Source organism: Amycolatopsis sp. NPDC004625 (assembly GCF_040609695.1).
GTDB lineage: Bacteria > Actinomycetota > Actinomycetes > Mycobacteriales > Pseudonocardiaceae > Amycolatopsis.
Genome location: NZ_JBEXKX010000029.1, coordinates 1 through 115,343, shown reverse-complemented (window position 1 = coordinate 115,343; position 115,343 = coordinate 1). Strand labels below are relative to the sequence as shown.

At 70.4% G+C, this 115,343-nt stretch carries 100 protein-coding genes and 4 tRNA genes (1 of these 104 running past the window's edge); 73 read left to right on the top strand and 31 right to left on the bottom strand.

Annotated elements, in window-relative coordinates; all coding sequences use genetic code 11:
- From ABZW17_RS29545 to nuoN, 17 genes are all read left to right on the top strand, one after another.
- Nucleotides 1-195: the end of a glycosyltransferase gene (locus tag ABZW17_RS29545; RefSeq protein ID WP_354821299.1), read on the top strand. 909 nt of this gene lie to the left of the window's left edge; the window shows 195 of its 1,104 coding nt (coding positions 910-1,104); its start codon lies off the left edge, out of view; the stop codon is at nt 193-195.
- A 24-nt stretch (nt 196-219) separates the two neighbouring features.
- The gene (locus ABZW17_RS29540; protein ID WP_354821296.1) at nt 220-909 is read left to right on the top strand and encodes a class I SAM-dependent methyltransferase; all 690 of its coding nucleotides are present in this window, start codon (nt 220-222) and stop codon (nt 907-909) included.
- Between the two features lie 10 nt (nt 910-919).
- Nucleotides 920-2,206: a geranylgeranyl reductase family protein gene (locus ABZW17_RS29535; protein ID WP_354821293.1), complete on the top strand. Its 1,287-nt coding sequence runs from the start codon at nt 920-922 to the stop codon at nt 2,204-2,206.
- Nucleotides 2,207-2,684: 478 nt separating this feature from the next.
- Nucleotides 2,685-3,104, top strand: a complete 420-nt coding sequence (locus tag ABZW17_RS29530) for an NADH-quinone oxidoreductase subunit A (RefSeq protein ID WP_013222453.1) — start codon at nt 2,685-2,687, stop codon at nt 3,102-3,104.
- 4 nt (nt 3,105-3,108) lie between these two features.
- Nucleotides 3,109-3,657 carry an NADH-quinone oxidoreductase subunit B gene (locus ABZW17_RS29525; RefSeq protein WP_003081859.1) on the top strand — a complete coding sequence of 183 codons (549 nt, stop codon included), beginning with the start codon at nt 3,109-3,111 and terminating at the stop codon, nt 3,655-3,657.
- 4 nt (nt 3,658-3,661) lie between these two features.
- Nucleotides 3,662-4,411, top strand: a complete 750-nt coding sequence (locus ABZW17_RS29520; RefSeq protein WP_354821288.1) for an NADH-quinone oxidoreductase subunit C — start codon at nt 3,662-3,664, stop codon at nt 4,409-4,411.
- Nucleotides 4,408-5,787, top strand: coding sequence for an NADH-quinone oxidoreductase subunit D (locus tag ABZW17_RS29515; RefSeq protein ID WP_354821285.1), 1,380 nt, complete (start codon nt 4,408-4,410; stop codon nt 5,785-5,787). Before ABZW17_RS29520 ends, ABZW17_RS29515 begins: the two co-directional genes overlap by 4 nt.
- On the top strand, nt 5,784-6,641 hold the full coding sequence (nuoE, locus tag ABZW17_RS29510; RefSeq protein WP_354821282.1) for an NADH-quinone oxidoreductase subunit NuoE: 858 nt from the start codon (nt 5,784-5,786) through the stop codon (nt 6,639-6,641). The genes ABZW17_RS29515 and nuoE overlap by 4 nt, the downstream gene beginning before the upstream one ends.
- On the top strand, nt 6,641-7,921 hold the full coding sequence (gene nuoF / locus ABZW17_RS29505) for an NADH-quinone oxidoreductase subunit NuoF (RefSeq protein WP_354821279.1): 1,281 nt from the start codon (nt 6,641-6,643) through the stop codon (nt 7,919-7,921). The genes nuoE and nuoF overlap by 1 nt, the downstream gene beginning before the upstream one ends.
- The gene (locus ABZW17_RS29500; RefSeq protein ID WP_354821276.1) at nt 7,918-10,389 is read left to right on the top strand and encodes an NADH-quinone oxidoreductase subunit G; all 2,472 of its coding nucleotides are present in this window, start codon (nt 7,918-7,920) and stop codon (nt 10,387-10,389) included. The genes nuoF and ABZW17_RS29500 overlap by 4 nt, the downstream gene beginning before the upstream one ends.
- Entirely contained in the window at nt 10,386-11,735 is a 1,350-nt protein-coding gene (gene nuoH / locus ABZW17_RS29495) for an NADH-quinone oxidoreductase subunit NuoH (protein WP_354821273.1), read from the top strand. Before ABZW17_RS29500 ends, nuoH begins: the two co-directional genes overlap by 4 nt.
- Entirely contained in the window at nt 11,722-12,246 is a 525-nt protein-coding gene (gene nuoI / locus ABZW17_RS29490; protein ID WP_086678351.1) for an NADH-quinone oxidoreductase subunit NuoI, read from the top strand. Before nuoH ends, nuoI begins: the two co-directional genes overlap by 14 nt.
- On the top strand, nt 12,243-13,100 hold the full coding sequence (locus tag ABZW17_RS29485) for an NADH-quinone oxidoreductase subunit J (protein WP_354821269.1): 858 nt from the start codon (nt 12,243-12,245) through the stop codon (nt 13,098-13,100). Before nuoI ends, ABZW17_RS29485 begins: the two co-directional genes overlap by 4 nt.
- On the top strand, nt 13,097-13,396 hold the full coding sequence (nuoK, locus tag ABZW17_RS29480) for an NADH-quinone oxidoreductase subunit NuoK (RefSeq protein WP_003081840.1): 300 nt from the start codon (nt 13,097-13,099) through the stop codon (nt 13,394-13,396). Before ABZW17_RS29485 ends, nuoK begins: the two co-directional genes overlap by 4 nt.
- 10 nt (nt 13,397-13,406) lie before the next feature.
- Nucleotides 13,407-15,308 carry an NADH-quinone oxidoreductase subunit L gene (gene nuoL, locus ABZW17_RS29475; RefSeq protein WP_354821266.1) on the top strand — a complete coding sequence of 634 codons (1,902 nt, stop codon included), beginning with the start codon at nt 13,407-13,409 and terminating at the stop codon, nt 15,306-15,308.
- Nucleotides 15,308-16,858, top strand: a complete 1,551-nt coding sequence (locus ABZW17_RS29470; RefSeq protein ID WP_354821263.1) for an NADH-quinone oxidoreductase subunit M — start codon at nt 15,308-15,310, stop codon at nt 16,856-16,858. Before nuoL ends, ABZW17_RS29470 begins: the two co-directional genes overlap by 1 nt.
- 2 nt (nt 16,859-16,860) lie before the next feature.
- The gene (nuoN, locus tag ABZW17_RS29465) at nt 16,861-18,429 is read left to right on the top strand and encodes an NADH-quinone oxidoreductase subunit NuoN (RefSeq protein WP_354821260.1); all 1,569 of its coding nucleotides are present in this window, start codon (nt 16,861-16,863) and stop codon (nt 18,427-18,429) included.
- Nucleotides 18,430-18,455: 26 nt separating this feature from the next.
- On the opposite strand, the gene ABZW17_RS29460 is transcribed toward nuoN, so the two are convergent.
- The 4 genes from ABZW17_RS29460 to ABZW17_RS29445 are packed head-to-tail and all read right to left on the bottom strand — an operon-like array spanning nt 18,456 to nt 21,419.
- On the bottom strand, nt 18,456-19,130 hold the full coding sequence (locus ABZW17_RS29460; RefSeq protein ID WP_354821257.1) for an ESX secretion-associated protein EspG: 675 nt from the start codon (nt 19,128-19,130) through the stop codon (nt 18,456-18,458).
- A complete protein-coding gene (locus tag ABZW17_RS29455) occupies nt 19,130-20,383 on the bottom strand; it encodes a PPE domain-containing protein (RefSeq protein WP_354821254.1) in 1,254 nt (417 codons plus the stop codon). The genes ABZW17_RS29460 and ABZW17_RS29455 overlap by 1 nt, the downstream gene beginning before the upstream one ends.
- On the bottom strand, nt 20,383-20,970 hold the full coding sequence (locus ABZW17_RS29450; RefSeq protein WP_354821366.1) for a DUF3558 domain-containing protein: 588 nt from the start codon (nt 20,968-20,970) through the stop codon (nt 20,383-20,385). The genes ABZW17_RS29455 and ABZW17_RS29450 overlap by 1 nt, the downstream gene beginning before the upstream one ends.
- A 35-nt stretch (nt 20,971-21,005) precedes the next feature.
- Nucleotides 21,006-21,419: a hypothetical protein gene (locus ABZW17_RS29445; RefSeq protein ID WP_354821251.1), complete on the bottom strand. Its 414-nt coding sequence runs from the start codon at nt 21,417-21,419 to the stop codon at nt 21,006-21,008.
- Between the two features lie 811 nt (nt 21,420-22,230).
- On the opposite strand from ABZW17_RS29445, the gene ABZW17_RS29440 reads away from it, so the two are divergent.
- Nucleotides 22,231-23,283 carry a polyprenyl synthetase family protein gene (locus ABZW17_RS29440; RefSeq protein ID WP_354821363.1) on the top strand — a complete coding sequence of 351 codons (1,053 nt, stop codon included), beginning with the start codon at nt 22,231-22,233 and terminating at the stop codon, nt 23,281-23,283.
- A 24-nt stretch (nt 23,284-23,307) separates the two neighbouring features.
- A complete protein-coding gene (locus ABZW17_RS29435) occupies nt 23,308-24,516 on the top strand; it encodes a hypothetical protein (RefSeq protein WP_354821248.1) in 1,209 nt (402 codons plus the stop codon).
- On the opposite strand, the gene ABZW17_RS29430 is transcribed toward ABZW17_RS29435, so the two are convergent.
- From ABZW17_RS29430 to ABZW17_RS29410, 5 genes are all read right to left on the bottom strand, one after another.
- Entirely contained in the window at nt 24,509-24,850 is a 342-nt protein-coding gene (locus ABZW17_RS29430; RefSeq protein ID WP_354821245.1) for a VOC family protein, read from the bottom strand. The two genes, ABZW17_RS29435 and ABZW17_RS29430, sit on opposite strands and share 8 nt — an antisense overlap.
- A 95-nt stretch (nt 24,851-24,945) precedes the next feature.
- Nucleotides 24,946-26,010 (bottom strand): 2-oxoacid:ferredoxin oxidoreductase subunit beta, encoded by a 1,065-nt coding sequence (locus tag ABZW17_RS29425; RefSeq protein ID WP_354821242.1) that lies wholly within the window; start codon nt 26,008-26,010, stop codon nt 24,946-24,948.
- Nucleotides 26,007-27,932, bottom strand: coding sequence for a 2-oxoacid:acceptor oxidoreductase subunit alpha (locus ABZW17_RS29420; protein ID WP_354821239.1), 1,926 nt, complete (start codon nt 27,930-27,932; stop codon nt 26,007-26,009). Before ABZW17_RS29420 ends, ABZW17_RS29425 begins: the two co-directional genes overlap by 4 nt.
- 259 nt (nt 27,933-28,191) lie before the next feature.
- Entirely contained in the window at nt 28,192-28,956 is a 765-nt protein-coding gene (locus ABZW17_RS29415) for an enoyl-CoA hydratase (protein ID WP_354821236.1), read from the bottom strand.
- Nucleotides 28,957-28,979: 23 nt separating this feature from the next.
- Nucleotides 28,980-29,426 (bottom strand): Lrp/AsnC family transcriptional regulator, encoded by a 447-nt coding sequence (locus ABZW17_RS29410; RefSeq protein WP_033261465.1) that lies wholly within the window; start codon nt 29,424-29,426, stop codon nt 28,980-28,982.
- A gap of 74 nt (nt 29,427-29,500) precedes the next feature.
- Between ABZW17_RS29410 and ddaH the strand changes: the two genes are divergently transcribed.
- The 16 genes from ddaH to ABZW17_RS29330 all read left to right on the top strand — a co-directional run bounded on the left by ddaH (nt 29,501) and on the right by ABZW17_RS29330 (nt 50,034).
- Nucleotides 29,501-30,337, top strand: a complete 837-nt coding sequence (gene ddaH / locus ABZW17_RS29405) for a dimethylargininase (RefSeq protein ID WP_354821233.1) — start codon at nt 29,501-29,503, stop codon at nt 30,335-30,337.
- Nucleotides 30,338-30,445: 108 nt separating this feature from the next.
- A complete protein-coding gene (locus tag ABZW17_RS29400; protein WP_354821360.1) occupies nt 30,446-31,075 on the top strand; it encodes a polysaccharide deacetylase family protein in 630 nt (209 codons plus the stop codon).
- 455 nt (nt 31,076-31,530) lie between these two features.
- Nucleotides 31,531-32,226, top strand: a complete 696-nt coding sequence (locus ABZW17_RS29395) for a glycoside hydrolase family 75 protein (protein ID WP_354821230.1) — start codon at nt 31,531-31,533, stop codon at nt 32,224-32,226.
- Nucleotides 32,227-32,419: 193 nt separating this feature from the next.
- Nucleotides 32,420-33,730, top strand: a complete 1,311-nt coding sequence (locus ABZW17_RS29390) for a nucleotide sugar dehydrogenase (RefSeq protein ID WP_354821227.1) — start codon at nt 32,420-32,422, stop codon at nt 33,728-33,730.
- A complete protein-coding gene (locus ABZW17_RS29385) occupies nt 33,711-34,901 on the top strand; it encodes a glycosyltransferase family 4 protein (RefSeq protein ID WP_354821224.1) in 1,191 nt (396 codons plus the stop codon). Before ABZW17_RS29390 ends, ABZW17_RS29385 begins: the two co-directional genes overlap by 20 nt.
- A 109-nt stretch (nt 34,902-35,010) precedes the next feature.
- Entirely contained in the window at nt 35,011-36,372 is a 1,362-nt protein-coding gene (locus tag ABZW17_RS29380) for an exopolysaccharide biosynthesis protein (RefSeq protein ID WP_354821221.1), read from the top strand.
- Nucleotides 36,369-38,132 carry a Wzz/FepE/Etk N-terminal domain-containing protein gene (locus ABZW17_RS29375; protein WP_354821218.1) on the top strand — a complete coding sequence of 588 codons (1,764 nt, stop codon included), beginning with the start codon at nt 36,369-36,371 and terminating at the stop codon, nt 38,130-38,132. Before ABZW17_RS29380 ends, ABZW17_RS29375 begins: the two co-directional genes overlap by 4 nt.
- A 31-nt stretch (nt 38,133-38,163) precedes the next feature.
- Nucleotides 38,164-40,074, top strand: coding sequence for an asparagine synthase (glutamine-hydrolyzing) (gene asnB / locus ABZW17_RS29370; protein ID WP_354821215.1), 1,911 nt, complete (start codon nt 38,164-38,166; stop codon nt 40,072-40,074).
- Nucleotides 40,071-42,251, top strand: coding sequence for a bi-domain-containing oxidoreductase (locus ABZW17_RS29365; protein ID WP_354821212.1), 2,181 nt, complete (start codon nt 40,071-40,073; stop codon nt 42,249-42,251). Before asnB ends, ABZW17_RS29365 begins: the two co-directional genes overlap by 4 nt.
- Nucleotides 42,248-42,469, top strand: coding sequence for a hypothetical protein (locus tag ABZW17_RS29360; RefSeq protein ID WP_354821209.1), 222 nt, complete (start codon nt 42,248-42,250; stop codon nt 42,467-42,469). The genes ABZW17_RS29365 and ABZW17_RS29360 overlap by 4 nt, the downstream gene beginning before the upstream one ends.
- A complete protein-coding gene (locus ABZW17_RS29355; protein WP_354821206.1) occupies nt 42,466-44,541 on the top strand; it encodes an alginate lyase family protein in 2,076 nt (691 codons plus the stop codon). Before ABZW17_RS29360 ends, ABZW17_RS29355 begins: the two co-directional genes overlap by 4 nt.
- A gap of 9 nt (nt 44,542-44,550) precedes the next feature.
- Nucleotides 44,551-46,077, top strand: coding sequence for a right-handed parallel beta-helix repeat-containing protein (locus ABZW17_RS29350; RefSeq protein ID WP_354821203.1), 1,527 nt, complete (start codon nt 44,551-44,553; stop codon nt 46,075-46,077).
- Between the two features lie 82 nt (nt 46,078-46,159).
- Nucleotides 46,160-47,332, top strand: a complete 1,173-nt coding sequence (locus ABZW17_RS29345) for an O-antigen ligase domain-containing protein (protein ID WP_354821357.1) — start codon at nt 46,160-46,162, stop codon at nt 47,330-47,332.
- Nucleotides 47,329-48,498, top strand: coding sequence for a glycosyltransferase family 4 protein (locus ABZW17_RS29340; RefSeq protein ID WP_354821200.1), 1,170 nt, complete (start codon nt 47,329-47,331; stop codon nt 48,496-48,498). The genes ABZW17_RS29345 and ABZW17_RS29340 overlap by 4 nt, the downstream gene beginning before the upstream one ends.
- Nucleotides 48,495-49,142, top strand: coding sequence for a phosphatase PAP2 family protein (locus tag ABZW17_RS29335; RefSeq protein ID WP_354821197.1), 648 nt, complete (start codon nt 48,495-48,497; stop codon nt 49,140-49,142). The genes ABZW17_RS29340 and ABZW17_RS29335 overlap by 4 nt, the downstream gene beginning before the upstream one ends.
- 277 nt (nt 49,143-49,419) lie before the next feature.
- Nucleotides 49,420-50,034, top strand: a complete 615-nt coding sequence (locus ABZW17_RS29330; protein WP_354821194.1) for a maleylpyruvate isomerase family mycothiol-dependent enzyme — start codon at nt 49,420-49,422, stop codon at nt 50,032-50,034.
- A gap of 195 nt (nt 50,035-50,229) precedes the next feature.
- Here ABZW17_RS29330 and ABZW17_RS29325 read toward each other — a convergent pair whose 3' ends face one another.
- The 11 genes from ABZW17_RS29325 to ABZW17_RS29275 form a co-directional block, all read right to left on the bottom strand.
- Nucleotides 50,230-51,690 (bottom strand): right-handed parallel beta-helix repeat-containing protein, encoded by a 1,461-nt coding sequence (locus tag ABZW17_RS29325; RefSeq protein ID WP_354821191.1) that lies wholly within the window; start codon nt 51,688-51,690, stop codon nt 50,230-50,232.
- A gap of 114 nt (nt 51,691-51,804) precedes the next feature.
- Nucleotides 51,805-53,121: a glutamate-1-semialdehyde 2,1-aminomutase gene (locus ABZW17_RS29320; protein WP_354821188.1), complete on the bottom strand. Its 1,317-nt coding sequence runs from the start codon at nt 53,119-53,121 to the stop codon at nt 51,805-51,807.
- Between the two features lie 8 nt (nt 53,122-53,129).
- On the bottom strand, nt 53,130-53,678 hold the full coding sequence (gene rfbC, locus ABZW17_RS29315) for a dTDP-4-dehydrorhamnose 3,5-epimerase (protein ID WP_354821185.1): 549 nt from the start codon (nt 53,676-53,678) through the stop codon (nt 53,130-53,132).
- On the bottom strand, nt 53,675-54,859 hold the full coding sequence (locus tag ABZW17_RS29310) for a polysaccharide pyruvyl transferase family protein (RefSeq protein WP_354821182.1): 1,185 nt from the start codon (nt 54,857-54,859) through the stop codon (nt 53,675-53,677). Before ABZW17_RS29310 ends, rfbC begins: the two co-directional genes overlap by 4 nt.
- Complete coding sequence (locus ABZW17_RS29305; RefSeq protein ID WP_354821179.1) at nt 54,856-55,800, bottom strand: glycosyltransferase family 2 protein; 945 nt, start codon at nt 55,798-55,800, stop codon at nt 54,856-54,858. Before ABZW17_RS29305 ends, ABZW17_RS29310 begins: the two co-directional genes overlap by 4 nt.
- Nucleotides 55,801-55,807: 7 nt before the next feature.
- Complete coding sequence (locus tag ABZW17_RS29300) at nt 55,808-57,133, bottom strand: hypothetical protein (protein WP_354821176.1); 1,326 nt, start codon at nt 57,131-57,133, stop codon at nt 55,808-55,810.
- Between the two features lie 5 nt (nt 57,134-57,138).
- The gene (locus tag ABZW17_RS29295; RefSeq protein WP_354821173.1) at nt 57,139-58,419 is read right to left on the bottom strand and encodes a DUF4910 domain-containing protein; all 1,281 of its coding nucleotides are present in this window, start codon (nt 58,417-58,419) and stop codon (nt 57,139-57,141) included.
- On the bottom strand, nt 58,419-59,438 hold the full coding sequence (locus ABZW17_RS29290) for an SDR family oxidoreductase (RefSeq protein WP_354821170.1): 1,020 nt from the start codon (nt 59,436-59,438) through the stop codon (nt 58,419-58,421). The genes ABZW17_RS29295 and ABZW17_RS29290 overlap by 1 nt, the downstream gene beginning before the upstream one ends.
- A gap of 4 nt (nt 59,439-59,442) precedes the next feature.
- Nucleotides 59,443-60,090 (bottom strand): PIG-L deacetylase family protein, encoded by a 648-nt coding sequence (locus tag ABZW17_RS29285; RefSeq protein ID WP_354821167.1) that lies wholly within the window; start codon nt 60,088-60,090, stop codon nt 59,443-59,445.
- Complete coding sequence (locus ABZW17_RS29280) at nt 60,087-60,878, bottom strand: glucose-1-phosphate cytidylyltransferase (protein ID WP_354821164.1); 792 nt, start codon at nt 60,876-60,878, stop codon at nt 60,087-60,089. Before ABZW17_RS29280 ends, ABZW17_RS29285 begins: the two co-directional genes overlap by 4 nt.
- A 1-nt stretch (nt 60,879) precedes the next feature.
- Nucleotides 60,880-62,112: a class I SAM-dependent methyltransferase gene (locus tag ABZW17_RS29275; RefSeq protein WP_354821161.1), complete on the bottom strand. Its 1,233-nt coding sequence runs from the start codon at nt 62,110-62,112 to the stop codon at nt 60,880-60,882.
- Between the two features lie 198 nt (nt 62,113-62,310).
- Here ABZW17_RS29275 and ABZW17_RS29270 point away from each other — a divergent pair, with 198 nt between their 5' ends.
- On the top strand, nt 62,311-62,679 hold the full coding sequence (locus ABZW17_RS29270; protein WP_354821158.1) for a YrdB family protein: 369 nt from the start codon (nt 62,311-62,313) through the stop codon (nt 62,677-62,679).
- Nucleotides 62,680-62,732: 53 nt separating this feature from the next.
- Here ABZW17_RS29270 and ABZW17_RS29265 read toward each other — a convergent pair whose 3' ends face one another.
- The gene (locus ABZW17_RS29265; protein WP_354821156.1) at nt 62,733-63,605 is read right to left on the bottom strand and encodes an LLM class F420-dependent oxidoreductase; all 873 of its coding nucleotides are present in this window, start codon (nt 63,603-63,605) and stop codon (nt 62,733-62,735) included.
- A 40-nt stretch (nt 63,606-63,645) separates the two neighbouring features.
- Nucleotides 63,646-64,614 carry a YncE family protein gene (locus ABZW17_RS29260; RefSeq protein ID WP_354821154.1) on the bottom strand — a complete coding sequence of 323 codons (969 nt, stop codon included), beginning with the start codon at nt 64,612-64,614 and terminating at the stop codon, nt 63,646-63,648.
- A 134-nt stretch (nt 64,615-64,748) separates the two neighbouring features.
- Between ABZW17_RS29260 and htpX the strand changes: the two genes are divergently transcribed.
- The 3 genes from htpX to ABZW17_RS29245 all read left to right on the top strand — a co-directional run bounded on the left by htpX (nt 64,749) and on the right by ABZW17_RS29245 (nt 67,265).
- Nucleotides 64,749-65,600: a zinc metalloprotease HtpX gene (htpX, locus tag ABZW17_RS29255; RefSeq protein WP_354821151.1), complete on the top strand. Its 852-nt coding sequence runs from the start codon at nt 64,749-64,751 to the stop codon at nt 65,598-65,600.
- A 67-nt stretch (nt 65,601-65,667) separates the two neighbouring features.
- Nucleotides 65,668-66,678, top strand: coding sequence for a helix-turn-helix domain-containing protein (locus ABZW17_RS29250; RefSeq protein ID WP_354821148.1), 1,011 nt, complete (start codon nt 65,668-65,670; stop codon nt 66,676-66,678).
- Between the two features lie 95 nt (nt 66,679-66,773).
- Nucleotides 66,774-67,265 carry a hypothetical protein gene (locus tag ABZW17_RS29245; RefSeq protein WP_354821146.1) on the top strand — a complete coding sequence of 164 codons (492 nt, stop codon included), beginning with the start codon at nt 66,774-66,776 and terminating at the stop codon, nt 67,263-67,265.
- A gap of 2 nt (nt 67,266-67,267) precedes the next feature.
- Here ABZW17_RS29245 and rfbA read toward each other — a convergent pair whose 3' ends face one another.
- Complete coding sequence (gene rfbA, locus ABZW17_RS29240; RefSeq protein ID WP_354821143.1) at nt 67,268-68,149, bottom strand: glucose-1-phosphate thymidylyltransferase RfbA; 882 nt, start codon at nt 68,147-68,149, stop codon at nt 67,268-67,270.
- Nucleotides 68,150-68,200: 51 nt separating this feature from the next.
- Entirely contained in the window at nt 68,201-69,322 is a 1,122-nt protein-coding gene (locus ABZW17_RS29235; RefSeq protein ID WP_354821140.1) for a sialidase family protein, read from the bottom strand.
- Between the two features lie 149 nt (nt 69,323-69,471).
- On the opposite strand from ABZW17_RS29235, the gene ABZW17_RS29230 reads away from it, so the two are divergent.
- Entirely contained in the window at nt 69,472-70,131 is a 660-nt protein-coding gene (locus tag ABZW17_RS29230) for a hypothetical protein (RefSeq protein ID WP_354821137.1), read from the top strand.
- Nucleotides 70,132-70,174: 43 nt separating this feature from the next.
- Here the strand turns inward: ABZW17_RS29230 and ABZW17_RS29225 are convergent, their stop codons facing one another.
- Complete coding sequence (locus ABZW17_RS29225) at nt 70,175-70,666, bottom strand: YajQ family cyclic di-GMP-binding protein (protein WP_354821134.1); 492 nt, start codon at nt 70,664-70,666, stop codon at nt 70,175-70,177.
- Between the two features lie 129 nt (nt 70,667-70,795).
- Here ABZW17_RS29225 and ABZW17_RS29220 point away from each other — a divergent pair.
- Nucleotides 70,796-70,878: transfer RNA gene (locus ABZW17_RS29220), tRNA-Tyr, on the top strand.
- A 428-nt stretch (nt 70,879-71,306) separates the two neighbouring features.
- A complete protein-coding gene (locus ABZW17_RS29215; protein ID WP_354821131.1) occupies nt 71,307-72,137 on the top strand; it encodes a class I SAM-dependent methyltransferase in 831 nt (276 codons plus the stop codon).
- 64 nt (nt 72,138-72,201) lie between these two features.
- Here ABZW17_RS29215 and lon read toward each other — a convergent pair whose 3' ends face one another.
- From lon to ABZW17_RS29200, 3 genes are all read right to left on the bottom strand, one after another.
- Nucleotides 72,202-74,604, bottom strand: a complete 2,403-nt coding sequence (gene lon, locus ABZW17_RS29210) for an endopeptidase La (RefSeq protein WP_354821128.1) — start codon at nt 74,602-74,604, stop codon at nt 72,202-72,204.
- A 100-nt stretch (nt 74,605-74,704) separates the two neighbouring features.
- Nucleotides 74,705-75,559: an SAM-dependent methyltransferase gene (locus tag ABZW17_RS29205; RefSeq protein ID WP_354821125.1), complete on the bottom strand. Its 855-nt coding sequence runs from the start codon at nt 75,557-75,559 to the stop codon at nt 74,705-74,707.
- Nucleotides 75,560-75,630: 71 nt separating this feature from the next.
- On the bottom strand, nt 75,631-76,569 hold the full coding sequence (locus ABZW17_RS29200; RefSeq protein WP_354821122.1) for a GNAT family N-acetyltransferase: 939 nt from the start codon (nt 76,567-76,569) through the stop codon (nt 75,631-75,633).
- Nucleotides 76,570-76,864: 295 nt separating this feature from the next.
- On the opposite strand from ABZW17_RS29200, the gene ABZW17_RS29195 reads away from it, so the two are divergent.
- The 6 genes from ABZW17_RS29195 to ABZW17_RS29170 all read left to right on the top strand — a co-directional run bounded on the left by ABZW17_RS29195 (nt 76,865) and on the right by ABZW17_RS29170 (nt 80,924).
- Entirely contained in the window at nt 76,865-79,507 is a 2,643-nt protein-coding gene (locus ABZW17_RS29195; protein ID WP_354821119.1) for an EAL domain-containing protein, read from the top strand.
- An 80-nt stretch (nt 79,508-79,587) separates the two neighbouring features.
- Nucleotides 79,588-79,660, top strand: a tRNA-Thr gene (locus tag ABZW17_RS29190).
- 50 nt (nt 79,661-79,710) lie between these two features.
- Nucleotides 79,711-79,783: transfer RNA gene (locus ABZW17_RS29185), tRNA-Met, on the top strand.
- Between the two features lie 49 nt (nt 79,784-79,832).
- The gene (gene rpmG / locus ABZW17_RS29180; RefSeq protein WP_005152047.1) at nt 79,833-79,997 is read left to right on the top strand and encodes a 50S ribosomal protein L33; all 165 of its coding nucleotides are present in this window, start codon (nt 79,833-79,835) and stop codon (nt 79,995-79,997) included.
- A gap of 82 nt (nt 79,998-80,079) precedes the next feature.
- Complete coding sequence (locus ABZW17_RS29175) at nt 80,080-80,529, top strand: MaoC family dehydratase N-terminal domain-containing protein (RefSeq protein ID WP_354821116.1); 450 nt, start codon at nt 80,080-80,082, stop codon at nt 80,527-80,529.
- A complete protein-coding gene (locus tag ABZW17_RS29170) occupies nt 80,526-80,924 on the top strand; it encodes a MaoC family dehydratase (RefSeq protein WP_354821113.1) in 399 nt (132 codons plus the stop codon). Before ABZW17_RS29175 ends, ABZW17_RS29170 begins: the two co-directional genes overlap by 4 nt.
- An 81-nt stretch (nt 80,925-81,005) precedes the next feature.
- Here the strand turns inward: ABZW17_RS29170 and ABZW17_RS29165 are convergent, their stop codons facing one another.
- Complete coding sequence (locus ABZW17_RS29165) at nt 81,006-81,911, bottom strand: SGNH/GDSL hydrolase family protein (RefSeq protein WP_354821110.1); 906 nt, start codon at nt 81,909-81,911, stop codon at nt 81,006-81,008.
- 57 nt (nt 81,912-81,968) lie between these two features.
- Nucleotides 81,969-82,889 carry a TIGR03619 family F420-dependent LLM class oxidoreductase gene (locus ABZW17_RS29160; RefSeq protein WP_354821107.1) on the bottom strand — a complete coding sequence of 307 codons (921 nt, stop codon included), beginning with the start codon at nt 82,887-82,889 and terminating at the stop codon, nt 81,969-81,971.
- 206 nt (nt 82,890-83,095) lie between these two features.
- Between ABZW17_RS29160 and ABZW17_RS29155 the strand changes: the two genes are divergently transcribed.
- From ABZW17_RS29155 to ABZW17_RS29130, 6 genes are all read left to right on the top strand, one after another.
- Nucleotides 83,096-83,168, top strand: a tRNA-Trp gene (locus ABZW17_RS29155).
- A 26-nt stretch (nt 83,169-83,194) separates the two neighbouring features.
- A complete protein-coding gene (gene secE, locus ABZW17_RS29150; protein ID WP_103351774.1) occupies nt 83,195-83,635 on the top strand; it encodes a preprotein translocase subunit SecE in 441 nt (146 codons plus the stop codon).
- Between the two features lie 73 nt (nt 83,636-83,708).
- Nucleotides 83,709-84,545 carry a transcription termination/antitermination protein NusG gene (gene nusG, locus ABZW17_RS29145; protein WP_354821103.1) on the top strand — a complete coding sequence of 279 codons (837 nt, stop codon included), beginning with the start codon at nt 83,709-83,711 and terminating at the stop codon, nt 84,543-84,545.
- Nucleotides 84,546-84,619: 74 nt separating this feature from the next.
- Entirely contained in the window at nt 84,620-85,057 is a 438-nt protein-coding gene (gene rplK / locus ABZW17_RS29140) for a 50S ribosomal protein L11 (protein ID WP_003079266.1), read from the top strand.
- A 195-nt stretch (nt 85,058-85,252) separates the two neighbouring features.
- Nucleotides 85,253-85,972, top strand: coding sequence for a 50S ribosomal protein L1 (gene rplA / locus ABZW17_RS29135; protein ID WP_354821099.1), 720 nt, complete (start codon nt 85,253-85,255; stop codon nt 85,970-85,972).
- Between the two features lie 70 nt (nt 85,973-86,042).
- Complete coding sequence (locus tag ABZW17_RS29130; RefSeq protein WP_354821096.1) at nt 86,043-86,816, top strand: alpha/beta hydrolase; 774 nt, start codon at nt 86,043-86,045, stop codon at nt 86,814-86,816.
- Here ABZW17_RS29130 and ABZW17_RS29125 read toward each other — a convergent pair.
- Nucleotides 86,813-87,664, bottom strand: a complete 852-nt coding sequence (locus tag ABZW17_RS29125) for a hypothetical protein (RefSeq protein WP_354821093.1) — start codon at nt 87,662-87,664, stop codon at nt 86,813-86,815. The two genes, ABZW17_RS29130 and ABZW17_RS29125, sit on opposite strands and share 4 nt — an antisense overlap.
- Nucleotides 87,665-87,944: 280 nt before the next feature.
- Between ABZW17_RS29125 and rplJ the strand changes: the two genes are divergently transcribed.
- From rplJ to ABZW17_RS29030, 19 genes are all read left to right on the top strand, one after another.
- A complete protein-coding gene (gene rplJ / locus ABZW17_RS29120; RefSeq protein ID WP_354821090.1) occupies nt 87,945-88,499 on the top strand; it encodes a 50S ribosomal protein L10 in 555 nt (184 codons plus the stop codon).
- A gap of 50 nt (nt 88,500-88,549) precedes the next feature.
- On the top strand, nt 88,550-88,936 hold the full coding sequence (rplL, locus tag ABZW17_RS29115; RefSeq protein WP_354821087.1) for a 50S ribosomal protein L7/L12: 387 nt from the start codon (nt 88,550-88,552) through the stop codon (nt 88,934-88,936).
- Between the two features lie 118 nt (nt 88,937-89,054).
- Nucleotides 89,055-89,192, top strand: coding sequence for a hypothetical protein (locus ABZW17_RS29110; RefSeq protein ID WP_354821084.1), 138 nt, complete (start codon nt 89,055-89,057; stop codon nt 89,190-89,192).
- 288 nt (nt 89,193-89,480) lie between these two features.
- The gene (locus ABZW17_RS29105) at nt 89,481-90,686 is read left to right on the top strand and encodes an ABC transporter ATP-binding protein (RefSeq protein ID WP_354821081.1); all 1,206 of its coding nucleotides are present in this window, start codon (nt 89,481-89,483) and stop codon (nt 90,684-90,686) included.
- Nucleotides 90,687-90,724: 38 nt separating this feature from the next.
- On the top strand, nt 90,725-91,477 hold the full coding sequence (locus ABZW17_RS29100) for an ABC transporter permease (protein ID WP_003060268.1): 753 nt from the start codon (nt 90,725-90,727) through the stop codon (nt 91,475-91,477).
- A 4-nt stretch (nt 91,478-91,481) separates the two neighbouring features.
- The gene (locus ABZW17_RS29095; protein WP_003060266.1) at nt 91,482-92,318 is read left to right on the top strand and encodes an ABC transporter permease; all 837 of its coding nucleotides are present in this window, start codon (nt 91,482-91,484) and stop codon (nt 92,316-92,318) included.
- Nucleotides 92,315-93,640 (top strand): MCE family protein, encoded by a 1,326-nt coding sequence (locus ABZW17_RS29090; protein WP_354821078.1) that lies wholly within the window; start codon nt 92,315-92,317, stop codon nt 93,638-93,640. The genes ABZW17_RS29095 and ABZW17_RS29090 overlap by 4 nt, the downstream gene beginning before the upstream one ends.
- Complete coding sequence (locus ABZW17_RS29085) at nt 93,637-94,665, top strand: MCE family protein (protein ID WP_354821075.1); 1,029 nt, start codon at nt 93,637-93,639, stop codon at nt 94,663-94,665. Before ABZW17_RS29090 ends, ABZW17_RS29085 begins: the two co-directional genes overlap by 4 nt.
- On the top strand, nt 94,662-95,648 hold the full coding sequence (locus tag ABZW17_RS29080) for an MCE family protein (RefSeq protein ID WP_354821072.1): 987 nt from the start codon (nt 94,662-94,664) through the stop codon (nt 95,646-95,648). The genes ABZW17_RS29085 and ABZW17_RS29080 overlap by 4 nt, the downstream gene beginning before the upstream one ends.
- Nucleotides 95,645-96,829: an MCE family protein gene (locus ABZW17_RS29075; protein WP_354821069.1), complete on the top strand. Its 1,185-nt coding sequence runs from the start codon at nt 95,645-95,647 to the stop codon at nt 96,827-96,829. The genes ABZW17_RS29080 and ABZW17_RS29075 overlap by 4 nt, the downstream gene beginning before the upstream one ends.
- A complete protein-coding gene (locus ABZW17_RS29070) occupies nt 96,826-97,998 on the top strand; it encodes an MCE family protein (protein ID WP_354821066.1) in 1,173 nt (390 codons plus the stop codon). The genes ABZW17_RS29075 and ABZW17_RS29070 overlap by 4 nt, the downstream gene beginning before the upstream one ends.
- Nucleotides 97,998-99,263, top strand: a complete 1,266-nt coding sequence (locus ABZW17_RS29065) for an MlaD family protein (RefSeq protein ID WP_354821063.1) — start codon at nt 97,998-98,000, stop codon at nt 99,261-99,263. Before ABZW17_RS29070 ends, ABZW17_RS29065 begins: the two co-directional genes overlap by 1 nt.
- Before the next feature lie 36 nt (nt 99,264-99,299).
- Nucleotides 99,300-99,860: a hypothetical protein gene (locus ABZW17_RS29060; RefSeq protein ID WP_354821060.1), complete on the top strand. Its 561-nt coding sequence runs from the start codon at nt 99,300-99,302 to the stop codon at nt 99,858-99,860.
- Nucleotides 99,861-99,941: 81 nt separating this feature from the next.
- Nucleotides 99,942-100,901, top strand: a complete 960-nt coding sequence (locus ABZW17_RS29055) for a hypothetical protein (RefSeq protein WP_354821354.1) — start codon at nt 99,942-99,944, stop codon at nt 100,899-100,901.
- Nucleotides 100,902-100,996: 95 nt separating this feature from the next.
- A complete protein-coding gene (locus ABZW17_RS29050) occupies nt 100,997-101,980 on the top strand; it encodes a Gfo/Idh/MocA family oxidoreductase (RefSeq protein WP_354821057.1) in 984 nt (327 codons plus the stop codon).
- The gene (locus ABZW17_RS29045; protein WP_354821054.1) at nt 101,977-102,750 is read left to right on the top strand and encodes a Gfo/Idh/MocA family oxidoreductase; all 774 of its coding nucleotides are present in this window, start codon (nt 101,977-101,979) and stop codon (nt 102,748-102,750) included. Before ABZW17_RS29050 ends, ABZW17_RS29045 begins: the two co-directional genes overlap by 4 nt.
- Nucleotides 102,751-102,945: 195 nt before the next feature.
- Nucleotides 102,946-103,161, top strand: coding sequence for a DUF5988 family protein (locus ABZW17_RS29040; protein WP_354821051.1), 216 nt, complete (start codon nt 102,946-102,948; stop codon nt 103,159-103,161).
- A gap of 31 nt (nt 103,162-103,192) precedes the next feature.
- Complete coding sequence (locus ABZW17_RS29035) at nt 103,193-104,383, top strand: cytochrome P450 (RefSeq protein WP_354821048.1); 1,191 nt, start codon at nt 103,193-103,195, stop codon at nt 104,381-104,383.
- Between the two features lie 43 nt (nt 104,384-104,426).
- Nucleotides 104,427-115,271 (top strand): SDR family NAD(P)-dependent oxidoreductase, encoded by a 10,845-nt coding sequence (locus tag ABZW17_RS29030; protein WP_354821351.1) that lies wholly within the window; start codon nt 104,427-104,429, stop codon nt 115,269-115,271.
- Nucleotides 115,272-115,343: the final 72 nt, after the last annotated feature.

Sequence of the window (115,343 nt, the reverse complement as noted above, 5' to 3'; positions counted from 1 at the left end):
GCGTCGTCGGCGCTGCGGGAAATCGTGCGTCCCGGGTGCGGGGCGGCGGTGGACGACCACGCGCCCGCGTTCGCGTCGGCCGTCACGAGCCTCCTGGACAGCCCGGAGGACATGCGCCGGGCGGCGGCGCGAGCGCGGGCGGAGGAGTTCACCTGGCCCGCGGCCGTGGCGGGGATGCTGGCCACGTTCCGCTGAGGTCCGCCGACTAATCTCGGGTGCATGTCACGCGCAAGCCTGGACAAGGACCCGCACGAAGTCGCCGCGATGTTCGACGGCGTCGCGGACGGGTACGACCGGGCGAACTCGTTCATGACCTTCGGTTTCGACCGCCGCTGGCGCACGACGACCGCCCGCGTGCTCGACGCCCGGCGCGGCGAGCGGGTCCTGGACCTCGCCGCCGGCACCGGCGTGTCCACCGTCGAGTACGCCCGCGGGGGCGCCTGGTGCCTGGCCGCGGACTTCTCCTTCGGCATGCTGCGCGCCGGCCTGCACCGCAACGTGCCGATGGTTGCGGCTGACGCGCTCAACCTGCCCTTCGCCGACGAGAGCTTCGACGCCGTGACGATCTCGCTCGCGCTGCGCAACTTCGTCGACCCGAAGGCCGCGCTCACCGAGATCGCCCGGGTGGTCAAGCCGGGTGGCCGGCTGGTCATCTGCGAGGTCTCGACGCCGCCGTTCGCGCCCGTCCGGTTCGTCCACCGGCGGTTCGTCCTCAAGCTGCTGACCTGGGTCGGCAGCCGGACGTCGTCGAACCCCGAGGCGTACAAGTACCTGGCCGAATCCATGCTCACCTGGCCCGACCAGCGCACGCTCGGCGAGATCATCGCGAGCGCCGGCTGGACCGACGTCGAGTGGTTGAACCTCACATTCGGGGTCGTGGCGATCCACCGCGCGCGAAAGCCTGCCTAAACTCGCGCTTATGACGCGACGCACCGCAGACCAGGACGCCGAAGTCATCGTCGTCGGCGCCGGACCCGCTGGCTCCACCGTGGCCACCTACCTGGCCCGCGCGGGCGTCGACGTGCTGCTGCTGGAGAAGACCGAGTTCCCGCGAGAGAAGGTCTGCGGTGACGGCCTGACCCCGCGCGGGGTCAAGCAGCTCATCGACCTGGGCATCGACACCAGCGAGGACGCTGGCTGGGTGCACAGCCGCGGCCTGCGGATCCTCACCGGCGACCTGACGCTGGAGCTCGACTGGCCGGACCTGACGAGCTACCCGCCGTACGGCGTTTCCCGCACCCGCCACGACTTCGACGACCTCCTCGCGAAGCTCGCGGTGAAGGCCGGCGCGCGGCTGTACGAGCGCACCACCGTGACCAGCGCGATCACGAACGCGACCGGGCGCGTGGTCGGCGTCGAGGCGAAGGTCGGGCCGGAGCGGACGCCGGTGAAGTACTACGCGCCGCTGGTCCTGGCCTGCGACGGCGTGTCCGCGCGGCTCGCGCTGAGCGTCGGAATCCAGAAGAACGAGAAGCGCCCGATGGGCGTTGCGGTGCGCCAGTACTACAAGAGCCCGCGCCACGACGACCCGTTCATCGAGGGCCACCTCGAGCTGTGGGACAGGTCCGACCCGCGGGACCCGAAGCTGCTGCCGGGCTACGGCTGGGCGTTCCCGCTCGGCGACGGCACGGTGAACGTCGGCCTCGGCATGCTGTCGACGTCGGCGTCGTTCCGGAACACCGACTACCGCGCGCTGCTGCGCCAGTGGCTCGACGGGACGCCGGAGGAGTGGGGCTACCGCGAGGAGAACGCGATCGGCAAGGTCGGCGGCGCCGGGCTGCCGATGGGGTTCAACCGCACCCCGCACTACCGCGACGGCCTGCTGCTGCTCGGCGACGCGGGCGGCATGGTCAGCCCGTTCAACGGCGAGGGCATCTCGGCGGCGATGGAGTCCGCGCAGATCGCGGCGGAGGTCGTCGTGCAGGCGCTTGCGCGGCGCGAAGGGCCTTCGCGGGAGCGTGCTCTGGAGGCGTACCCGCGGGCTGTCGGCGAGCTGATGGGCGGGTACTACGCGCTGGGGAACGTGTTCGCGAAAATCATCGGCAAGCCGAAGATCATGCACGCGTGCACCAAGTACGGCCTGCGCATCAACAAGCTCCTCCCGCTGGTCTACAAGGGCCTGTCCGGCTGCTACGACGCCAAGGGCGGCGACGGCGTCGACCGGCTGATCGCGGCGCTGGCGAAGGTCACGCCGAGCCCGCGCTGAGCAGTTCACGAGCGCCCGGCACGGCTTCCGTGCCGGGCTTTCTCGCGCGCGGACACACGAGTGGCCTAGCAAGTTGGCCGTGCGGTCAGTGGGATAGATCACAGGTCAGTGCCCGTTTTGTCCAGCCAGCCGGCGATCTTGAGGAGCTTTCGCGCAGGTCGCGCGGGCGTCGTCACAGAGCCGTGACAACGATGGCGGATCAACTTAGGCGACCCTGATAACACGGGGTACTAGGGACAAGAGTGTGAGTCGCGTCCTAGACTCCCCCCATGCTTTGTGAATCGCTTCACATCCGCGACGAGTGGCTTGTGAACTATTTCACAAGCTGCCTGTGTTTTCCCTTGGGGGACAGCCACGGGCCGTAAGGAGACCCTGACCCTCGGCGGTGTGACCCAGGTCCCTTAGGGTGCCGACGAGGCCCAGCGGTTCCCCACCACAAGCTCAACCGCAGCGGCGCGGAAAGGATGGCGAAGACCCCGTGCTGACGTTGCTGACCCGGACCGACACGGTGCAGCTGGCCCAAGAGGCCCCGAGCCTGAAGCCCTACCTGCCCCTGGTCCTGTTGTTCGTGCTGGCGCTCGGTTTCGCCGTGCTGTCGGTCCTGCTCGGGCCGCTGGTCGGCCCCAGCCGGTACAACAAGGCCAAGCTCTCCGCCTACGAGTGCGGCATCGAGCCGTCACCGCAGCCGCTCGTCGGCGCCGGGCGGATGCCGGTCGCGTACTACATCACCGCGATGCTGTTCATCCTGTTCGACATCGAGATGGTCTTCCTCTACCCGTTCGCCGTGCAGGCGGACGCGCTGGGCACGTTCGGCCTGGTGGAGATCCTGCTGTTCATCGCGACGGTCGGCTTCGCGTACGCCTACGTGTGGCGGCGCGGCGGCCTGGATTGGAACTAGACCCATGGGCCTGGAAGAAAAACTCCCCAACGGCATCCTGCTGGCCAGCCTGGAAGGCCTCGTCAACTGGGCGCGCAAGAACTCGCTGTGGCCCGCCACCTTCGGCCTCGCCTGCTGCGCGATCGAGATGATGACGGTCGGCGGTTCCCGCTACGACATCGCCCGCTTCGGCATGGAGCGCTTCAGCGCGACGCCGCGGCAGGCCGACCTGATGATCGTCGCCGGGCGCGTCACGCAGAAGATGGCCCCGGTCCTGCGCCAGATCTACGACCAGATGGCCGAGCCGCGCTGGGTGCTCGCGATGGGTGTCTGCGCCTCCTCCGGCGGCATGTTCAACAACTACGCCGTGGTCCAGGGCGTCGACCACATCGTGCCGGTCGACATGTACCTGCCCGGCTGCCCGCCGCGGCCGGAGATGCTGCTGGACGCGATCCTCAAGCTGCACGCCAAGATCCAGGACGAGCCGATCAACGCCCGTCGCGCCGCCATCCGCGCCGCGAGCGGGGAACGCACCGAGCTCGTCGCGTCGTCGATCAAGTACGCGAAGAAGTAGAGCGATGACTGAGAACCCCCAACCCGGCGAAGAGCACTCCGGCGCCGAGCGCGCCGAGACCGGTCTGACGGCTCAGGGCCCGGGCGCGGCCGAACCGGTCGTCACCGGCCGCGAACGCCAGGGCATGTTCGGCGTCCACGGCACCGGCGACACCTCCGGCTACGGCGGCGTCCGGCTCCCGGCGTACAGCCCGGCGCCGGCCGAGCGCCCCTACGGCGGCTGGTTCGACCAGTTCGCCGACGAGTTCTACGCCGCGCTGGCCGAGCGCAAGATCCCCGCCGAGGCGGTCCTGCAGACGACGGTCGACCGCGGCGAGATCACCTTCTACGTCGCCCGCGAGCACCTGCCCGCGATCGCGAAGACGCTGCGCGACGACGGCGGCCTCCGCTTCGAGCTGCTGTCGTCGGTGTCCGGTGTGGACTACGGCGTCGACGTCCCGCAGCGGCTGCACGCGGTGTACCACTTCACGTCGCTGACCTACCGGCGCCGGATCCGCCTCGAAGTCACCCTCGACGTCGAGGACGCGCACGTGCCGTCCCTGGTGGAGACCTACCCGACCGCCGACTGGCAGGAGCGGGAGACCTGGGACATGTTCGGGATCGTCTTCGACGGCCACCCGGCGCTGACCCGGATCCTGATGCCGGACGACTGGGACGGCCACCCCCAGCGCAAGGACTACCCGCTCGGCGGGATCCCGGTCGAATACAAGGGCGCGGAGATCCCGCCGCCGGACCAGCGGAGGTCGTACTCGTGAGCACCGAGAACCTTTCCGACGCCACCACGGGCACGTCGACCACCGCCGAAGGCAGCGACAGCACCGACGACGTCAACTACGCGGATTCCCGCGACACCACCGAAGGCCGCGTCTACACGGTCTCCGGCGGCGACTGGGACGACGTCATCGCCGACGCCGCGCACGACGAGCGCATGGTCATCAACATGGGCCCGCAGCACCCGTCGACGCACGGCGTGCTCCGGCTCGTGCTGGAGATGGAGGGCGAGACCGTCACGCAGCTGCGGTCGGTCATCGGCTACCTCCACACCGGCATCGAGAAGAACTGCGAGTACCGGACCTGGACCCAGGGCGTCACCTTCGTGACGCGCATGGACTACCTGGCCCCGCTTTCGACGGAGATGGCGTACTGCCTCGGCGTCGAGAAGCTGCTCGGCATCGAAGCCCCGCGCCGCGCGCAGCTGCTGCGCGTGATGCTGCTGGAGATCAACCGGATCGGCTCGCACCTGGTCTACATCGCCACCGGCGGCATGGAGCTCGGCGCCACCACCGCGATGACGCTCGGCTTCCGCGAGCGCGAAGAGGTGCTGCACCTGCTGGAGCACCTGACCGGCCTGCGGATGAACCACGCGTTCATCCGCCCCGGCGGCCTCGCGCAGGACATGCCGGCCGACTACGTCGAGGTCGTGAAGGCGTTCGTCAAGACGATGAAGGACCGCCTTCCGCTGTACGACAAGCTCTTCACCGGCCAGCCGATCTGGCGCAACCGGCTCAAGGGCGTCGGCTACCTGCCGGTGGACGCGTGCCTCGCGCTCGGCGTCACCGGGCCGGTGCTGCGGTCCGCCGGCCTGCCGTGGGACCTGCGCAAGACCGAGCCGTACTCCTGCTACGACGAGTTCGACTTCGACGTGCCGGTCGACAACGGCGCCGACTGCTGGTCGCGCTACCTGATCCGGGTGCACGAGATGCACGAGAGCCTCAAGATCATCGAGCAGTGCCTGGAGAAGCTCGAGCCGGGCCCCGTCATGGTCGAGGACAAGAAGGTCGCCTGGCCGGCGCAGCTGTCCATCGGCAGCGACGGCATGGGCAACTCGCTCGAGCACGTCAAGAAGATCATGGGCCAGTCGATGGAGTCCCTGATCCACCACTTCAAGCTGGTCACCGAGGGCTTCAAGGTGCCGCCGGGCCAGGTCTACACGTCGGTCGAGTCGCCGCGCGGCGAGCTGGGCGTGCACCTGGTCTCCGACGGCGGCACCCGGCCGCTGCGGGTCCACGTGCGCGAACCGAGCTTCGTGAACCTGCAGTCGATGCCCGCAATGGCCGAAGGCGGCCTGGTCGCGGACGTGATCGCCGCCATCGCCTCGATCGACCCCGTCATGGGGGGAGTGGACCGATGACCACAGCAGTTCCCGAGCCGGGCCCGAACTACTCCGCGACGACGCACGCCGCGGCCGGCCCGGACACCGACGTCGTCGCCATCGCGCCGGATCCCGATGTGGCCGCCGGCATCATCACCGAGACGCCGCTGGAAGACATCTTCGACGCCGACATCCACGCGAAGGCGCAGGACCTGATCGCGCGCTACCCGATGTCGCGCTCGGCGCTGCTGCCGCTGCTGCACCTCGTGCAGTCCGTGCAGGGGTACGTCAGCCAGGAAGGCATCGCGTTCTGCGCGAGGCAGCTCGACCTGTCCGACGCCGAGGTCAGCGCGGTCGCGACGTTCTACACGATGTACAAGCGCAAGCCGTGCGGCGAGCACCTCGTGAGCGTCTGCACCAACACGCTGTGCGCGGCCATGGGCGGCGACGCGATCTACAAGCGGCTCCAGACGCACCTCGGTTCCGAGGCGGAACCGCTGGGGCACAACGAAACCGCGGGCACGCCGAACGAGCCGGGCTCGATCACCCTCGAGCACGCCGAGTGCCTCGCGGCCTGCGACCTCGCGCCGGTCATCCAGGTCAACTACGAGTACTTCGACAACCAGACCGAGGACAAGGCCGTCGCGCTGGTCGACGCGCTGCAGGCGGGCAAGAAGCCGGCCCCCACGCGCGGCGCGCCGCTGACGAACTTCAAGGGCGCCGAGCTCCAGCTCGCCGGGTTCTTCCCGGAGGACGAGCGGACCTACCGCGCGGACGTCGACGGTCCCTCGCAGGCCGTCGAGACGCTGCGGGGCGCGAAGCTCGCCCAGGACCGCGGCTGGGTCGCCCCGGTGGCGTCCGATGTCCCGCTTCCGGAAGTGGAGAAGAAGTAATGGCTGACCCCATCACTCCGGTCCTCACGAAGCGCTGGCTGTCCCCGAACTCCTGGCAGATCGGGACGTACGAGGCACTCGAGGGCTACACCGCCGTCCGCAAGGCCCTGGCCGGGACGCCCGAGCAGCTCGTCCAGCTGGTCAAGGACTCCGGCCTGCGCGGCCGCGGTGGCGCGGGCTTCCCGGCCGGCATCAAGTGGTCGTTCATGCCGCCGAACTTCGACAAGCCGCACTACCTGGTGATCAACGCCGACGAGGGCGAACCCGGTACGTGCAAGGACATCCCGCTGATGATGGCGGACCCGCACTCGCTCATCGAGGGCTGCATCATCGCTTCGTACGCGATGCGGTCCAACCACTGCTTCATCTACGTCCGCGGCGAGGCGCTGCACTGCATCCGCCGCCTCAACGCGGCCGTGCGCGAAGCCGAAGCGGCGGGCTACCTGGGCGAGAACATCCTGGGGTCGGGCTTCGACCTCAAGATCACCGTCCACGCCGGCGCGGGCGCGTACATCTGCGGTGAAGAGACGGCGCTGCTCGACTCGCTGGAAGGCCGCCGCGGCCAGCCGCGGCTCAAGCCGCCGTTCCCGGCCGCCGCGGGTCTGTATGCCGCGCCGACCACGGTCAACAACGTCGAGACCATCGCGAGCGCGCCGTTCATCGTCAACGGCGGGTCGAGCTGGTTCCGCGAGATGGGCCGCGAGAAGTCGCCCGGCCCGAAGATCTACTCGATCTCCGGCCACGTCGAGAAGCCCGGCCAGTACGAGTGCCCGCTGGGGACGACCCTGCGCGAGCTGCTCGACATGGCGGGCGGCATGAAGGACGGCGTCCCGCTCAAGTTCTGGACCCCGGGCGGCTCCTCCACCCCGATGTTCACCGCCGAGCACCTCGACGTTCCCCTGGACTTCGAAGGCGCGGCGGAGGCCGGGTCGATGCTGGGCACCACCGCCGTCCAGGTCTTCAACGAGACCGTGTCGGTGCCGTGGGCCGTGATGAAGTGGACGCAGTTCTACGAGCACGAGTCCTGCGGCAAGTGCACGCCGTGCCGCGAAGGCACGTACTGGCTGGCGCAGATCCTCGAGCGGATGGTCGAGGGCCACGGCACCGAGGAGGACATCGACACCCTCCTCGACGTCTGCGACAACATCCTCGGCCGGTCGTTCTGCGCCCTCGGCGACGGCGCGGTGTCACCGATCCAGAGCGGCATCAAGTACTTCCGGGACGAATTCCTGGCTTTGTGTGAGAGCACCAAGCGCGAACTGGTGGGAGCGCAGGCATGACGATCGCCCCCGACAAGCCCGAGACGGCCGAAACGCCGGTCCCCGAGGGCCACGTCAAGCTGGTCATCGACGGCGAAGAGGTCATCGCCCCCAAGGGCGAACTCCTCATCCGCACGGCCGAACGCCTCGGCACGGTCATCCCGCGGTTCTGCGACCACCCGCTCCTCGACCCGGCCGGCGCCTGCCGCCAGTGCCTGGTCGAGGTCGAAATGGGCGGCCGTCCGATGCCGAAACCGCAGGCGTCCTGCACGATGACCGTCGCCGACGGCATGGTCGTCAAGACGCAGCTGACGTCGCCGGTCGCGGACAAGGCCCAGCAGGGTGTGATGGAGCTGCTGCTCATCAACCACCCGCTGGACTGCCCGATCTGCGACAAGGGCGGCGAGTGCCCGCTGCAGAACCAGGCGCTGGCCCACGGCCGCACGGAGTCGCGGTTCGTCGACACCAAGCGGACGTTCCCGAAGCCGCTGCCGATCTCGACGCAGGTGCTGCTGGACCGCGAACGCTGCGTCCTCTGCCAGCGCTGCACCCGGTTCTCCCGCGAGATCGCCGGCGACCCGTTCATCGAGCTCCTCGAACGCGGCGCCCACCAGCAGATCGGCACCGCGGAGACGGCGGACGTCCTCGACCTGGCGTCGCGGACGACGTCCGGCCAGCCGTTCCAGAGCTACTTCTCCGGCAACGTCATCCAGATCTGCCCGGTCGGGGCCCTGACCAGCGCGGCCTACCGCTTCCGGTCGCGCCCGTTCGACCTGGTGTCCTCACCGAGCGTCTGCGAGCACTGCTCGTCGGGCTGCGCCGAGCGCACCGACTTCCGGCGCGGCAAGGTCCAGCGCAAGCTGGCCGGCGACGACCCCGAGGTCAACGAAGAGTGGATCTGCGACAAGGGCCGGTTCGCCTTCCGCTACACCGGCGCCGACGACCGCATCAAGCGGCCGCTGGTCCGCAACCGCGAGACCGGTGAGCTGGAAGAGGCGTCCTGGACGGACGCGCTGCGCGCCGCGGCGGCCGGGCTCGTCGAAGCCCGGTCCAACGGCGGTGTCGGCGTCCTGCCCGGTGGCCGGCTGACCGTCGAGGACGCCTACGCGTACTCGAAGTTCGCCCGCGTCGCCCTGAAGACGAACGACGTCGACTTCCGCGCCCGCCCGCACTCGGCCGAGGAACTCGCCTTCATCACCTCGCACGTCGTGGGCGTGACGCCGGAGTCCGGCGTCACCTTCGGCGAGCTCGAGCGGGCCCGCACGGTCCTGTGCGTCGCCTTCGAGCCCGAGGACGAGGCGCCGATCGTGTTCCTGCGGCTGCGCAAGGCGGCTCGCCGGAACCGCACCCGGATCGTCCACTTGGGACAATGGACGACGTCGTCGGTGCGCAAGACGTTCGGCGAACTGCTCGCCTGCGTCCCCGGACAGGAAGCCGCGGCCGTCGAAGGCATCGCCAAGCACGCGCCGGACCTCGACGAGGCCCTGCGCGGCGAGGGTGCGGTCGTCCTGGTCGGCGAGCGCGCCGCCGCGATCCCCGGCCTGTTCGCCGCCCTGCACGACCTGATCGAGCGCACCGGCGTCCGGCTCGCGTGGATCCCGCGCCGCGCCGGCGACCGGGGCGCGCTGGAGACCGGCTGCGTGCCGTCGCTGCTGCCCGGCGGCCGCCGGGTCGGTGACGACGCCGCCCGCGTCGCCGTCGAAAACGCCTGGGGCGTCCCGCTTCCGGCCACCCCGGGCCGCGACACGACGGACATCCTGCTGGCCGCTTCGGCCCGTGAGCTCGGCGGCCTGGTCGTCGGCGGGGTCGACCCGTTCGACCTGCCGGACCCGGACCTCGCGCTGCGCGCGCTGGACGGCGCCGGGTTCGTGGTCAGCCTCGAACTCCGCCACAGCGCGGTGACCGAGCGCGCGGACGTCGTGCTCCCGGTGGCCGCGTCGGACGAGAAGGCGGGCAGCTACCTCAACTGGGAGGGCCGCACCCGCCCGTTCGACGTCACCCTCGAAGGCACCGGCGCCCTGCCGGACTGCCGGGTGCTCGACACGCTCGCCGTCGAGATGGACGCGGACCTGTTCACGCAGACCCCGGCCGCCGCCCGCGGTGACTTCGAGAAGCTGGGCCCGGCCTCGGCGCTGCGCTGGAGCCACGTCGCCGCCGAGGTCGCGCCGCCCGCGGCGCCGGCGGCCGGCCAGGCGGTCCTGTCGACCTGGCGCCAGCTGATCGACAACGGCTCGCTGCAGGACGGCGAGCCGCACCTCAAGGGCACGCAGCGCACGCCGGTCGCGCGGCTCTCGGCGAAGACCGCCGAAGGGCTGGGCGTCACCGTCACGGTGAGCACCGAACGCGGTGCGATCACGCTGCCGGTGGAGATCGCCGACCTGCCCGACGGCGTCGTGTGGCTGCCGGGCAACTCGGACGGCTCCGCCGTGTTCAAGACGCTCGGTGCCGGGCACGGCGCCGTCGTGAACCTCGCTGGAGGTGGGCAATGACCCCGCTGCTGACCGAAGCCGCCGTCGGCTCGGTGCCGGACGCGGCGACGCGGGCGGCGCTGCTGGCGGACGACCCGTTGTGGCTGATCCTGCTGAAGTCCGTGGTCATCCTGCTGATCGGGCCGATCCTGACGATCTTCCTGATCGTCTGGGAGCGCAAGGCCGTCGGCCGGATGCAGAACCGGCCCGGCCCCAACCGCGTCGGCCCCGGCGGCTACCTGCAGTCCCTGGCGGACGCGATCAAGCTGCCGTTCAAGGAACAGATCATCCCGGACACCGCCGACCGCAAGGTGTACTTCCTCGCGCCGGTGCTCTCCGCGGTCCCCGCCCTGATCGCGCTGTCGGCCATCCCGTTCGGCCCGGTCGTGTCGATCTTCGGCGAGCGGACCGTGCTGCAGCTGCTGGACCTCCCGGTCAGCGCGCTGGTGATCCTGGCCTGTTCCTCGATCGGCGTCTACGGCATCGTGCTCGCCGGCTGGGCCTCCGGCTCGCCGTACCCGCTGCTCGGCGGCATGCGCAGCGCGGCGCAGGTGATCTCCTACGAGATCGCGATGGGGCTCTCGATCGTCGCGGTGATCCTGCAGGCCGGGTCGCTGAACCTGGCCGACATCGTCGGCGCGCAGCACAAGGTGTGGTTCCTCTACCTGGTCCCGAGCTTCGTGATCTACCTGATCTCGATGGTCGGCGAGACCAACCGGGCGCCGTTCGACCTCCCGGAGGCCGAATCGGAGCTGGTCGGCGGCTTCCACACCGAGTACAGCTCGATGAAGTTCGCGATGTTCTTCCTCGCCGAGTACGTCAACATGGTGATCGTCTCGGCGTTCGCGACGACGCTGTTCCTCGGCGGCTGGATGGCCCCGTGGCCGCTGTCGCTGATCGGGAACAACCTGCTCAACACCGGCTGGTGGCCGGTGCTGTGGTTCTTCGCGAAGATGTTCATCCTGCTCTTCGGGTTCATCTGGCTGCGCGGCACGCTGCCCCGCCTGCGCTACGACCAGTTCATGCGGCTGGGCTGGAAGGTCCTGGTCCCGCTGAACCTGGTGTGGATCATCATGGTGACCTTCGCGAAGGTCATCGCCTGGAACACCACGACCATCATCATCGCCGCGGTCGCCATCTTCATCGTCGTCGCGCTGTTCTTCTACGTCCGCGCCGCGGGCCGCGAGGAGGAGAGCGAGTCGGTCCCGGTGACCGGCGGCGGGTTCCCGGTCCCGCCGCTGGACCTCAAGGTTCCGCAGACCACTCCGCGTCAGAAGGCCCTGGCCAAGGCCGAGGCGAAGGCGGCCCGCCGCAAGCCGGCGGCCGTCGGTACCGCAAAGGAAGGAGCGCAAGATGGGGTTTCTTGATCCCGTCAAGGGCTTCGGCGTCACCTTCGGGATGATGTTCAAGAAGGTCGCCACCGAGGAGTACCCGGAGGCCGGCGCACCGGCCGCGCCGCGGTACCACGGGCGCCACCAGCTGAACCGCCACCCGGACGGTCTCGAGAAGTGCGTCGGCTGCGAGCTGTGCGCGTGGGCGTGCCCGGCGGACGCGATCTTCGTCGAGGGCGGTGACAACACCGAGGAGGCCCGGTTCTCGCCGGGCGAGCGGTACGGCGCGGACTACCAGATCAACTACCTGCGCTGCATCGGCTGCGGCCTCTGCATCGAAGCGTGCCCGACCCGGTCGCTCACGATGATCAACTTCTACGAGCTGGCCGACGACGACCGCCAGCGGCTGATCTACACGAAGGAGGACCTGCTCGCCCCGCTGCTGCCCGGCATGGAGCAGCCGCCGCACCCGATGCGGCTCGGCGAGAACGAGCAGGACTACTACGTCAACGGACCCGAACTGGCACGCGGGGAGGGCGTCAAGTGATCTCCGCTCTCCTGGCCGCGGCACCTTCCCCGTCGGCGGGCGTCTCCACCGGCGAAGCGATCGCGTTCTGGGTCCTCGGCCCGGTCTCGCTCCTCGGTGCGCTCGGCATGATCTTCTCCCGCAACGCCGTCCACTCGGCGCTGTGGCTGGTGCTCACGATGCTGAGCCTGGGCGCGCTGTACATGATCCAGTCGGCGCCGTTCCTGGGCTTCACGCAGATCATCGTCTACACCGGCGCGATCATGATGCTGTTCCTGTTCGTGCTGATGCTGGTCGGCCGGGAGAGCTCGGACTCGGTCGTCGAAGTCCTGCGTGGCCAGCGGCTGGCCGCGACCGTGCTCGGGATCGGGATGGCCGCGCTGCTGGCCACCGGGATCTACCGGGCGATGGTCAACGTCACCCCGGCCATCCCGCTCGACTCCGCCACGCCGGCGGGCGGCGGGCCGAAGGGCCTCGGCCGGCTGATCTTCACCGACTACCTGTTCCCGTTCGAGCTGACGTCGGCGCTGCTCATCACCGCCGCGATCGGCGCGATGGTGCTGGCCTTCACCGACCGGCACGCCAAGGGCGGCAAGCTCACCCAGAAGGAGCTCGTGCTCCTGCGCTTCCGCGGCGAGCACGACCGGCCGTCGCCGCTGCCCGGCCCGGGTGTCTTCGCCACGGCCAACTCGGTGGCCACCCCGGCGCTGCTGCCGGACGGCTCGGTCGCCCCGGAGTCGCTCTCGGCGATCATCGAGTCCACCTCGGCGATCGAGCTGGCGAAGGAACGCAAGCTCGTCGCCGACCAGGGCCCGCACCCGGACGCGCACGCGCTGGTCGGTTCCGAAAGCGCTTCGGAAGGGGAGAAGGAATGACCCCGACGTACTACCTGCTGCTGTCGGCGCTGCTGTTCGCGCTCGGCGCGGTCGGCGTGCTGGTGCGGCGCAACGCGATCGTCGTGTTCATGTGCATCGAGCTGATGCTCAACGCGGTCAACCTGTCGCTGGTCACCTTCGCCCGGATCAACGGCGGGCTCGACGGCCAGATCATGGCGTTCTTCGTCATGGTCGTCGCGGCCGCCGAGGTCGTGGTCGGCCTGGCGATCATCATGGCCATCTTCCGCACCCGGCGCTCGGCCTCGGTCGACGACACCAACCTGCTGAAGTACTAGGAGACACCGAGTGACCGCATCATCGTGGCTGCTGGTGGCCCTGCCTGGCCTCGGCGCCCTGATCCTGCTGCTGGCGGGGAAGCGCGCCAAGGCCTGGGGGCATCTGCTCGGCTGTGCCACCGTCACGCTCGCCTTCGTCTACGGGCTGATCCTGTTCTTCAGCGCCGACACCGGCACCACGACCGACACCAAGGTCTACTCGTGGATCCCGGTCGGCCAGCTGCAGGTGGACTTCGGGCTGCGGATCGACGCGCTGTCGCTGACGTTCGTGCTGCTCATCACCGGCGTCGGCATGCTGATCCACTACTACTCGATCGGCTACATGGCCGACGACGAGGGCCGGTACCGCTTCTTCGCGTACCTCAACCTCTTCGTCGCCTCGATGCTGATCCTGGTGCTGGGCAACAGCTTCGTGACGCTGTACCTCGGCTGGGAGGGCGTGGGTCTCGCGTCCTACCTGCTCATCGGCTGGTACCAGGGCCGCCCGTCCGCCGCGACCGCGGCGAAGAAGGCGTTCCTGATGAACCGCGTCGGCGACGTCGGGCTGGCGCTGGCGATCTTCATCATGTTCAAGTACGCGGGCTCGACCGGCTACGCCGAAGTGTTCAAGGCGGTCGCCGACGGCAAGTTCTCGACGGGCGCGATCACCGCGATGGCGATCCTGCTCCTGCTGGGTGCCTGCGGTAAGTCCGGCCAGTTCCCGCTCCAGGCGTGGCTGCCGGACGCGATGGAGGGCCCGACCCCGGTGTCGGCCCTGATCCACGCGGCGACGATGGTGACCGCGGGTGTCTACCTGGTGGCCCGCTCGAAGGACATCTTCAACGCCACCGAGGACGGCCGCCTGATCGTCACGCTGGTCGGCACGGTGACGCTGCTGCTCGGGTGCATCATCGGCTGCGCGTACGACGACATCAAGAAGGTCCTCGCGTACTCGACGGTCAGCCAGATCGGCTACATGATGCTCGCCGTCGGCCTCGGGCCGATCGCGTACGCGCTGGGCATCATGCACCTGGTGGCGCACGGCTTCTTCAAGGCCGGGCTCTTCCTCGGGGCCGGGTCGGTCATGCACGGCATGAACGACGAGGTCGACATGCGGAAGTTCGGCGGCCTGCGCAAGAAGATGCCGATCACCTTCATCACCTTCGGCCTCGGTTACCTGGCCCTGATCGGCATCCCGCCGCTGTCGGGCTTCTTCACCAAGGACGCGATCATCGAAGCGGCGTTCGGCCAGGGCGGCTGGCGCGGCTGGGTGATGGGCGGCGCCGCGCTGCTGGGCGCCGGGCTGACCGCCTTCTACATGACCCGCCTGATGGTGATGACGTTCTTCGGCAAGGAGCGCTGGAAGGACATCAAGTCCAGCGACGGCCGGGACTTCCACCCGCACGAGTCCAAGGCGGTCATGTGGATCCCGATGGCCGTCCTGGCCGTCGGCTCGGTCGGCGCCGGCGCGTTCTTCGCCCTCGGCGACCGCTTCGCCCACTGGCTGACCCCGTCGGTCGGCGAGCTGGAGGAGGCGCACAACTCGCCGCTGAACGCCGGGGTGATCTCGGCGGCGGCGATCGTGTTCTCCCTGGCGGGCGTGGCGATCGCCTACCTGATCTTCCGCCGTGACGTCCCGGTCGAGCAGCCCCAGCGGGTCTCGTTCGTCACCCGGGCCGCGCGCAAGGACCTGTACGGCAACGCCCTCAACGAGACGCTGGTCGCCCGCCCGGGCACCTGGCTCGCGCGGGCGCTGGTGTTCGTGGACAACCGCGGCGTCGACGGCGCGGTCAACGGCCTGGCCGCCGGGCTCGGCGGCGGGTCCGGCCGGCTGCGGCGGCTGCAGACCGGGTTCGTCCGGTCGTACGCGCTGTCGATGCTGGGCGGCACGTTCCTGCTTCTGGCGGCTCTCCTGCTGGTGAGGTTCTCCTGATGACCTGGTTGCTCATCCTCATCCTGGTGCCGCTCGCCGGCTCCCTGGTGCTGGCGTTCCTCAAGGGGAACGACCGTGCCGCGGTGCTGGCCGCGCTCGGGTTCTCGGTGCTCGAGTTCGTGTTGGTCATCCCGTTCTGGCTCAGCTACTCGCCCTCGGGCGCGCGGCTGCAGATGACGTCGAGCTTCGACTGGATCCCCAGCTTCGGCGTGCACATCGCGTTCGGCACCGACGGCATCTCGCTGATCATGATCGCGGTGATCGCGCTGCTGGTGCCGATCGTCGTCGGCGGGCTCGGCACGCTGGACAAGCTGCCGGCGGGCCGCAGCGCGGGCGGGTTCCTCTCGCTGATCCTGCTGCAGGAAGCGCTCACGATCGGCGTGTTCGCCGCGACCGACGTCTTCCTGTTCTACGTGCTGTTCGAGATCATGCTGATCCCGATGTACTTCCTGATCGGCGGCTACGGCGGCGCGAACCGGCAGTACGCGGCGGTGAAGTTCTTCCTGTACTCGTTCCTCGGCGGCCTGATCATGCTGGCGTCGGCGATCGGGGCGTACTCGCTGGCGTCGGACAAGCTCGGCAAGGGCACGTTCGACTGGGCCACGCTGGTGACGGTGGTGCGCGACGCGCCGCTGTCCACGCAGATCTGGCTGTTCCTCGGGTTCTTCCTGGCCTTCGCGATCAAGGCGCCGCTGGTGCCGTTCCACACCTGGCTGCCGGACGCGGCGGGGGAGGCGCCGATCGGCGTCGCCGTCCTGCTGGTCGGCGTGCTGGACAAGGTCGGCACGTTCGGGTTCCTGCGCTACTGCCTGCCGATGTTCCCGGAAGCGAGCAAGACCCTCGCGCCGCTGGTGCTGGTCCTGTCGGTGATCGGCGTCCTCTACGGCTCGATCCTCGCGGCGGGCCAGCGGGACATGAAGCGGTTCATCGCCTACGTGTCCATCGCGCACTTCGGGTTCATCTCGCTGGGCATCTTCGCGTTCAACGAGCAGGCGATGGTCGGCTCGGCGACGTACATGCTGAACCACAGCCTGGCGACCGGCATGCTGATCGTGGTGATCGGCCTGGTCGTCGCGCGTGGCGGGTCGACGCGGATCTCGGACTACGGCGGCATGGCGAAGGTGACGCCGTTGCTGGCCGGCCTGTTCCTCCTCGCCGGTCTGTCCACGTTGTCCCTGCCGGGCACGAACTCGTTCGTCTCCGAGTTCCTGGTGCTCATCGGGTCCTTTGTGGACCAGCCGGTGTACACGATCCTCGCCACGGTGGGCATGGTCCTGGCCGCGGCGTACGTCCTGTGGCTCTACCAGCGGGTCTTCCAGGGCCCGGTGCGCGGTGACGCTCTGGTGGGTGTCGGCGGCGGCCCGGGCACGGCGATCGCGCCGGAACTGGGCGCGAAGAAGGCCATCCGCGACCTGAACGGCCGGGAAATCGCGATCCTCGCGCCGCTGGTCGTGCTGATCCTCGTCCTCGCCTTCTACCCGAAGCCGGTGCTCGACACAGTCACCCCGACGGTGCAGCAGACGCTGTCCGCGGTTCAGGGAGGCAAGTAAAAGTGCTCGACATCCTCCTGACCCAGGCGCAGCCGCCGATCACGGTGCCGTCGGTCGACTACCCGGCGGTGCTGCCGGTGCTGATCGTCTTCGGTGCGGCGTGCGTCAGCGTGCTGGTCGAGGCGTTCGCGGCGAAGCGGTCGCGGTTCGGCATCCAGGTGGGCCTGAGCCTGGCGTCGATCGTCGCGGCCGGCGTCGCCCTCGTTGTGTACGCAACGGGCAACGCGCCGGCCGGCGGCGTGACGACGTTCAGCGGCGCGATCTCGATCGACCGGCCGGCGCTGTTCCTCTGGGGCACGCTGCTGGCCTTGGCGGTCGGCGCGGTGCTGCTGATCTCGGACCGCGTGGTCGAGCCGGGCGGCGCACTGGTCGCCCAGGCGGGCATCCGCCCGGGCACGGTCCAGGACCGCGCCCAGACGGCGACGGTGATGCAGACCGAGGTGTTCCCGCTGACGCTGTTCGCCCTCGGCGGCATGATGGCGTTCACGGCGGCGAACGACCTGCTGACGATGTTCATCGCGCTCGAGGTGCTGTCGCTGCCGCTGTACCTGATGTGCGGCCTCGCGCGGCGGCGGCGGTTGCTGTCCCAGGAAGCGGCGGTCAAGTACTTCCTGCTGGGCGCGTTCTCGTCGGCGTTCTTCCTGTACGGGCTGGCGCTGCTGTACGGCTACGCGAACTCCGTGAAGCTGGGCCAGATCGCGGCCGCGGCGGCGGGTTCGGACCGGTCGGACACGCTGCTGTTCGCGGGTCTGGGCCTGCTGGTGGTCGGCCTGCTGTTCAAGGGTTCGGTCGGCCCGTTCCACACGTGGACCCCGGACGTGTACCAGGGCGCCCCGACCCCGGTGACGGCGTTCATGGCGGCGTGCACGAAGGTGGCGGCGTTCGGTGGCATCCTGCGGGTGCTGTCGGTGGCGTTCTCGTCGACGTCGTGGGAGTGGCGCGGGGTGCTCTGGGCGGTGGCGATCATCTCGATGGTGATCGGCGCGGTGCTGGGCCTGACGCAGACGGACGTCAAGCGGATGGTGGCGTATTCGTCGATCGCCCACGCGGGGTTCCTGCTCGTGGGCGCGATCGCGATGACGCGCGACGGGTTGTCGAGCACGCTGTTCTACCTGCTGGCGTACGGTTTCACGACGCTGGCGGCGTTCGGCGTGATCAGCCTGGTCCGGGATTCCTCGGGTGAGGCCACGCACCTTTCGGCTTGGGCCGGTCTCGCGAAGCGGTCGCCGCTGCTGGCCGGGGTCTTCACGTTCTTGCTCCTGGCGTTGGCCGGTATCCCGTTGACTTCCGGTTTCGTCGGGAAGTTCGTGGTGTTCTCGGCGGCCCTTTCGGACGGAATGGCCCCGCTGGTCGTGGTGGCATTGGTGTTCAGCGCGGTGGCGGCGTTCTTCTACCTGCGCGTGATCGTGTTGATGTACTTCTCGGAGCCGGCGGCCGACGGTCCTTCGGTATCGGTCCCGGGCTTCGGCACTGGGACGGCGATCTTCCTGGGCACGGCGGTCACTTTGGTGCTGGGCCTGGTGCCTGCGTTCGCGCTGTCCTGGGCGGGCGCTGGAGGCTTCGCCTTCTGAGCTCTGTCTTTTCGCCGCCGCCCCTTTCAACGAGGGGCGGCGGCTTTTAGTTTGTCGGCAAGTTGTTCCGGCTCCCCGGGCACAACGCTGATGTACCCGTCGGCGAGGGCGATCCCGACGCGGCCATCTTCCAGGTCGAGGTAGCTGACTGTGGTGTTCTCGGCTTGAAGCTGCCCGATGCCGACGTGGGGCTGTTTGAAGAGGGCATCGAGGTGTTGCGCTTCGCGGCTGCCGGCTTCGTCGAAGATGTCGCTTTCCTTCTGGAATTCCTCTTGGGGGAATGAGAAGGGCTTGATGGGGGCCGGTCGGCAGGGCGGAAGCTTGGAGATCAGAGCGTCGGCCGGGTGGGTTTCGGGCGCGACACTCTCGAGTTCGACCTGCTCGTTCCGGCAGACAACAATGACGGCGGTGCGGCCCCGTTTCGCGACGAGAACACCTCGCTGCCCGGCGGCGTCCCGCGCGTAGGCGACGAACTGCTCGGCGGGGTTGCCGATGAGGTGGAGGACGTCTTCGAATTCGGGGGTGAAGCCGTCGCCTTGGATGAAGCCGTAGGGGCTGAGTTCCTCGAAGGCTTCGCGATCGATCTGTTTTCTGCTGGACGGCGGGATGTAGCGGAGTCCTTGGGCGAGGACGGGGTGCGGGTCGCCGCAGCCGGTGGCGCGGAGGGCGGTGAGGAGGGTGGTCAGCGAGAGGGTGGCCATCAGCTCTTTTTCTCACCGATGACGGGTGGCATGGGTTTTTCGGTGAATCCGCCGAAGGTTTCGTCGGGATCGGGGTTCTGCAGGTAGGGCGCGCGTTTCTTTTCGCGGTCTTCATCCTTGCCGCGACCACCGGCGGGGGTGCCCATGGGGGTGACGGTGGCGCCGCGGGAGCCGGGGGTGGTGCGGGTGGGGTTGGTGCCGGGGCCGGCGAGGCGTTCGTCGGGGAAGCGGGTGCCGGAGGCGTTGCCGGGGGTGCGCGTTCCGGGGCGGTATCCGGTGCCCGGTCCCGTGGTTGTCCCGCGGCCGCTGCCTGGCCCTGTGCCTGTCTCGGGTCCTGTTCCTATGCCGGTTCCGGTTCCTGTGCCGGCGAAGTACCCGCCGCCGGTCCCGGGCCCGAAGTCGCCGGAGAAGCTGCCACTGCCGGTAGGCCCGAAAACGTACCCACCCTGAGCGGCGGGCGGCACGACGGGCCTGGGGACGTAGCTGTTGGCATGGGTGGTGTCGCTCTGCCCGGCCGGCGCCTGCGGCTGGAAGGGCTTCTGCACCTGGCTCGGTGGCCGGTTCACCGTCTGGTCCGGTCGGTCGGTCTCCTGCTTCGTAACCTGGTGGTCCTGCCCGGGCCGGACGGTTTGCCGATCCTGTGGCGGAACCCGGGTATCGTTCGGATTCCGAGCCCATTCCCCGGTATCGGTAGGCCCAGGTTTCGAATGATCGCTCATGGAGACCGCCGAACCGGAGTCGGCAAGCCGCGCGTACTGCGCGGGCATCCGTCCACCATTATCGGTACTGGCGGAGTGATAGGCGCCGAAGGCATCGATATTGCCCTGACTGTCAGCCTGCCACCCGGCAACTTTGGCGGAGTACGAATCCCACCCCCGCCCGGCAAGAACATTCCGAACATCATCAATACCCAATTCCGGCGGCTGAGGAGGAACGGGCTTGACGGAGTGCTTGGCGGTACCAAAGGCATCCATCTGAGCCCCAACGGCAGCCTGAGCATTCCGAAGATGAACAGCATCATCAGCGGCGGCTTGAACAAGGGGAAGGGTGGCATCGGCAGCAGCATCACCGGCACGCCCGCGCCACCCGGACATGGTCTTGGCCCGAAGAGCACTGATCCGCTGGGCCCGCTCAACCATCCGGTCCGTCAGCTGGCTGGCCCCATCCTGCGCATCACCCAGCGACCCAGTGCCCTCACCTCCGGTGATCTGCTCATAAATCTGCGCGGCTGTCAACGGCCCTTCGATAGCCATCAATTTCCTCCCTTGAGGGAACTGATCACCTTGGCAGCAACGGCTTGAGCCGCCTGGCAAGGGTCTGCGTTGCCGACCTTCGTGTGGGACTGCGTAATCGTCAAATCGACGGTTGAACGGTCGCTGGTGCCGACTGCCAGTGAGCAGTTCCCCTTTGCTCGGAAATCCGACGTGCCGTAGATGACGGCCGGATAGCCGCTGATAGGAGGCAGCGGCTCGAAGAGTTTGTAGCTGGTTTCTCGGGCGCGATAGACGCCCGTCAGCCCGAGATTGTCTCCCGCCGTCGAGAAGATGAGGTTGACGCTGGCGCCAGAGCCGTCGGCAGGATCCCAGCTGCACGTGGGGCCGGCTGGCGCTCGCGGATCCGGTTTAGCGGCAATGACCTGGCCGAACACTTCGGACACCTGGGAATCGGTCAACGCGGAGCACGGTGCTGAAGCAAATTTCGCAACGTCGAGTGGACGCTCCACCTTGGGAACCCCCGGGCCGGGAACCTGATCATCCAGGGCTGAGGTTTCGGCTGTACGCGGCGTGCTCACCGGAGATGCCGTACCCGGCGTCTCCGGTGAGCACGCCGCGAGGGCCACGATGCCGATGCAGGTCAAAGAGACGACGCGGCGCACTAGAGGATGCCCTTCGTGGTATCGGCGATCTGGCCGGCGTGGGTCTCTTCGGCCTCCGCATACTTGCCCAGAGCGGTGACAAATCTGTCTGCCATTGCGTCGCAGTAGTCCGCACGTTGCCTCAGCGTCTTGGTCAAAGCGCTGCCTGAAGCCCGGACCAATTCAGCATTTCCGCTGCTGGCGTACTCGATGCCTGGGCCCTGTACTCGTCCGAGCTTCTCGGCCTGCGCAATGTCAGCGCGGAACTCGGCTGCCAGATCCCGCCACTCCCTGACCAGCTCGCGAAGGGTCTCCTCGTCGTACTCGAACCCCCCGCCCCCGTCACCGCCCCCATAAGACCCCGGAACCCGCACCCCGTCCGGCCCTGGCAGGGTCCAATCTCCGCCCGGGTCGTACACCGGTCCTGTCGTCATCAGCTCTCCCCTAGCTTGCAGTGTGCTTCCTCCCGCGCACTCTGCGTATCCGACGCGCCAAACCTTACCAAAGTCCCCTCCCCGAAAAACAAGCCCTAACGGGTCGGCGCACAGCTCGTTTCGCCCAGCGTCACCCCGCCGGACAGGCCCGATGCCGGCAAAAATCCGATGCGCAACATCGTCAACCCGATGCTCCCGTCGCCCGGGAGGCTCTGGGTGTTGAACACCGCGTTCGCCAATGGCGTTCCGTCCGATTTCCGGATCGGGGACACATATGACGGCGGCACCGGGCTCGGGGGGTTCGCGATTCCCGTCAGACCTTCGAATGTCCAAGTCGTCTGGGACTGCGTTGCCGTGCACGTCACCGTGAACCTCGACAGCTTCACCCGGGGCCCGCCCGCCGGAACCAATGCCGACAGCTCGAAAGGCCTCCCAGGGAACACGCCCCTTGCGGTGGGACCGTGACCGACACACCCGCCCTGGTGAACGACGCCGAGCCGATGCTCGCCGCGCCTGGGAGGGGGGCCGCCTGGGTTGGAGCTGACGACAAAAGCACCGCCACCGCCGGGACGACCGTGCTGTCCTCCTCGCCTCGGGAGAGCTGCCTCTCCCCGGACTGGATATCCGGTCGCCGGAGACGTCCGTTGCGTCCGGAATCTCCGATCACCCTTTCGAGGATCGGGAACCACCCGGGGCGGTGTCATGTTCGTCACCGTTTCCGCAGGACAGCGGGTAAACGACCGCGCGCGGGAGCCACTACGCTCAAGGGGCAACCCGACCGGTGCACGAGTAGAGCGGAGCCGACGTGTCTGTGCCTTCCCCAGCCCCCGGGGCGGGATCCCTCCCCGCTGCGCCGGGCGGCGCCCTCGACGACCTGCGGGCGTCGGTCGGCCTGCAGATCGCCGACGAGACCCTGCTGCGCTCCATCGCCGGCGGGCTGGCCGAGGTCGAGAAGCTGCTCCGGGACGTCGTCCGCAGTGACGTCCAGGCCGTCAACGACGCCGCCCTGCACCTGGTCGAGGCCGGGGGCAAACGCTTCCGTCCCCTCTTCACGCTGCTGTCCGCTCAGTTCGGCCCCAAGCAGGACGACCACGTCGTGATCGCCGCCGCCGCGGTCGAGCTGGTGCACCTCGCCACGCTCTACCACGACGACGTCATGGACGAGGCCGACATGCGGCGGGGTGCCGAGAGCGTCAACGCGCGCTGGGACAACACCATCGCCATCCTCACCGGCGACTTCCTCTTCGCGCACGCCTCGCGCCTGGTCGCCGACCTCGGCACGGACGCCGCGCGGATCATCGCCGAGACCTTCGGCGAGCTGGTCACCGGCCAGATGCGCGAGACCGTCGGCCCCGGCCCCGGCGATGACGCCGTCGCGCACTACCTCACCGTCATCGCGCAGAAGACCGGCTCGCTGATCGCCACCTCCGGCCGGTTCGGCGGCATGATGTCCGGCGCCGCCGAGGAGCACATCGAGGCGCTGCGCCGGTTCGGCGACATCATCGGCACCGCGTTCCAGATCTCCGACGACATCATCGACATCGCCTCGCCCTCCGACGAGCTCGGCAAGGCGCAGGGCACCGACCTGCGCGAAGGCGTCCGGACGCTGCCGATGCTGTACGCGCTGGCCGACCCGGGCACCGACCCCCGCCTGGTGGAGCTGCTGTCCGGCCCGATCGGTGACGACGTCCTCGTCCAGGAGGCGCTGGAGCTGCTGCGGGTCAGTAGCGGACTCGACCGCGCACGCGTCACCCTTTCCGACTACGCTCAGCGCGCGCGAGCCGAGCTCACCGCGCTGCCCGCGTCACCCGCCCGGGACGCGTGCGAGTCGGTTGCCGACTACCTGGTCGCGCGGACGCGCTGAGCACTAAAACAGGGGCAGGAAAAAATGTCCATTTTCGGACAGGTCTGGCTGTGGAGCCTGGCCGCGTTCTTCGTCGGGGCCGTCCTCACCTGGCTGGTGCTCGTGCTGCCGCTGCGCAAGAGCGTCCGCAAGCTGGAGAGCGCGCTGGCGCAGGCCCACGCCGACGCCGCGCGCACCCCCGCCAACGCGGCGGCCGAGAGCTACTCGCGCCCGGAGCCGCGGTTCGAGCCCGAGCCGCGGTTCGAGCCGGAGCCGACGCGCCAGGAGACCTCCTACCCCGGCACGCTGGTCGCCGCGCCGCCGATCCACCGCGACGACGTCCACGACGACATCGACCAGGACTTCGCCGAGCTCGACGCCCAGGTGCCGACGCGGGTGCCGCCGCCCGAACCCGAGCCGGAGCCCCAGCCGCTCGACGAGGACGACCCCTACCGGACCGCCGCCACCCAGTTCCTGACGCCGGTGGCCGAGCCGGAGCCGTCGGACGACTACCACGCCCCGGCCACCGAGTACCTGGTGCCCGACGAGGAGCCCGAGCCCGTTTCCCCGGCCCTGTCGCAGCTCGACCCCGAACCCTCGGCGGGCTCGCTGTTCCAGCCGCCGGGGGAGGAGGCGCCCACGCCGGACTGGTTCGACCACGAGGCGCGGAGCGAGCGGTCGGCGTTCGAGGAGCCGGTGGAGCGCACGCGCTACCTCGGCTCGGTGGGCAAGGACGAACCGGAAGAGGACGAGACGCCGCAGTACGCGTTCGGCGGTGACGTCGCCGACGGCGAGCTCGACGTGCCGGCGGAAACCCCGGCCGAGGCGACGCAGGTGCTGCCGAAGCGGCAGCCGCGGGGGGCCGTGCGCGGCGGCTTCGACGCGCCGCAGCCGATCCAGCCGTCGATGCGCACGGTCGAGCGGCGCGAGCCCGACCTGTCCGGCGCGCACAGCGGCTCGCTGTTCGAGCCTTCGGTGCAGCCGAACCAGGCGGCCGCCGCGGTCGCGGCGCCCGAGCCGCCCCCCGCGCGGGAGGCGGCGGGCGACTCGGTTCCGCCCGGCCCGTTCGGCCCCGGCTCGGCGATGCCGCGCCCGGGCGGCGGCGCGCCCAGTGACAGCTTCGCCGTGAAGGCCAGCGTCACCGCGTTGCGCTACTGCACCGTGGAATCCGCGCAGTTCCCGAAGATGGTCGCCGAGGTGTGGTTCCGGACCGCCGAGGACGCCGAGCGCGTCGGGTTCCGGCCGCTCAGCTGAGGGCCTGGAACAACACCATTGCGGCACCGCCGGGATCGGTGACGACCACGAGCGAGCCGAACGGCAGGTCGGTGCGTTCGCGCACCAGGGTGCCGCCCAGCTCCACGGCTTTCGCCGCGGCGGCGTCCACATCGGACACCGGCGCGTAGGGGAGCCATTGCGGTGCCCGGTCGTCGCCCGGGGCCAGTTCGGTGAGGCCGCCCCACGGCGCACCGCCGGCCGTCAGCAGGGTGCCGTCCGCCTCCCAGCCCAGTAGGTCGGCGAAGAACCGTTTGCTGCCCGCCGCGTCGGAGGTGCGGACGTCGAAGAACACGAAAGGTGAGTCAGGTCGCATGACCTGAAACTTAGGACACGTGTCCCAATCGGCGCAACCCCGGAAACGCCGAAGGCCGCCATGCACCGGGCATGGCGGCCTTCGAGGAGCAGCGGTTACGCGACCGTCCAGGTGTCCTTGCCGCGCAGCAGGCCCTGCAGGTCCGGCTTGCGGGCCGCGCGGGCCTCCTCGACCTGGGCGCGGGCGCCGTCGTCGTACGTCGGGCGCTCGACCTGGCGGAGGATGCCCGTCGGGACGTGGTTCAGGTTCTGGTCGCCCAGGCGGGACAACGCGAACGCGTACGAGGTGTCCACGATGGACGGGTCGTGCACCACGACGTCGTCCTCGCCGATGTCGGCGACCTTGGCGACGTCCAGCCCGCCCCAGTCACCGCGCTTGACGCCGAACTCCTGGTTCGGGCCGAAGCGGATCGGCTCGCCCGCGCGCAGCGGGATCAGCCGCGTGGCGGCCTCGTCGGCGTCCTTGAGGACGTCGAACGCGCCGTCGTTGAAGATCGGGCAGTTCTGGTAGATCTCGACCAGCGCCGAGCCGCGGTGCTGCGCCGCGGCCTGCAGGACCTCGGTCAGGCCCTTGCGGTCGGAGTCCATCGCGCGGCCCACGAACGACGCCTCCGCGCCGATCGCCAGCGACAGCGGGTTGAACGGGGTGTCCACCGAACCCATCGGCGTCGACTTGGTGACCATGCCCTGCCCGGACGTCGGGGAGTACTGGCCCTTGGTCAGCCCGTAGATCCGGTTGTTGAACAGCAGGATCTTGATGTTCACGTTGCGGCGCAGCGCGTGGATCAGGTGGTTGCCGCCGATGGACAGCGCGTCGCCGTCACCGGTGACGACCCACACCGACAGGTCCGGGCGCGTGGTGGCCAGGCCGGTCGCGATCGACGGCGCGCGGCCGTGGATCGAGTGCATGCCGTAGGTGTTCAGGTAGTACGGGAACCGCGACGAGCAGCCGATGCCCGAGATGAAGACGATGTTCTCGCGCTTGAGGCCGAGCGTCGGGAGGAACGACTGGACCGCGTTCAGCACGACGTAGTCGCCGCAGCCGGGGCACCAGCGGACCTCCTGGTCCGACTTGTAGTCCTTGGCCTTCTGCGGCTCGTCGGTGGTGGGCACGAGGTCCAGGCCACCGATGGTGGGAAGCCCGATGTCGATTGCGGTCACTTCGCCGCCTCCGTAGTAACGCTGGTGATGATCTCCGAGAAGACGTTCTGCAGCTCTTCGGCCATGAACGCCATCCCGGCGACCTTCGTGTGCGAGTGGACGTCGACCAGGTACTTCGCCCGCAGCAGCAGCGCGAGCTGGCCCAGGTTCATCTCCGGCACCACGACCTTGTCGTAGCTGCGCAGGATGTCGCCGAGGTTGGCCGGCAGCGGGTTGAGGTGGCGCAGGTGCGCCTGCGCGATCGGCAGGCCGAGCTTGCGCACGCGCCGGCAGGCCGCGCCGATCGGGCCGTAGGACGAGCCCCAGCCCAGCGCCAGCACGCGCGCCTTGCCACCGGACGGGTCGTCGACGACGAGGTCGGGGACGTCGATGCCGTCGACCTTCGCCTGCCGCAGCCGGACCATCTTCTCGTGGTTGGCCGGGTCGTAGGAGATGTGGCCGGTCTTGTCGGCCTTCTCCAGCCCGCCGATGCGGTGCTGCAGCCCGGGGGTGCCCGGGATGGCCCACGCGCGGGCGAGCGTCTCGGGGTCGCGGACGTACGGCCAGAACTCGCCGGAGTCGTTGTCCGCGTTGGGCGCGGTCGCGAACTCGACCCGCAGGTCGGGCAGCGATTCGACGTCCGGGATCAGCCACGGCTCGGAGCCGTTGGCGATGGCGCCGTCCGAGAGCAGCAGCACCGGGGTGCGGTACTTCAGCGCGATCCGCGTCGCCTCGACGGCCGCGTCGAAGCAGTCGGCGGGGGACAGCGGCGCGATGATCGGGACCGGGGACTCGCCGTTGCGGCCGAACATCGCCTGCAGCAGGTCGGCCTGCTCGGTCTTGGTCGGCAGGCCGGTGGACGGGCCGCCGCGCTGGACGTCGATGACGACCAGCGGCAGCTCCACCATCACGCCGAGGCCGACGGCTTCGGACTTCAGCGCTACACCGGGCCCGGACGTCGAGGTGACGCCGAGCGCGCCGCCGTAGGACGCGCCGAGCGCGGCGCCGATGCCGGCGATCTCGTCCTCGGCCTGGAAGGTGATGATGCCGAAGTTCTTGTGCTTGGACAGCTCGTGGAGGATGTCCGATGCCGGGGTGATCGGGTACGTGCCGAGCAGGATCTGCAGGCCGGAGCGCTGCCCGGCGGCAACGATCCCGTACGCCAGCGCGGTGTTGCCGGTGATCTGGCGGTACGTGCCCTGGGTCAGCTTGGCCGGGGCCACCTGGAACGTCGTCGCGAACGACTCGGTCGTCTCGCCGTAGTTCCAGCCCGCGCGGAAGGCCAGGATGTTCGCCTCGGCGATGTCCGGCTTCTTGGCGAACTTCTCGCGCAGGAACCGCTCGGTGCCCTCGGTCGGCCGGTGGTACATCCACGACAGCAGGCCGAGCGCGAACATGTTCTTGCAGCGCTCGGCGTCCTTCTTGCCGAGACCGGTGTCGGCGAGCGCGCCCTGCGTCAGGGTCGACATGGCGACGCGGTGCACCTGGTACGGCGCGAGCGTGTCGTCGTCCAGCGGGTCCGTCGCGTACCCGACCTTGATCAGGTTGCGCTTGATGAACTCGTCGGTGTTCAGGATGATCGTGCCGCCGTGCGGGACGTCGGCGAGGTTCGCCTTCAGGGCGGCCGGGTTCATCGCCACCAGCACGTCCGGCCGGTCGCCGGGGGTGAGGATGTCGTAGTCGGCGAAGTGCACCTGGAAGCTGGAGACGCCGGGGATGGTGCCCTGTGGCGCGCGGATCTCGGCGGGGAAGTTCGGCATCGTCGACAGGTCGTTGCCGAACGCGGCGGCTTCGGACGTGAAGCGGTCGCCGGTCAGCTGCATGCCGTCACCCGAGTCGCCCGCGAACCGGATGACCACCCGGTCCAGCTTGCTGACCTCGGTCGGCCTGGTTGCGGCGAGCGAGCCGTGGCCAGCGCCGTTGCCGTTCGCACTCGTGCTCATGGGTCAGGGATTCCCTCTCTCCCGACGGTACGGCTTCCGTTCGCCTGCCGGTGCCGCGGCTGCGCTCACCAGGTCTACTCCCGAGGTTAGCTCGCCCCCAACACCGATGTTGGTAGTGTCCCGGCTGTTGGGCGACCTCATCGGTGCTCTCTCATGTCTCTTCGCTGGTCCGCCAGATACCTGTAACCGATGGTAACGGGTAGCCGTCCTGGCGCGTTGTGATGCGTGTCTCCCGGGACGGTAACGGGCGCGGCTCGAATCACGGCCGAGAACGGATCCGGGCCTGCAGCAGGGAAAGCCGCTCGGCGAACGCCGGCGAACCCAACGACGCCAGCTGCGGCTCGATCTCGACGTCGACGGCCTCGCTGTGCGCGGCCAGACCGGCGGTGGTGCGGAGACTGCGCTTGGTGGCGATCAACGCTTCGCGCGGCGCGGCAACGGCACTGTGCGCGAGGTCACGTGCGGCGGTCAGCAGTTCGTCATGTCCGCCGTCGACCACGCGCAGGGCCAGCCCGGCCCGCACGGCCGCCTCGGCGTCGAGGGGCTGTCCGAACAACGTCATGGCGGCGGCCTGCTGCGGGCCGGCCAGCCGCTGCGTCATCCAGGTCATCCCGCCGCCGGGGTGCAGCCCGAGCTCGAGGAACCGCGCGACGAACTTCGCCCGCGGCCCGGCCAGCCGCACGTCGGCGGCGAGCGCGAGGTTCAGCCCGGCCCCGACGGCCGCGCCGCCGACGGCGGCGATGGTCGGCAGCTTGCACCGGGCGACGGCGAGGAAGCCTTCGTAGATGGCGCGCAGACCGGCTTCGTCGGCGTTGGCGAGGGCAGAGAGGTCGGCGCCGGCGCAGAAGGCGGGCGGGGTGCCGGTGACGACGACGGCGTGCACGGACTCGTCCTGTTCCGCGGCGGCCACGGCGGCGGCGAGCCGGGCGGAGAGGTCGAGGGTCAGCGCGTTGCGGCTGCCGGGCGCGTCGACGGTGAGGAGGGCGACGCCGCCGGCGTGCTCGCTGACGATGCTGTCGGTCATGGGCCCAGGGTGGCAGGCCGCCCCTACTGCTCCGGCGTCGGTGGCCGTTCCAGCAGCCGCGACAACACCACCGTCGACACCGTCCGGTCCACGATCTCCAGCCCGCGCAGCCGCTCCAGGGCCGTCTCCAGGTGGTGGATGTCCGCCGCCCGCAGGTGCACGATCGCGTCCGCCGCGCCCGACACCGTGTACGCCGCCACCACCTCCGGCAGGGGCTCCAGCCGGGCCCGGATGCGCGCCGGGGTGATGTTGCCCTGGCAGGTGACCTCGACGAACGCCTCCGTTCCCCAGCCCAGCGCCTCCGGGTCCACCACCGCCGTGAAGCCGCGCAGGATGCCCGTTTCCAGCAGCCGGTCGACCCGCCGCTTCACCGCCGGGGCCGACAGGCCGACCACCTTGCCGATCTCCGCGTAGCTGGAGCGCGCGTTCGCCACGAGACACGAAACGATTCGCTGGTCGATGGTGTTCACACGCAACATTTAGCACAGATACGCGCAGCGAACAGCGATTGATTGCGATATTAGGCGCCCCTTACCCTGCAACCATGCAGGCGATGCGCGTACCGACCACCCGTCGATACCTCATGTGCTCCCCGCGCCACTTCGCGGTGGACTACGTGATCAACCCCTGGATGGACCCGACCCAGCCGGTCAGCGCCGACGTCGCCGTCGCGCAGTGGACCGAGCTGCGCGACACCTACCGCCGCCTCGGCCACACCGTCGAGGAGATCGAGCCCCAGCCCGGCCTGCCCGACATGGTCTTCGCCGCCAACTCCGGCACCGTCGTCGACGGGCGCGTGCTCGGCTCGCGGTTCCGCGCGCCGCAGCGGGCCGCCGAAGCCGAGCACTTCCGCCGCTGGTTCGTCGAGCACGGCTACCGCGACATCACCATGCCGGAGAAGATCAACGAAGCCGAAGGCGACTTCGCCTGGACCGGCACGCTGCTGCTGGCCGGCACCGGCTTCCGCACCGACCCGGCCGCGCACGCCGAGGCCCAGGAGGTCCTCGGTGTCCCGGTCGTCTCGCTGCAGCTGATCGACCCGCGCTACTACCACCTCGACACGGCGCTGTTCGTGCTCGCCGAGGCGACGGACACCACGCGCGCCCAGATCGTCTACTACCCGGACGCCTTCTCCGCGGGGTCACGCCGCGTGCTCAAGCGGCTGTTCCCGGACGCCGTGCTCGCGACGCGGGAAGACGCCGAGTGCTTCGGCCTCAACGGCGTGTCCGACGGACGCAACGTGGTGCTCCCGGTCGAGGCCACCCGATTGGGCGAACTTCTGGCTGCGCGCGGTTACGAGCCGGTTTACGTCGACATCTCTGAGCTGCGGAAAGCCGGCGGCGGCCCCAAGTGCTGCACGCTGGAGATTCGCAAAGGCTAAATAACGGCAAAATCATGTAACTCACCCGTTTGCCAGTGCGATTAATCGAAGTAACAAAACGACTACTCGCAGTGGCAGGCGGTGGGAGTGGTGACAGTGATCTTCGCCATGCACGGGGCGGGCCGGCCGGCGCGCCAGCTCGACCCGGGCGAGGACGAGCACTGGCTGACGGTCGAGCAGCTGGAGCAGGTGCTCGACTGCGCGGCGGACCGCGAAGACGTCCACCTCACGTTCGACGACGGCAACGACTCCGACGTCGAGGTGGTGCTGCCGCGGCTGGTCGAGCGCGGGCTGACCGCGGAGTTCTTCCCGCTGGCCGGCCGGCTCGGGCAGCGCGGGTACCTCGACCGCGACGGCCTGCGCGAGCTGGCGCGCGCCGGGATGGAGATCGGCTCGCACGGCTGGGAGCCCCGCGACTGGCGCCGGCTGGACGACCGCCACGCCCGCCGCGAGCTGACCGACGCGCCCAAGCTGCTCGGTGACCTGTGCGGCCGGCCGGTCCGCCGGTACTCGCTGCCGTTCGGCGCGTACGACCGGCGGGTGCTCGCCCGGCTGCGGCAGGCGGGCGCCACGCGGGTGTACACGAGCGACGGCGGCGAGGCCCGCCGCGACGGCTGGCTGCAGGCGCGGACGGAGCTCCGCCACGACCTCGACGGCGAGCGGCTCGACGGGGTACTGGCGGCCGGGGCCCGGCGGGGACGCTGGGTGAACCGGTTGCTGCGGCGGCCTCCTCGGTAAGGGGCGCCGGCTTCGGGGCTGGGTGGCTGAGTACGGACGCAGCTGCGCGCTACGGCCGGGCGGATCGCCGCGGCTTCCGGCGGCCCGCTGGGAGCGGACCGTGGCTCCGGTGTCGGGTGGTCGATTGGGGGCGTCGGCTCGCTGGGAGCGGGCCGTGGCTCCGGGGCCGGGTGGCCGAATGGGGGCGTCGGCTCGCCGGGAGCTCGGGCAGTCGTGCGCCGCGCGTCCGGTGGATTCCGTTCGCCGGAACCGCCCCCACCACCCGTGTCCCGGCGAACGGGACACGCCGCAAACCCGTCTGCGCCCCCGCGCCCCGATGAGCAGCCTTTTCGTCAAATTCGGCCACCTGATGGGAAATTCCCGCACCCCGGGGTCTTGAACGCGCCCGCACCCGAGGTGCATCCTGGTGCCCCGCCGCCGTAAGGAAAGTTTCCTAACTAAAGGGAGCACCAGGAATGCGGAAACTGATCCTGCTCGCGACGCTGGCGCTGGCCTCGGCCGTGATGCCGTCGGCCCTCGCCTCGGCGTCGCCGGCCCCGGCCGCCGCGCCGGCCACCGTGGAAGCCGCCCCGACCGCGGCCCAGCTGCTCGCCAAGACCTCCGGCTGCAAGCAGATCTCGAACGGCAAGTACAAGACCGACGAGGACGTCTCGAGCAAGACGGTCGCCGTCTGCGATACCAACGGTGCGGTCTTCTGGAAGGCCGACATGGACATCGACTGCGACGGCCAGCGGTCCTCGCAGTGCAACGAAAACACCGACTGCTGCTACCAGGACGACACCGCGTTCCACCAGTCCGACGGCAAGCCCCTCAACGCCGCGAAGCTGCCCTACATCGTCGTGCCGAGCTCCAGCAGCATCTGGAAGTACTCCTCCTCCGGCCTCAAGGGCGGCGGCTCCTGCGCCGTGATCTACAACGGCAAGGTCGAGTACGCCGTGATCGGGGACACCGGCCCGACGCAGATCATCGGCGAAGCCTCCTACGCGACCGCCAAGGACCTCGGCATCAACCCCGACCCCTCCAACGGCGGCACCGACTCCGGCGTCACGTACATCTGCTTCAAGAACTCGACCGTTTCGCCGATCGAGAACCACGCCAACGCGGTGAGCAAGGGCCAGAGCCTGGCCACCACCTTCGTGAACAACAACTGACACCGATTCACCGTCCGGTGCCGGATCGTGGTTTCCCTCCACGGTCCGGCACCGGATCGAGACGGTAATTTCACCTGAATCCCTTGCTTCTCACGGCCGTTTCACGCCGTCCCCCGTTCGCCGCGCCGGCGGTAACGATCCAGGGGTGCCCGCCGACCAACTTGAGGGTCGCGCGGAATAGCGGAGGTTTGGCGTGAAGATCAGTGTCTTCGGGCTCGGTTACGTCGGTTGTGTCTCCGCCGCGTGCCTGGCGGGGCAGGGGCACCGGGTGGTCGGCGTGGACGTCAACCCGGTGAAGATCGACCTCATCACCCAGGGCAACGCCCCGGTGGTCGAGGAGCGGATCGGCGAGCTCACCGCCGAGGTCGTCGCGAGCGGGGCGCTGAGAGCCACGACCGACGTCGCGGAAGCGGTCGCCGACAGCGAGATCTCGCTGGTCTGCGTCGGGACGCCGTCGGCGCCGAACGGCAGCCTGTCCACGGTCTACCTCGAGCGGGTCGCCGAGGAAATCGGCGAGGCGCTCGCGAAGAAGAGCGAGCGGCACACCGTCGTCTTCCGCAGCACCATGCTGCCCGGCACGTGTCTCGACCTGCTGGTGCCGATCCTGGAAAAGGCCTCGGGCCGCACGGCGGGCGTCGATTTCGGCGTCGCGGTGAACCCCGAGTTCCTGCGCGAGGGCACCAGCGTCCGCGACTTCTTCGACCCGCCGAAGACGGTGATCGGCGAGATCGACGAAGCCAGCGGCGACGCCGTCGCGGCACTGTACGAGGGCCTGCCCGGCCCGGTCTTCCGCGTGCCGATCCCGGTCGCGGAAATGACGAAGTACGCCGACAACTCCTTCCACGGCCTGAAGATCGGCTTCGCGAACGAGCTCGGCGCCGTCTGCCGCGCGCTGGGCCTCGACTCGCACCAGGTGATCGACGTCTTCCTCGCCGACACCAAGCTCAACATCAGCCCCGCCTACCTCAAGCCGGGGTTCGCCTTCGGCGGCTCGTGCCTGCCGAAGGACCTGCGCGGGCTCGTCTACGCCGCGCACCGCGCCGACGTCAGCGTGCCGATCCTGTCGCACGTGCTGGCGTCGAACGAGGAGCACCTGCAGCGGGCGTTCGACCTGGTCGCGCGCACCGGCAAGCGCAAGGTCGGGCTGTTCGGGCTGTCGTTCAAGCCCGGCACCGACGACCTGCGCGAGTCGCCGCTGGTCGAGCTGGCCGAACGGCTGCTCGGCAAGGGGTACGACCTCAAGATCTACGACGCCAACGTCAGCCTCTCCCGGCTGATGGGCGCCAACCGCGAGTACATCGAGAGCCGGCTCCCGCACCTCGGCCAGCTGCTCGCCGGGTCCGTCGGCGAGGTCGTGGACCACGCCGAAGTCCTGCTCGTCGGCACCAAGGACCCGGACGTGCTGGCGGCCCTGCCGCACGGCCGGGCGATCGTCGACCTCGTCCGCCTGCCCGACGCCGCCGAGCGTCGCCTTGAAGAGGGATATGCCGGCCTTGCCTGGTAAAGCGCTCATCCTCGTCGAAAACCTTTCCGTCCCCTTCGACCGGCGGGTGTGGCAGGAGTCCACGACCCTGCGCGACGCCGGGTGGGAAGTCCACGTGATCTGCCCGCAGGGCACGAAACGCGACACCGAGGCCGAAGCCGTCGTCGACGGCGTCCACATCCACCGCTACCCGCTGACGGCGGCGACCGGTGGCCCGGCCGGCTACCTGCAGGAGTACGGCAGCGCGCTGTGGCACACGCTGCGGCTGGCCCGCAAGGTCGGGCCGGTCGACGTCGTCCACGCCTGCAACCCGCCGGACCTGCTTTACCTGGTCGCGAAGTACCTGAAGCGCCAGGGCGCGCGGTTCGTCTTCGACCAGCACGACCTGTGCCCGGAGCTGTACCTCTCGCGGTTCGACCGCGGGCAGGACCTCCTCTACCGCGGGGTGTGCGCGCTGGAACGCGCCACCTACCGCGCCGCCGACGTCGTCATCTCGACGAACGAGAGCTACAAGGAGGTCGCCCGGATCCGCGGCGGCAAGAAGCCCGAAGACGTCTTCGTGGTGCGCAGCGCCCCGGTCGTCGAGCGGTTCCACGAGGTGCCGGCCGAGCCCGGGCTGAAGAAGGGCAAGCCCTTCATGCTCGCCTACCTCGGCGTGATGGGCCCGCAGGACGGCGTCGACTACGCCCTGCGCGCGCTCGCGAAGCTGCGTGACGAGGTCGGGCGCACCGACTGGCACGCGGTGTTCGTCGGCTCCGGCGACGCGTTCGACGACATGGTGGCGCTCTCGGCGAAGCTCGGGCTGGCCAACCAGGTCGAGTTCACCGGCCGGATCTCCGACGAGGACCTGGTCCGCTACCTGTCCACCGCCGACGTCTGCCTGTCGCCGGACCCGCTCAACCCGCTGAACGACGTCTCCACGATGAACAAGGTCATGGAGTACATGGCGATGAGCAAGCCGATCGTCTCGTTCGAACTGCGCGAAGCACGCGTTTCGGCCGGCGAGGCGGCGGTCTACGCGCCGGCGAACGACGAATCGGCGTTCGCGAAGCTCGTCGCCCAGCTGCTCGACGACCCCGAAGAGCGGGCCCGGATGGGTAAGCTCGGCCAGGCCAGGGTGGCCGGTGCGCTCTCCTGGGAGAACTCGGCGAAGGCTCTGCTCGCCGCATATGAGCACGCTGTGAAGTCCTGATCGCCGTTCGGTCAAGAACCCACCGGACGTGTAACCAATGCTCCCGGTCCGACGACGACTCCGGTAACCGGCCGATCAACTGAACCCGTTCGGCGTACCCGTCTCAGGAATGGAGATCCCGCCGTTGACTGACGACACGGTGCGCCTGGCCCTGGTCGGGCAGGTCCTGCGACGGCGATGGCGGCTGCTGGCCGCCCTCGCCGTCCTGGGCGCGCTGGTCGGCGCCGGAGCGTCGATCCTGTTCTCGCCCGGATACAAGACGACCTCGGGCGTGCTGCTCCAGGGCCCCCGCCAGGCCGACGAGCTGCTGACCCAGGCCGAGATCGCGACCGCCTCGGTCGTCCTCGACCGGGCCGCCGCGGTGCTGCCGTGGCACCCCAGCGGCGCCGACCTGAAGAAGCAGGTCAGCGCGGCGGTCGCGCAGAGCAACGTCGTGACGATCACCGTCTCGGCCGACACCGCCGAGCACGCCCAGCAGCTCGCCGACCAGGTCGCGCAGCAGTACGTCAAGTACTCCACGCAGCTGGCGAGCAACTCCGCCGACGCCTCGGTGCAGCTCGCCCAGGAACAGCGCGAGTCGCTGCGCCAGCAGGTCAAGCTGACCACGGAGAAGATCAGCGACCTCGCCAAGAACGTCGGCAGCGGCAGCCTGACCGTGGAGACCGTGCAGGTCCGCACCCAGCTCGAGGGCCTGAAGACGTCGCTGGAGCAGGCGATCAACGACCTCAACCAGGCCGACCTGGCCACCGGCATCGGCAACACCGTGGTGCTGGGGCCGTCCCAGCGCCCGACGTCGCCGGCGGCCCCGACGATGACGCAGTTCGTCGCCGGGGGCGCGGTGCTGTTCTTCGTCGTGGGCGTCTTCGGCCACCTGTTCACCGCCCGCGCCGACCGGCGCCTGCGCGGCGAGCCGGAGATCGCGTCCGCGCTCGGCGCGCCGATCCTCGCCGGGGTCGACGTCGCGACGCCCCAGGGCGACCGCCTCCCGGCCACCGGCCTGTTCGGCAAGGTGCGGCGGCTGCTCGGCGGCGACCGGCCGTGGGTCCTGCCGCCGGTCGCGACCTCGGCCGACGAGGTCAACCGCGACATCCGCTACCGCCGGGTGCTGGCCCGGCTGGCCACCGGCCCCGCCGACGTCCTGCTGCTGGTGGCCGACGACGACGTGACCGGCCGGCTGGCCGCCGCGCAGCTCGCCGAGCTGGCCGACCGGCTGTCCGTGCCGCTGCGGATCTTCGAGTACTCGGCCGAGCGGCCGACGGTGCCGGACGCGACGGCCGACTCCGGCGTCCTGGTCGTGCTCGCGTCCGGGACGCGCACGGCGTGGCAGCTCGTGCGGCTCGCCGAAGCCTGCACCGACGGCGGCCAGGAGGTCGTCGGCGCGGTCCTCACCCACGCCGTCCGGCCGGCGGAGCCCGAAAAACCCGAACCCGCGGCGGAAGCCCCCGAGAAAGCCCTGGCAGGTTCGGCGTGACGACTTCCCCCGAAACCCCCGCGGCGCCGCTGTTCGACCTTTCGCGGCTCTTCATCGCGATCCGCCGCCGCAAGCGCGTCTGGCTCGCCGCCGCGCTGCTCGGCATGATCGCCGGCGCGGCGGTCGCGTTCGTGCTGCCCGCGCCGCCGACCGCGGTGGCCAAGGTGATCGTCGTCCACCAGGACGACTCGCCGACCGACAGCGGCACGCTGATGCGCACCGACGTCGCCGTGCTGCAGACGACCGCGATCGCCGAAGGCGCGCTGAAGAAGCTGGGCAGCACCGACACGCCCGAAAACTTCATGAAGAACTACGCGGGACTGGGCCTGACGAACAACGTCCTCCAGATCACCGTCAAGGCGAAGAGCAACGAAGAGGCCATCGCGCAGGCGCAGGCGCTCGCCGACACGTTCATCGCCGACCACGTCAAGCGCAGCCAGGCGGCCGCGGCCGCCCAGTCGCAGGCCATCCTCGACCAGCGCAAGAACGCCCAGGACGAGCTGGCCAAGGTCGAGCAGCAGATCGTCGAGGAGGAGGGCAAGGGCCGGCAGGCCAGCCAGCCCACCCTCGAAAACCTCTACAGCCGCCGCGCCGCGCTGACCGCGCAGATCTCGGACTTCACCTCGCGCGCCCAGCAGGCCGGCATCGGCAGCCCGCAGGTCGCCGCGGGCACCCAGATCGTCGACGCGCCCCGCGCGCTGCCCAAGGCGGTCCTCAAGACCACCGCGACCGACGCCGGTGTCGGCTTCGCGCTCGGCCTGTTCCTCGGGCTCGCGCTGGTCGCCGTCGGCGCGGTGTCGCGCGACCGGCCGGTGCTGCGCCGCGAGATCTCGACGCACCTCGGCGCGTCCGTGATCGCGCAGCTGCCGTCGAAGCTACGCGGCCCCGCCCGGCTGTGGCGGCGCTCGCGGGCGGTGTCCGAGCGCAAGCGCGTCGCCACGACGCTGGTCCGGCTGGTCAAGCAGGACCAGCGCCCGGTGTCGCTGCTGGAACTCGGCGCCCCGAAGGTCGTCGCCGCGCTCGCCCTCGACATGGCGGGGGAGCTGGCCGGGGACGGCGCCGTGAGCGTCATCGACGACCTGCCGGGCGAGGACGTCCGCAAGCTGGCGCAGGAGACCAAGAGCGAGGTCACCGTGGTGGGCGCCGGGGACGAGGCCGGTGAGCTGCGGGTCGGCGTCGGCACGGTGTCGCCGGGTACGGCGTGGACCGACCTGGAGCACCTCGGCAAGGAGACCGTGCTGGTCGTCAAGGCCGGGCACGCGAACACGCTGTGGCTGCACACCGTGGCCCGGCAGCTCGCCGACCAGGGGATCCCGGTCATCGGCGTGGTGCTGGTCGACCCGGACCCGCGCGACAAGTCCGACGGCACGCTGTGGGACGGCCTGCACACGGCCCTGCGCGGCCGCGGCGGCCAGGTCGCCGCGGTGGCCGCGGCCCCGGCCGAGCGCGAAGACCGGCTGGACGAGCTCGTCGCCCGCGTCGCCGAGCGCGTCGCCAAGGCGGAGCAGCCGACGCGCCGCTTCTCGCCGGTCCGGCCGGTGCTCCCGCCGGCGCTCGCCACCCCGAAACCGCCGGCGTCCCCGCTGCCGGCCCCCGGCACCGTGAGCGTCCCGGACCACCTGAACGCGCCGACGAAGAAATTCGCCCCGGTCAAGCCCCCGAAGCGGCCGACGCCGTTCAAGCGCGACCACGGCGAACCGAACCACAAGGGCGAACTCGACGCCGACCTCGAGCCAGAAAAGAGCGCGGAGGTCTCCTGACCCGCGCCGCAACCGAAGGGGAACGCACTCCATGTGCGGCATCGCAGGCACCTACCTCTGGCCGGACGGCGGGCCGCTCACCGACCGGCTGACGAAGACGCTGGCCCACCGCGGCCCGGACGGCTCCGGCCGCTACGAGCACCGCGCGGGCACCGGGGAGGTCCACCTGGGCCACCGGCGGCTGTCGATCATCGACCTGTCCGAGACCGGCGCCCAGCCGATGGTGCTCGACGGGCTCGCGCTGAGCTACAACGGCGAGCTGTACAACGCGCCCGAGCTGCGCGCGGAACTCGAGTCCGCGGGCGTCCGCTTCCGCGGCACGTCGGACACCGAGGTGCTGCTGCAGGCGTGGCGGCGCTGGGGCACCGACTGCCTGCCGAAGCTGCGCGGGATGTTCGCGTTCGCGCTGTTCGAGGAGGGCACCGGCGAGCTGTTCCTGGTCCGCGACCAGCTGGGCATCAAGCCGCTGTTCTTCGTGCAGCGCGGCGGCGGGGTCGTGTTCGCCTCCGAGCTGAAGGCGATCGCCGGTGAGCTCGGCGGGTCCCTGCAGGTCGACAACGGTGCGCTGATCGCTTCGCTGCTCTACTACTGGGTGCCCGACAGCCGGTGCGCCTACCAGGGCGCGGAGAAGCTGCCGCCGGGGACGTGGCTGCGGTGCCGCCCGGACGGGCAGGTCGACCGCGGCCGGTTCTGGTCACTGCGGGAGGTTGCCGAAGAGGGCGCGGCCTTCGACGGCGAGGTCGACCTGCACGAGGTGATCGCGGAGTCGACGGCCAAGCACCTGCTCTCCGACGTCCCGGTGGCGACGTTCCTTTCGGGTGGCCTGGACTCCAGCTACCTGACGGCGCTGGCCGCGCGGTCGCAGCCGGGGATTTCCGCCTACACCATCGGGTTCCGGGCCGAGGACGCGAAGTTCGAGGCGATGCCGGACGACCTGCGCTACGCGCGGATCGTCGCCGAGAAGTTCGGCGTCGACCTGCACGAGATCGAGATCGCGCCGCAGGTGCTCGACCTGCTGCCGAAGATGACCTACCACCTCGACGAGCCGATCGGCGACCCGGCGGCGATCAACTCGTTCCTGATCTGCTCGGCCGCGCGCGAGGCCGGCGTCAAGGTGATGCTGTCCGGGATGGGCGCCGACGAGCTGTTCGCCGGGTACCGCAAGCACCTCGCGAACCTGATCGCGCTGCGCTACCACAAGGTGCCGAGCGCGGTCCGCCGGCCGGTCGAGTCCATTGTGGACCGGCTGCCGGTGGCGTCGGCGACGCGCGGGTACCGGTCGGTGCGGTTCGCCAAGCGGTTCCTGTCCTTCGCGGGCCTGCCCGAGGAGACGGCGTTCCGGCGCAGCTACACGATGTACGACCGCGCGGAGCTGCTCTCGCTGGTGAACCCGGACCTGGCTTCTTCCGTGGACGACGTCCTGACCGAGCACGCGGACACCTACCACGACCAGGCGTTGGACGACTTCGTCAACCGGATGTGCCTGGCCGACTCGCGGCTGTTCCTGCCCGGGCTGAACCTGACCTACACCGACCGTTCGACGATGGCGGCGTCCACCGAGGTGCGGACGCCGTTCGTCGACGTCGAGGTGGTGCGGGCGGCGTTCAAGATCCCGGGCAACAAGAAGATCGTCGGCCGCGCGGGCAAGGTCGCGCTGAAGAACGCGGCGCTGAACATCCTGCCCAGCGAGATCGTGCACCGGCCGAAGGGCCTGTTCAGCGCGCCGCTGCGGGCGTGGATGAGCCGCGACCTGGCGCCGCTGGTGCGTGAAGTCGTCAACGAAGGCGTGCTCGTGTCGTCCGGTTTCCTGCAGCGCGAAGCCCTGCAGCGGATGGTCGCCGAGGACGCCGCCGGCCAGGAAGACCGCGGCAAGCACCTCTGGCACGTCTTGACCCTCGAGTATTGGTACCGGAACGCGATGTCTGGAGCGGGAGCGAAGTGAAGCAGGTAGTCCAGAACTACAAGAGCGGGGAACTGGCGCTCCTCGACGTGCCCGAGCCGGCCTGCAAGCCGGGTGGCGTGCTGGTGCGGACGGTGTACTCGCTGATCTCGACCGGCACCGAGATGATGAAGGTGTCCGAAGCCAGCATGTCGCTGGTGGGCAAGGCGAAGGCCCGCCCGGACCAGGTGGCGAAGGTGATGCAGAGCGTCGCCACCAACGGGCTGTCGGCGACCTACCGCAAGGTGACGTCCAAACTGGACTCCTACACCCCGCTCGGCTACTCGCTGTGCGGCATCGTGGAGCAGGTCGGCGACGGCATCACCGACGTGGCCGTCGGCGATCTGGTCGCCTGCGCGGGCAACGAGCACGCGCTGCACTCGGAGCTCAACTGGGTGCCCAAGAACCTCTACTCGCGGGTGCCGGCCGGCGTCGACCCGCGGCACGCGGCGTTCGGCACCGTCGGATCGATCGCGATGCAGGGCGTCCGCCGCGGCGAGCCGCAGATCGGCGACGTCGCCCTGGTCATCGGGCTCGGCCTGATCGGCCAGCTGGTCGTGCAGCTGCTGACGGCTTCCGGCGTCCGCGTCGTCGGCGTCGACCCGGACCCCGAGCGCTGCAAGCTCGCCGAGAGCCTCGGCGCGCTGACCTGCGCGCACCCGGCGTCCGGCATCGTCGACACGGCGGTGGACGAGCTGACTCACGGCGCGGGCGTCGACCAGACGTACCTGGCGGCCGGCGGCAACACGAACGACCCGGTGGAGCTGGCCGCGAAGCTGTCGCGCGACCGCGGCCGGGTGATCGACATCGGCAAGTGCAAGCTCGACCTGCCGTGGAACGCCTACTACGAGAAGGAACTGGACGTCCGGTTCTCGCGCTCCTACGGGCCGGGCCGCTACGACCCGTCGTACGAGCTGGAGGGGCGGGACTACCCGATCGGCCAGGTCCGCTGGACCGAGCGCCGCAACCTGGAGTGCGTGCTGGACCTGATCGCGCGCGACCGGCTGGACGTCGAGCCGCTGATCACGCACGTCTCGGACTTCTCGTCCGCGGTCGAGACGTACAAGTCGCTGAACGAGGGCGAGCTGAAGGCCGTGGCGGTGCTGTTCCGCTACCCGGACGCGGTCGCCCGGACGGAGCCGGTGATCACCTCGGCGCGGGTCGCGGTGACCTCATCGCCGGCGGCGGCCTCGGTGCCGGCGGGCCGGCCGGTGCGCCTGGGCTTCGTCGGGGCGGGCAACTACGCGTCGTCGATGCTGCTGCCGCACCTGGTGGAGCGCGAAGACGTCGAGCTCAAGCACGTCGCGACGACGTCGGCGCTGTCCGGCGCCAACGCGCGGCGCAAGTTCGGCTTCGCCGCGGCGTCGACGGACATCGACAACGTCCTCGGCGATTCGTCGATCGACGCGGTGTTCGTCGTGACCCGGCACAGCTCGCACGCCGAGCTGACGCGGCAGGCGCTGCTGGCGGGCAAGTCGGTGTTCGTCGAGAAGCCCCTGGCCCTGTCGCCGTCGGAACTGCAGAAGGTCCTCGACGCGATCGAGGAATCGGGCAACGACCGCCTGCAGGTCGGCTTCAACCGCCGGTTCGCACCGCTGCTGCACGAGGCCCGCGAGCAGTTCGGCCCGCGCGTCGGCCCGGCGACGGTGCGCTACCTGGTCAACGCGGGCCGCCTCGACCACGGCAGCTGGTACAACCAGACCGCCACGGAGGGCAGCCGTTTCGCGGGCGAGGGCGGCCACTTCATCGACACGGTGAGCTGGCTCCTCGACGCCGACCCGATCTCGGTGTACGCCACCGGGGACGTCCAGGTGACCCTGGGTTACCCGGACGGGTCCACGGCGGTGATCACGTACGCCGAAACGGGCTCGTCGGGCTTCCCGAAGGAGACGTTGGACCTGACCGCGGACGGCAAGGTCCTGAAGTTCGACGACTTCGTCCGCGCCTCGGTGTACTCGCGCAAGAAGTGGGCGAGCTCGCGAATCCCGAAGGGCCGCGACAAGGGCCAGGCGGCGGAGGTCAACGCGTTCCTGGAGGCGGTCCGGACGGGCTCGCCGATGCCGATTTCGGTGGATTCCCTGGCCGCGACGACGCTGGCGACCCTGGCGGCGCAGTCGAGCGTCGCGAACGCGGCGCCGGTGCGGATCGAGCTGCCGCGGAAGACGGGCGCCCCGGCATGACGAGCCGAGCGGGGCTGTCGCGGAGCGCCCGGCCGGGCACCGCGCCCGGCCGGTCGTGGCCGATGGCCGGCGCCTCGCTGGCCCGGTCGTGGCCGGTGGCCGGTGCCTCGCCGGCCCGGTTGTGGCCGATGGCCGGTGCCTCGCCGGCCCGGTCGTCGGCGTCGCGTGCGGCGGGCGAGCGGCCGGAGATCGCGCCGGTCCGAGGGGCCGCGGCATGATGGGGCCCGGCTGGTACCTGCGCCGGCTGTCCCGGATGGGGCCGGCGGAGGTCGTCGGGCGTGCCCGGCACGCCGTTGTCCAGCGGCAGTGGCGGTCCGCCCTGCCGACGCCGCCGGACTGGCCGTCGCACCCGCGCTTCACCGCGGCGCTGCCCGCCGGCGTGCTCGGCAAGGTGTCCGGCGAGGCCGTCTCGCGTCTCCTGGCCACCGCCGACGAGCTGATGGCCGGCCGCGCCGAGTACTTCGGCGTGGTCCGGTCCGACTTCGAGGCGCCGGACTGGTTCCTCGACCCGAAGACCGGCCGCCGCGCGCCTTCGGACGTTTACGCGTTCGACGTCCCGTACCGGTCCGAAGACACCGTCGGGGACATCAAGCAGATCTGGGAGCCGTCGCGGCACCAGCACCTCACCGTGCTGGCGGCGGCCTACGCCCTGACCGGGACTCCGGCGTACGCCGAGCGCGCCGCCGAGCACCTGCGTTCGTGGTGGGCCGCGAACCCGCCGTTGCGGGGCCCGCACTGGGTGAGCGGCATCGAGCTGGGCATCCGGCTGCTGTCGTGGGTCTGGACGCGCCGGCTGCTCGACGGCTGGCCCGGCGTCGCGGACCTGTTCGAGCAGAACCCGGACTTCCAGCTCCAGCTGTGGCACCACCAGAACTGGCTCGCCACCCTGCGCAGCCACGGCTCGTCGGCGAACAACCACGTGATCGCGGAGGACGCCGGCCTGCTCGCCGCGGCGTGCGCGTTCGGCTGGTTCCCGGAGTCGGCGGGCTGGCGCTCGGCGGCGATGCACTCGCTGGACGCCCAGCTGGCGCGCAACACGTTCGCGTCGGGCCTCAACGCGGAACTGGCGTCCGAGTACCACGGCCTGGTCCTCGAACTCGGTCTGGCGGCGGCGCTCGAGGCCGACGCGGCGGGCACGCCGGTGCCGGACTCGACGTGGGACGTCCTGCTCCGGATGACCGACGCCCTGGCGTCCATTGTGGACCAGCGGCTGCGCCCGCCCCGCCAGGGCGACGCCGACGACGGCTTCGGCCTGATCGTCGACGGCACCGCAACCGACCGCTGGGCGTCGCTGCTGGCGACCGGCGAAGTCCTTTTCGGACGGTTGGCCTGGTGGCCGCCGCTGCCGGGCGACGACGTCCGCACGGCCCTGCTGGCGTCCCTGGCTTCGCGGACCCCGCGGATCTCGGGCGCTCGCCCCGGCGTCCGGCCGGCGCACCTGCGGGACGCGGGCATGACGATCCTGCGGTCGGACCGGCTGTGGGTCCGCTGCGACGGCGGCCCCCACGGCTTCCTGTCGATCGCGGCGCACGCGCACGCGGACGCGCTGTCGGTCGAGGTCCGCCACGACGGGGTGGACATCCTCGCCGACCCGGGCACGTTCTGCTACCACGGCGAGCCGCAGTGGCGTTCGTACTTCCGGTCGACGCTGGGCCACAACACGCTGGAGCTGGGCGGACACGACCAGTCGGTCTCGGGCGGCCCGTTCCTGTGGACCCGCCACGCGGAGACGAGGGTGCTCGACGTGCACACGCCGGACGCGGGACCGTCCCGCTGGTCGGCGGCCCACGACGGGTACGCACCGGCCCTCCACCGCCGCACGGTCGAGCTCGACGGCGACGTGCTGAGGATCGTGGACGAGGTGCTGGGCCAGGGCGAACCGGGTGGTGCGCGGCTGGCATTCCACTTCGGCCCGGCGGTGACGGTGATGCTCGACGGGACCACGGCCCGGCTCCGCTGGGTCGCCGAACCCGACGGCGGCCGCGCGTCCACCCTCGGCGAGGGCGGCTCCGGTGCCCCGGGCGCCGAGCGTGCGCTCGAGGTCGTCGGCCGCGGCCGCCCGTCCGCCGACGATCCGCTGGTCGGGCGGGTTTCCGGGTCCCTCAGCGCCGGCGCCCTGCGCACCGCCGTCATGGAGTTGCCGGCCGGACTTTCGTGGACCGTGCACCGGGGGGACACCGAGCCGCCGCTCGGCTGGTACTCCGCGGGGTTCGGCCGCAAGGAACCTTCGACCACGCTCGTCGGCTCCGGGCTCCCCGGACCGTTCACCACCCTGCTCCGCTTCAGTTAGGACCCGCCCGTGACAGCCCGCCGCTTCCGCCTCCGCCGTACAGTTCCGCTGCTCGGCGTCCTGCTCACGGCTGTGGCGTGCTCGGGCGGGCCCGATTCCGACACCGGCCCCGGCCAGGCCACCCCGGCACCCAGCGGGTCGGTGGCCGCGGTCTGCGACAAGGAGCCGGCCGGCCCGGCCGCCGCGCCGGCGGGGGCGGTGGTCATCGACCCGGCCGTGCCCGGAGACCTGGCGGCGAAGACGCGCTCGGCCGGGTCCGGCACGACCTTCTGGCTCAAGCCGGGCAAGCACATCCTCGGCGACGACCGGTACGACCAGGTGTCCCCGAAGGACGGTGACGTCTACCTCGGCGCGCCCGGCGCCGTCCTGGATGGGCGCAAGATCAACCAGTACGCCTTCACCGGCCACGCGGTGAACGTCAAGATCAGCTACGTGACCGTGCAGGGCTTCGCCGCCCCGCGCGACGAAGGCGTCGTCAACCACGACTCCGGCGACGGCTGGGTGATCGAGCACTCGACCGTCCAGGACAACGACGGCGCCGGGCTCATGGCCGGCGCCCGCCAGCAGGTGCGCGGCAACTGCCTGCGCCGCAACGGCCAGTACGGGATGAACGCCTACTCCGGCGCCACCCCGCTGACCGCGCTGGTCGTCGAGGGCAACGAGATCGCCGGCAACAACACCGGCGACTGGGAAGCCAAGATCGACGGCTGCGGCTGCAGCGGCGGGGTCAAGTTCTGGGACGTCAACGGCGCCGACGTCCGCGGCAACTGGGTGCACGACAACCACGGCACCGGGCTGTGGGCCGACACGAACAACAACGACTTCCTCATCGAGGGCAACCTCATCGAGAACAACGACAGCGCCGCGCTCATCTACGAGATCAGCTACAACGCGATCATCCGCGACAACACGATCCGCAAGAACAACTGGGTCGACGGCCGCCGGTTCGCCGACAAGAGCGACAACTTCCCGACGGCGGCGATCTACATCTCCGAGTCCGGCGGCGAGCCGCGGATCAAGGCCCGCACCGCGAAGATCGAGATCTCCCGCAACTACCTGGAGAACAACTGGTCCGGGATCACACTGTGGGAGAACGCCGACCGGTTCTGCAACAGCCCGGCCAACACGTCCTCGGGTGACTGCACCCGGCTGGTGCCGTCCGTCAAGCAGTGCGCGGCCCCGGCGATCACCAGCGGCGCGCTCCTGGCCGACTGCCGCTGGAAGACGCAGCACGTCGACATCCACGACAACAAGTTCGTCCTCGACCAGGCCGTCGTGGGCTGCCAGGCGTCCTGCGGCCGGATGGGCCTGCTGTCGAACTTCGGCAGCTACCCGGACTGGTCGCCGTACCGGGGCGACGACGTCCAGGAAGCGATCACGTTCAAGCAGGACAACCACTGGCACGACAACAGCTACGCCGGCCCGTGGACGTTCATCGCCCACTCGGCCGACCGCGTCCTCGAGATCGGCGAATGGGAAGGCGCGCCGTACTCCCAGGACACCGGCAGCACCTACACCGTGCAGGCCGGGGGCTGACGTGGCGGCGCACACCGGAACGGCAGGCATCCGCGGCGAGGTGACGCCCGAACCGGCGTCCTCGACGCCGAAGTGGGCGGGCCTGGCCTGGGCGCTGCTGATCCTCAACACGCTCGGGTCGACCGGCGCCAAGACGGTCATCCCGCTGCCCCGGTCGGTCAGCCAGCTCGTCACCATGGGTTCGCTGATGACGGCGTTCGTGATCGCGCTGGTGCTGAACAAGCACCTGCGGATCCGGCCGAGCGCGTACCTGCTGCTGCTGACGGCCCTGCTGGTGTCGAGCATCCTGTCCAGCGCCGACCTGCAGGAGGGCGCCGGCGCGCTGTTCCGGTGCTTCCGCCTGACGGTGTTCGTCTCGACGCTCTGGCTGCTGACCCGCTGGTGGGACGGCGGTTTCAGCTTCGTCCGCTACCACATCCGCACCTACGCGATCGTGCTCGCGTCGGTGGCGATCGGCCTGGTGATCTCCCCGGGCAACGCCATGCCGGACATCTACGGCGGCCGGCTGTCGGGCGCGATCTGGCCGCTCACGCCGCCGCAGATCGGCCAGTACGCGGCCGTCATTTCCGGGCTCACGCTCCTTCTCTGGTTCGGGCGCCGCACGACGTGGCGCAGCGCGCTGACGATCGTGGTGCCGGTGGTGGGCCTGCTGATGCTCACGCACACGCGCACGGCGACACTCGGCCTGCTCGCCGGCCTCGCGGTGGCCTTCCTGTCGATGGTGCTGACGAGCGCCCGCGCGCGGAAGGTGTTCGCGTGGACGGTCGGCGTCGGCGGGGTCGCCGGCGTCGTGCTCGCGGGTGCGCTGCAGACGTGGTTCCTCCGCGGGCAGAGCGCGGACAACTTCTCCAGCCTGACCGGCCGCGCGAAGGTGTGGGACGCCCTGCTGGACGCGCCGCGGACGCCGTTGGAGTACATCTTCGGGGTCGGGCTGACGGACAAGTCCTACGACGGCCTCCCGATCGACAACAGCTGGCTCGCGATCTACCACGAGCAGGGGTTCGTCGGCATCGCGCTGGTCGCGGGGTTCCTCCTGACCCTGGTCGTGGTGGCCGTGCTGCGGCCGCCGTCACTGGCTCGCGCGTGCGCGATCTTCCTGATCACCTACTGCATTTCGGCCTCCTACACCGAAGCGGGGCTCGGCGACGCGTCGCCGTACCTGCTGCACCTGGCGCTCGCCGCGTCGCTGCTGGTCCGCGGGGTGCCGCAGTCCGACGAACAAGCATTCATCCCGGCGAAGGGGACAAGCACGTGAAGGTGCTCGTGGTGCACAACCGGTACCGCTCCGAGCAGCCCAGCGGGGAGAACAACGTCGTCGACGCCGAGGTGACGTTGCTCGCCGAGGGCGGTCACCAGGTGTCGTTGTTCGAACGCCGCAGCGACGACATCGCGGCGATGCCGCTGCCCCGCAAGGCGGCGGTGCCGCTGATGGTGCCGTGGAACCCGGCGGTGCGGAAGGAGCTCGCCGCCCGGCTGCGGGCGTCGCGCCCGGACGTCGTGCACATCCACAACACGTTCCCGCTGCTGTCGCCGTCGGTGGTCGCCGCGTGCGCGGACGCGGGGGTGCCCGCGGTCGCGACGCTGCACAACTACACGATGGTCTGCCCACCCGGCACGCTCCACCGCGACGGCCGCATCTGTACCGAGTGCGTCGGCGGCTCACCGCTGCCGGCGGTGAAGCACGGCTGCTACCGCGGTTCGGCCGCGGCCACGGTCCCGATGGCGGCGAGCATGGTCGCGAACCGGCGCCGGTGGTGGACGGGCGTGTCCCGGTTCTTCTGCATTTCGGCGGCCCAACGTGACCTCCTGGTGTCGGCCGGCATGCCCGGCGAGCGGATGGCGGTGAAGCACAACTTCGTCACCGACCCCGGCGTCCGCCGCACCGGCGACGGCAAGCACGTCCTGTTCCTCGGCCGCGTCACCGAGGAGAAGGGGGTCGGGCTGCTGATGCAGGCTTGGGACCGCCTCGGCGGCGCTCTCGGTGTGCCGCTGGTCATCGCCGGCACCGGTCCGATGCAGGACGAGGTCGCGGCCTGGGCGGCCGGGCGGCCGGACGTGTCATACGTCGGCCTCCAGAACAAGGCGGAGTGCCGGGCGCTGACCGCCGACGCGGTGGCGGTGGTCGCGCCGTCGACGTGGCTGGAGGCGTTCGGCCTGGTGGTGGTCGAGGCGATGGCCGCGGGTGTCCCGACGGTGGCGGCGGCGCACGGCGCGTTCCCCGAGCTCGTCGACGACGGTGTCACCGGCCTCCTGCACGCACCGAACGACCCGGCCTCGCTGGCGGAACGCCTGCGCGCGGTGGCCGGCGACCGCAACCGCGAAATGGGCGACGCGGCCCGGGTCCGGTACGAGAAGGACTTCACGCCGGCGGTCGGACTGGACCGGCTGATCGCCGGGTACGAGGCGGCGATCGCCGGGTGAGGCAGCTGGTCCGGACGGCGCCCGCGGCCCTGCCGCCGGTGCTGCGCACGCCATTGGCCCTGACGGCGGCCCTGGCGACGGCGGTCGTCGTGGCGCTGGGCATCCTCCATTTCCACGACTCGGGCCTGACCGGAATCGACGCGGCGATCCTGCCGTCGATCGACGGGGTCCAGCCACCGTGGCGCTATGTCGCCTTGGTCTTCGACTTCGGCGGCGAGCCGGTGGGGTCGGTGATCCTGGTGGCCCTCCTCGCGGGGGTGTGCGTCCTGGCCAAGCGGCTCCGGACGGCGGTGCTGACGGTGCTCGGCGTGGTGGCCACGGTGGCGGTGACAACGGTGCTGAAGCCGATCGTCGGCCGCACCATCCACGGCGAGTTCCTGTCGTACCCGAGCGGGCACACGGCTATGGCGACGGCGCTCGCGCTGGTCGTGGCGCTGCTGCTGACCGACCGGCTGTGCCTCGGGCGGGGGGCCGCGGTGGTGCTCGCCCTGGGGTTGGCGGTGGTCGCCGGGGTGGCGATGGGGTGGGCCGAGGTGGCGTTGGGTGCGCACTACCCGACAGATGCGCTCGGGGGGTTCTGCACTGCTTTGGCGGTGGTGCCGGGGACGGCTTGGGTACTGGATCGGGTCGCCGACCGCCTCTGACGAGCGGTGGGTTGGGGTTGGGGTTGCTGCCGGGCCGGCCGGCTCGGTTTTGTGCGCGGGGGCAGATGGCCGGCTGGGTGGGTGGACATCGCCTCGGCTGATCGCCGGGACAGCCGGCTTCCGGAAACGCCTCGGCTGTTGGTGGCTGGGGTTTGGTGTGTGGCCGGCCGGCTCGGTAGGTCGCGTCGGGCGGGGGATCGGCCGCTCGTGGGTGTCGGTCCCGCCGCGGGTTGTTCGTCGGTGGAGTGACCTACCTCCTCCTCCGAAGGGGACACCCATGATCCAAGACATGATCGCCGCCGAGCGGCGGGAGCTGGCTGCTCTTCTTGGTGCTCTGCCTCCGTCCAGCTGGGACTCGCCCACTCTCTGCGCCGGGTGGCGGGTGGCCGAGGTTGTCGCCCACATGACCATGCCCTTCCGGTTCTCCGGCGGGCGGTTCGTGCGGGAACTGCTCAAGTCCGGTGGCCGCTTCAACGTCATGGCCGATCGCGTCGCCCGGCGTGAGGCCGCGGCGCTCTCTCGTGAGGCGCTTGTCTCCTGCCTGCGGGACAACGCCGACCACCCGTGGCGGCCGCCGGGCGGTGGGGCCGTCGGGGCGCTGAGCCACGATGTCATCCACGGTCTGGACATCACCACCGCGCTGCGGCTCGATCGGCGGGTTCCGCCGGAACGCCTGGAAGCCATCTTCGCCGCGATGAAACCGAAGCAGGTCAAGTACTTCGGCGCCGACCTCGCCGGGATCGCCTTGCGGGCCGACGATCTCGACTGGTCGTACGGCGACGGGACACCACTGGCCGGGGCGGCCCAGGATCTTCTGCTTGTCCTTTCGAACCGGCGGTTGCCCGCCGGGCGTCTTCGGGGCGAGCCGAGTGCGCGCTTCACCGCGGCCTGAAGGGAGTGCGGGGGATTCGGTGCGGTCATGTCTCCGACGGTACCGAACACCCGTGCGAACGCCATCGCTGGAAAGGGTGAAACGATCGCTGTCCGAAATTCTCCGTTCGCGACTTTTCCCCTTGCTGCCAGCGAAAACACAAGCACCTGAGACGAATCGCGGTGGAAACTGTCGGACCCCGCGGGCAAGCTCGAATCAGCAGCCGGCAGTCCCGCCGGTGAACGAAGAGCACTCGTCCTGCGAGTAGGGCTTTGCCTGCCAGCCCGCAGCGTCGACCGTCTTGGAGGTGTCATGCACCACGAACGTCCACGGCCCCGCATACACATTGTCGTGCCAGCGGTTGTCCTGGTGGAACGTGATGGCCTCTTCGACCACGGTTCCCTTGTAGGGCGACCAGTCCGGGAACGTCCCGAAGTTGGACAGCAACGCCATCCGGCCGCACAGGCTCGTGCAGCCGACCCGGCCCGCGTCGAACCGGAACGTGTTGCCGTGGATCTCCACCCGCTGCGTCTTCCAGCGGCAGTCGTCGTACGTCGGGCGCTTCTCGATCTTGCCCGCGGCGCACGAAGAATTCGACGCCGTCTTGGTGCAGTAGCCCGAAGACGTGTTCGCCGGGCTGTTGCAGAAGCGGTCGGCGTTCTCCCACAACGTGATCCCGGCCCAGTTGTCCTCGAAGGTGTTGCCGGTGATGTCGACGGCCGACGTCCGGGCCGGCACGCGCGGCTCGCCGCCCGATTCCGACAGGTACACCGTCGCCACCGGGAAGTCGTCTCCGCGCGCCGCGAACGCGCGGCCCTGGACCAGGGTGTTGCCGCGGAAGGTGTTGCCGCGCAGCACCAGGTTGTAGCTGGTCTCGTAGAACAGTGCCTCGGCGTCGTTGGCCTCGAACAGGTTGTCCTCGACGAGGAAGTCGTTGTTGTTCGTGTCGGCCCACAGCCCGGCGCCGTGGTTGCCGTGGACCCAGTTGCCGCGGATGTCGGCGCCGTTCACGGCCCAGAACTTGGCGCCGCCGCTGCACCCGCAGCCCGGCACCTTGGCCTCCCAGTCGCCGGTGTTGTTGCCGGCGATCTCGTTGTCCTCCAGCACGAGCCCGGTGATGCCGTCGCCGGCCTGGTACGCGTTGAGCCCGTACTGGCCGTTGTCGCGCAGGCAGCTGTGCCGCACGACCTGGCCCGCGCCGGCCATCAGGCCGGCGCCGGCGTTGTCCTCGATCGTGGTGTTCTCGATGAGCCAGCCGTTGCCGGAGTCGTGGTTGACCACGCCCTGGTCCTGCAGCGCGGCGAACCCGCGGATGGTGAGGCCGTGGATCTCGACCTTGCTCGCCTGCTGGGTGAAGGCCGCGCGGTTGACGTTGCGGCCGTCGACGACCGCGCCGGGCGCGCCGAGGTAGACGTCGCCGTCCTTGGGGACGACCTGGCCGTACTCGTCGTTCCCGAGCGTGTGGGTGCCGGGCTTGAGCCAGAACGTCGTGCCGGCCGGGTTCGCGGCCGTCTTGGCCGAGAGGTCACCGTCGACACCCGGATCGACGGTGACGGCTCCGGGTGGTGGGGACGCGTACTCGGCGGGCTGGTGGCCGCACACCGGTCCCGGTCCGTTCGCGCCGTGCGCGAGCCCGGGGCTCACCACCGCGATCAGGAGCGAGCACGCAGCGACCATTACCACACGAGATCTGCCCATGGCAGGAAGTTACGCACGAACGGGCCGGAAAACAGTCACCCTCAAGTGTCCTCATCGGACCCAACGGGTGAATCCGGTCCGTCCGTGCGGCGATCAGGCGTGCTTGCGGAACACGGGCTGCACCGGGCGCCCGCCCATCCACGGCACCGGGTCGTTGGCGTCGAGGGCCTTGCGGTAGACCGTGCAGGCCTGGGAGACGACGTCGATGGTCTTGTCGATGTCCGCTTCGGTGAGCGCGGCGCTGACCACGAAGGACGGTCCGAGCACCCCGCCGCTGATCAGCTCACGCAGGAACAGGGTGCGGTACGGCTGCGAGGGCCTGCCCTGCTCGTCGAGCGTGCCGAAGACCAGGTTGCTGGCCCGGCCGCGGACGACCACGTGGTCCTCGACGCCGATCCCGGCCGCCACCTCGCGGACGCCGGCCGCGAGCCGGTCGCCGAGGGCGTGCAGGCGGCCGATGACGTCCTCGTCGCGGTAGACGTCCATGACCGCCATCGCGGCGGCCAGCGAGTGGGTCTCCGCGCCGTGCGTGGTCGAGAGCAGGAACACCCGCTCGCGGTCGGTGCGCAGGCCGCCGAGCTCCATCAGCTCCCGCTTGCCGGCCAGCGCCGACACGGCGAAGCCGTTGCCGAGCGCCTTGCCGAACGTCGAGAGGTCGGGGGTGACGCCGTAGAGGCCCTGCGCGCCGTGGGCGGACCAACGGAAACCGGTGATCATCTCGTCGAAGACCAGGACGACGCCGTGGCGGGTGGCGAGCTCGCGAAGGCCCTGCAGGTACCCCGGCGGCGGTTCCACCGCCGCGGCCGCCTCCAGGATCATGCACGCGATCTCGCCGTCGTGGCGCTGCAGCAGCTCCTGGGCGGCCTGCAGGTCGCCGTACGGGAAGGACACCACCGCTTCCGTCGTTTCGTCCGGGATGCCCGCGTTCATCGGCGTGGTGCCGATGAACCAGTCGTCGGTCGAGAAGAAAGCGTGGTCGGCGCACTTGGCGACGAGCTTGCGGCCGGTGGCGGCGCGGGCCAGCCGGATCGCGGCGGTCGTGGCGTCGGAGCCGTTCTTGGTGAACTTGACCATGTCGGCCGTCGGCACGTTCTCGAGGAACCGCTCGGCGGCCTCGGCTTCGATGATCGACGGCCGGATGAAGTTGCTGCCCCTGTCCAGCTCGCCCCGCACCGCTTCGACGACCCGCGGGTGGGCGTGGCCGAGGCTCACGGCTCTCAGGCCGGCGCCGTACTCCACGTACTCGTTGCCGTCGACGTCCCAGACGTGGCCGCCGCGGCCGTGGGAGATGACCGGGGCCATCCCTTCGGGATACTGGTCCGAGCCTTTGGCGTAGGTGTGCGCACCCCCGGGGATGACCCGGTGCAGCCGCTCGTTCGCCTCCGTGGAGCGGGGCAGGTTCGTTCCCATGTCTTGGCTCACCTCGTTGGTTTGAACGCCTCTCCGAGAGTCGGCGCCCGTTCATCCCGGTCGCTGACCATTGTGACTGACAGTGGCCAGGAAATGTCCAATTCAGGGTCTTTGTACGAAATCGTAATATCATCTTCAGGATCGTGCGCCCGATCGATACGGTACGAAACGTCCGAAGGATCTGTGAGTGACTGGAATCCGTGCGCACACCCCGCGGGGATGTACACGGAGACCTGGGTGTCACCCGAAAGTTCGAATGTTTTGATGTTCCGGAACGTCGGCGAACCCGGTCGGAGATCCACCACGACGTCGAAGACCGCGCCGTGCGAACACCGCACCAGCTTCGCCTCGCCGGCCCCGCCGCGCAGGTGCATCCCGCGGACGACCCCCTTGCGGGAGCGGGACACGCTGTCCTGGACGAAGCCGTCCGGGTCGATGCCCACCGACGCGACGACGTCGCGGTCGAACGTCCGGCTGAAGAAGCCGCGCTGGTCCGTGTGCGGGGTGGGTTCGAACAGGTACGCGCCGTCGATCTCGGGCACCGGAATCGCCTTCATCGCGCACCCCCGAAGAGGGCCGCCGAAAGAGCGGCGAACTGGTCCTTGAGGCGTTGCGCGTTCATCTGGTTCCGTTCCAGGAGCGTCTGGCGAAGTTCTGCCGAACGGTTCTCGAGTTCCGTGAATTGTTCGACGAGCCGGTCGAAGGAGACGGTCTTGGCCCGCTGGGTGAAGCCGTCGAGGCCCATCTCCGCCATGAGGACGTCGTTCTTCGGCGCGTACCCGATCGCCACGGTCGGTTTCGCGACCTTCAGGGCGCAGAGCACGTTGTGGTAGCGCGTGGCCACCACGCTGTCCACCGCGGCCATCTCGTGCATCAGCTCGTCCAGGGTCTCCGCCGAAGCCGCCGTCACCAGCGGGGAATCGGTGCTCTCGATGATCTCGTCGACGACCTGCCGGTCGATCCGGTCACCGATGAACAGCCGGACGGGTCTGCCCTGGTCAACGAGCCAGGCGACGAAACGGTTCATCGTGTCCGCGTAGTGGCGGTAGATGCGGTCGGCGTCGGCCCGGTCGTCGTTGCCGCCGTAGTAGGCCATCACGCCGACGCCGACGGTGCCGGGCCTGCCCTCGGCGGCCGGCGTGGGGAGGGAGAACGCCAGGTCGGGGTAGACCTGGTCGGCACTCGTGTCGACGCCCATGGCGCGCATGGCGTCGCGTGAGATGTCGTCGCGGTAGGAGCGGTAGGCGGCGAGCCGGCCGGACCAGCGGACCAGCGTCCGCGTGGCCCGGGCGCTGATGTGGTTCGCGCCGACGCAGACGAGCGCCACCTTGGTGCCGAAGAGGCGCCCGGTGGCGGAAAGGAGGAAGAGCGAATACGGGAAACCCCAGGGACGCAACGGAAGCGTCGCTTCGAGGACGCCCATGCCGGGCACGATGACGACGTCCTGCTGCCGGACCCAGGCCGCGGTGCGCGCGATGTCGACCAGCTTGCCGAAGCCCTTGAGGGCGACCGAGCGCAGGCCGGACGCCGTCTCGTACTCGGACTGGTTCCAGTGCAGGGGCGTCGCGTCGAGGCCGTAGCGCTCGCGGACGAGCTCCGGGCCGCCGACCAGGGCGCCCAGCTTCGCGTCCGGGTATTCGGCGCGCAGGTAGCCGAGCACGGCTTCGAGGGAACCGTCGTTGCCGAGGTTCCCCGAGCCGAGCAGCCCGAACACGCCGACGCGTGGCGCACGCTTCACGCGAGCCTGCCTTCCCGGCCGGCCACGATCTCGTTGACCGTGGCGACGTCGGAGGCGGTCGGCGCGCGGTCTTCGACGCGCTCGCCGTGGCCGGACCGGGCCCGGTTGGTCAGCCAGGCGCCGAGGTGGCCGAAGCACTCGCGCTTGTCGGCGGCCGAGATCGGCGCGCGGCGGATCAGGTCCGCGAACCCGTAGACGTACTCGCCGAGCAGGCGGACGGTGGGATTCCGGAGCCGGTTCGCGCGCCGCGGGTCCAGATTCGCGCACCGGCTCCGGATGGTCGGGTTGGCCCGTTCCGCGCGGCCGGGGTGGTCGCGGCGGAAGTAGAGCAGCTCGGGCACCTGGTGGAACGGGCCGTGCAGGGCCATCTCCGCCGAGTACGTGCGGTCGGCGTGGTGGTAGCTGTCGAGCGGCTTGACGCGGCGGAGGGCGTCGGCGCGGATGACGCCGTAGAAGTCGTCGCCGCCCGGCTCGAACAGGATGCTGCGGAAGCGGTCCGGCGCGTGCCGGGACGCGGTGTCCAACGTGTACTGGAGGGGCTGGACGATGCGGCCGTCGCCGTCGATGATCGCCTGGTCGCAGTGGGCCAGGATGACGTCCGGGCGCTCGTCGAGGGCCTCGACGCACCGCTTGAGCAGGTCGCGGGCGTACAGGTCGTCGTGGGACACCCACTTGAAGAGCTCGGTGCGGGAGACGTCGAACACGAAGTTGTGGTTCGGCGTCGCACCGATGTTCTTCGGCTGGCGGACGTAGCGGATCCGCGAGTCCTTCTCGGCGTAGCGGCGGCAGATCTCGTCGGTGCCGTCCGTGGAGGCGTTGTCCGAGATGATCAGCTCGAAGTCCTCGAAGGTCTGGCCGAGCAGGGCGTCCAGCGACTCGGCGAGGTACTCCTCGCCGTTGTACACCGGGAGGCCGAGGCTCAGCCGCGGGACGGTGGTCATGGAGTCCTCATTCCTTGATCGGCTCTTTGATCGGCTCGAACACGACGGTGGGCTCGTCGGCGCCCGGCGGCACGTAGTCGCGCAGCCCGAGGCGCAGCTGGAACCACCAGACGACGGAGCCGCCGAGGGTGGCCGTCGCGACGCCCCACGCGGACCCGGCCGCGCCGCCGAGGAACGCGCCGGTGATGCCGAAGGTGACGTAGAACAGGGAGGCGATCAGCTGCGAGCGCAGGCTCCGCTTGGCCGCGCCGAGCGCGCGCAGACCCGCCGCCGCGCCGGTGGCGAAGCTCGCGCCGACCACGGCCAGGGTGACCGGGAGGATCAGCGGGGACGACGAGTCCCACACCGAGCCCATCACCCAGCGGCCGGCGCTGTCGGGCACCAGGAGCAGCAGGCCGAGGCCCCAGCACAGGGCGGCGCCCGCCTGGCCGCCGCCGAGGATCATGCAGAAGTGCTTCAGCCGGTGCGGGGCCCGCTGGAGCACGCGCGCGCCCTCGGCCACGGTGACCAGGGACAGCCCCATGAGCAGGGCCAGGAACGGCCCGAGGAGCTGCTCGGCCCCGCGGACCGCGCCGACGGCGGTGATGCCGGCGATGGCGCCGAGGCCGTACGCGCGCAGCTGGGACGCGCCGCTGTTGCTGACGTTCTCGACGAGGTAGCGGACGCTCAGGTCGCGCTGGGACCGGAGCCAGCCGGCCAGCTCGCGCGGGTGCGGCAGGATGCCGGTCTGGAACCAGCCGTAGACCGCGGCGAGCGCGGCCGCGATGCCCCAGGCGAGGATGAACGCGACGACCGTCCCGGCCCGGCCGGCCACGAACAGGGCCGGGACCAGGGCGATGCCGCACACCAGGTCGTTGAGGAACGCCTTCTTGCCCTGACCGCGGGCGAAGAACGCGAAGCGCCAGGCGTCCTGGAGCAGCAGGCCGGGCAGCACGGCGGCGAGCGCGACGAACGCGCTGCCGAGCGGGCCGCCCGCGGCCAGCCCGGCGACCAGGCTGATCAGCCCGGTCACGCAGCCCACGCCGATCGCGGTGCCCGACGCGCTCGCCACGCCCGAGCGCCACCGGTCCTCCGGCACGGCGCTGAACCGCACCATCAGCGGGTCGGTGGCCAGGCCGCGCGAGACGTTGAGCACCACGCCGTAGCTGACCCAGGCGAGGCTGAAGATGCCGAAGGCGAACGTGCCGAGCGAACGGGCCACGTACAGCCCCACGGCGAAGTTGGTCAGGCTGGACACCGCCTGGTCGCCGAGGCCCCAGCTGAGCCGTCCGGCCATCGCGCGCACCGCGCCCGATCGGAAGATCGAGCGCGGTGCACGGCGGTGGTTGGCCACGTCGCTCACTCCTTGACCAGACCGGCGTCGTGCAGGGCGCGGGCGGCGACGTCGACGATGTCGAAGGGCAGGCCGGCGCGCTCGGCGATGTCCAGGAGCGAGTGCGAACCGTCGGAGAGGTTGAGCACCCACAGCATCGCCATCTGGGCCTGCTTGGCGTCGCTGCGGCCGCCGAGGGAGTCGTACAGCCCGCGCTTGCCGAGCTGCGGCTCGCCGTACGGGCTGAGGTTGACGTACCGGCGGTTGCGGTCCAGGACGCCGAAGGCGTCTCGAAGCGCGCCGAGCGTGTCCTCCATGGCCGCGGGCGAGACGAAACCCGGGTTGTCGGCCGAGGTGTGGTACTCGGGGTAGCCCGCGTACGGCGTGCGCGTCAGCGAGCCGACGCCCAGGTTGAAGCCCGGCGAGCAGAACTGGCGCTCGTCGTAGCCGTACGGCGAGAAGTCGACGACTCGATGCTCCCGCGAGCGCAGCACGTGCTGCACCACGCGGTCGATCTCGGCGTCGTCGCGGCGGGACTTCTTGTACGTCAACGAACCGGTGTCGCCGGCACAGGCCAGCACGAGGCCGTGCCGCACCTTCTCGATCCGGGAAGCGTTGCGCGCCAGCCAGGTGATCGAGCCGATCGTCCCCGGCATGAACAGGAACCGGTAGGTGTAGTGCGGCTGCGAGAGAGCCAGCTGCTGGGCCAGCGAGATGGCCACCGCGATGCCGGCCAGGTTGTCGTTCGCCAGCGACGGGTGGCACACGTGGCAGGACACGATGACCTCGTCGGTGACCCGGCCGGGCACGACGTGCTCGGCGTAGGTCAGCGAACCGTCGGCCAGCGTCGAGTCGATGACGACGTCGTAGTCGCCGTCGGGGAGCGCGTCGAGCTTCTCCTGGGCGAGGCAGAAGCCCCAGGCCGGGGCGTAGTAGCTGGTCCGGTAGGGCACCCACGACGGCTGGTCGGGCAGCGTGTGCAGGTGCTCCCGCAGCTCGCTCAAGGGCATCCGCTGCCGCACCGGGACGCTGTACCCGACGACGTGCAGGTTCGACTCCCGGAAGTCGATCACGCGCTCGCCGGACGGCGTGGCGACGTACGCGTCCCGGATGTTCCACTCCTGCGGGATCGTCCAGTCCAGCACCGCCGTGCCGGTCGGGACCTCGTGCCGCTCCAGGGAAATGTGCTCGCCGATGATGTCCAGGGTCTGCCGCACGCCGTCGCCGGTGATGCTGCGGCAGATCGGGTACAGCCGCTCGACCAGGGCGTGCAGTTCCGCCCCGGTCCGCAGCTGCGGGGCCGCCACTAGTGCCGCCGGAGGGTGTCGTCGACGCGGCCGGCTTCGCCCTCGCTCTTCAGCCAGGCGAGCCGGGTGAACAGCTGCTGGAACGACTCCCGGGTCAGCCCGAACTTGCGGTAGGCCTCGATGAGCTCGACGGCGCCGTCCTTGACCGACCACTCGCAGGCGAAGCCCGGGATGGCCTCGCGGAAGCGCGAGAAGTCGACGCGGTACGAGCGCGGGTCGGCGCCCGCCTCGCCGGTGATGTTGAGCGTCGAGCCCGGCACGGCCTCGACGACCTCCTGGGCGATTTCGGCGACGGTGACGTTGTTGTCCTCGGTGCCGATGTTGAACGCCTTGTTGTGCACGGCCTCCTTCGGCGCCGTCAGGGCCGCCGTGAACGCGCGCGCGATGTCCTGGGCGTGCACCAGCGGCCGCCACGGCGTGCCGTCCGACAGCACCAGGACCTCGCCGGACAGGTGCGCGTGCGCGGTCAGGTTGTTCAGCACGATGTCGCCGCGCAGCCGCGGCGAGTAGCCGAACGCCGTCGCGTTGCGCATGTACACCGGCGTGAAGTCGTCGTCGGCGAGCTCGTGGACGTCGGCCTCGACGCGCACCTTCGACTCCGCGTACGGCGTCACCGGCCGCAGCGGGGCGTCCTCGTCGACCAGGTTGTCGCCGCCCGCGCCGTACACCGAGCAGGTCGACGCGTAGAGGTACCGCCCGACGCCGGCCTCCTTCGCCAGCTTCGCGAGCTTCACCGACGCGTGGTGGTTGATGTCGTAGGTCAGCTCCGGCGCGAGCGAGCCCAGCGGGTCGTTCGACAGCGCGGCCAAGTGGATCACCGCGTCGAAGCCCTCGACGTGCGAAAGCGTGACGTCCCGCAGGTCGACGACGTGGCCGGCCGGGTCGGCGGGGGCGGGCCCGAGCAGGCACTCCTCGAACAGCCCGGAGTCCAGGCCGACGACTTCGTGGCCGGCGGCGGCGAGCACCGGGGCCATCACCGTCCCCAGGTAGCCCTTGTGCCCCGTCAGCAACACCCGCATCGGATCAGCCCTTCAGATCTAGAGTGAGTTTCTTGACGAAAAACGCTTCGGCGTACTTCGCGGCGGCTTCGATCCCGCGGATCCGGGCCAGCCCGAGGAACGCCTCGCGGTCGTACCAGGGCCGGTGCCGCTGCGACGCGTAGTGCTCCTGCAGCAGCCGGACCTTGGCCTCGGCGACGTCGTCGTCGAGCGGCTGGTACACCGACGGGCTGCCGAGGTCGCCGTCCCACTTGACGATCTCGTAGCCCAGCGCGAGGTGGTCGCGGAAGGCCGTCGGCACCAGCTTGGCCAGGCCGCGGTGGTCCTGGTGGGCGTCGTCGGTGCGCGGCGCCAGGATGACGTCCGGGTCGGTCCGCCGCCGCAGCTCCTCCAGGGCGTTCTTGGCCTCTTCCCAGTGCGCCGGGAACCGCCCGTCCGGCAGCTTCAGCACCGTGACGTCGAGCTGCGCGCCCGGGCAGAACGCCGCCAGCGCCGCCCGCTCCTCGTCCTCGCGGGGCGTGCCGCCGCCGGAGAGGACCAGCGCGTCGACCTTCAGGCCCGGCCGCGACGCGCACAGCGTCAGCAGGGTCCCGCCGGCGCCGATCGCGATGTCGTCGCAGTGCGCGCCGAGGGCGACGACGCCGCCGAGCCGTCCCGGCCGCAGCCCGATCACGCGGTGCTCGCGACGGGCCGCTCCCAGAGGGCCCAGGGCTTCTCGCCGTGCGTGTACGCGTTGTCGAGGGCCGCGCGCTCCTTGACCGTGTCGGTCGGCTTCCAGAAGCCGCGGTACGGGTAGGCCAGGAGCCGGCCGCGCTTGGCCAGCTCGCCGCAGCCGTCGGCGACCAGGTCGCCGTTCTCCGGGATGTGGTCGAACACCTCCTGGCGGAGCACGAAGTACCCGCCGTTCTCCCACAGCGGCATTTCGCTGACCGCGGTGATCGAGCCGACCATGCCACCCTCGTCCATCTCCACGCAGTGGAACGACGACTGCGGCGGCACGACCATCATCGACGCACCCGCGTCGGTGTTGGAGAACCGCTCGATCATGTCGGGCAGCGGGACGTCGGACAGCACGTCGGCGTAGTTCGCGAGGAACATCTCGTCGCCGTCGAGGTAGTCGCGGACGCGGCGCAGGCGTTCACCGATCGGCGACTCGATGCCGGTCTGGACGAAGGTGATCGTCCAGTCGGCGATGTCGGTCGAGAGGAGCTCCGCCTGCCCGTTGCGCAGGACGAAGTCGTTGGAAATGGTTTCCTGGTAGTTCAGGAAGAAGTTCTTGATGTGCGCCGCGCCGTAGCCGAGGCACAGGATGAATTCGGTGTGGCCGAAGTGCGCGTAGTAGCGCATCACGTGCCAGATGAGCGGTCTCGGACCGACCATCGCCATCGGCTTGGGGACGTCGTCGGCCGCGCCGTTGCGCATCCGCATCCCGTAGCCACCGCAGAAGAGAACGACCTTCACTTCACTGCACCTCGACGATTTCCAGGTGGGGGATCGGGAACACGAGCTTGCCGCCCCACGCCCCGATGTAGGAGAGCTGTCCGGTCAGTTCCTCCCGGAGGTTCCACGGGAGGACGAGCACGTAGTCGGGCCGGTCGGCTTCGATCCGTTCCGGCGGCAGCACCGGGATGCGCGTGCCCGGGGTGAACCGGCCGTGCTTGTACGGATTGCGGTCGACCGTGTACTGCAGCAGGTCCGTCCGGATGCCGCAGTGGTTCAGCAGGGTGTTGCCCTTGCCCGGGGCGCCGTAGCCGACGACGGTCTTGCCGTCGTTGCGCGCCTCGATGAGGAACTTCAGCAGGTCCAGCCGCACGCGGGTGACGCGCTCGGCGAACTCGGTGTACCCGGACAGCTCGTGCAGCCCGGCGGCCTTTTCGCGCTCCAGGACGTCGGTCATCCGCTCGCTGGGCTCGCCCGCGACTTCGGCGGGACGCGCCCACAGCCGGATCGACCCACCGTGCGTCGGCACGAGCTCGACGTCGACCACGGTCAGGCCGCCGGTCGCGAGGGCCCGGCGCGCGGATTCGACCGTGTAGTACTGGAAGTGCTCGTGGTAGATCGTGTCGTACTGGTTCTTTTCGATCAGCGTGAGCAGGTGCTGGACCTCGATGGAGACCCAGCCGTCGTCCGCGACCAGGGCGCGCAGGCCCTTGGTGAAGCCGAGGACGTCGGGGATGTGCGCGTAGACGTTGTTCGCGGCCACGAGGTCCGCGGGCCCGTGCTCCTCGCGCACCTTCAGGCCGGTTTCCTCGGAGAGGAAGGCCGTCAGGGTGGGCACGCCGGCGTCGCGCGCCGCCTGCCCGACGTTCACCGAAGGTTCCACGCCCAGACACCGGATCCCGTGCCCGACGACGTGCTTGAGCAGGTACCCGTCGTTGCTCGCCACCTCGACGACGAACGACTTCTCGCCCAGCCCGAGCCGCTCGACCGCGCCGTCGACGAAGCGCTTCGCGTGCTCGACCCACGACGTCGAGAAGGACGAGAAGTACGCGTACTCGGTGAAGGTGTCGTCGGGGTCGATCAGCGGCGGGATCTGGGCCAGCCAGCAGTCGGTGCAGACCTTCAGGTGCAGCGGGAAGGTGGCTTCCGGCTCGTCGAGCTGCTCCGCCGTCAAAAATCGCTCACATGGGGGAGTCGCGCCGAGGTCGACGACGCCGGCCGTGTTTGTCGAACCGCAGAGTCGACATGTGGTCATCTACCAGGCTCCTTGGCTCGCGGTCGCGATATGCACCTGACACGTCGACCGGCGCCGGAAGGTCGTTACAGCGACGCGGGAGCGGCTGGTGGACCGATTCGGAACCGCAACCTGAATGGCCTAAGTGTGGTCAGGATCACCATCTGTGCCCGACCGTACCCGTAACGTCCACTGTGGACGCGGTCCTAGGCTGGCGGGATGACTTCGGAGCCGACTCCCCGCCTGAGCGGGGTCGCGGGCGTGGTGCTGACGGTCCGCTTCCTGACCGAGCTGGCGCTCCTGGGCGGTTTGGCCATGGCCGGCACCCAGCTCGGGAGCGGCGTGGTCCTGGCGATCGTCGACGCCGTCCTGCTGCCGGTGGCGGCGGCCGCGCTCTGGGGCCTGTTCATCGCGCCGCGAGCCCGCCGCCGGCTCCCGGAACCGGCCCGGTTCCTGCTGGAGTTCGCGCTCTTCGCGGTGACCGGCGTGGTGCTCGCGCTGGTGGGCTGGCTGGTTGCGGGCATCGCGGTGGCCGTCGTGGGAATCGGCGTAGCGGCGCTGACCCGGGTGGTCGCCAAGGACGGCTGAAAAGCCGTGAAGGCCACCTCGCGGTGGCCTTCACGAACTCGCGGAGGTGCGGGTCAGAACTTTTCGGCCGCCGGGATCACGTCGGCGGCGAACTTCTCCAGGATCGCCGGGTTGTGCACGTGCGGGACCATGCCCAGGGCCACGTGGATGCCCAGGCCGTTCAGCCGCTCCAGCTCGGCGACCAGCTCGCCCGCCTTCTCGCCGTGCTCGCCGACGTCGAGGATGTGGTAGACGGTCTTGGTGATCGAGTCGTAGTCGCGGCCCTCGTTCTCGCAGTGCTGCCGCAGCACGTCGAGCTTGCGCTCCAGCTCCGGGCCGTTGAACAGGTTGCACTGGTCGGCGTACTTGGCGACCAGCCGCAGCGTCTTCTTCTCGCCGCCGCCCCCGATCATGATCGGCGGCCGCGGCTTCGACAGCACCTGCGGCACGTTCAGCAGCCGGGAAGCGTCGAAGTGCTTGCTCTTGAAGGGCGCGTCGCCGTCGGCCCACATCTGCAGCACGTACTGGAGGTTCTCCTCCAGCAGTTCGAACCGCTCGGCCACCGGCGGGAACGGGAAGCCGAGCCCGCGGGACTCGTCCTCGTTCCAGCCCGCGCCGATGCCGAGGATCGCGCGGCCGCCCGAAAGCACGTCCAGCGTCGTGACCGCCTTGGCCAGCAGGCCGGGGTGCCGGTAGAGGACGCCGGTGACGACGGTGAGCAGCTTGGCGCGTTCGGTGTGCGCCGCGATGAAGCCGAGGGTGGTGTACGCCTCGAGCATGTCGTTTTCGACCGGGCCGACGCCGCCGATCTGGAAGAAGTGGTCCATGACGGCGATCGAGTCGAAGCCGGCCTGGTCGCCCGCGCGGACGACGGCGGCCAGGTCGGCGCCCAGTGCGGACGCCCCGTTCGGCCAGGTGAAGTCGGGGATCTGCAGTCCGAGTTTCATGCTTCCCGACCGTATACCTGGAGCTGCCCCAGCTGCGGAGTCAGAAGTCGCGGACCACGAAGACGCGGCCGTGCAGGGGATCGGTGACCCACACCGCGCGCGTGCGCTGGTCGACGGCGACGTCGCCGGGGTTGACGCCCAGCGCCAGCTCGCCGCTCAGCGCGCCCGCGGTGCCGTCGACGCGGGTGAGCCCGTTCTGGCCGCCGTTGGTGTACACCGTGTTCGTGCCCTGGTGCACGGCGATGGCGGAGGATTCGCTGCGCAGCAACACGGTCTTGCGTTCGGCGTGCGTGACGGAGTCCACAATGGACATGTGGTGGATGCCGGAGTTCGCGACGTAGACCGTGCCGCTCGCGTGGTGCACCGCGACGGCGGTCGGGTTGCGCCCGACCTTGACCGATGCGACGAACTCGCCGGAGTCGATCGAGAACACCTCGACCGAGTCGGTGGTGGTGCTCGCGCAGTGGGCCAGCTTGCGGCCGGGGTCGACGCCGATCCCGGTGAGGCTCGGTTTCGGGCCGGGCACGAGCGCGGCCAGCGTGCAGCTGATGCCGTCGAGCACGGCGAGCGTGCCGGTTCGGCCGCTCACGGCGTAGACGCGGTCGGCCTCCTCGTCGACCGCCAGCGCCGACGCGCCGGCGCCCGCGCCGACCACGCTGACCAGGTCGTGGGTGCGGCCGTCCAGCACCACCACGGTGCCCCCGGGCGGGTTCGCGACGTAGATCCGGCCCGCTTTCGCGTCGACCGCCACGTCACCGGGCTCGCCGCCGACGTGGACCACGTCGACGACCGACGCGCTGCGCGGATCGAGCACGGCCAGCGTCCCGGCCTGGGGATCGGTGACGTACCCGAGCCCGGTGACCGGGTTCACCGCGACCCCGGCCGGCGCCCCGCCGACGTCGATGGACCGGACGTCCGCCGCGCGCGCCGTGCCGGGCACAACGAGGGCGCCGGCGCCCGCCGTGACCAGCGCGAACAGCGTCCTCCGGGCTAGCCGGCGGCCTGGCATCGGCGCCTCCGCTCCTGATCAGCTCCTCGTTCGAGGGTAACCCGCGCCATCCCCACCCGAAGGAACTTCGCGTCCCCCGATCGCGTTGTTTCCACTGGGTAAACCACGGCGAAGGCGGACGGAGGCGAACGGGCGTGCACGGGCACCAGAACGGACTCAAGACGGCGATGCTGCTCGGCCTGCTGTCGGCGATCATCATCGCGATCAGCGGGCTCTTCGGCCGCGGTGCCCTGGTCATCGGCCTGGTCATCGCGCTCGGGATGAACGCGTTCGCCTACTTCAATTCGGACAAGATGGCGCTGCGCGCGATGCGGGCGCGGCCGGTGTCCGAGGTCGAGCAGCCCGCGATGTACCGGATCGTCCGCGAGCTCGCGCAGGTCGCCCGCCAGCCGATGCCGCAGCTCTACATCAGCCCGACGGTCGCGCCCAACGCCTTCGCCACCGGCCGCAGCCCGCGGCACGCCGCCGTGTGCTGCACCACCGGCATCCTCGACCTGCTCGACGAGCGCGAGCTGCGGGCCGTCCTCGGCCACGAGCTGTCCCACGTCTACAACCGCGACATCCTGATCTCCTGCGTCGCCGGCGCACTGGCCAGCGTGATCAGCGTGCTCGCGAACATCGGCCTGTTCTTCGGCGGCAACAACCGCGACGGGAACCCGCTGCTCAGCCTGCTGCTGATCTTCGTCGGCCCGATCGCGGCGGCTGTCATCCGGATGGGCGTGAGCCGGTCGCGGGAGTACCAGGCCGACGCGTCCGGGGCCGAGCTGACCGGCGACCCGCTGGGCCTGGCCTCGGCGCTGCGGAAGCTGGAGGCCGGCACGCGGGCGCGGCCCCTGGTCGCCGAGCCGCAGCTGGTGTCGCAGTCGCACCTGATGATCGCGAACCCGTTCCGCCCGGGCGAGGGCCTGAGCAAACTGTTCTCGACCCACCCGCCGATCGCCGACCGCATCGCCCGGCTCGAGGAAATGGCGCGCCGGCAGTTCTGAGCCCGTAGCACTTCGGCGCCCGGCGGCGATTCCCCACTGACGGTGGGATCGCTCAGGGGGAGAGCCGATGAACGTCGAGGGGTCGCTGCGCATCCATTTCACGTCCGAAGACCTGGGCCGGCTGCGGCTCGCGGGGGCGACGGACTGGCTGTGGGAAGTGGTGCTGAGCCTGCACGTGCTGCAGAACCGGCAACCGGACCTGGTGTTCGGCCGCTGGCGGCAGCAATCGGCTTCCACGGTTTCGCCGGACCTCGCCGGCTTTCTCAACGCGGTCAATCCCTGCGCCCGCTACTTCCCGGACTTCCTCACACCGGTGACCCGCACGGGGGATATCGCCGCCGGGATCGACGCGGTGCGGTGCACACCACGGACGCAGTTTTCCGTTCAATTGACGGAACTGGCGAGGACGCGGGTGCTGCCGCCCAGCGTGCAGCAGCTTTCCACCGGGGACAAGGACGCGGTCGCGCACGCTTGCCGGGCGTTGCGCAGCTATTACGACACCGCGATCGCCCCGTTCCGGCCGCGGATCGACCGCCGGCTGGCGGAGGTCCGCGCCGGGTACGCCCGGACCATGGCCACCGGTGGCAGCGAGGCGTTGCTGCGGTCGCTCGCGCCCGGCTGCGACTGGCGTCCGCCGCTGCTGGTGGCCCGCTATCCGCACGACGCCGACCTGCACCTCGACGGCCGGGGACTGCTGCTCATCCCGTCCTTCTTCTGCGTCCGCACGCCCGTCACGCTCGTCGACCGCGAGCTGCCGCCGGTGCTGGTCCTGCCGGTCCGGCACGATCCGCGCTGGGTCTCCGGCGGCCCGTGCGCGGCGGGCGGCGGCACGCTCGGCGAGCTGCTCGGGGACACCCGGGCCCGCATCCTCGACCTCGCCGGGACCGACGCGCTCGCCACCGGGACCATCGCCGGGAGGCTGCGGATTTCGGCGCAGACCATCAGCTACCACACGAGGATCCTGCGTGACGCCGGCCTGATCACCAGCCACCGTGAAGGCGCTTCGGTGGTGCACCACCTCACGCCCATGGGCCTCGCCCTGCTGAACGGCCTGCCGACCCCGGTCCGGCACTGGTGACGGACTACGAACCTGGTCGAAATGTCTGGTGCCGGCCGGGTGCGTGGTGAGGATCGAGCTGTCCGTTACGACACCTCGACGATGGGGAGAAGTCCATGGTGAAACATCGGCCGATCGCCGTTCTGCTCAGTCTGGCCGCCGGTTTGCTGCTGGCGGTGGGGCTGGTGGCACCCGCATCCGCGGCGACCCTCCGGAGCCAGGCCTGCACGATCGAAGCCACCGCGTACGTCCAGCAGGGGAACACGAACGTCGTCACGGCGGCGCGCACCACGTGCCGCACCGCCCAGGCGGCGCCCGATTCGGTGGCCGCGAACGTGCACGTCGGCTACGGGTGCCGGGACAGCAACTTCGAAGGCACCTGCTGGTGGTTCGATGTGGCGAGCCCCGGCTGCTCGGGCGGCCGGACCTGGACGTGGAGCAGCATCACGCAGAACAACGTCCTGTCGTCCTGGGAGGCCGTCGGGACCTGCAGCCATGGCATCCTCTACGACCTGCCCGGCCCGGGTGGCGCCAGCATCACCTGCTACACGTGCTACGGGCTCGGCAGCATGAACGACAAGACCTCGGCGCTGCGGGTCTACCCGTAACGCTAGGCCGAAGCTCCCGCCGCTACGGCGACTGCCTTGACGTAGTCGCCGTAGCCGGACTTCGCGAGCTTCTCGCCCAGCGCGTAGCACTCGTCGGCGCTGATGAAACCCATGCGCAGGGCGATTTCCTCGAGACACGCGATGCGCACGCCGGTCCGGTGTTCCAGCACCTGCACGAACTGGCCGGCTTCGAGCAGCGAGTCGTGCGTGCCGGTGTCGAGCCAGGCGAACCCGCGGCTGAGCTCGACCAGCGTCGCGCGGTCCTGGCGCAGGTAGGTGAGGTTGACGTCGGTGATCTCGAGCTCACCGCGCGCCGACGGCTTCAGCGCGCGCGAGATGTCGACGACCTCGTTGTCGTAGAAGTACAGCCCGGTGATCGCCTTGTTGGAGCGCGGCTTCGCGGGCTTTTCTTCGATGGTGCGCAGTTTGCCCGACTCGTCGACCTCGCCGACGCCGTAGCGCTCGGGGTCCTTGACGGGGTAGCCGAACAGGACGCAACCGTCGAGTTCGCGCACGGCCTGCTGCAGGCGGCCGGAGAACCCCTGGCCGTAGAAGATGTTGTCGCCGAGGACGAGGGCCACGTCGTCGTCGCCGATGAAGTCCGCGCCGATCACGAACGCCTCGGCCAGGCCGTTGGGGCTGGGCTGCTCGGCGTAGGAGAACGAGACGCCGAACTGGCTGCCGTTGCCCAGCAGCCGGCGGAACATCGGCAGGTCGGTGGGGGTGGAGATGACGAGGATCTCGCGGATCCCGGCCAGCATCAGCACCGAGATCGGGTAGTAGACCATCGGCTTGTCGTAGACGGGGAGCAGCTGCTTCGACACCGCCTGGGTGATCGGGTGCAGACGTGTGCCGCTGCCTCCGGCCAGCACGATGCCCTTCATGGACGGCCTCCCTCTCTTCGGCGAACTCGGGCCTCACCCTACGGGCCGCCGCTAGAAGCCGGATCCCTTACCGAAGTAGGCCTTGCACCCCGAATCGTCCTCGGTGGCGATCTCGAGCACGTTCCGGCCGTCGTCGACGGGCAGCAGCGTCGAGGAGTAGTTGGGGCAGAAGTTGTTGTAGATGCCGGTGATGTGCACGGGAGCGGGCAGCTCGTACCAGTTGCCGCTGCCGAAATCGTCGTTCGCGAGCAGCACCTGCCCGTTCTGCGGCTGCGGCCGGCCTCGGGCGTCGGTGTAGATCTGCCCGACCATGACGATCCGCACCCCGTTCGGCCCGCCGGGGAAAAGGGCGATGGTTTGCGCATGCTGGAAGTAGTTGCCGGCCGCGGTGTCCACCCGGGTGCCGGGGTCGGCGGGGTCGCCCCAGTTGGCGCCGTCGGCGGAGATCCGGAAGTACGGGTCGCAGTAGCGGTCGCGGAAGTTGCAGATTTCGTAGGCGAAGTAGTAGCGCCCGTCGGGCAGCCGCCGGACGATCGGCATGCCGGGCCGCACGCGGTCCGGCGGGATGGCCACGGTGAGCTGTTTGGTGCCCCAGGTCACCCCGTCGGTGGAGGCGACCCGGTTCAGCACCTGCGCGTACTTCGGCGCCTGCGTCTCGTCGGCGAAGTGGAGCCAGAGCGTGCCCCCGGCGTCGACGGTGAACTCGGGTTCCCAGATGCCGTCGATGTTGTGCGAACGCGCGGCCTCGGACAGGAAGGTCCAGGAGTGGCCACCGTCCTTGCTGGCCCAGACCCGGATCCCGACCCGGCGCTGAGCCCCGGCGTCCTGTCGGTAGGACGCGGCCCACAGCAGCGTGCCGGCGCGGAGTTCGCCGACGCGTTCGGGCAGCTCGAAGACGGTCCCGCAGCACATCCCGGCCCGCCCGTCCGGGTCGCGGATCGCCCCGATCCGGTGAAAGGACTCGCCTTCGTCGGTGCTCTCGAGCACCGGGGTGAACTTCCCGCCGGCGTCTTCGCTGGTCAGCGTGGCAATGATGGGCCCGGTGTGAAGGCGGATGAGCCGTGGATAGGCCCCGAAGCCGGGGACGAGCAGGTGCCGTTCGGCAGCACGGGCGGGCGTGAGGAGCGAGGCGACGGCGGTGAGCGAAAGCACGACAGCGAGCCAGCGACGCATCCCTCGACCCTCCTCGGTGACTGCGCGATTACAACACGCTGATGAGGACGGTGATCACGTCCGCACACGCGCGTCCGGGTGACGTAACGCGGCGGCTCCGGGTGTCGAAAGATCACCGGGGCCACTTGGCGGCCCACGAGGGGGATTCGATGAAACTCAGGCTGAGCTGCGCGCTGCTGGTGTTCCTGACCGGCGCATGCGCACCGTCAACGGGCTACGGAACGATCGTCGCGAACCCGACGCACGCGCTGCCGACCCCCACGACGACGGCACCCCCGGCCCCCCGTGACGTGCCGACGGAGACCCACACGGGCAAGGGCAGCGGCGAGTTCGAGACCACGTGGCCCCCGGACCAGCTGGGCTTCTTCACGTTCGACTGCCCGAAGTGCAGTTCGAACGTGATCATCGACACGGACGGCGGCGAGCACGGCCTGGTCAACGCGATAGGCGCGTACCAGGGCACGACGTGGATGAACACGGACCCCCAACGCCCGACGAAGCGGGTGACGATCCACGCGAACGCGGCCTGGACGGCCACGATCGCGGACTACCGGAGCATTGCCACGGCCGAGCGGGGAAAGCCGGTCCCGGGCAAGGGCGACGCGGTCCTGAAGCTCCCCGCGGGTGTGACGCGCATCCAGTTCACGGCGAAAACCCGGGGCAACATCGCGATCTGGATGATGTCCGAGAAGGACAGAGACCTGCTGCTGAACCAGATAGGCGACGTCCAGGTGGAGCGCGACGTGCGGGGCCCGGCGTACGTGATGGTGGAGGGCTACGAGACGACCTGGACGTTGACGCCGGCCTGACAAGGCCGCGCGGGCACCCGAACCAGGGCGCCCGCGCCGTCGATCACCGGTAGTTCGTGAACTGAAGCGCGATCTCGAAGTCCTTGCCCTTCAACAACGCGATGACGTCCTGAAGCTGGTCCTTCTTCTTCCCGGACACCCGCAGCTGATCCCCCTGGATCTGGGCCTGGACGCCCTTCGGGCCCTCGTCCCGGATGAACTTCGCGATCTGCTTCGCCTTGTCCGACGCGATCCCCTGCAGGATCTTCCCGCCGATCTTGTAGATCTTGCCCGACAGCGCCGGCTCGCCCGCCTCGAAGGCCTTCAGGGAGATGTTCCGCTTGATCAGCTTCTCCTTGAACACCTCGACCGCGGCCAGGGCGCGCTCCTCGGTCTCGGACTCGACCGTGAGCGCCTCCTCGCCGGCCCAGTTGATCGTCGTGCCGGTGCCGCGGAAGTCGAACCGGGTGCCCAGCTCCTTGCTCGCCTGGTTGAGCGCGTTGTCCACCTCCTGGCGGTCGACCTTGCTCACGACATCGAAAGAGGGATCCGCCACGTGTCCTCACACCTCGTACTCGCTCGTCAGAGGCCACCCAGCCTAGCCCCTGCCACCCGACGGGTAACCCGGTTGACCCCCTCGCTACTCCGTTGGGTAAGCTTCTCCCCGGCCGGTGAGACCGGTCTTGGCGGGTTACCCGAGTGGCCAAAGGGGACTGGCTGTAAACCAGTTGGCTTACGCCTACGGGGGTTCGAATCCCTCACCCGCCACCCACCGAAGGAGCCCCGCGTTTGCGACGCGGGGCTCCTTCGTGCGTGTGTGTGCCGTACCCGTCGTGACGTCCGAACGGCGCAGCCGGCTTACCCGTTCTGGTGCGGTCAATTCCGGAATTGACTTCGCAGGGTGACCGTGTCCATTTTTGGCCGTCCGGGACCGCCGCATTCGGATATGTGAACCCGGCATCTTCCCTGTTCGTCGGCTATGTGTTATTTGGGAGATATCGTCCGGTGATCGGTGCGCTGTCCGGTAAAGCGGCGCCTCGGGTGACCGCGCTGGACGATTCGGGGGAAGATCCGCTGCGCCTTTCGATGTGATTCCTGAAATTCACCTTGCACGGGGTAACGCATTTCTTGAGCGACTCGACCCCAGTCTGGGGCACAGGCTTCCGGGGAATTCCACCGAGCCGTTGGAGGAGCACATGTCCATTCCCGTGACGTTGCGACCGGTCCGCGAGGAGCTGGTCCGGGTGCAGTACGCCGAACCCGGGCTCGTCGCCGGCTACGCGAACGACCACGCCGGATGGGGACCCACCGCGCGCTACCACCATTCGCGCCGCTACGCCATCGACCAGGTGCTGGCCGGCTGCTCCGGCGGCGACCTGCTCGACGTCGGCTGCGGGCCCGGGATGATGGTGCGCCACCTGCTCGACACCCGGGCCGGGGACTTCCGCGTCACCGCGTGCGACCAGTCGCCGGCCATGATCGACGCCGTCGCGGCGCGGGTCGGCGACTCCGTGAAACTTTCCGTCGGCGACATCCAGGAGATGCCGTTCGCCGACCGGCAGTTCGACGTCGTCCTCGCGATGGGCGTCCTCGAGTACACCGACGCCGTGCTCGCCCTGCACGAGGTCGCCCGGGTCACCCGGCCCGGCGGGCTCGTCGTGGCGACGATGCTCAACCCGAGGAGCCCGTACCGGCTCTTCGAATGGGGTGTCTTCTGGCCCGCGCGCCGCACCCTCGGCGCGCTCGAACGGCTCGTCGGCGTCCCGCCGTCGAGACGGCACGGGGCCCGGCGCACCGGGATCGTCGCGCTGACCCCGCGGCGCCTGCGAGAACTGCTGTGGCGCGCCGGCCTGCAGCCGGAAGAGGTCATCGCCTACGACGTCACCGCGGCGGTGCCGCCGTTCGACCGGCTCGTCCGGCGCCGCGACCGCTCGTGGCGGGCGCACCCGGAGACGACGATCGCGCGCGGGGCCAAGCGCTGGCTCGGCACCGGCTACCTGGTCGCCGCCCGGAAGCTCCACGGATAAGGGGGAACGGCCGGTTTCCCTTGCGGGAGAGGGAAACCGGCCGTTCTGGCGGCGGCGCTCGGGGTTACGCCGCCTGGGAAACCGGCGTCGAAGCCGGGGTCAGGGCGAGGTCGAGGACCTCGCGGACGTTGGCCACCGCGTGCACGTCCAGCTGGGCCAGCACCTCGGCCGGGACGTCGTCGAGGTCCGGTTCGTTGCGCTGCGGGATGATCACCGTCTTCATCCCCGCCCGGTGCGCCGCCAGCAGCTTCTGCTTGACGCCGCCGATCGGCAGGACGCGCCCGGTCAGCGACACCTCGCCGGTCATCGCGACGTCGGCCTTGACCACGCGGCCGGAGAGCAGCGACGCCAGCGCCGTCGTCATCGTGACGCCGGCCGACGGCCCGTCCTTCGGGACCGCGCCCGCCGGGACGTGCACGTGGATGCCGCGCTTGCGCAGGTCACCCACCGGCAGCTCCAGCTCCGCGCCGTGCGAGCGCAGGTAGGACAGCGCGATCTGCACCGACTCCTTCATCACGTCGCCGAGCTGGCCGGTCAGCTGCAGCCCGGACGCGCCGGACTCCTCGTCGGCCAGCGACGCCTCGATGTAGAGGACGTCGCCGCCCGCGCCGGTCACCGCCAGGCCGGTCGCCACGCCCGGGGTCGCCGTGCGCTGCGTCGAGGCCGGCAGCGACGACTCCGGGATGTGCCGCGGGCGGCCGAGGTAGGTCTCCAGGTCGGGGGCGTCGATCGAAAGCGGCAGCGCCACCTCGTCCAGGGCCACCTTGGTCGCGACCTTGCGCAGCACCTTGGCGATCGTCCGGTTCGCGTCGCGCACGCCCGCCTCGCGGGTGTACTCGGCGGCGATCCGGCTGAACGCGGCGTCCGTCAGGACGACGTCGTCGACGCCGAGGCCGGCGCGCTCCAGCTCGCGGGGGAGCAGGTGGTCGCGGGCGATGGTGACCTTCTCGTGCTCGGTGTAGCCGTCCAGCGTGACGAGCTCCATGCGGTCCAGCAGCGGGCCGGGGATGGTCTCCAACGCGTTGGCCGTGGCCAGGAACACGACGTCGGACAGGTCCAGCTCGACCTCGAGGTAGTGGTCGCGGAACGTGTGGTTCTGCTCCGGGTCCAGCACTTCGAGCAGCGCCGCGGTCGGGTCGCCGCGGTAGTCGGCGCCGACCTTGTCGATCTCGTCGAGCAGCACGACCGGGTTCATCGAGCCGGCTTCCTTGATGGCGCGGACGATCCGGCCGGGCAGCGCGCCGACGTACGTGCGGCGGTGACCGCGGATCTCCGCCTCGTCGCGGATGCCGCCGAGCGCCACGCGGACGAACTTGCGGCCCATGGCCTTCGCGACGGACTCACCCAGCGACGTCTTGCCGACCCCGGGAGGGCCCGCGAGGGCGAGCACCGCGCCCGAACGACGGCCGCCGACCGGGCCCATGCCCGATTCCGCGCGGCGCTTGCGCACGGCCAGGTACTCGATGATGCGTTCCTTGACGTCGTCGAGCCCGGCGTGGTCGGCGTCGAGCACCGCCCGCGCGGCCGCGATGTCGTAGACGTCCTCGGTGCGCTCGTTCCAGGGCAGCTCCAGGACGGTGTCCAGCCAGGTGCGGATCCAGCCGCCCTCGGGGGACTGCTCGGACGTGCGGTCCAGCTTGTCCACTTCGGCCAGTGCGGCCTTCTTGACGGCGTCGGGCAGTTCGGCGGCCTCGACGCGGGCGCGGTAGTCCGTCTCGTCGGCGGTGCCGTCGAGCTCGCCGAGCTCCTTGCGGATGGCCTCGAGCTGGCGGCGCAGCAGGAACTCCTTCTGCTGCTTCTCCATGCCCTCGGCGACGTCCTTGCGGATCGTGTCGGTCACTTCGAGCTCGGCGAGGTGCTCCTTGCTCCACTCGAGGGCCTTCTCCAGCCGGGCGCTGACGTCGAGCGTGGTCAGCAGTTCGAGCTTCTGCTCGGTGGACAGGTACGGCGCGTTGCCGGACAGGTCGGCGACCGCGGAGGCGTCTTCGACCTGCTGGACGGCGTCGATCAGCTGCCAGCCGCCGCGCTGCTGCAGGATCGAGATGACGACGGCCTTGTACTCGGCCGCGAGCTGCGCGGTCCGGTCGTCGGTGGTCTCGGTGGTGTCTTCGGCGTGCACCCAGCGGGCGGCGCCGGGGCCGTCGGCGATCCGGCCGACGAGCGCGCGGCCGGTGCCGCGCAGCAGCACGGCTGCCTTCCCGCCGGGCACGCGGCCGATGCGCTCGACCGTGGCGACGGTGCCGAAGCCGGCGTACTCGCCGTGGGCGCGCGGGACGATCAGGACCTCGGCCTTGGTGGCGCCGGTCGACCGGATGCCGGGGAAGGAGGCTTGGGTGGGGGTGTTGGCCTGGGCGGACTCCACCGCGGCCCGCGTCTCGGTGTCGCTCAGGTCGAGCGGGACGACCATGCCCGGCAGCACGACGTCGTCATCGAGCGGGAGCACGGGCAGGAGGCGGGTGTCGGACATGTGCACTCCTCGGTTAGTTGAGTCTGCCTAGCTCAACTCTCCGATGGGTGTGTTTGTTTCCGATGGTGCGTTCGCCCACAGCGATCGGGAAAACTGCAGGTCAGGAGCCTGGCTTCGCCGCGACGGCGCACCACGCGAACGGCCGGGCCTCCGCTTCGAGGGCGTTGATCTTCCGGTCCGGCCGCCAGTCCGGCAGGTGCACGATGCCCGGCTCCAGCAGCGGCCAGCCGCCGAAGAGCGGCTCGATCTCTTCGCGGTTGCGCAGCCAGACCGGGTTGCTCGTCTTCCGGTACTGCTCGACGAACCAGCGCAGCCCCTCCAGGTACGGGCCGCTGCCGTCGCCCTCGCTCATCTGCGAAATCGCCAGCCAGCTGCCCGGCGCCAGCGCGTCGCGGTACGCCGCCAGGAGGCCGTCCGGGTCGTCGTCCGGCCCGACGAAGTGCAGCACCGCCGCCATGATCAGGCAGACCGGCTGGGAGAAGTCGATCAGCCGCCGCGTTTCTTCGGCGCGCAGCACGGACTTCGCGTCGCGCATGTCGGCCTGGACGATGCCGGCCCAGTCGGTCGCCATGCCCTCTTCGAGGATGAGCGTCGCGTGGGCGACCGCGACCGGCTCGTAGTCGACGTACACGACCTTCGCGTCGTGCTCCTCGGGCAGCTCCGCCTCGACGACCTCGTGCACGTTGCCGGCCGTCGGCACGCCCGAGCCGAGGTCGATGAACTGCCGGATGCCGGCCCGCAGCGCCGCGCGCACCGCGCGGTTCATGAACTCGCGGTTCTGCTTCGAGCCCGGGCGCACCAGCGGCCACTGCTGTTCCATGCGCCGGCCGAACTCGCGGTCCACGGCCCAGTTCTGGGTACCGCCCAGGTACCAGTCGTAGATCCGGGCCGCGGACGGCTTCTCGGTGTCGACACCCTCGGGCGCTCTCGGCGCGGAATCCCGCTGGTCGGTCACTTCCGGCTCCCCTCACTCCTGGCGAGGGTCAGCCTATAAGCCCTGGGCAGCCGCGGTAATCCTCCAGTAGTTCACCGAACAGCCGGTCGACGCTGCCAGTACGTCCACAGCGGGCGGTAGCCCTGCGCGTACCAGAACGGCGTCGAGAGCGGGTTCGCCGCCGCGTGGTGCAGCAGGACGACGTCGGCGCCTTCCTCGTCGAGGACGTGGTGGGCGTGCGTCGCCAGCGCGGTGCCGACGCCGGAGGACCGCGCCGCCTCCGCCACGGCCAGCGACGACAGGTACCCCACCCGGGAGGCGGCGACGCGGCCGCTGATCCAGCCCGTCTCGCCCGGGTGCTGGACGCTGACCATGCCGAGCGGACGGCCGTACAGCTCGGCGATCCACAGCGGCGGCTCCGGCCGCTTCAGCTGCTCGGCGAGGTCCTTGGCCAGGATCTCCTCGACGCCGGTGCGCCAGTTCACCGTGCCGTACTGGGCGTCGTAGGAATGCAGTTCCATGCCGAGCGCCACGGCGGTTTCGAGGTCGCCGGGCTCGGCGCGGCGGATCTTGACGCCGGGCGTGCCGAGCGGGGTCGCCGGGATCAGCCGCTGCGCGGGCCGGACCGCGACCACCCGCAGCGGGGCGAACCCGTGGTGCAGCATTTCGCGCGCACCGGCGGCGTCGCGGCTCGCGCGCGGCACGATCGCCGCCGTCTCCGTGTCACCCGGCTCGGCGACCGCGCGCAGATGTTCATCCCAACGGGTGAGGAGGGCGTCGAGGACGGCGGCCGGCTGCGGGCCGGCCAGCTGGAGGTCGAGGCGGTGCTCGGTCAGGGCGCGCCACGGCGCGTTGGGGGCGTCGCGGTCGACCTGGACGCGGGACGCCAGCCCGGACGCGGCGGAGCCGCCCGTCGCCACCTCCAGGACCACGGCGTTTTCCGCCGCCTCGAAGGGAGTCGAACCGGGGAGCAGGGGATCCACCGCCGCGAGCCGGGCCGCGTGTTCGGTGGCAATCACGTCGCTGTGCATGGGGCCATTGAAGCGCTATGCGGCTTCGCGTGTGCAGGGGAACCGGCAGAGTTACGACACCACCCCGTCCGGGGGTTCCGGGTGGCGGAGCCCCCGGCCCGGGGCGCAGCCCCGGTTGTCACAGTTTCACCCCTTGGTCCACGCAGGTCAGCGCGTTCGAGGCATTGTTAACCCTGGGGTGATCTCCTACTGTCTCGAAAGGGACACGGGTACGCCTGACGGGGTACGGTATGGCCCTTGTCCACACCCGAAGTCACGGATCAGCACCGGTGGACAAGCTGGGAGGGAAGGTCGGATGCCGGACACCAACGCCCACGGCGACGCCGTCGCACAGGCGCAGCCCGGGCCGGGAGCCGCTTCCGGGACACCACCGCAGGCCTCCGCCGAAGCCCGCACCGACGAGCGCCGGTTCCGCGTCTACACCTTCGCCGTCCTGAGCATCGGGCTCGTCGCCGCGTTCGCGGTCGGCTCGTGGCTGCCGTTCGAATGGAACGACCGGCTGCTGTGGATCGGGCCGGTGCTCGCGGTCGCGTTCCTGCTCGCCGAACAGCTCGGCATCAACGTCGACGTCCGCAGCGGCATCTCGTGGACGATCTCCTTCACCGAGATCCCGCTCGTCATCGGCTTCTTCATCGCGCCGTTCGAAGTCGTGCTGGCCGCGCACCTGGTCGCCGGGATCGGCACCCTGCTCGCCCGGAAGGTCGCCGGCCGCGTCCTCTACAACGCGGGCGCGTTCCTGCTCGAAATCACCGGTGCCTTCGCGGTCGCCGGGCTGGTGAAGCACCTGGTCGGGACGGGCGACAGGATCCCGTGGGTCGCGGCGCTGGCCGGCACCCTGACCGCGCCGCTGGTGAGCACGCTGCTCGCGCTGGCCGCGGTCCGCGTGCTGCGCCGCCGGATGCGGGTCAGCACCGCGGTCCGGCTCACCGCGCGGATCCTGGTCGTCGGCTTCGTCAACGCCTCCGTCGGCCTCTCCGGCTACCTCGTCATCTCCAGCACGCCCAAGGCGTGGCCGCTGGTGCTCGCCGTCTTCCTCGGCCTCACCGCGCTGTACTGGGCGTACTCGGACCTGCTGCGCGAGCAGCGGGACATGGAGGCGCTCTCCGACGTCAGCCTGATGGTGGCCCGCTCCGGCCAGCAGGCCGCGGCGCGCCCGGCCAGCCGCGCGGACGAGCTCGTCGGCGGCGTCGACGTCCGCGAATGGGCGACGATCGCCGAGCGGATCAAGGACCAGCTCGCCGCCGGCCGCGTCGTGCTGCGGCTCCGGCTGGAACCGAAGGACACCATGCGGGTCGTGGTCGCGGGGGACGACCTGCCCGCCGCCGATCCGGCCGCCGACGACCCGCTGCTGCGCCTGCCCGGCGCGCACGTCCGGCACTTCCGGATCACCGAGGCCAACCCCGACGTCCGCGCGGCGCTGCTCGACCGCGGCGCGCAGGAGGCGCTCGTCGTCCCGCTGCGCAGTGCGAACCGGCTGCTCGGCGTGGTCGAGGCGCACGACCGGCTCTCCCGCTGGCGCGGCTTCGGCAAGTACGACGTCCAGCTGCTCGGCACGATGGCCAGCCACCTCGCGACGTCGCTCGACAACCGGCGGCTGCTGGCGACGCTGCGCCACGACGCCTACCACGACCCGCAGACGGGGCACCTCAACCGGCCGGGCTTCCAGCAGGTGGCGAAGGAACCGCTGCGGGACTTCGCGAACGCCGTGGTGCTGCGGATCGACCTCGACGTCTTCTCGACGGTCAGCGACGCGCTCGGCTACGCCTGGGCCGACCGGATGGTCGTCGCCGCGGGCCGCCGCATCCGCGACGCGCTCGGCCCCGACGTCCCGCTCGCCCGGCTCGAAGGCGCGTCCTTCGCGGCGCTGCTCGTCGGCTGCCCGCCGGAAGAGGCCCACCAGGCGGCGGTGCGGCTGCGCGAAGAGCTGTCGGCGCCCTACCCGGTCGACCGGCTGTCGGTCGAGGCGAACGCGATGATCGGCTACGCGACGACGTCCGCGGAGGAACCCGGCGACGTCGTCGACATCGAGGGCCTGCTGCAGCGGGCGGACGTCGCGGTGCGGGCGACCAAGGGCGGCGAAGAGGTCCGCGGCTACGTGCCGAGCATGGGCCAGATCTTCCTGCGCCGGTTCCAGATGGTCACGCAGTTCCGGCAGTCCCTCGAGGACGGCCAGGTCAGCGTGCACTACCAGCCGAAGATCACCCTGCCGAACCGGCAGGTGCAGGGCGTCGAGGCGCTGGTCCGCTGGGTGCACCCGGAGTTCGGCCGGCTCGGCCCGGACGAGTTCGTCCCGGCCATCGAGGCGGCCGGCCTGATCGGCGTCCTGACGGGGTTCGTGCTCGGCGAGGCGCTCAAGCGCTGCCGCAAGTGGCTCGACGAGGGCCTGCGGATCTCGGTCGCGGTCAACCTGTCGGTGCGGAACCTGGCCGACGAGGACTTCCCGAACAAGGTGGCCCGCGAGCTGGAGCACCACGGCATCCCGCCGGAGCTGCTGACGTTCGAGCTGACCGAGTCCGGCGTGATGTCCGACCCGCAGAAGGCGCTGCCGATCCTGCGGGAGCTGCACTCGCTGGGCATCACGCTCGCCGTGGACGACTTCGGGACCGGGTACTCGTCGCTGGCCTACCTGCGGCAGCTGCCGGTCGACCAGGTGAAGATCGACAAGAGCTTCGTCCTCGGCATGGGGACCGACCTCGGCGACCTCGCGGTGGTCCGGTCGATCGTCGAGCTGGGGCACTCGCTCGGGCTGACGGTGGTGGCCGAGGGCGTCGAGGAGGACGTGGCGCGCGACCAGCTCGAGGCGATGGGCTGTGACGTCGCCCAGGGCTACCTGATCTCGCGGCCGCTGCCGGAGGACCGCCTGGAGGCGTGGCTGCAGGCCCGCACCGCACGCTCGCCGGGGCGGCACTCGGAGACCGTGCTGACCCTGCTGACCTGAGGTTTTGTGGTTTGGGGACCCCGGTTGCACGGCCGGGTGACGGCCCTTGCTAATCTTTCCAAGTCCTCGCGAGAGGCCAGGCCCCTTTAGCTCAGTCGGCAGAGCGTCTCCATGGTAAGGAGAAGGTCTACGGTTCGATTCCGTAAAGGGGCTCACGACCTCAGCCGCGTCACGCCTGCGTGTCGCGGCTTGGGTCATGTAAGGGCGGTGTAGCTCAGTTGGCAGAGCAAGCGGCTCATAATCGCTGTGTCGCCGGTTCAAGTCCGGCCACCGCTACGCGGTAACGACGGGGCTGGCCCCCGGACCTGAGAGAGAAGGAAACGCTGTGGCTGCCACCGACGTGCGACCCAAGATCACGCTGGCGTGCGAAGAGTGCAAGCACCGCAACTACATCACCAAGAAGAACCGGCGCAACAACCCGGATCGCCTGGAGATGAAGAAGTTCTGCCCGAACTGCGGTACGCACCGGACGCACAAGGAAACCCGCTGACGACGTAGCGCGTTCACACCAGCTCGAAGAAGCCGCCCTGGGATTCCCCGGGCGGCTTCTCCCTGTTGGTAGCCTCGTCGCCGTGCCCTTGGACCAGTCGTTCACCGGGCGGAGCTATCCGCCGCAGACCAGTTACGAAGTGAGCCGGGAGAAGATCCGGGAGTTCGCCGACGCGATCGGCGACGCGAACCCGCTCTACCGCGACCCGGAGGCGGCCCGCGAAGCCGGCCACCCGGACGTGATCGCCCCGCCGACCTTCCTCACGATCATCAACCTCGCCTCGATCAACGCGATCGTCGCCGACCCCGAGCTGGGGCTCGACTACTCGCGGATGGTCCACGGCGACCAGGGCTTCACCCACACGCGCCCGGTGTTCGCCGGCGACGTGCTCGAGGTGACGACCCACATCGACGCGATCATGGCCCGCGCCGGCAACGACTTCATCAACCTGCGCGCGGAAATCACCGACGCGTCGGGCCAGAAGGTCTGCACCACCCGCGCGCAGCTGGTGGTCCGAGGGGAGACGGCGTGAACACCGGCGACGAACTGCCCGCCATCGAGGTCCGGATCACCCGCGAGCAGCTGGTCCGCTACGCCGGCGCGGCACTGGACTTCAACCCGATCCACTGGAACGAGGCGTTCGCGAAGGACGTCGGCCTCCCGGACGTGATCGCGCACGGGATGCTGACGATGGCGGTGGCCGGCCGCGTGGTGACGGACTGGCTCGGCGACCCGGGCCGGCTGGTCGACTTCAGCGCCCGCTTCACGCGCCCGGTGGTGGTGCCGAACACGCCCGAGGGCGCCGTGGTGGAGGTCAGCGGGAAGGTGGCGGACGTCAAGGACGACGGCATCGCGCGGATCGACCTCGTGGTGAAGTTCGACGGCAAGACCGTGCTGGGCAAGCCCCAGGCCCTGGTCCGCACCTGAGCCCGCCCGCCCGCCGGGTCGTGAGTGTTTAGGCGGGTTCTAACCCGTCTAAACACTCACGACGAGCTGCGGCAGAGCTTGTCAGGGGAGCTTCAGCAGGGACACCACGGCGTCGGCCATGCCCTGCTCGCCGCGCGCGTTGGGGTGCAGGGGCGCCGCTGGTGAGGCCGGGAGCAGGCCCTCCACCCACCGCTTGTCCGACGCCGAACACACGTCGTGGCCCTTGCCCGGTGTCGCCGTGTCCGCGTAGCCCGCGCGGTGGGCGTCCGCCTGGTCCTCGAGCATCTTGTTCAGCTTTTCCAGCGCGCCGCGGAAGTACGCGATGTCGCCCGCGCCGAACGGCAGGGCCGGCCAGCAGCCGTCGCCGTCCGGGAGGACCGTCGGGTAGCCGACCACCACCACCTTCGCCTTCGGGGCCTTCGTGTGGATGCGGTCGAGGACCGCGCCGACCTTCGGGGCCGTGGCGTCGATGCGCTCGGCCAGCTGGTCGTGTCCGCCGGCGGTCAGGCGGTCCTTGCACGGCGAGCCGTTCGGGTGCGTGGTCGCGCAGCCCGCGGCGTACGAGAAGAACCCCACGTCGTTGCCGCCGATGCCCAGCGTGACCAGCGTCGTGTCCGCGTTGACCGCGTCCAGCTGCGGCGGGTTCGTGCCGTTGTCCGTCTTCTGGGCCGCCGTCAGGTTCGCCGTCGTCGCGCCACCGCAGCTGACGTCGGCGAACGTGGCCGGCTTCAGCTTCGCCGAGACCAGGTGCGGGTAGTTGTCGTCGGACCGCTCGCAGCCCGCCGGCGTGCCCGCCTGGCGCCCGGTCCGCGGCGAGGACGTGTACGAATCGCCGAGGGCGACGTAGCGGCCGGAGCCGCCGCCGGTGTCCGCGCCGTCCGGGGGCGCCGACGACGAGCCGTGCTGCCACTTGTAGTACCCGTAGACCAGCAGCCCGACCACGAGCACGACCACCAGGCAGCCACCGCCACCGCTCTTCTTCGCCACTTCTTCGTTTCTACCGAAACCGGTCCCGCGGCGGGCTGGTCAATCCGGGTGACGCGATCAGCCGGCGATGAGCTTCGCCGCGAGTTCCAAGGCGTGGTCGACGTCCTTCGCGACGTAGTGCAGATCGAGGAGCACCTCCGTGATGCCCTCCTCGCGCGCGACGTCCAGGCACGGCGGGACGTCGGCGACCGTGTCGACGCCCGTGCCCGGCCGCGGGTTGATCCGCAGCACCCGCCGCAGGTCGCCCGGGTCGCGGCCGGCCTTCTCCGCCGCTTCGAGCGCCACCGACCAGAGGCCGTTGAGGTACTGCTTCGGCATCCAGCCGGCCAGCCAGCCGTCCGCGCGGCGCCCCACCCGGGCCAGCGCCGGCGGCGAAAACCCGCCGAGCAGCACCGGCGGGCGGGGCCGCTGCGCGGTGCGCAGGCCGACCGTCGACGGCGCGATCCGCCACTGCGGGCCCTCGTGCTCCGCCGGGTCGCCGGTCCACAGCGCGTCCAGCGCGTCGAGCAGCTCTTCGAGGCGCTTGCCCCGGTCCGCCCACGGCACGCCGGTGGCGAAGTACTCCTCGCGCAGCCAGCCGAGCCCGAACCCGACGTCCAGGCGTCCCGCGCTGGCCAGGTCGAGCGAGGTCAGCGCCCTGGCGAGGAGCACCGGGGAATAGACCGGGCCGGTCAGCGCGCTCGTCCCCAGGCGGACCGTGCTCGTGACGGCGGCCGCGGCCGCCAGCGTCGTGAACGGGTCGGCGAAGGTCTCGAACTCCCGCGGGTACGGGTGCTCCGGCGTCCCGCCGCCCGGGTAGACGTCGGACGGCGCCAGTGGCGTCAGGATGCGGTCACCCACCCAGAGCGACGCGTAGCCGAGGTCCTCGGCGGCGGCCGCGAAGCGCGGCACGGCGGCGGGGTCGGCGAGCGGGCCGTACTGGGGGAGCGCGAGCCCGAACCGCGTCGGAGCCCCCGCCGTACGGGGGGTGGTCGTCATGGCGGACATCCTGGCATGATCAGGAGGTCGGCGGGGAGTTTTCCGCAGGCCGGCCGGGGTGCGGTGGTCGATCGGGGGGCGCGGTTGCGAGCTCCCGCGAGGCTTGCCGTAGACTTCGGGACTTGGAACGCACTACGGTCATCCCCGCCTGGATGGTGGGGACGATGGAATGCGTCCTCCGGGGCTCCGAGCGATCGGGACTCCACAGGGGTGTAGCTCAATTGGCAGAGCAGCGGTCTCCAAAACCGCAGGTTGCAGGTTCAAGTCCTGTCACCCCTGCGTAACGGAACTGGTGGAGCGGAGGAGTGGTCGTGAGCGACAGCGACGCCAGCGGCGGCGAGCAGGAGCAGGACGGCACCGGGCAGAAGCCCGAGAGCGCGTCCCGTCCCGTCACAGCCGCTGCCCGGCGTGAGCGCCGTGCGACCGCTCGTCCGGCGGGCAAGTCCGCGGCACGTGCGGACGACAAGGCCCGTCCGGCCGGGAAGTCGGGGGAGAAGACCGCCCCCGACGCCAAGGGCGCGCCGACTCCGAAGCGGGACCAGAAGGCGAAGAAGGCCTCCGTGTTCGCGCGGCTGGTGCGCTTCATCCGCGAAGTCTGGGCCGAGCTGCGCAAGGTCATCTGGCCGAACCGCAAGCAGATGGTCACCTACACCGTGGTCGTGCTGGCCTTCGTGGTCTTCATGGTGGGCCTGGTGAGCGTGCTCGACCTGGCATTCAAGTGGGGCATCGGCAAGATCTTCGGCTGACGCGCCCCCGGCGCGCGCCGATGGGGCCGAGGTCCCGGCCTTGGCCCGCAATGATCAACTGAGAGGACGGAACGTGACCTCCGACAACGGCACAGCAGCCGGTCACGACCTGACCGAGCTTTCCGACGAGCAGGTGCACGCGGCACTCGGTGACGAGGAGTCCGCGCACCTCGAGCCCGTCGACGTGTCGGACTCCGAGGTCGACGACGACGTTGCCGCCTCCGCTGACGACGACGCTGACGCCTCCGTCGACATCGACGAGACCGAGGCCGAGCCCGCCGCGGACGACGAGGACCCGGTCGCCAAGCTGCGTTCCGAGCTGCTCGCCGCGCCCGGCGAGTGGTACGTCGTGCACTCGTACGCGGGGTACGAGAACAAGGTCAAGACCAACCTCGAGACCCGCACCCAGACCCTGGACGTCGAGGACTACATCTTCCAGATCGAGGTCCCGACCGAAGAGGTCACCGAGATCAAGAACGGCCAGCGCAAGCAGGTGCAGCGCAAGGTGCTGCCCGGCTACATCCTGGTCCGGATGGACCTGAACGACGCCTCGTGGAGCGCGGTGCGCAACACGCCGGGTGTCACCGGGTTCGTCGGCGCCACCTCGCGGCCGTCGCCGCTGACCGTGGACGAGGTGCTGAAGTTCCTCGCGCCGCAGGTCGAGAAGGAAGCCCCGGCCAAGGCCAGCAAGGGCGAGTCCACCTCCGCTTCGTCGCAGCTCGGCGGCCCGACGGTCGAGGTCGACTTCGAGGTCGGCGAGTCGGTCACGGTCATGGACGGCCCGTTCGCGACGCTGCCGGCGACGATCTCCGAGGTCAACGTCGACGGGCAGAAGCTGAAGGTCCTGGTGTCGATCTTCGGCCGGGAGACCCCGGTCGAGCTGTCGTTCAACCAGGTCTCCAAGATCTGACGGCCGGCCTTCCGGCCGCAGTCCCCGCGTCCACGGCAGGTACACGGGGAACGTAGTACAGGACAGGAAAAGAAATGCCACCCAAGAAGAAGAAGCTTGCGGCGATCATCAAGCTGCAGATCAAGGCGGGTGCGGCCAACCCCGCGCCGCCGGTCGGCCCGGCCCTGGGTCAGCACGGCGTCAACATCATGGAGTTCTGCAAGGCCTACAACGCCGCGACCGAGTCGCAGCGCGGGGACGTCGTCCCGGTCGAGATCTCCGTGTACGAGGACCGGTCGTTCGACTTCAAGCTGAAGACGCCGCCGGCCGCGCGCCTGCTGCTCAAGGCCGCTGGTGTCGAGAAGGGCTCCGGCGAGCCGCACAAGACCAAGGTCGCCAAGGTCACCTGGGACCAGGTCCGCGAGATCGCCAAGACCAAGGAGACCGACCTCAACGCCCACGACATCGACCAGGCCGCGAAGATCATCGCCGGCACTGCTCGTTCGATGGGCATCACGGTCGTCGACGCCTGATTTTCGCCTTACGCGAGATCGCGCCGGTTTCTGACCGAGCGATTTCGATCGGCCCCCAGGCTGAGCGGAATCGGGCGGGCAGGAAGCGGCTTGAGGGCGATCTCGCCGCCTCGACGGAGTCGAGGCAGACGACACCGTGGGAGAGCCAGTGCTGGCTCCTACCACACTGATCCACTTTGACTTAAGGACAGAAGCATGACCAAGCACAGCAAGGCTTACCGCCAGGCTGCGGAACTCGTCGACAAGGCGCGCCTGTACGCGCCGCTCGAGGCCGCGAAGCTGGCGAAGGAGACCTCCAAGACCAAGATGGACGCGACCGTCGAGGTCGCGATGCGTCTCGGTGTGGACCCCCGCAAGGCCGACCAGATGGTCCGCGGCACCGTGAACCTGCCGCACGGCACCGGTAAGACCGCCCGCGTCATCGTCTTCGCCGTCGGCGACAAGGCCGCCGAGGCCGAAGCCGCCGGCGCGGACGCGGTCGGCACCGACGAACTGATCGAGCGCATCCAGGGTGGCTGGCTCGACTTCGACGCCGCGATCGCGACGCCGGACCAGATGGCCAAGGTGGGCCGCATCGCCCGCATCCTCGGCCCGCGTGGCCTGATGCCGAACCCGAAGACCGGCACGGTGACCCCCGCGGTCGAGAAGGCCGTGAAGGACATCAAGGGCGGTAAGATCAACTTCCGCGTCGACAAGCAGGCCAACCTGCACCTGGTGATCGGCAAGGCTTCCTTCGACACGGAGAAGCTGGTCGAGAACTACGCGGCGGCGCTGGACGAGATCCTGCGGGCGAAGCCGTCGTCGGCGAAGGGCCGTTACCTGAAGAAGGTCACCTTCACCACGACGATGGGCCCGGGCATCCCGGTCGACCCGCTGCGGACTCGCAACCTCCTGTCGGAGGAAGCGGCCGTCTGAGGCTGAGATCACCAGAAAGGGCGTCCCCGCGTGCTGCGGGGGCGCCCTTTCTTCGTGTCTTATTGACGTCATGCCGACTTTCGCGTCGTTCGACGGGCTCCGGTTGAACTACACCGTGTGGGAGGGCGACGGCGCCCACCGCCCGGTGCTGCTGCAACACGGCTTCGCCGCGGACACGAACGCGAACTGGATCTCCACGGGCGTCGTCGCGGCTTTGCGTGGCGCGGGTTTCACGGTGATTTCGCTGGACGCCCGCGGCCACGGCCGGTCCGAAAAGCCGCATGACGAGTCCAGCTACGCCGAAGACGCGATGGCCCGGGACGTCTCGGCGTTGCTGGACGAGCTCGGCCTCGACGAGGTGTCGATGGTGGGCTACTCGATGGGCGCGATCATCGCCCTGACGGTGACGGCGGCGGACAAGCGCATCCGCTGCCTGGCCACGGGCGGAGTGGGCTCGGGCATCGTCGACTTCGGCGGCGTGGACCTGCGCGTGGTGAAGCCGGCGGACATCGCTTCGGCTTTGCTGGAGGAGGACCCGTCTTCGGTGCCGCCATCGGGCGTGCCGTTCCGCCTGCTGGCGGACGCGGTGGGCGGCGATCGCCGGGCGTTGGCGGCGGTGGCGTTGGCCTCGCGGGAGGGGCACCTGAACCTGTCGTCGATCGGCGTGCCGACGCTGGTGCTGGCCGGCGAGCAGGACCAGCTGGCGGCGGAGCCGGAGAGGCTGGCGGCAGCGATCGCGGGGGCCCGCCTGGTGCGGATCCCGGGCGACCACATGACGGCGGTGATGTCACCGGCGTTCGCGGAGGCGCTGGTTTCGTTCCTGTCGGCGCCGCACCCGCGCTAGCGGCTGGTCGGCACCGGCGGCGGGCAGGGCGTGGGTTCGTTGGTGTGCTCGACGATCAGCCACTGGCCCTTCGGCACCTTCGCCACGGTGAACGCGCCGAGCGCGGGGCCGCCCTCGATGCCGAACCGGCACGAGCTGATCGTGAACCGGTCGCCGGGGATCGGCTCCGAGACGTACGACGGCATCGATTCGGCGTACTTGTTCTTGCTGGTGACCTTGCGGTTCAGCTCGTGCACCGCGACCTGGCAGTCCGCGTAGCCCATGTCCTGGGCGAACTTCTGCTGGATCGGCTCGTCCATCCGCCCGCACGCCTGCGGGACGAGGTTCTGCGCGATGGCGTCGTAGACCTCGCGGACGGCCTCGTACGGGCTGGTCGAAAGGATGTGGTTCGTCTGGTACTTCCCGCCGCCCTCCTGGGCGAGCTGGGCCGAGGACTTGCCGGAGTCGTTCGGGAAGAAGTGGTTGTACAGCCAGGTGCCGGCCAGTCCGAGGATCACCAGGGCCAGTACCCAGGCGATGACCTTCTTGCCGAGCCACGTCACCCACTTCGGCGCGCGACGGCGTTCGGCGGGGACCAGCTGGTAGCCCGGCGGGATCATCGGCGGCTGGCCGCCCTGGTGCGGCACCGGCTGGGACGGCGGGGCCTGGACCACGCCCGCGTTCGGGGGAGGCGCCGGCTGGTTGCCCTGCTGGGCCTGGGTGAATTTCAGGTAGTCCTGGAACTGCTGGAACTGGCGGAACTGCTCCAGCTGGTCCGGGTCCATCGGCTGGGAGCCGGTGGCGGGCGCGTTCGGGCCCGCCGGTTCGATTTCCGAGCCCGGGTTTCCGTCATCGCGCTGCTCCGCCACGTGACCATGATGCCCCACTCCGCCGCGAAGTTGGGGGTCGGAGAAGGCATGTCGACTTGACAAGGTATTCTCGTTGACGGTTCTACCGAAGACCGCTGGTTTTCCCCGCTCCAACGGGGAACGAAGGTCCCGCAGCACGCCGGGCGGCCCGCGCAGGAGGAACGAGGCTCCGGCACGCTTGCCGGAATAACGCCCCGCGCCTGTCTGCGCGAGGGCGTTTCGTCGTTTGGGGGACTCCTCGAAAGCCAGTGGAAACCACTAGCCAAGAGAGGAGGCGACCATGGCGAAGCCCGACAAGGTGGCGGCCGTCGCCGAGATCGCGGAGAGCTTCCGCACCAGCTCGGCCACCGTCGTTACCCAGTACACCGGCCTCTCCGTGTCCCAGCTGTCCCAGCTGCGCCGCGCTCTCGGCACCAGTGCCAAGTACCGGGTCGCGAAGAACACCCTGGTCAAGCGGGCGGCCGAGGACGCCGGCATCCAGGGTCTCGAGAACCTGTTCGTCGGCGCGACCGCCATCGCCTTCGTCGAGGGTGAAGCTGTCGACGCCGCCAAGGCGCTTCGCGACTTCGCGAAGGACAACAACGCGCTTGTGATCAAGGGCGGCTACATGGACGGCCGTGCGCTGTCCGTGGACGAGATCAACCGGATCGCCGATCTCGACAGCCGTGAGGTCCTGCTCGCCAAGGCGGCGGGCGCGTTCAAGGCGAAGCTTTCCCAGGCCGCCGCGCTGTTCCAGGCGCCGGCGTCCCAGGTCGCCCGCCTGGCTGCCGCGCTGGAGGAAAAGCAGCGCGAAGCCGCCGGTACCGAAGCAGCCGAAGCACCCGCCGAGAGCTGAACCACCCCCCACCCCGAACGTCTCGTTCGTATTTCTGAGAGGAAGCCATCATGGCGAAGCTGAGCACCGCCGAGCTGATCGACGCCTTCAAGGAGCTGACCCTCCTCGAGCTGTCCGAGTTCGTCAAGGAGTTCGAAGAGGTCTTCGACGTGACCGCCGCCGCGCCGGTCGCCGTCGCCGCTGCCGGCCCGGTCGGCGCCGCTGCCGCCCCGGTCGAGGAGCAGGACGAGTTCGACGTCATCCTCGAGGGCGCCGGCGACAAGAAGATCCAGGTCATCAAGGTCGTGCGCGAGGTCGTCTCGGGCCTGGGCCTGAAGGAGGCCAAGGAGCTGGTCGAGGCCGCTCCCAAGGCCCTCCTGGAGAAGGTCGACAAGGAGGCCGCCGAGGCCGCCAAGGAGAAGCTCGAGGCCGCGGGCGCCAAGATCTCCATCAAGTGATTCCGGGCGCGCAAGCGCCTTCGCGAAAGGGCGGGTACCCACCAGGGTGCCCGCCCTTTCCGTTTTGCCGGAAGTGCCCGGGTGTTGCGCGCGCGGCCCCGGCCGCGACTCGATGACCATGACCGACCCCGAACACCTCGAGCTCCTCGCCCGGCAGCTGACCGACCGCGAGCCCCGGCTCGCCCTGTCCCTGGCGGCGGTGGTCGCGCCCGTGCTGTTCCTCCTGGTCGTCGCCGTCTTCGCGGTGATCCCCTAGGGCCGGTGTCCGATTGGCCCCGGGGTCCCTGAATCGAGGGTTCCGGGGTCGCAGGAACTGCGTCGTTGCCCCGTTTGGGCTACCGTGCTGCCCATTGGCGATCACGGCGGGATGACGATGGGCCCGGGGCTGGCCAGAAAAGAAAACTGGTGAGTAACCTGTTCGCACTCAGCTCGTTGCACCTGGTTGACGCGGGTTCGTGGGCGCCACCGGCCCACATCCGCCGCCGGCGTGGGTGGCAGGGTGTGGCAGCGGGCGCAATGACGCGGAACAGCTCCTGGAGGTGCGATGGGTGCCGAGGTGGTCATCGAAGGTCTGACGAAGTCCTTCGGTAAGCAGACCATCTGGCGGGACGTCACGTTGACGCTCCCCCCGGGCGAAGTGTCGGCCATGCTCGGCCCGTCAGGGACCGGCAAGTCCGTCTTCCTCAAGTCGATGATCGGGTTGCTCAAGCCCGACCGCGGCCGCTGCGTGATCAACGGTGTCGACATCGTCACCTGCTCCGAGCACAAGCTGTACGAGATCCGGAAGCTCTTCGGCGTCCTCTTCCAGGACGGCGCCCTGTTCGGCTCGATGAACCTCTACGACAACGTCGCCTTCCCGCTGCGCGAGCACACGAAGAAGTCCGAGACGGAAATCCGCCGGATCGTCCTCGAAAAGCTCGACATGACCGGTCTGAACGGCGCCGACAAGAAGCTCCCGGGTGAAATCTCCGGCGGTATGCGCAAGCGCGCCGGCCTGGCCCGCGCCCTGGTGCTCGACCCCGAGATCATCCTGGTCGACGAGCCGGACTCGGGCCTCGACCCGGTCCGCACCACCTACATCTCGCAGCTGTTCCTCGACGTCAACGCGCAGATCGACGCCACGTTCCTGATCGTCACCCACAACATCAACCTGGCCCGCACGGTCCCGGACAACCTGGGCATGCTCTTCCGCAAGGAACTGGTCATGTTCGGCCCCCGCGAGGTGCTGCTGACCAGCGAAGAGCCGGTCGTCAAGCAGTTCCTCAACGGCAAGATGCAGGGCCCGATCGGCATGTCCGAGGAGAAGGACAGCGCCCAGATGGCCGCCGAGCAGGCGATGTTCGACGCCGGCCACCACGCGGGCGGTGTGGAGGACATCAGCGGGGTGCCGCCGCAGATGCAGACGACGCCGGGCGTGGCGACCCGGATGGGCGCGGTGCGCCGCAAGGACCGGGTCATGGAGATCATGCACCGGCTGCCGCCGGCCGCGCAGGAGAGCATCATCGAGTCGCTGAGTCCCGAAGAGCAGCGCCACTACGGGGTGCACCCGCGCCGCGTCGCGCAGGTCCAGCAGCAGGCCCCGCAGCACCAGCAGCAGGTCCCGGCCGGGGCCCGGCCGCCGGGTGAGGGCGTCCCGAACCAGCACCACGGCCAGCTGCCCGCCGACCAGGTCGCCCGGATCCCCGGCGGCCAGCCGCCCAGATCCGGCACGCACCGGATGCCACCGAACAACGGGCCAGGTGGCCGGTGAGCTCTCCCGCAACACAGGCGAAGATCCCCGGGATCGGCATGCTCCGCGAGACCGGGAACCTGTTCGCACTCGGCCTGGACATCGTCCGCGGCCTGTTCCAGCGGCCTTTCCAGCTGCGGGAGTTCATCCAGCAGTCCTGGTTCATCGCGAGCGTGACCATCCTGCCGACGGCCCTGGTGGCCATCCCGTTCGGCGCGGTCATCTCGCTGCAGTTCGGCTCGCTCGCCCGCCAGCTGGGCGCGCAGTCCTACACCGGCGCGGGCTCCGTGCTCGCCACCGTGCAGCAGGCCAGTCCGCTGGTCACCGCGCTGCTGGTGGCGGGCGCGGGCGGCTCGGCCGTCTGTGCTGACATCGGTGCCCGCACCATCCGCGAAGAGATCGCCGCGATGGAGGTGCTCGGCGTCTCCGCGGTGCAGCGGCTGATCGTGCCGCGCACCCTCGCGATGATGCTGGTCGCGCTCCTGCTCAACGGCATGGTCAGCGTCATCGGCGTGCTGGGCGGCTACTTCTTCAACGTCGTGCTGCAGGGCGGGACGCCGGGTGCGTACCTGGCGAGCTTCTCCGCCCTCGCGCAGCTGCCCGACCTCTGGGTCGGTGAGATCAAGGCGCTGATCTTCGGGTTCATCGCCGCCGTCGTCGCGTCCTACCGGGGCCTCAACCCCTCCGGCGGCCCGAAGGGCGTCGGGGACGCGGTGAACCAGTCGGTGGTCATCACGTTCCTGCTGCTGTTCGTCGTGAACTTCGTGATCACCCTGATCTACCTGCAGATCGTGCCCGGAAAGCTGGACTAGCGCCATGACGTTCCTCCAGGGCGCGAAACGCGTCGCCAACCGTCCCCTGCAGACGCTGGACACCCTCGGTGATCAGATGTCGTTCTACGGCCGCGCGCTGCTGTGGACGCCGCGAACCCTGCGCCGCTACACCAAAGAGGTCCTCCGGCTGCTGGCCGAGGTGAGCTTCGGGTCCGGCTCGCTCGCGGTCATCGGCGGCACGGTCGGTGTGATGGTCGGCCTGACGCTGTTCACCGGTGTCCTCGTCGGCCTCCAGGGCTACTCGGCGCTCAACTCGATCGGGACGTCGGCCTTCACCGGCTTCCTGACCGCGTTCTTCAACACGCGCGAGATCGCCCCGCTGGTCGCCGGGCTCGCGCTGAGTGCCACGGTCGGCGCCGGGTTCACCGCCCAGCTGGGCGCGATGCGGATCTCCGAGGAGATCGACGCCCTCGAAGTCATGGGCGTGCCGAGCCTGCCGTACCTGGTGACGACGCGGATCATCGCCGGGTTCGTCGCGGTCATCCCGCTCTACATCATCGGCCTGCTGAGCTCGTACCTCGCGTCGAGACTGGTCGTCATCTACATCTACAACCAGTCCGCGGGTACCTACGACCACTACTTCGACCTGTTCTTACCACCGCAGGACGTGCTGTATTCGTTCATCAAGGTGCTGCTGTTCAGCGTCCTGATCATCCTGTCGCACTGCTACTTCGGGTACCGGGCGACCGGCGGCCCGGCCGGCGTCGGCGTCGCGGTCGGCAAGGCCGTGCGCCTCTCCATCGTCACGGTGTCGATCATGAACTTCTTCATCGGGTTCGCCATCTGGGGAACCGACGTCACGGTAAGGATCGCGGGATGAGGACGCTCCGACGCAGGCTGCTCGGCCTGCTGCTCATCGCCGTGATGGTCGGCGGGGTGGCGCTGTCCATCGCGCTCTACGACAAGGCGTTCACGCCGGTCGTCACGGTCAAGCTGCAGGCCGACAAGATCGGCAACCAGCTGATCAGGCAGTCCGACGTCAAGGTGCGCGGGCTGATCGTCGGCTCGGTGCAGGACATCACCGCCACCGACCACGGTGCCGAGCTCACGCTCGCGCTCCAGCCGGAGTCGGCGAAGCTGATCCCGGAGAACGTCTCCGCGCGGTTCCTGCCCAAGACGCTCTTCGGCGAGCGGTTCGTCTCCCTGGAGATCCCGAAGGACCCGTCGGCGAAGACCCTGGCCAACGGCGACGTCATCCCGCAGGACCGCACGTCGAGCGCGGTCGAGCTGGAGCAGGCGTTCTCGCACCTGATGCCGGTGCTGCAGGCGGTCCAGCCGCAGAAGCTGTCGGCGACGCTCACCGCGATCTCGACCGCCCTGCAGGGCCGCGGCGACCAGCTCGGCGACACGCTGTCGCAGCTGGGCACCTACATCGGCGAGCTGAACCCGCACGAGCCCGAGCTGCAGCACAACCTCAAGGCGCTCGCGGAGTTCTCCGACCACCTGAAGGACTCGGCGCCGGACCTGGTGCAGAGCCTGGACAACCTGAGCACGACGACCCGGACCGTGGTCGACGAGCGGCAGAACCTGAGCACCCTCTACGGCAGCCTCACGCAGGCGTCGGTGGACCTGCAGACGTTCCTGCAGAACAACAAGGACAACATCATCTCCCTCGTCGACACCGCCCGGCCGACGGCCGAGCTGCTGGCGAAGTACGCGCCGGAGTACCCCTGCGTGATCTCCCAGATGGCGAAGAACGTGCCCCTGATCGACCAGGCGCTGGGCGCCGGCACCAACCAGCCCGGCCTGCACGCCACGATCGAGATCATCGTGCCGCGCGCGCCCTACCAGGCGGGCAAGGAAGAGCCGCGGTTCGAGGACAAGCGCGGCCCGCGCTGCTACGACATCAAGGACATCCCGAAGCCGTTCCCGTCCGAGCCGCCGGACGGCGCGTTCAAGGACGGCACGCTGCACCAGGCCGCGCCGAAGAGCGTCGGCGAAGGCCTCAACCCGGCGAAGTTCAAGGCCGACGCGGCCGGCAACGGCGGGTCCGGTGGTGACCTGGCGTACTCGACGGCCGAACAGGGCTTCCTGGCCGATCTGCTCGGCCCGCAGCTGGGCATGACCGCCGCCGACGTCCCCAGCTGGAGCTCGCTGCTCGTCGGCCCGCTCTACCGGGGTGCGGAGGTGACGGTCAAGTGAGGGGCCTGCTCGCGCCGCTGATCAAGCTCGGCGTCTTCGTGGTCGTCACCGTGCTGTTCACGACGATCCTCGGGATCAGCATCGCCAACATCAACACCACCAGCACCAACGCCTACAACGCGCGGTTCACCGACGCGACGCTGCTGCTGCCCAACGACGACGTCCGGATCGCCGGCGTCCGGGTCGGGCAGGTCAAGGACGTCAAGATCGTCGACAAGCGCCAGGCCGAGGTGGAGTTCGAAGTGGACGCCGGCCGGACACTGCCCGCCGGGGTGACCGCGCAGATCAAGTTCCGCAACCTGGTCGGCCAGCGGTACGTCTCCCTCGGCGAGGGCGACGACACCTCCGGGAAGGCCCTGTCGCCCGGCGGCACCATCCCGCTGGAGCGGACCACGCCGGCGCTGGACCTGACCGAGCTGTTCAACGGCTTCAAGCCGCTGTTCACCGCGCTCAACCCCGAGGACGTCAACAAGCTGTCCTACGAGGTCATCCAGGTCCTGCAGGGCGAGGGCGGCACCGTGGAAAGCCTGCTGTCGCACACCGCGTCGCTGGCCACCACGATCGCCGACAAGGACCAGGTGATCGGCGAGGTCATCGACAACCTCAACTCGGTGCTCGACACGGTCAACGCGCACACCCCGCAGCTCAACGACCTGATCGTGAAGCTGCAGCAGCTGGTGTCCGGGCTGGCCGCCGACCGCAAGCCGATCGGCGACGCGATCGAGAGCCTCGGCAACCTGGCCGAAACGACGTCCGGGCTGCTCGGCGAGGTCCGCGAGCCGCTGAAGAACGACATCAGCGCGCTCGGCACCCTCACGAGCCAGCTGAACAAGAACGAGCCGGAGCTGGAGCACTTCATCCAGTTCCTGCCGACCAAGGTGAGCACGCTGACCCGCACCGCGGACTACGGCTCCTGGTTCAACTTCTACGCCTGCGAGTTCTCCGGGAGTGTCAGCTTGCCGCCCCTGATCAACGACGTGGCCCTCCCGTTGATCCCGGTCAACCGGGCGAGGTGCCAGGGATGAAGTCCTTCCAGAAACGCAACCCCGTGCCGATCGCGCTGGTCGGGATCGTCGTGCTGGCGCTGGCGTTCACCGCCGCGCTCAACTCCGACGACCTGCCGGTGATCGGCGGCGGCACCACCTACAGCGCCGAGTTCAGCGAGGCCTCCGGGCTGCAGAAGGACAACGACGTCCGGATCGCCGGCGTCAAGGTCGGCAAGGTCAGCGACATCGAGCTCGACGGCGCGTCGGTGAAGGTGTCGTTCAAGGTCAAGGACGCCTGGCTGGGCGACCGGACCAGTGCCGCGATCAAGATCAAGACGCTGCTCGGGCAGAAGTACCTGTCGCTGGACCCGCAGGGCGAGGCCGCGCTCAACCCGGGCACGGGCATCCCGCGGGACCGCACGATGGCGCCCTACGACGTGCTCGACGCCTTCCGCGGCCTGTCCCAGACGGTCGACAACATCGACACCAAGCAGCTGGCGCAGAGCTTCGACACGATCTCGCAGACGTTCGCGAACACGCCGCAGGACGTGAAGGGCGCGCTTTCGGGGTTGTCGAAGCTGTCGGACACGATCGCCTCGCGCGACCAGCAGCTGTCGAACCTGCTCGCCAACACCCGCGAGGTGTCGCAGACCCTGGTCGACCGCGACGCCGAGGTGCAGAAGCTGCTCGACGACGGCAACGACCTGCTCGCCGAGCTGGCCAAGCGCGAGGACGCGATCACCGCGCTGCTGAACGGCTCCCGCGAGCTCGCGACGCAGCTGCAGGGCTTGATCGACGACAACGGCAAGCAGCTCGACCCGGTGCTGACCCAGCTCGACCAGCTGACGTCGATGCTGCAGCGCAACCAGGACTCGCTGGCCGAGGGGCTCAAGAAGTTCGCGCCCTTCATCCGCGTCTTCACCAACACCATCGGCAACGGGCGCTGGTTCGACAACTACATCTGCGGCCTGCTGCTGCCGTCGTTCGGCCCGATCAACGAAGAGGGGTGCTACACGAAATGAGTGACACCCGCTTCGGGATGGCCCTGACCCGGGGCTTCACCATCGCGATCGTGCTCGCGCTCGTCGTCGCCGGCGGGATCTGGTGGACCCTCAAGGACGCCGGCCGCAACCACCTGACCGCGTACTTCGCCGGCGCTGTCGGCCTGTACGAGGGCAACAGCGTGCGGATGCTCGGCGTCGACATGGGCACGGTCACCAAGATCCAGCCCATGGGCAACCAGGTGAAGGTCGACTTCGAGTACGACCGCTCGGTGCCCGTCCCGGCCGACGCGAAGGCGCTCATCGTGGCGCCGTCGCTGGTGTCGGACCGCTACGTCCAGCTGGCCCCGGCCTACACCGGCGGCCCGCGCATCTCCGACGGCGCGGTCATCGGCCTCGACCGCACCGAGGTGCCCCTGGAGGTCGACCAGCTCGCGTCGAGCCTGGCCCGGGTCAGCGAGACCCTCGGCCCGAACGGCGCCAACAAGACCGGGTCGCTGTCGAACCTGCTGAACACCGCGGCGGCCAACGTCGACGGCAACGGCCAGGCCCTGCACGACACGATCACCAAGCTCGGCCAGGCGGCCGGGACGCTGGCCGGCAACAAGGACGACCTGTTCTCCACCGTCCAGAACCTCGGCAAGTTCTCGCAGACACTGGCCGACTCCGACAGGTCGGTCCGCAGCTTCGAGAGCCAGCTCGCCGACGTCAGCGGCTACCTGGCGTCCGAAAAGGACAACCTGGCCGCCACCGTGCAGCAGCTGGGCACCACGCTCACCTCGGTGCAGACGTTCATCGACGCCAACCACGACCGGCTCAAGTCCAATGTGGACAAACTGGCCGGGATCACCAAGGTGCTGGTGGACCAGCGCAGCTCGCTGGCCGAGATCCTGGACGTCGCCCCGGTCGGCCTGAGCAACCTGGTCAACACCTACAACGGCTCGGCCGGCACGCTCGACGCCCGGCCGAACCTCAACGAGCTGACCCAGCCGCCGCTGGTGATGATCTGCCGGCTGCTCAAGCAGGTCGGCACCAACAGCATCCCGGACGTGCTCGGCAACGCGTGCGAGAGCATCGCCGGCGTGGTCGACAAGGTGATCCCGCTGCCGTCCGTGGCGCAGACCGTGCAGGCCCTGCAGTCCGGTCAGCTGCCGCCGCTGCCACTGCCCATCGCCGGGCAGCTCTACGGAGGTGGCCAGTGAAGAAGCTCCTGACCGTCGGGACGCTGGCCACGGTGTCCGCGCTGACGCTCTCCGGCTGCGCGTTCAACGGCATCTACGACCTGCCGCTGCCCGGCGGCGCCGACCTCGGCGACCACCCGTACACGGTGAACGTCGAGTTCCGGGACGTGCTCGACCTGACCCCGCAGGCCGGGGTGAAGGTCGACGAGGTGCCGGTCGGGCGGGTCGAGAACGTCGGGCTCACCAAGGACGGCTGGCACGCGCTGGTCACCCTCAAGGTGAACGGCGGCATCAAGCTGCCGGCCAACGCGATCGCCAACGTGAAGCAGTCCAGCCTGCTCGGCGAGAAGTACGTCGAGCTGGCCTCGCCCGGCACCGACCAGGCCCAGGGCAAGCTCGCCGACAACGCGACCATCCCGCTGGCCCGGACGAACCGCAGCGTCGAGGTCGAAGAACTGCTCGGCGCGCTGTCGCTGCTGCTCAACGGCGGTGGCGTCGACCAGCTCAACACCATCACCAAGGAGCTCAACAACGCCACGTCCGGCCGCGAGCCGGACATCAAGGCGCTGCTGGACAACGCGAACCAGCTGGTGACGAACCTGGACCGGCAGTCGCAGAACATCACCCGGGCCATCGACGGGCTGAACCGGCTGTCCTCGACGCTGAACGACCAGAAGGACAAGCTGGTCGGCGCGGTCGACAACCTCGGGCCCGGGCTCGGCGTGCTGGAGCAGCAGCGGGGTCAGCTCGTCACGATGCTGCAGGCGCTGGACAACCTCTCCGGCGTCGCCACCGACACGGTCAACAAGTCGCAGAAGGACCTCGTCGCCGACCTCAAGGCGCTGACGCCGACGCTGCAGAAGCTGGGCGAGGCGGGCAACGACCTGCCGAAGGCCCTGCAGATCCTGCTGACGTTCCCGTTCAGCGACCAGGCCGTCAACGGCGTCAAGGGCGACTACTTCAACCTGTACGCGAAGGTGGACTTGAACCTGAAGACCATCGTCGACAACCTCGGCAACAGCCGGCAGAACGCGCTGGCCGGGCAGCTGCCGCTGGCCGGGCTGACCGGCGGGGTCCAGGGCACGCCGGCCAACCAGCCGCCGCCGCTGCCGATCCCGGGCGCCGGGCAGCAGTCGTCGAAGCCGGGGCTGGGCAACCTCTTCGGGCTGCTCTCGGGAGGTGCGGGCTGATGCTGATCCGCCGGACGAAGATCCAGCTGGTGGCCTTCGCGGTCATCTCCGTCGTCGCGATCGTGTACGCGCTGATCCGGTTCGCCGGGCTCGGCACGGTGTTCGGGAACAGCGGCTACACGGTGAAGCTGCAGCTCAACGAATCGGGCGGCATCTTCACCAACGCCGAGGTCACCTACCGCGGCTTCAACATCGGCCGGGTCGGCGAGATGCGGCTGACCCCGACCGGGCTCGAGGCCGACCTGAACATCGACCCGTCGGCGCCGAAGGTGCCCGCGGACCTCGACGCCGTCGTCGCCAACCGCTCGGCGGTCGGCGAGCAGTACGTCGACCTCAAGCCGAAGGCCGACCAGGGCCCGTACCTCGCGGGCGGCTCGGTCATCCCGGCGTCGAAGACGACCACCCCCGTCAGCACCGACCGGCTGATCGGCGACCTCGACTCGCTCGCCGCGTCGGTCCCGGTCGACTCGCTGCGCACGGTCGTCGACGAGTCCTACGACGCCTTCCGCGGCACCGGCGGCGACCTGCAGAAGCTGCTGGACACCGCGCGCAGCTTCACCACCACCGCGCAGCAGTACCTGCCGCAGACGATCCAGCTGCTGGACGCCGGCGGCCAGGTGCTCGACACGCAGAACGACGAGGCGAAGAACTTCGCGTCGTTCAGCAAGAGCCTCAACGAGCTCACCGGCACCCTGAAGAACTCCGACGGCGACCTGCGCAAGCTCATCGGCATCACGCCGCAGGTGGCCGCGCAGGTCAGCCAGGTGCTCAAGGAGTCCGGGCCGGGCCTGGGCGCGCTGACGGCGAACCTGCTGACCACGGCCAACCTGACCGTGACCCGGCTCGACGGGATCGAGCAGGGGCTCGTGACGTACCCGGCGCTGGCCGGCGCGGCGAGCAGCGTGGCGCCCGGCGACGGCACCGCGCACCTCGGCCTGGTGCTGAACCTGTTCAACCCGCCGGCCTGCACGAAGGGCTACCTGCCGTACTCGCAGTACCGGACCGGGAACAACCTCAGCCCGCGGCCCGCCGCGGACAACGCGTACTGTGCCGAACCGAAGGGCAGCCCGATCAACGTCCGCGGGGCGCAGAACGCGCCGTACGGCGGGGTGCCGGTCGCTCCGTCGAACAGCGATGTCGCGGCCAACGCGAACCGGCCGGCCGAAGAGCTGGCCGACGAGCGGGACACCCGGGGCGTGCCGGGCATCGTCGGCAGCCCGGGCGTTAGCCTGACCAGCCTGGGTTCACTGCTGGGCCTGGCCTGACGTGGATTTGATGACCGTTACCTACTCTGGAGTGTCATGAGCACGGACGAGCCGGCCGCCGAGCCTTCCCCGACGCCGTCGAAGGACTCGTCGCGGACCCTGGTGCTCGGCGCCGGGGCCCTGGCGCTGGCCGCCCTGATCGCCGCGGCGTTCTTCGGCATCCAGTGGTGGGCGGCGGCGGCCGACGACAACGCCGGCCTGGCGTCCTCGCGCGAGGCCGTCGTCAAGGCGGGCACCAACGCGCTGAAGGCGTACACCGAGGTCGACTACACCGACCTCGACGGCTTCTTCGCCCGGCAGAAGGCCGTGTCGGACGACAAGATGGCGCAGCAGATCGACCAGTCCGCGCCGACCTTCCGCAAGGCGCTCTCCGACGCCAAGACGAAGGTCACCACGGACGTCCAGGACATCGCCGTCGAGGAGCTGGACGACCACGAAGGCAAGGCCAGCTTCCTCGCCGCGATCGCCACGACCGTCACCCAGGGCGACAAGAGCAGCGCGAAGCCGCTGCGCCTCGAGGTGTCGATGACCCGGGTGGGCGATGATTGGAAGCTGTCCGGCATCGACAGCGTCCCGCTCGTCGCGGCCGGCCAGTAGCGTCACCTCAAAGGAGCTGTAGTGCCCCCCTCCCGCCGCCAGCCGCCCCGCAGCACTCCGACGCCGTCGCGGCGTCCCCGCGTGGCCGGGCTGCGCAAGCCCCCGACGGACGAGACCGCCGCCGAGCGGACCGGGCAGCTGCCCGCCGTGCCGGCCAAGCCGCGGCCCCGCCCGCGGCCGGTGCCGCGCCCGGAGCCCCGGCCGGTCGAGCCGGTGGAGTCGGCCAGCGGGGAGCTCGACACCTCGTCGGCCGAGGACACGCAGGTGTTCGCGGCGGTCGAGACGGAGGAACCGCAGGTCGACGCGCTCACGGGTGAGCCGTCGGCCGAGGAGGAGGCCCAGGAGGCTCCCGCGCGGCCGGCGCCGCGGCGGAAGCAGCGGGACACCGGGATCGCGAAGCCGACGGAGGAAGCCGAGGTCCCGGTCGAGGACGCGGCTTCGGAGCCGGCCTCGCCGGCGCGGAAGGCGGACCGGACGTACGTGGTCGCGGGCGCGCTGGTGCTCGTGGCGCTGATCCTGGGCGGCCTGGCGTACTGGTTCCACAGCAAGGAATCCGAGATCTCGTCGGCGACGAGCAACACGGCCCTGCTGGACGTGGCGAAGACCGCGCAGGTCAAGGACGCGGTGTCGAAGGCGGCCGAGGCGCTGTTCTCCTACGACTTCAACAACATCAAGAAGACCGAGGACGCGGCGAACGACCTGCTCGCCAACGACGACGTCAAGAACAAGTACAACTCGCTGATGGGCGAGGTGAAACGGCTGGCCCCGCAGCAGAAGATGATCGTGACGTGCAAGGTGACGCGCGCGGCGGTGATCATGCTGAACGGCGACCTGGCGAAGGTGATGGTCTTCGTCGACCAGACCTCGACCCGCACGGACACGAAGAAGACGACCGCGGGGACCGCGCAGCTCCACCTGAACGCCCAGCTGCAGGGCGACAAGTGGAAGATCACCGACATGGACACCTACAACGCGCCGAAGGTGCCCGCGGCTTCGCAGGCGCCCTCGCCGGCGCCGGCTTCCCCGTCGCCGTCCAAGTAGGCGGACCGAACTACCCACGTTGGTTATGGCTCCCACCCGAGGGTGTGGGCGAGTCTGATCGAGCCAGACGTCGTCCGTGATCGGTGAGGGGTGCCATGCCGCAGCTCGAGGTGGCTCTGATCGGTGCGGGGCTGATCGCCCGGCTGCACCTGGAAGCGTGGCTCGGCACCGGCGCCGCCGTGCGGGTCTACGCCGACGACGGCCGAAGCGTCGAGCTCGCGAAGGAGTTCGGGGCCACCGCGGCCGGCTCGCTGGCCGAGGCCCTCGACGGCGCCGATGCCGTCGACATCTGCACCCCGACCGGCACGCACCACGAGATCGCCATGACCGCCATCGCCGCCGGTGTCGGCGTGGTCTGCGAGAAGCCGCTGACCGCGGACGCCGATCAGGCCGCCGAGATCGTGGCCGCGGCGGAGAAGGCCGGGGTCCGGCTCTACCCCGCCCACGACGTGCGGTTCGCCGCGCCCTACGCGCGGCTGCACGAGCTCGTCGCGAGCGGGCGGCTCGGGGACGTCGCCCTCGGGCGGTTCTCCTTCTCCGCCTACCACCCGCGGCCCTGGACCGGGACGGCCTCCGCGCGGTCGGGCGGCATCCTCACCGACCAGCTGCTGCACGGCGCCGACCTCGCCCACTGGGTCTTCGGGGACGTCGTCCGGGTGCACGCCTGCTACCAGGGCGACATCGCGACGCCCGCGCCGGAAGGCGCCGTGGCCGTCGGGACCGTCGTGCTCACCCACGCGAGCGGGGCCATCAGCCAGGTGGTGAGCCGGTGGACCGCCACGCCGAAGCCGCCCGTGCGGGTCACCTACCACGTCTCCGGGACCGGCGGGACGGTCAGCTACGACTCCGAGTGGCCGCAGGAAGTCCGGGTCGTCGACGGCGAAACCACGGATTTCGGCTACTACGGGCCGTCGGTGTTCGCCACCGAAATGCGGGAGTTCGCCACCGCCTTCGCGGGCGGGCCCGAGCCGCGGATCGGCGCGAAGGACGCGCTCGCCGCCGTCCGGATCACCCAGGCCGCCGCCGAGTCCGCGTGGACCGGGCGGGCCGTCGAACTTTCCGTGGAGGGAGCAGCGTGAAGGTCGCCATCCTTTCGGCCACGCCCGAGGTCTACGCCGAGGCGCTGCGCGGCCGGCCGGACGTCGAAGTCGTGGCCACGGCCGGCTGGGACGCGTTCGAGCCGGTGCTGCGGGCGGCCGAGGCGGGCGCGCGTGTGTTGTGCGAATACCCGTCGGCGGCCAAGGAAACCGACCTGAAGGCCATGGTCGACGCCGGCGGCGACCGGCTCACCTTCGCGTCCCCGGCCTGTCACGGCGAGGCGTTCGCCGTGGTGCGCAAGGGAATTGCGGACGGCGGCATCGGCGACCTGACCACGGTCCTCGGCTCGCTGGACACCAGTGCGGACGGCGGGGTGCTGGGCACCGCGGCGCCGTACCTGCTCGACCTGGCCGACGCCGTCCTCGGCGGTGAGCCCGCGCAGCAGGTCTACGCCCAGAGCAACACCGTCCTCAATGGACACGGCGCGGAAGGCGCGGCGGTGCTCACCGTCCGGTACCGGAGCGGGAAGGTCGCCTCGTTCGACCTCCGCCGTGACCCGGCCGCGACGGGCCGGCCCGCCGTAACCTTCATCGGGGACAGGGCGAGCGTGCGGTACGACGCCGGGCCGAAGCTGCTCGACGGCGTCGACGCCGGTCTCGGTGGCGAGGACCTGCTTTCCCTGCTGATCAACGACTTTCTGAGCGAAGACGATGGGCCGGGGCCCGATGGCGAGGCCGCGCTGCGGACGTTCCGGATCATCCAGGCGGCCTACGAATCCGCGCAGACCGGGCAGCCCGTCGACCTGACCTGACCACGGCACCACGGGGGCTTCTTTCCTTGCCAGGGAAAGAAGTCCCCGTTTTCGTGCGCCCGCGGAGGGTGTCCGGACCGCTCTACCAGAGTGAGGGATGTCGCCTGGTGGTGGCTCGCCTAGCCTGAATCGAGAATGAAGAGACCGGTCTGTGCTGGGAGAACCGGCGAACAGGTGGACTGACATCGTCGAAAGGTGGAGGCCGCGATGAGTGTTACGCAGGTGAAAATCGCGTTGAGCGGTGGGCCGGCCGAACTGGCGGCGGCGGAACGCAGTGTCCTGGCGTCCGCACTGGACCGCACGCTCAAGATCCGCCACGGCGCCGGCTACGAACATTTCGTGCACGGCGGGGAATTCCAGGCCGACATCGCGGTCTTCCGGTGGTCGCACCGCACGAAGATCGCCGAATAACCGCTTCGTTCTCTCCCTTCGAAAGGTTTCCATGACCGAGGCAATTTCCTTCGAGGAGCCGTGGGCGCGAATCGACAGGTTCGACCCGCCCGCGATATTCGACACCCTCCGCGAAGAACGGCCGCTCGCGAAGATGGTTTATCCGGACGGGCACGTCGGCTGGATCGTTTCCAGCTACGAGCTGGTGCGCGAGGTGCTCAGCGATCCGCGGTTCAGCCACAGCTGCGAGGTCGGCCACTTCCCGGTGACGCACCAGGGCCAGGTCATCCCGACCCACCCGCTGATCCCCGGCATGTTCATCCACATGGACCCGCCGGAGCACACCCGCTACCGCAAGCTGCTGACCGGTGAGTTCACCGTCCGCCGCACGAGCCGGCTCATCCCGCGCGTCGAGGCCGTGGCCGCCGAACAGATCGAGGTCATGCGCGCGAAGGGGGCGCCGGCCGACCTGGTGCACGACTTCGCCAAGCCGCTCGTCCTGCGGATGCTGGGCGAGCTGGTCGGCCTGCCCTACGCCGAGCGCGACCGGTACGTGCCCGCGGTGACGCTGCTGCACGACGCGGAAGCGGACCCGGCGGAGGCGGCGGAAGCCTACGGGCAGGCGCAGGCGTTCTTCGACGAGGTCATCGAGCGGCGGCGCCGGGAACCCCAGGACGACCTGATCAGCTCGCTGGTCAACGAGGACCTGACCCTGGAGGAGCTGCGCAACATCGTCACCCTCCTGCTGTTCGCGGGGTACGAGACCACCGAGGGCGCGCTCAGCGTCGGCACCTTCGCGCTGCTGCACCACACCGACCAGCTGGCGAAGCTGCGCGAGGAGCCCGCGAAGCTCGACGCGGCGATCGAGGAACTCCTCCGCTACATCACGGTGAACCAGTACCACACCTACCGGACCGCGCTGGAGGACCTGAAGCTCGACGGCGAGCTGATCAAGAAGGGTGACACGGTCACGGTGTCGCTGCCCGCCGCCAACCGCGACCCGGCCAAGTTCGGCTGTCCCGCGGAGCTGGACATCGAGCGCGACACCGCCGGGCACGTCGCCTTCGGGTTCGGCATCCACCAGTGCCTTGGCCAGAACCTCGCGCGCATCGAGCTGCGCGCCGGCTTCACGGCGTTGCTGCGGGAGTTCCCCGAGCTGCGCCTGGCCGTCCCGGCCGACGAGGTTCCGCTGCGGCTGAAGGGTTCCGTCTTCTCGGTGGAGAAGCTCCCGCTCGCCTGGTGAGCGTTCCTCCCCTCCGAACATGTCCGAAAGGATCTGCGGCACGGTGCGCACCGATCTCATCAAGCCACTTCACGTCGCACTCCTGGAGAACGCGACCCGTTTCGCCGACAAGGTCGCCTTCGCCGACGACCACCGGGCGGTCACCTACGGCGAGCTGGAGGCGCGCACGCGCCGGCTCGCCGGGCACCTGGCCGCCCTCGGCGTCCGGCACGGCGACCGGGTGGCGTTCTGCCTCGGCAACCGCGTGTCCACTGTGGAGAGTTACTACGCGGTGCTGCGCGCGGGGGCCGTCGGCGTCCCGCTCAACCCCGGCGCGGCGACGGCCGAGCTGCAGCACCCCCTGGCGGACAGCGGCGCGGTGGCCGTCATCACCGACGCCACACAGGCGGCGCGGCTCCGGTTCGCGCCGGAGGTCCAGCTGCTGGTGACGGGCGGCGACGTCCCGGCGGGTGCCCACGCCTACGACGAACTCGCGGTGACCGAACCGGCCGGGCCGGCGCCGGACGACCTCGAGCTCGACGAACCGGCGTGGATGTTCTACACGTCGGGGACGACCGGACGGCCCAAGGGTGTCCTGTCGACGCAGCGCAACGGCCTCTGGTCCGTCGCGTCCTGCTACGTGCCGTTCCCGGGACTGTCCGATGAGGACCGGGTGCTGTGGCCGCTGCCGCTGTTCCACAGCCTTTCGCACATCGCCTGCGTGCTGTCGGCCACCGTGGTCGGCGCCACCGTCCGGATCGCGGACGGCAGCTCCGCCGACGACGTCATCCGGCTGCTCCGCGCGGAGGAGACGACGTTCCTGGCCGGTGTGCCCACCACCTACCACCACCTGGTGCGGGCCGCGCGGCAGAGCGGGTTCTCCGCGCCGAGCCTGCGCGTCGGCCTGGCCGGGGGAGCGGTCCTCGGCGCCGGGCTGCGCAGCGAGTTCGAGGAAACCTTCGGCGTCCCGCTGATCGACGCCTACGGCAGCACGGAAACCTGCGGCGCCATCACCATGAACCCGCCCGGCGGCGCTCGCGTCGAGGGGTCCTGCGGCCGGCCCGTGCCGGGCGTCGGGGTGCGGATCGTCGACCCCGAGACCGGCCTCGACGTCCCCGCCGGCCGGGAGGGCGAGGTCTGGGTCAAGGGGCCGAACGTCATGGTCGGCTACCACAACAGCCCGGAGGCGACCGCCGCCGCGATGCGCGACGGCTGGTTCCGGACCGGCGACCTGGCCAGCCGCGACGACGCCGGCTACTTCACCATCCGCGGCCGGATCAAGGAGCTCGTCATCCGGGGCGGGGCGAACATCCACCCCGGCGAGATCGAGGCGGTCCTGCGCACGGCCGACGGCGTCGCCGACGTGGCGGTCGGCGGCGCGCCGCACGACACGCTCGGGGAGGTCCCGGTCGCGTACGTCATCCCGGGGCCGTCCGGGTTCGACCCGGCGGCGCTGATCGAGGCCTGCCGCGAGCAGCTGTCCGCGTACAAGGTGCCCGAGCGGATCCTCGAAGTCGCCCACATCCCGCGGACGGCGTCGGGCAAGATCCGGCGCGGCCTGCTGGCCGACGAGCCCGGCGAGGTGCGGTACACCGCCGCCGAGCGCGAGGAGGAGTCGCGGCAGGCCGACGAGGCCGTCGCCGCCGAGCTGCGGGCGCGACTGTCCGGTTTGGACGAACGCGCGCAGGCCGAGCTGCTGGAGGACCTCGTCCGCACCCAGGCGGCCGAGGTGCTGGGGCAGCCGGTACCGGCCGGGCGGGCGTTCCGCGACCTCGGCTTCACGTCGCTGGCCATCGTCGAGCTGCGCAACCGGCTGACCGAGCACAGCGGCCTGTGGCTGCCCGCCAGCGCCGTCTTCGACCACCCGACACCGGCGGCGCTGGCCGCCCGCCTCCGGGCCGAACTGCTCGGGCTCACCCAGGACCTCGCCGAGCCGGTGCCGGTGGCCGACCCGGACGAGCCGATCGCGATCGTCGGGATGGCGTGCCGGCTGCCCGGCGGCGTGGCTTCGCCCGAGGACCTGTGGCGGCTGGTGGCCGAGCGCGTCGACGCCGTCTCGGACTTCCCCGGCGACCGCGGCTGGGACCTCGACTCCCTGATCGACCCGGACCGGGAGCGCGCCGGGACGTCGTACGTCGGCCGGGGCGGGTTCCTGCACGACGCCGGGCAGTTCGACGCCGGCTTCTTCGGCATCTCGCCGCGCGAGGCCGTCGCGATGGACCCGCAGCAGCGGCTGCTGCTGGAGACCTCCTGGGAGGCCCTCGAGAGCGCCGGGGTCGACCCGGTCGCGTTGAAGGGCACCGACACCGGGGTGTTCTCCGGCCTGATGAACCAGGGCTACGGCGCCGGCGCGATCACGCCGGAACTCGAAGGGTTCGTCACCACCGGCGTCGCGTCGAGCGTGGCGTCCGGCCGGGTGTCGTACGTGCTGGGGCTGGAAGGCCCGGCGGTCACCGTCGACACGGCGTGCTCGTCGTCGCTGGTCGCGATGCACCTGGCCGCGCAGGCGCTGCGGCAGGGCGAGTGCTCGATGGCGCTCGCCGGCGGCGTCACGGTGATGGCGACGCCGGGGTCGTTCGTGGAGTTCTCCCGGCAGCGGGCCCTGGCGCCCGACGGCCGGTGCAAGGCGTTCGCGGCGGCGGCCGACGGGACCGGCTGGTCCGAAGGCGTGGGCGTGGTCGTCCTGGAGCGGCTGTCGGTGGCGCGGGAGCGGGGGCACCGGGTCCTCGCCGTGCTGCGGGGCAGCGCGGTCAACCAGGACGGTGCGTCCAACGGGCTCACCGCGCCGAACGGCCTGTCGCAGCAGCGGGTCATCCGCCGCGCGCTGGCCGCGGCCGCGCTGGCACCGTCCGATGTGGACGTCGTCGAGGCGCACGGGACCGGGACGACCCTCGGCGACCCGATCGAGGCGCAGGCCGTGCTGGCCACTTACGGCCAGGAGCGGGAGACGCCGTTGTGGCTGGGGTCGCTGAAGTCGAACATCGGCCACGCGCAGGCGGCGGCCGGTGTCGCGGGCGTGATCAAGATGGTGCAGGCGCTGCGGCACGAGGTCCTGCCCGCGACGCTGCATGTCGACAAACCGACTTCCGAGGTGGACTGGTCGGCCGGCGCGGTCTCGCTGCTGACCGAGCCCCAGGCGTGGCCGCGGACCGACCGTCCGCGCCGAGCCGGGGTGTCCTCATTCGGAGTCAGCGGCACCAACGCACACCTGATCATCGAAGAGGCCCCGCCCCAGGACCTCGTGAGTGAGAAACAGTGTTCTAACACTGTTTCTCACTCACGACCGAGCCGCGGCAGCGTGGTGCCGGTGGTGGTGTCGGCGCGGAGTGCGGCGGCGTTGGCCGGGCAGGCCGAGCGGCTGGCGGCGTTCCTCGAAGGGGACGTCTCGCTGACCGAGGTGGCCGGGGCGCTGGTGTCGCGACGCGCGGTGCTGGACGAGCGTGCGGTCGTCGTGGCCGGTTCGCGGGAGCAGGCCGTGGCCGGGCTGCGGTCGCTGGCTCCCCGCGGAACCGGGACGCCGGGCAAGGTCGTGTGGGTGTTCCCGGGGCAGGGGACGCAGTGGGCCGGGATGGGCCGTGAGCTGCTGGAAGAGTCGCCGGTGTTCGCCGAGCGGATCGCTGAGTGCGCGGCCGCGCTGGAGCCGTGGATCGACTGGTCGCTGCTGGACGTCCTGCGCGGTGACGGCGACCTGGACCGGGTCGACGTGCTGCAGCCCGCGTGTTTCGCGGTGATGGTCGGGCTGGCCGCGGTGTGGGAGTCCGTGGGCGTTCGCCCGGACGCCGTCGTCGGCCACTCGCAGGGCGAGATCGCCGCGGCCTGCGTTTCGGGTGCACTGTCCCTTGTGGACGCGGCGAAGGTGGTGGCCCTGCGCAGCCAGGCCATCGCGGCGCAGCTGTCCGGCCGCGGCGGGATGGCCTCGGTCGCCCTGGGCGAAGACGACGTCGTGTCGCGGCTGGTGGACGGGGTCGAGGTGGCCGCCGTCAACGGGCCCACCTCCGTGGTCATCGCCGGAGACGCCCACGCCCTCGACGAAACGCTGGAAGCGCTGTCCGCCGACGGGATCCGCGTGCGGCGGGTGGCGGTGGACTACGCGTCCCACACCCGGCACGTCGAAGACATCGAGGAGACCCTGGAAAAGGCCCTGGCCGGGATCACCGCGCAGGCCCCGATCGTGCCGTTCTACTCCACCGTCACGAGCGGGTGGGTTCGCGACGCCGGAGTCCTGGACGGCGGCTACTGGTACCGCAACCTGCGCAACCAGGTCCGGTTCGGGGCCGCCGCGTCGGCGCTGCTCGAGCAGGGCCACACGGTGTTCGTCGAGGTCAGCGCGCACCCGGTGACGGTCCAGCCGCTGAGCGAGCTCACCGACGCGGTCGTCACCGGGACGCTGCGGCGCGACGACGGCGGCCTGCGCCGCCTGCTGACCTCGATGGGCGAGGTGTTCACCGGCGGCGTCGACGTCGACTGGTCCGCGGTCGTGCCGGCGGCCGGCTGGGTCGACCTGCCGACCTACGCCTTCGACCACCAGCACTACTGGCTCGAACCCGCCGAACCGGCGTCGGCCGGCGACCCGCTCCTGGGCACGATCGTCAGCACGCCCGGCTCGGACCGCCTCACCGCGGTCACCCGGTGGACGCGCCGGGCGCACCCCTGGGCGGCGGACGGCCTGGTGCCGAACGCGGCGCTGGTCGAGGCGGCCATCCGGCTCGGCGACCTCGCCGCCACCCCGTTCCTCGCCGAACTGACCGTCGACACGCCGGTGCTGCTGCCGCAACGCGGTGGCCTGGACGTCCAGCTGATCGTCGGCGAGCCCGGCGAGCGGGGGCGGCCGATCGAGGTCTTCTCGCGCGAGGCCGACGAACCGTGGACGCGGCACGCCCACGGCACGCTTGCTCCCGCCGCCGCTGCGGCGCCTGGCCTGGCGGCGGCGGGAGACGCCATCGACGTGACCGTGGACGGCCTGCGCGACGCGGACCGCTACGGAATTCACCCCGCGCTGCTGGACGCCGCCGCCCGCACGGTCGTCGGCGACGGCCTGCTGCCGTCGGTCTGGACCGGAGTTTCCCTGCTGGCGTCCGGGGCCACGGCCGTCACCTGCACGCCGACGGCGACCGGCCTGCGGCTGACCGACCCGGCGGGACAGCCGGTGCTGACCGTCGAATCCGTGCGCGGGACGCCGTTCGAGGGTGCACAGCGCGCCACCGACGCGCTCTTCCACGTCGACTGGACGGAAATCCCGCTGCCCGCGGCCGAAGCCGCCTTCGAGACCCACGAAGCCACGTCGGTCGAATCGACGCTGGCCGCCCTTCAGCCGTGGCTGGCCGATCCCGGCGAGACCCCGCTGGTTGTCCTCACCGGGGACTGCGACGAGCCCGGTGCGGCCGAGATCTGGGGCCTGGTGCGCTCGGCGCAGTCCGAGCACCCGGGCCGGATCGTGCTGGCCGACCTCGACGACCGGTCCGTGCTGCCCGCCGTCGTGGCGACCGGCGAACCGCAGGTCAGGGTGCGCAACGGTGTCGCGTCGGTGCCCCGGCTGGCGCGGATCGCACCTCAGCGGGACGCGCGGCCGCTCGACCCCGAGGGCACCGTCCTGATCACCGGCGGCACCGGCACGCTCGGCGCGCTGACCGCCCGGCACCTCGTCACCGCGCACGGCGTCCGGCACCTCGTGCTGATCAGCCGCCGTGGTGCCGCACCCGAGCTGCGGGAAGAGCTGACCGCGCTGGGGGCGTCCGTCACCATCGCCGCCTGCGACGCGGCGGACCGGGCCCAGCTCGAAGCCGTCCTGCGGGCCATCCCGGCCGAGCACCCGCTCACCGCCGTCGTCCACACCGCCGGCGTGCTGGCCGACGGCGTCATCACCGAACTGACCCCGGACCGGATCGGCACCGCGCGGCGCCCGAAGGTGGACGCCGCCCGGCTGCTCGACGAGCTCACCCGGGACGCCGACCTCGCCGCGTTCGTGCTGTTCTCCTCGGCCGCCGGTGTGCTCGGCAACCCCGGCCAGGCCGGGTACGCGGCCGCCAACGCCGGGCTGGATGCGTTGGCGCGCAGGCGAAACAGCGAAGGCCGGCCCGCGGTTTCCATCGCCTGGGGCTACTGGTCGACGGTCAGCGGCATGACCGAGCACCTGGGTGCCGCCGACCTGCGGCGCAACCAGCGGATCGGCATGTCCGGCCTCGACGCCGGGGAAGGCATGGCCCTGCTCGACGCCGCCATCGGCACCGGCGGCGCCCTGGTGGCGGCCAGGTTCGACGTCGCCGCGCTGCGGGCGACGGCGAAGTCCGGTGGCCCGGTGCCGCCGCTGCTGCGCGGCCTGGCCCCGCTGCCGCGCCGGACCGCGGCCAGGACGGCGTCGCTCACGGAACGCCTCGCCGGGCTCGGCGAGGCCGAGCAGACCGAGACCCTGCTGGACCTGGTGCGTCGGCACGCAGCCGAGGTGCTCGGCCATTCCGGTGCCGAGTCCGTCCACACGGGACGGACGTTCAAGGACGCCGGGTTCGACTCGCTGACCGCGGTCGAGCTGCGGAACCGCCTCGCGGCCGCGACCGGGCTCACGCTGTCCCCGGCGATGATCTTCGACTACCCGAAGCCGCCGGCGCTCGCGGACCACCTGCGGACCAAGCTCGTCGGCGAAAGCGCCTCGCGGCCGGCCGAAATCGGCACCGCCGCGGCGGTCGACGAGCCGATCGCCATCGTGTCGATGGCGTGCCGCTTCCCCGGTGGCGTGCACAGCCCCGAGGACCTGTGGCGGCTGGTCGCCGACGGCGTCGACGCCGTCACCGAGTTCCCCGCCGACCGCGGCTGGGACACCGACCGGCTCTACAACGCGGACCCCGACCACGAAGGCACCACCTACGTCCGGCACGGCGCCTTCCTCGACGACGCCGCCGGGTTCGACGCCGCCTTCTTCGGCATCTCGCCGAACGAGGCCCTCGCGATGGACCCGCAGCAGCGGCTGCTGCTGGAGACGTCCTGGGAGCTGTTCGAACGCGCCGCGATCGACCCGACGACCCTGCACGGGCAGGACATCGGCGTCTTCGCCGGCGTCAACAGCCACGACTACAGCATGCGGATGCACCGGGCGGCCGGCGTCGAAGGCTTCCGGCTCACCGGCGGCTCGGCGAGCGTCCTCTCCGGCCGCGTCGCCTACCACTACGGCGTCGAAGGCCCGGCCGTCACGGTCGACACGGCGTGCTCGTCTTCGCTGGTCGCGCTGCACATGGCGGTCCAGGCGCTGCAGCGCGGCGAGTGCTCGATGGCGCTCGCGGGCGGCGTGATGGTGATGGGCACGGTCGAGACGTTCGTCGAGTTCTCGCGGCAGCGCGGGCTGGCCCCCGACGGCCGCTGCAAGGCGTTCGCCGACGGCGCCGACGGCACCGGCTGGTCCGAAGGCGTCGGGCTGCTGCTGGTGGAGCGGCTGTCCGAGGCGCGGCGGCGGGGGCACCAGGTGCTGGCCGTGGTCCGCGGGTCGGCGGTCAACTCCGACGGCGCGTCGAACGGCCTGACCGCCCCGAACGGCCCGTCCCAGCAGCGCGTGATCCGCAAGGCGCTGGCCGCCGCCGGACTGTCCACTTCGGACGTCGACGCGGTGGAGGCGCACGGGACCGGCACGACCCTCGGCGACCCGATCGAGGCCGAGGCCCTGCTGGCCACCTACGGCCAGGACCGCGAGCAGCCGCTGTGGCTCGGGTCGGTGAAGTCGAACCTCGGGCACACGCAGGCCGCGGCGGGTGTCGCGGGCGTGATCAAGATGGTCATGGCCATGCGCCACGGCGTCCTGCCGCGGACGCTGCACGTCGACCGGCCGTCGTCCCACGTGGACTGGTCCGCCGGTGCGGTCGAGCTGCTGACCGAGGCCCGCGACTGGCCGGTCAACGGCCACCCGCGGCGGGCGGGCGTGTCGTCGTTCGGCATCGGTGGCACCAATGCGCACGTCGTCATCGAAGAGGTTCCCCAGCCGGTCGTGACGCCGGAGCCGGCGAAGGCCGAGTTCCTCGTGCCGGTGCTCCTCGCCGCGCGTTCGGCGGCCGGACTGCGCGGGCAGGCCACGCGGCTCGCCGACTTCCTCGGCGGGGACGTGCGCGTCCCCGACGTCGCCCACGCCCTGGCCACGACCCGGGCGCAGCTCGACCACCGGGCCGTCGTCCTGGCTTCCGACCGTGAGCAGCTCCGCAGCGATCTCGCCGGGTTCGGCCCCGGCGTCGTGTCCGGGACGCCGGTCGACGGCAAGCTGGCCGTCCTGTTCACCGGTCAGGGCAGCCAGTGGGCCGGCATGGGCCGCGAGCTCGCCGAGACCTTCCCCGTCTTCCGCGACGCCTTCGAGGCCGCGTGCGAAGCCGTGGACGCGCACCTGGACGGACGTCCGCTGCGCGAGGTCGTGTTCGGCGACAGCGAGCTGCTGGACCAGACGATGTACACCCAGGGCGCGCTGTTCGCCGTGGAGACCGCGCTGTTCCGGCTCTTCGAGTCCTGGGGCGTCCGGCCGGACCTGCTGGCCGGCCACTCGATCGGCGAACTCGCCGCCGCGCACGTGTCCGGCGTGCTGGACCTGGCCGAAGCGGGCGAACTGGCCGCCGCGCGCGGCCGGCTGATGCAGAACCTGCCCGCGGGCGGCGCGATGGTGGCCGTCCAGGCGACCGAGGACGAGGTCGCGCCCCTGCTCGGGGACGCCGTCTGCGTGGCCGCGGTCAACGGCCCGGACTCGGTGGTGCTCTCCGGCGCCGAGGACGCCGTGCTCGCCGCCGCGGCCGAACTGGCGGACCGTGGCCGCAAGACCAAGCGGCTGACCGTCAGCCACGCCTTCCACTCGCCGCTGATGGAACCGATGCTCGAGGAGTTCCGCGCGGTCGCGCAGCGCCTGACGTACCGGGCCGGTTCGGTGCCCGTCGTCTCGACCCTGACCGGGGAGATCGCGGCCCTCGACACGCCGGGCTACTGGGTCGGCCAGGTGCGCAACGCCGTGCGGTTCAGCGACGCCGTCACCGCGCTGAGCGGCCAGGGCGCGACGACGTTCGTCGAGTTCGGCCCGGGCGGGGCCCTCGCGGCGATGGCGCTCGGCACGCTCGGCGGCTCGGAGCAGAGCTGCGTCGCCACCCTGCGCAAGAACGGCGCCGAGGTCCACGACGTCCTCACCGCGCTCGCGGAACTGCACGTGCGCGGGGTCGCCGTGGACTGGACCGCGGTGCTCGACGAGCCGGGTGCGGCGGTCGGGACCGTGCTGCCCACCTACGCGTTCCAGCACCAGCGGTTCTGGATCGACACCGACGAGACGCTGGAAGCCGCCCCGGCGCCCGAGCCGATCGCCGCCCGGCCGGTCGAGGACGTCCTGGAACTGGTCCGGGAGAGCGCCGCCGTGGTGCTCGGGCACCGGGACGCGGAGGCGTTCGACCTCGACCGGTCCTTCAAGGACCACGGGTTCGACTCGCTCAGCGCGATCAAGCTGCGCAACCGCCTGCGCGACTTCACCGGCGTGGACCTGCCCAGCACGCTGATCTTCGACTACCCGAACCCGGCCGTCCTCGCCGACCACCTGCGGGCCGAGCTCTCCGGCGAGCGCCCGGCGGCGCCGGTGACGGTGACGCGGGACGTCTCCGACGAGCCGATCGCGATCGTCGGCATAAGCACCCGCCTGCCGGGCGGCGCGGACAGCCCGGAAGAGCTGTGGAGCCTCGTCGCGGAAGGCCGGGACGCCATCACCGGGTTCCCCGTCGACCGCGGCTGGGACCTCGACGGCCTGTACCACCCGGACCCGGCCCACGCCGGGACGAGCTACACGCGGTCGGGCGGCTTCCTGCACGACGCGGCGCAGTTCGACGCCGGGCTCTTCGGCATCTCGCCGCGCGAAGCCCTGGCGATGGACCCGCAGCAGCGGCTGCTGCTGGAGACGTCGTGGGAGGCCCTCGAACGCGCGGGTGTCGACCCGCTGTCCGCGCGCGGCACCGACGTCGGCGTCTTCACCGGGATCGTCCACCACGACTACGTGACGCGGCTGCGCGAAGTGCCCGAAGACGTGCAGGGCTACACGATGACCGGCACCGCTTCGAGCGTGGCGTCCGGCCGGGTGGCGTACGTCTTCGGCTTCGAGGGGCCCGCGGTCACCGTGGACACGGCGTGCTCGTCGTCGCTGGTGGCCATCCACCTGGCGGCGCAGGCGCTGCGGCAGGGCGAGTGCTCGATGGCGCTGGCCGGCGGCGCGACCGTGATGGCCAGTCCGGACGCCTTCCTGGAGTTCTCCCGCCAGCGCGGCCTGTCCGCCGACGGCCGGTGCAAGGCGTACGCGGAGGGCGCCGACGGCACGGGCTGGGCCGAGGGTGTCGGTGTCGTCGTCCTCGAACGGCTTTCGGTGGCGCAGGAGCGTGGTCACCGGGTGCTGGCCGTGCTGCGGGGTTCCGCGGTGAACCAGGACGGTGCGTCGAACGGCCTGACCGCGCCGAACGGGCCGTCGCAGCAGCGGGTGATCCGCGGCGCGCTGGCTTCGGCCGGGCTGGCACCGTCCGATGTGGACGTCGTGGAAGGGCACGGGACCGGGACCGCGCTGGGCGACCCGATCGAGGTCCAGGCGCTGCTCGCCACCTACGGGCAGGAGCGGGAGCAGCCGCTGTGGCTCGGCTCGCTGAAGTCGAACATCGGGCACACGCAGGCCGCCGCCGGGGTGGTGGGCGTGATCAAGATGGTGATGGCCATGCGCCACGGCGTCATGCCGGCCACGCTGCACGCCGACGAGCGCACCAGCCAGGTGGACTGGGCCGCCGGCGCGATCGAGGTCCTGACCGAGGCTCGCGAGTGGCCGCGCAACGACCGTCCGCGCCGCGCGGGCGTCTCCTCCTTCGGCGCCAGCGGCACCAACGCCCACCTGATCATCGAGGAGGCCCCGCCGCAGGACGTCGTGAGTGGTAAGGAGGGTTAAAAATACGCAGAACAAAAACAACACCGGGTGGTGAGGCGGGTGGTGTACGAACCCACGGGGGCGGGGAAGGGC

Bases quoted from the DNA above. Each gene is read 5' to 3' on its own strand.
- ABZW17_RS29540 (WP_354821296.1), top strand. From the start codon at position 220: ATGTCACGCGCAAGCCTGGACAAGGACCCGCACGAAGTCGCCGCGATG.
- ABZW17_RS29535 (WP_354821293.1), top strand. From the start codon at position 920: ATGACGCGACGCACCGCAGACCAGGACGCCGAAGTCATCGTCGTCGGC.
- ABZW17_RS29525 (WP_003081859.1), top strand. From the start codon at position 3,109: ATGGGCCTGGAAGAAAAACTCCCCAACGGCATCCTGCTGGCCAGCCTG.
- ABZW17_RS29520 (WP_354821288.1), top strand. From the start codon at position 3,662: ATGACTGAGAACCCCCAACCCGGCGAAGAGCACTCCGGCGCCGAGCGC.
- nuoE (WP_354821282.1), top strand. From the start codon at position 5,784: ATGACCACAGCAGTTCCCGAGCCGGGCCCGAACTACTCCGCGACGACG.
- nuoF (WP_354821279.1), top strand. From the start codon at position 6,641: ATGGCTGACCCCATCACTCCGGTCCTCACGAAGCGCTGGCTGTCCCCG.
- ABZW17_RS29500 (WP_354821276.1), top strand. From the start codon at position 7,918: ATGACGATCGCCCCCGACAAGCCCGAGACGGCCGAAACGCCGGTCCCC.
- nuoH (WP_354821273.1), top strand. From the start codon at position 10,386: ATGACCCCGCTGCTGACCGAAGCCGCCGTCGGCTCGGTGCCGGACGCG.
- nuoI (WP_086678351.1), top strand. From the start codon at position 11,722: ATGGGGTTTCTTGATCCCGTCAAGGGCTTCGGCGTCACCTTCGGGATG.
- nuoK (WP_003081840.1), top strand. From the start codon at position 13,097: ATGACCCCGACGTACTACCTGCTGCTGTCGGCGCTGCTGTTCGCGCTC.
- ABZW17_RS29470 (WP_354821263.1), top strand. From the start codon at position 15,308: ATGACCTGGTTGCTCATCCTCATCCTGGTGCCGCTCGCCGGCTCCCTG.
- ABZW17_RS29460 (WP_354821257.1), bottom strand. From the start codon at position 19,130: ATGGCCACCCTCTCGCTGACCACCCTCCTCACCGCCCTCCGCGCCACC.
- ABZW17_RS29455 (WP_354821254.1), bottom strand. From the start codon at position 20,383: ATGGCTATCGAAGGGCCGTTGACAGCCGCGCAGATTTATGAGCAGATC.
- ABZW17_RS29445 (WP_354821251.1), bottom strand. From the start codon at position 21,419: ATGACGACAGGACCGGTGTACGACCCGGGCGGAGATTGGACCCTGCCA.
- ABZW17_RS29435 (WP_354821248.1), top strand. From the start codon at position 23,308: ATGTCCATTTTCGGACAGGTCTGGCTGTGGAGCCTGGCCGCGTTCTTC.
- ABZW17_RS29430 (WP_354821245.1), bottom strand. From the start codon at position 24,850: ATGCGACCTGACTCACCTTTCGTGTTCTTCGACGTCCGCACCTCCGAC.
- ABZW17_RS29420 (WP_354821239.1), bottom strand. From the start codon at position 27,932: ATGAGCACGAGTGCGAACGGCAACGGCGCTGGCCACGGCTCGCTCGCC.
- ABZW17_RS29415 (WP_354821236.1), bottom strand. From the start codon at position 28,956: ATGACCGACAGCATCGTCAGCGAGCACGCCGGCGGCGTCGCCCTCCTC.
- ddaH (WP_354821233.1), top strand. From the start codon at position 29,501: ATGCAGGCGATGCGCGTACCGACCACCCGTCGATACCTCATGTGCTCC.
- ABZW17_RS29400 (WP_354821360.1), top strand. From the start codon at position 30,446: ATGCACGGGGCGGGCCGGCCGGCGCGCCAGCTCGACCCGGGCGAGGAC.
- ABZW17_RS29395 (WP_354821230.1), top strand. From the start codon at position 31,531: ATGCGGAAACTGATCCTGCTCGCGACGCTGGCGCTGGCCTCGGCCGTG.
- ABZW17_RS29385 (WP_354821224.1), top strand. From the start codon at position 33,711: ATGCCGGCCTTGCCTGGTAAAGCGCTCATCCTCGTCGAAAACCTTTCC.
- ABZW17_RS29380 (WP_354821221.1), top strand. From the start codon at position 35,011: ATGGAGATCCCGCCGTTGACTGACGACACGGTGCGCCTGGCCCTGGTC.
- asnB (WP_354821215.1), top strand. From the start codon at position 38,164: ATGTGCGGCATCGCAGGCACCTACCTCTGGCCGGACGGCGGGCCGCTC.
- ABZW17_RS29360 (WP_354821209.1), top strand. From the start codon at position 42,248: ATGACGAGCCGAGCGGGGCTGTCGCGGAGCGCCCGGCCGGGCACCGCG.
- ABZW17_RS29355 (WP_354821206.1), top strand. From the start codon at position 42,466: ATGATGGGGCCCGGCTGGTACCTGCGCCGGCTGTCCCGGATGGGGCCG.
- ABZW17_RS29330 (WP_354821194.1), top strand. From the start codon at position 49,420: ATGATCCAAGACATGATCGCCGCCGAGCGGCGGGAGCTGGCTGCTCTT.
- ABZW17_RS29325 (WP_354821191.1), bottom strand. From the start codon at position 51,690: ATGGTCGCTGCGTGCTCGCTCCTGATCGCGGTGGTGAGCCCCGGGCTC.
- ABZW17_RS29320 (WP_354821188.1), bottom strand. From the start codon at position 53,121: ATGGGAACGAACCTGCCCCGCTCCACGGAGGCGAACGAGCGGCTGCAC.
- rfbC (WP_354821185.1), bottom strand. From the start codon at position 53,678: ATGAAGGCGATTCCGGTGCCCGAGATCGACGGCGCGTACCTGTTCGAA.
- ABZW17_RS29305 (WP_354821179.1), bottom strand. From the start codon at position 55,800: ATGACCACCGTCCCGCGGCTGAGCCTCGGCCTCCCGGTGTACAACGGC.
- ABZW17_RS29290 (WP_354821170.1), bottom strand. From the start codon at position 59,438: ATGCGGGTGTTGCTGACGGGGCACAAGGGCTACCTGGGGACGGTGATG.
- ABZW17_RS29275 (WP_354821161.1), bottom strand. From the start codon at position 62,112: ATGACCACATGTCGACTCTGCGGTTCGACAAACACGGCCGGCGTCGTC.
- ABZW17_RS29270 (WP_354821158.1), top strand. From the start codon at position 62,311: ATGACTTCGGAGCCGACTCCCCGCCTGAGCGGGGTCGCGGGCGTGGTG.
- ABZW17_RS29265 (WP_354821156.1), bottom strand. From the start codon at position 63,605: ATGAAACTCGGACTGCAGATCCCCGACTTCACCTGGCCGAACGGGGCG.
- ABZW17_RS29260 (WP_354821154.1), bottom strand. From the start codon at position 64,614: ATGCCAGGCCGCCGGCTAGCCCGGAGGACGCTGTTCGCGCTGGTCACG.
- ABZW17_RS29250 (WP_354821148.1), top strand. From the start codon at position 65,668: ATGAACGTCGAGGGGTCGCTGCGCATCCATTTCACGTCCGAAGACCTG.
- ABZW17_RS29245 (WP_354821146.1), top strand. From the start codon at position 66,774: ATGGTGAAACATCGGCCGATCGCCGTTCTGCTCAGTCTGGCCGCCGGT.
- rfbA (WP_354821143.1), bottom strand. From the start codon at position 68,149: ATGAAGGGCATCGTGCTGGCCGGAGGCAGCGGCACACGTCTGCACCCG.
- ABZW17_RS29235 (WP_354821140.1), bottom strand. From the start codon at position 69,322: ATGCGTCGCTGGCTCGCTGTCGTGCTTTCGCTCACCGCCGTCGCCTCG.
- ABZW17_RS29230 (WP_354821137.1), top strand. From the start codon at position 69,472: ATGAAACTCAGGCTGAGCTGCGCGCTGCTGGTGTTCCTGACCGGCGCA.
- ABZW17_RS29215 (WP_354821131.1), top strand. From the start codon at position 71,307: ATGTCCATTCCCGTGACGTTGCGACCGGTCCGCGAGGAGCTGGTCCGG.
- lon (WP_354821128.1), bottom strand. From the start codon at position 74,604: ATGTCCGACACCCGCCTCCTGCCCGTGCTCCCGCTCGATGACGACGTC.
- ABZW17_RS29200 (WP_354821122.1), bottom strand. From the start codon at position 76,569: ATGCACAGCGACGTGATTGCCACCGAACACGCGGCCCGGCTCGCGGCG.
- ABZW17_RS29195 (WP_354821119.1), top strand. From the start codon at position 76,865: ATGCCGGACACCAACGCCCACGGCGACGCCGTCGCACAGGCGCAGCCC.
- ABZW17_RS29160 (WP_354821107.1), bottom strand. From the start codon at position 82,889: ATGACGACCACCCCCCGTACGGCGGGGGCTCCGACGCGGTTCGGGCTC.
- rplK (WP_003079266.1), top strand. From the start codon at position 84,620: ATGCCACCCAAGAAGAAGAAGCTTGCGGCGATCATCAAGCTGCAGATC.
- rplA (WP_354821099.1), top strand. From the start codon at position 85,253: ATGACCAAGCACAGCAAGGCTTACCGCCAGGCTGCGGAACTCGTCGAC.
- ABZW17_RS29130 (WP_354821096.1), top strand. From the start codon at position 86,043: ATGCCGACTTTCGCGTCGTTCGACGGGCTCCGGTTGAACTACACCGTG.
- rplJ (WP_354821090.1), top strand. From the start codon at position 87,945: ATGGCGAAGCCCGACAAGGTGGCGGCCGTCGCCGAGATCGCGGAGAGC.
- rplL (WP_354821087.1), top strand. From the start codon at position 88,550: ATGGCGAAGCTGAGCACCGCCGAGCTGATCGACGCCTTCAAGGAGCTG.
- ABZW17_RS29110 (WP_354821084.1), top strand. From the start codon at position 89,055: ATGACCGACCCCGAACACCTCGAGCTCCTCGCCCGGCAGCTGACCGAC.
- ABZW17_RS29105 (WP_354821081.1), top strand. From the start codon at position 89,481: ATGGGTGCCGAGGTGGTCATCGAAGGTCTGACGAAGTCCTTCGGTAAG.
- ABZW17_RS29100 (WP_003060268.1), top strand. From the start codon at position 90,725: ATGCTCCGCGAGACCGGGAACCTGTTCGCACTCGGCCTGGACATCGTC.
- ABZW17_RS29095 (WP_003060266.1), top strand. From the start codon at position 91,482: ATGACGTTCCTCCAGGGCGCGAAACGCGTCGCCAACCGTCCCCTGCAG.
- ABZW17_RS29090 (WP_354821078.1), top strand. From the start codon at position 92,315: ATGAGGACGCTCCGACGCAGGCTGCTCGGCCTGCTGCTCATCGCCGTG.
- ABZW17_RS29080 (WP_354821072.1), top strand. From the start codon at position 94,662: ATGAAGTCCTTCCAGAAACGCAACCCCGTGCCGATCGCGCTGGTCGGG.
- ABZW17_RS29075 (WP_354821069.1), top strand. From the start codon at position 95,645: ATGAGTGACACCCGCTTCGGGATGGCCCTGACCCGGGGCTTCACCATC.
- ABZW17_RS29065 (WP_354821063.1), top strand. From the start codon at position 97,998: ATGCTGATCCGCCGGACGAAGATCCAGCTGGTGGCCTTCGCGGTCATC.
- ABZW17_RS29060 (WP_354821060.1), top strand. From the start codon at position 99,300: ATGAGCACGGACGAGCCGGCCGCCGAGCCTTCCCCGACGCCGTCGAAG.
- ABZW17_RS29050 (WP_354821057.1), top strand. From the start codon at position 100,997: ATGCCGCAGCTCGAGGTGGCTCTGATCGGTGCGGGGCTGATCGCCCGG.
- ABZW17_RS29035 (WP_354821048.1), top strand. From the start codon at position 103,193: ATGACCGAGGCAATTTCCTTCGAGGAGCCGTGGGCGCGAATCGACAGG.